Genomic DNA, 115,343 nt, shown 5'->3' on the forward strand with positions numbered 1-115,343 from the left:
TGAGGAGCAGGCAAAGTGAATTCGAAATATCTTCCTCTGCTCGTGACGATCGTCATTTTTCTGCTGGCCTATACCGGCTGCGTGATGGAGTTTCCGACCATGCTGTCGACGCGCGTCGTCGGCAATCTGCTGACGGATAACGCTTTTCTCGGAATTGCCGCCGTCGGCATGACGTTCGTCATCCTTTCCGGCGGCATCGATCTGTCGATCGGTTCGGTCATCGCCTTTACCGGCGTCTTCCTGGCTATCGTTCTGCGAGATACCTCTATCCATCCGTTGCTCGCCTTCGCGCTTGTTCTGGCGATCACGACGATCTTCGGCGCGGGCATGGGTGCCATCATCCACTATCTCAGCATGCCGCCCTTCATCGTCACTTTGGCGGGCATGTTTCTCGCGCGCGGCATCGCTTTCGTCCTCTCGATCGACAGTATCCCGATCGAGCATGATTTCTATTCGCAACTGAGCGATCTCTATCTATTGCTGCCAGGCGGCGGCCGTCTGACGCTGATCGGCGGTATCATGCTGATCGTCTTTGCAGGCGGCATTGTGCTGGCGCATCGCACCCGCTTTGGCGCCAACGTCTATGCGTTGGGCGGCGGGGTGCAGACGGCTCAGTTGATGGGTGTGCCGGTCGGCCGCACAACGATCCAGATCTATGCGCTGTCCGGCTTTCTCGCCGGTCTATCCGGAATCGTTTTTTCGCTCTATACGTCGGCAGGATATTCGCTGGCTACGGTTGGGGTCGAGCTGGATGCCATTGCCGCCGTGGTCATAGGTGGAACATTGCTCACGGGGGGAGCAGGGTTCGTTGGAGGAACTCTCATCGGAATTCTCATACAGGGCTTGATTCAGACTTATATCACCTTTGATGGAACGCTCTCCAGTTGGTGGACTAAGATATTAATCGGGCTGCTGCTCTTTGCGTTTATTCTGATGCAGAAGGGACTTCTGCTGCTTTCCCGCTTCAATCGACGTTACGCTTAGGGAAGGACAGAGTGTTTGCGCGGCCGATTGCTTGAAACCAGGAAAACCGAAGGAAAATCCCGAACGAGCCATGCTCAGGTCGTGGATGATCTTGGAAAAGCGATTGTGTCCGGCGCCTTTCCCATCGGCAGCATTCTCCCTGGCGACAGCGATCTTCTGCAGCGGTTCAAGGTGTCGCGCACCGTGCTGCGCGAGAGCATGAAGACGCTCGCGGCAAAAGGATTGGTCGTGCCGCGCGCCCGCGTCGGAACCCGTGTCACCGAAAAGATCCATTGGAACATGTTCGACAGCGCGGTGCTGACCTGGCACTTTGAAAGCGGCGTCAACGAGGAGTTCCTTCTCCACCTCTACGACATTCGTTTGGCCTTCGAGCCGTTTGCCGCCAGCCTCGTGGCGAAGCGGGCCAGCCCCGAAGAAATCGAGTCGTTGCGAAAGCTGGCGATGGCCATGGCCGCGCCGGAACATACGCCTGATAGTCTCGCCGTCGCCGATCTTCACTTTCACCTGGCGATCACGGAAGCCTCCCACAATCCCTTCATGCGTTCGCTCGGCGGCCTGATCGAAGCGGCCCTCGTCGGCATGTTCCGGATGAGCGCACCTCCGACCAGCAACGGCTTCGGCAATATTGCCGATACGCATATGGCGATCGTCGACGCTATCGCCGCCGGCGACGAACTGGCGGCGCACAAGGCGATGGAATTCGTTATTTTCGACGGCCGCCGGCATGTCCAGCAAGCCTTCGCGGCGCTCGCGGACGCTTGACGTCTACGTCTAATTTCGCCGTAGTTCACCGCTCAACTAGTTGCTATGAGGAGATGAGGCCTGCTCTCGGGCCTCGTCGGACCGTATTTCGGAGCTTGAAATGGAACGCACCTGCCTCGCCATCATCCTCGCCGCCGGCGACAGCACCCGCATGAAATCGTCGATCTCCAAGGTGCTGCACCCAATCGCCGGCCGTCCGATGATTGCACATGTGATGGACGCGATTGCCAAGACCGATATTTCTGCTGCCGCGCTCGTGGTCGGCCGCAACGCGGAGGAGGTCACTGCGGCGGCCGCCGTCGGCGGCGTCAAAGTGGAAGCCTATCTGCAGAAAGAGCGTCTCGGCACCGGCCATGCAGTGCTTGCGGCGCGCGAGGCGATCGCCAAAGGGTATGACGATATCCTGGTGGCCTACGGCGACGTGCCGCTGCTCACCGATGCGCCGCTTCGCGCGGCACGTCAGGGGCTAGCCGATGGCAATGACATCGTCGTCATCGGCTTTCATACGGAAAACCCCAACGCCTATGGCCGGCTGCTCGTCAAGGACGGCGAGCTGATCGCCATCCGTGAGGCAAAGGACGCGACCGACGCCGAGCTTGCGGTTACCTGGTGCAATAGCGGCCTGATGGCGATCAGCGGCCGCAAGGCGCTCGATCTGCTCGACCGTATCGGCAACGACAATGCCAAGCGCGAATATTATCTGACCGATCTCGTCGAGATCGCCCGCTCTCTCGGCGGCCGCGCGGTCGCCGTCGATGCGCCCGAAGTGGAGATGACCGGCTGCAACAACCGCGCCGAACTCGCCGTTATCGAGCGGCTCTGGCAGGAGCGGCGCCGTCATGAGCTGATGCTTTCAGGCGTCACGATGATTGCGCCAGAAACGGTGTTTCTTGCCTATGACACGGTAATTGGCCAGGACGCGCTGATCGAGCCGAACGTCGTCTTCGGCCCCGGCGCCGTCATCGATGGCGGCGCGGTCATCCATGCCTTTTCGCATATCGAAGGCGCCCATGTCAGCGCCGGCGCCACGGTCGGCCCCTTCGCGCGGCTGCGTCCGGGTGCGGACCTTGCCGGCGGCTCGAAGGTTGGTAATTTCTGCGAGGTGAAGAACGGCAAGATCAGCGAGGGCGCGAAGGTCAATCACCTGACCTATATCGGCGATGCCACGGTCGGCGCCGGCAGCAATATCGGCGCGGGCACGATCACCTGCAACTATGATGGCGTCAACAAGCACGAGACGCATATCGGCGCCAACAGCTTCATCGGCTCGAACTCGTCGCTGGTTGCGCCCGTGCGTATCGGCGACAACGCCTATGTCGCCTCAGGCAGCGTCATCACCGAGGATGTGCCTGCCGATGCGCTTGCCTTCGGTCGCGCCCGCCAGGAGGTAAAACCTGGCCGTGCCAAGGTCATTCGCGAGAGAGCCTTGGCCATCAAGGCAGCGAAGAAGGGCAGCCACTAAGCCTAAAGTCCAGCGCATGAGCCCTTAAATCGGAATCGATTTAAGGAAAGGAATATGCGCTACTCTAAAGTCCTACTGCGTTCTCAACGCGTCCTTTGGATCCGCGTTGCAGTAGGGTCGCGTAACGGTCGGAAACCGAAAGTGACCATCGCGGCAATTGAGAAAACTATAAGAATCATTAGGACTTGCGCCAAGATTTTGGGCCAGACGGAGAATTGCATGTGCGGCATTGTCGGGATTGTCGGAACGAAGCCTGTGGCGGCACGGTTGGTAGATGCCTTGCGGCGTCTCGAATATCGCGGCTACGATTCGGCTGGCGTTGCCACCATCCATAACGGCGTCATGGACCGCCGCCGCGCCGAAGGAAAACTCTTCAATCTCGAAAAGCGGCTGGATGTCGAACCGCTGCCCGGCGTCACCGGCATTGCTCACACCCGTTGGGCGACCCATGGCGTTCCCAACGAGACCAACGCCCATCCGCATTTTGTCGAAGGCGTCGCCGTTGTTCACAATGGCATTATCGAGAATTTCTCCGAGCTGCGTGAGGAATTGAAGGCCGAGGGCAGGGTCTTTGCCACACAGACCGATACGGAAGTTGTTGCGCATCTTCTGGCGAAATATCTCCGCCAGGGCCTCGATCCGCGCACAGCCATGCTGAAGATGCTGAACCGCGTCACCGGTGCCTATGCACTGGTCGTCATGTTCCAGAACGATCCCAATACGCTCATGGCGGCCCGCTCCGGCCCGCCGCTCGCCATCGGTTTCGGCAATGGCGAGACATTCCTCGGTTCCGACGCGATTGCGCTTGCGCCTTTCACCAACGAGATCACCTATCTCGTTGACGGCGACTGCGCGATCATCACCCGCGATGGCGCCACGGTCGTCGATTTCAGCGGCCAGGAGGTCAGCCGCGTTCGGCAGATATCGCAGGCGACTGCCTATGTCGTTGACAAGGGCAATCATCGCCACTTCATGGAAAAGGAAATTTACGAGCAGCCGGAGGTGATCTCCCATGCGCTCAGCCAATATGTCGATTTCGCCAGTCATCGGGTGCGCCCGAATGCGTCGGCGATCGATTTCAGCGCCGTGTCCAGCTTGGCGATTTCAGCCTGCGGCACAGCGTATCTCGCCGGCCTGATCGGCAAATATTGGTTCGAGCGTTATGCCCGCCTGCCGGTCGAGATCGATGTGGCTTCCGAATTCCGCTATCGCGAAATGCCGCTATTGCCCTCGCAGGCTGCGCTGTTCATCTCGCAATCCGGCGAAACGGCGGATACGCTTGCATCGCTGCGCTACTGCAAGGATCATGGCCTGAAGATCGGTGCCGTGGTCAATGTGAAGGAATCGACCATCGCGCGCGAATCCGATGCGGTGTTCCCGATCATGGCCGGCCCCGAAATCGGGGTTGCCTCTACCAAGGCCTTCACCTGCCAGCTTGCCGTGCTCGCATCTTTGGCGATCGGTGCCGGCAAGGCGCGTGGTACGGTCAGCGCTGAGGACGAACAGGCGATGGTGGGTCATCTCGTTGAGATGCCGCGCATCATGGCCCGGGTGCTGAACATCATCCAGCCGCAGATGGAAAGCCTTGCCCGCGAGATCTCAAAGTTCAACGACGTGCTTTATCTCGGCCGCGGCACCAGCTTCCCGCTCGCCATGGAAGGCGCGCTGAAGCTCAAGGAAATCTCCTACATCCACGCCGAAGGCTATGCTGCCGGCGAGCTGAAGCACGGTCCGATCGCGTTGATCGACGAGAACATGCCTGTTATCGTCATTGCGCCCTATGACCGCTTCTTCGACAAGACCGTCTCCAACATGCAGGAGGTGGCGGCCCGCGGCGGCCGCATCATCTTCATCACCGACGAGGCAGGGGCTGCGGCTTCCACCTTGCCGACAATGGCGACGATCACCCTGCCGGTTGTCGATGAAATCATCGCACCGATCATCTTCTCGCTGCCGATCCAACTGCTCGCCTATCACACGGCAGTCTTTATGGGCACGGACGTCGATCAGCCGCGCAATCTCGCCAAGTCGGTGACGGTAGAATAGGCCGTATTCCCCGCTCTTTTCCTAAAATAACGTCGTCGTGAATGGGGCGCCGATTCCCATTGATGACATGACTGCCGGGTTGTGCGACGCGCCGATTTCTGGCACGTTTTACGGAGGAGATGGTGGGGGAATTTGCCGGTTAGCGGTGGCGACGGAACGGAGTTTTCGAACGGCGAATGACGGAAAAACCCATCAAAGTGTCTGTGGCAACGCGGATCAGAAATAATTTCCTGGCGGGCCTGATTATCTGCGCGCCGATCGCCATTACGCTCTGGCTCACTTGGTCTGTGGTCCACTGGGCCGATAGCTGGGTCAGGCCCTATATTCCGGCCCGCTATGATCCCGAAAGCTATCTGAACTTCGCGGTTCCTGGCACCGGCTTGGTGATCGCGATGATCTTCATCACGATCGTCGGTTTCCTCGCCAAAAACCTCATTGGCCAAAGCATCGTCCGTTTCGGCGAATCGATCGTTCATCGTGTGCCGCTGGTGCGAACCATCTATAAGAGCGTGAAGCAGATTTTCGAAACCGTGCTGAAAGAGCAGGGCACGTCTTTCAAGAAGGTTGGCCTAATCGAATATCCGAGCCCCGGCCTCTGGTCGATGGTGTTCATCTCGACCGATGCCAAGGGTGAAATCGCCTCCAAGTTTAACGCTATGGGGCATGACATGGTGGCCGTTTTCCTGCCGCCGACGCCGGTGCCGACAGCCGGTTTTCTGGTTTTCGTTCCGCGTGAAAAGATCACCATTCTCGACATGAGCCCGGAAGACGGCGCCAAACTGCTGATCTCCGGCGGATTGGTCTCACCGGAATATCGGGAAAAGCTGATCGGCAAGGAACTGCCTCCGCCGGCGCCTGTTCCCGCAAAGACTTTGTCTTAGAGCCAGCCATTTCCTGATCTCCCCCTCTATCGCCCACGCGTTTGGGGCGAGTTGTCATGTCCTTATCATGTTGCCGTCTTAGACCGTCTGCCGGAAAGGCAATCGGGCGCATCTCATTGTCGAATGTCTGGGCTCAGTGCCGGACGTATCGTTCGACGCGGCTTCAGGCCGGGTCTGGAGGTGAATGCCGTTCCAGCCAAAAGGGCTTTTTCATCAGGAGGATATTGCCGTGAAAAATGTGCATTCAATGACTTTGCCGCTGCTCTCCGTAGCGCTCGCCACTTTCGTTTTTGCTGCGCCGGCCGCAGCCCTCGCCGATAATTCCGTTACCGTCGGCAATGTCACGCTGGTCAACAAGGGCCGCGTCGCCGTCGGGCGCATCCCGGCCAATCAGCGCGACAAGTTCGGCGAGACCTTCGGCTCCGGTTCGGGCATGTCCATCGACACCAAGAGCTGGGTGCGCAATGCCGATGGTTCCTACAAGGGTTCGCTGTGGCTGCTGCCGGATCGTGGCTATAATGCTGTCGGCACTACCGACTTTCGTCCGCGCCTCAACACCGTCGAGATCCAGTTGACGCCGGTTGCTCCGGGCGCAACACCGCCGGCCGGCAAGGAACAGTCTGGCGTCGTCGCCAAGCTTGCCGACACCATACTGCTGACCGACAACAAGGGCGCCGATACGACCGGTCTCGACCCTGCTAACGGCACTCGCCATCCGGAAGGCAGCATGCCGCTGCTGCCTCAAGCGCCGAACGGCAAGATCTCGCTCGACAACGAGGCCATCGCCCGTCTGTCCGACGGCACGATGTTCATCAGCGATGAATATGGCCCCTATATCTACCGCTTCTCCGCTACGGGCCTAATGATGTCTGCCACCCAGCCGCCGGCTGCACTGCTGCCGATGCGCAATGGCGCGGTGAACTTCGCTTCCAACAATCCGGGTCCGGGCGAAACGGCTCCCGATCCGAAGGATCCGACGAGCGGCCGCCAGAACAACCAGGGCCTCGAGGGCATGTCGATGACCCCGGACGGTAAGTTCCTGATTGCCGTGCTGCAGTCGGCAACCCGCCAGGATGGCGGCGATTCCAGCTCGACCCGACAGAACACCCGCGCGCTGATCTACGATGCCGCTGATCTGGCGCATCTGAAGCTCGTGCATGAATATGTCGTGCCGCTGCCGGTCTTTAAGGACGACAAGGGCAAGACGCTCGTCGCTGCCCAGAGCGAAATCGTGGCCCTGTCGCCGACAAACTTCCTGATGCTCGCTCGCGATAGCGGCAATGGTTACGGTGTGAAGGGCGATAAGTCGCTTTACCGCAGCATCAACATCGTCGATGTCTCGGCGGCCACGGATATTGCCGGCAGCAAATTCGATGCCGACACGGCGCTCGCTCCCAAGGGCGTTCTCGATCCGTCGGTAAAGCCGGCTGCGGTCAGCCAGTTCATCGATATCAACGATAGCGCCGATCTGGCTCGTTTCGGTCTCCACAATGGCGCGCCGAACGATCGCAACAACCTCTCCGAAAAGTGGGAGGCCATGTCGCTCGTCAGCGTCCAGGATCCGAAGCTGCCGGATGACTATTTCCTGTTTGTCGCCAATGACAACGACTTCCTCACCCAGGACGGTTTCCAGGTTGGCGCGGCCTATAAGGGCGATGGCGGAGGCGATGTCGACACCATGTTCCAGGTGTTCCAGGTGACGATCCCCGGCCTGTCGGCCAAGTAACGGCCTGCGATTTGGATGGACGCGATTGCCGCGTCCATCCGTCTATCCCGCTCTAAGGAACCGGATCGCCTCGTCGCGGCGGAAAAGATAGAGCAGGGTGCGCACCGCCATGCCGCGCTCGCCCGTCAGCTCCGGATCGCGCTCAATGAGATAGGCGGCGTCCTTGCGAGCGATTTCCAAGAGATCGGCATGGGCTTCGAGGCTGGCGATGCGGAAGCCCGGCGTGCCCGACTGGCGCGTGCCAAGCAACTCACCCTCGCCACGCAGCTTCAGGTCTTCCTCGGCAATGCGGAAACCGTCCTCGGTGTCGCGCATGATCGAGAGCCGCGCATGGCCGGTTTCGCCGAGCGGGCCTTTATAGAGCAGGATGCAGGTAGACGCCTCGTCGCCACGCCCGACGCGCCCGCGCAACTGGTGCAACTGCGCCAGGCCGAAACGCTCGGCATGCTCGATCACCATGATGGTCGCATCCGGCACATCGACGCCGACTTCGACGACAGTCGTGGCGACCAGCAGGCGGATCTCGCCATTCTTGAAGGCCATCATCACTGCATCTTTTTCCGGTCCGCTCATCCGGCCGTGAATGAGCCCGATCCCGGGTCCGAGCGCCTTAGTCAAACTTGCATGCCGCTCCTCGACTGACATTAAATCGGATTCTTCGGTTTCCTCCACAAGTGGGCATATCCAATAGGCTTTTTTGCCTTCTGACAAAGCGCTCTTTAGCCGTGAAACGATATCGCCGGTTCGTTCCGTCGGAATGGTGATCGTCTGGATCGGCTTGCGTCCGGCGGGCTTCTCCGTGAGCTTGGAGACATCCATGTCGCCGAAGGCAGCGAGCACAAGCGTCCGCGGAATCGGCGTTGCCGTCATCACCAGCATATGCGGCGAGATGCCCTTGGCCGTAAGCCGTAAGCGCTGGTGTACGCCGAAGCGGTGCTGTTCGTCGACGACGGCCAGCATGAGATTGGCGTAGGTCACGCTGTCCTGAAACAGCGCATGCGTGCCGATAACGATCTGCGCTTCGCCGGAGGCGATACGTTCCAGGATGGCGTCGCGCTCGCGGCCCTTGGTGCGCCCGGTCAGCACTTCGACGGAGAGATTGGCACCGGCCGCGAATTTCGAGATCGTCGCATGATGTTGCCGCGCCAAAATTTCGGTCGGCGCCATCAACACGGCCTGGCCACCGCTTTCGATGACGGCGGCAATCGCCATCAGCGCCACCAGCGTCTTGCCCGCACCGACATCACCCTGCAGAAGCCGCAGCATGCGCTCCGTTCCGGCCATGTCCTTGAGAATATCGGCGACGGCCTCCCTCTGACTGTTTGTCATCGAAAAGGGAAGGGATTCCAATATGTTCCGGCTGATTGCTCCTGTAGGACGCACGGGTTGCCCTGCAACCTTGCGCAGACGCTGACGCACCAGCGACAGCGACAATTGCCCGGCCAGGAATTCGTCATAGGCAAGCCTGCGGCGGGCAGGCGCCTGCGGGTCGATATCGGCGGCATCCCGCGGCGCGTGCAGCATGTGAAAGCTGTCTGAGATGGAGGGGAAGCCCTGCTTCTGCGTGAGCGCCGCATCGTCCCATTCCGGCAGTTGCGGCATGCGCGTCATCGCCGCTTCGATGGTCTTGCGCAGGAATTTCGGCGAGAGCCCGGCCGTCAGGGGATAGACCGGCTCGACAAGCGGCAGGTTCTCCGCCTCGCTTTCGCGCATGATATAGTCCGGATGCACCATCGACGGGCGGCCGTTGAACCAGTCGACCTTGCCGCTGACGGTCACCACCTCATCGATCGGCAGTTGCTTTTCCAGCCATTGCGCCTTGCCCCGGAAGAACACCAGACCGAGTTCGCCGGTTTCGTCATGCAGGAAGACGCGATAGGGCACATTGCTGCGTGGATTCGGCGGCGGCTGATGGCGGTCGACGCGGCCGGTGATGGTGACGATCGTGCCCTGGGGCGCGCGAGCAATGCCCGGCTGCTCGCGCCGGTCGATGATGGAATGCGGTGCATGGAAGAGCAGATCGATGACGCGGCAGTCGTCTATGCTCTCCCGATCGAGCAGCTTCACCAGCAGTTCGGCAAGCTTCGGCCCGACGCCGGGCAGCGAAGAGACAGAAGCAAAGAGTGGATCGAGCACGGCGGGACGCATGGCCGGCAAAATGCGACGAGGAGAGTGGCTTGGCAAGGCCTGACGGTCATGCTGGCCTTTTCGAGGCGCACACTCCCCGGAAAATTGCACGCCGCATGCTTTTTTCCGAAAAACCGGTTCCCACCTTTCAAGGCTGGTTTTATAGAGACGCATCAACATAAAGGTGTTTTTGATGACTGGGCTGACTCTCAGCAGTGCCGATCTCGATCCCCGCCGCCGGCGCATTCTGTTTCGCTGTTGGCATCGCGGTATCCGCGAGATGGATCTTGTGTTCGGTCAGTTCGCCGACAACGAATTGCCCGGGCTTGCCGAGGCCGATCTCGATGAACTTGAGCGCATCATGGCCGAGGAAGATAACGATCTTGTCAAATGGATACTCGGAACGCAGCCGGTACCGGAGCATCTACGGACGCCGCTGTTCATGCGCCTTGCCGCCTATAAGCCCGATTTCGAGCAGATCGCCGAAAAGCTTGGGATAACCAGATGATCCCTGGTTTCGACGCGAAGAAACTGATCGCGGCAAGCGAGCCGCTGACGATCGGCCACGTTCCCGCCGGCCTGGAGCCTTTCCTGCTGGCTGAACTGGCGAGAACCGGCCAACCGGTTGCCTATGTCATGTCCGACGGCCAGCACATGGCCGATGTCGAACAGATGCTCGGCTTCATCGCGCCCGAAATTCCGGTATTGACGCTGCCCGCCTGGGACTGCCTTCCCTATGACCGCGTCTCGCCGAGTTCCGATACGTCGGCCCGCCGTCTGGCGGCGCTCTCCGGCCTGATCGCCCACCATCACAAGCCGCATGCGGCGATCGTCCTGGTGACGGTCAATGCTATGCTGCAGAAGGTCGCGCCGCAGGATGTGATCGAAAGCCTGGCCTTCTCGGCCCGGCCGGGCAATCAGGTGCGCATGGACGACATCGCTAGCCGTCTGGAGCGCAATGGCTTCGATCGCGTTGCGACCGTGCGCGAAGTCGGCGAATATGCCGTGCGTGGTGGTATCCTCGATGTCTTCGTGCCGGGCACGGAAGAGCCGGTGCGCCTCGATTTCTTTGGCGACACGCTGGAAAGCATCCGTAGCTTCGATCCCGCCAGCCAGCGCACCACCGGCCAGATCCGCTCCCTCGATCTCAATCCGATGAGCGAGGTAACGCTGACGCCGGATACGATCAGCCGCTTCCGCAAGAACTACCTTTCCGCCTTCGGCGCCGCGACACGCGACGACGCGCTCTATGTCGCCGTCTCGGAAGGCCGCCGCTATGCCGGCATGGAACACTGGCTACCGCTGTTCTACGAGAAGCTGGAGACGGTTTTCGATTATCTCCGTGGCTTCCGGCTCGTCACCGACCATACAGTGCGCGAAGCCGCCGAGGAGCGCTCCAAACTCGTTTTCGACTATTACGATGCCCGTCTGAATTCCGGACAGGCGGCCAAGGGGCAGATGTCGCAGGGTACGCCCTACAAGCCCGTAACGCCCGGCCAGCTCTATCTTGACGGCGGCACCTTCGCCAAGGCGCTCGATGCCTTCGATGCCATGCGCATCTCGCCTTTCAATGAACACGAAGGCGAGGCCCGCCGCGTCGTCAGCGTCGACGCCCGGCAGGGGTCTCGCTGGGCGCGGTCCGCGACCGAGAGTGCCGACAGCGAGCGCGTCAACGTCTTCGATGCCGTCGTCAAGCATATTGCCGACAAGCGGGCTGCGGGCGGCAAGGTGCTGATTTCAGCCTGGACCGAAGGTTCGCTCGATCGCCTGTTGCAGGTGTTGGCCGAACACGGGCTGGCTCGCGTCAAGACAATCGAGGCTTTCAAGGACCTCAACACCCTGGCGAAAGGCGAGGCGGCTGCGGCCGTGCTGAGCCTGGAAGCAGGCTTCGAGGCTGGCGATCTCATCGTCATCGGCGAGCAGGACATTCTCGGCGACCGCATGGTGCGCCGCTCCAAGCGCCGCAAGCGCGCCGCCGATTTCATCTCCGAAGTGGCCGGTCTCGACGAGGGCTCGATCGTCGTTCACGCCGAGCACGGCATCGGCCGTTTCGTCGGTCTGCGCACCATCGAGGCCGCCGGCGCGCCGCATGCCTGTCTTGAGCTACAGTATGCGGACGAGGCCAAGCTGTTCCTGCCGGTCGAAAACATCGATCTCCTGTCGCGCTACGGCGGCGAGGGCACCGAGGCGCAGCTCGACAAGCTTGGCGGCGGCGCCTGGCAGATGCGCAAGGCCAAGCTCAAGAAGCGCCTGCTGGATATGGCGGGCGCCCTGATCCGCGTCGCGGCAGAACGGCTGACGCGGCATGCGCCGGTGCTGACCTCGCCGGAAGGGCTCTATGACGAGTTCGCCGCGCGCTTCCCCTACGACGAGACCGAAGACCAGATGAACGCCATCGATGCGGTGCGCGACGATCTCGGCGCCGGCCGCCCGATGGATCGCCTCGTCTGCGGCGACGTTGGTTTCGGCAAGACGGAAGTGGCCCTGCGCGCCGCCTTCGTGGCCGCCATGAACGGCGTGCAGGTCGCCGTCGTCGTGCCGACGACGCTGCTTGCCCGTCAGCATTTCAAGACCTTCTCCGAGCGTTTCCGCGGTTTGCCGATCCGTGTGCAGCAGGCTTCGCGCCTCGTTGGCGCCAAGGATCTGGCACTGACCAAGAAGGAAGTGGCCGACGGCAAGACCGATATTGTCGTCGGCACGCATGCGCTGCTCGGCGCCGGCATCCAATTCGCCAATCTAGGCCTGCTGGTCATCGACGAAGAACAGCACTTCGGCGTCAAGCATAAGGAGCGCCTGAAGGAGCTGAAGAGCGACGTGCATGTGCTGACGCTGTCGGCAACGCCGATTCCGCGCACGCTGCAGCTTGCCATGACGGGCGTGCGCGAACTGTCGCTGATCACTACGCCGCCGGTCGACCGTATGGCGGTGCGCACCTTCATCTCGCCCTTCGATTCGCTAGTCATCCGCGAAACGCTGATGCGCGAGCACTATCGCGGCGGCCAGAGCTTCTATGTCTGCCCGCGTCTGGCCGATCTCGCCGACATCCACGCCTTCCTGCAGTCCGATGTGCCGGAGCTGAAAGTGGCCGTCGCCCATGGCCAGATGCCTGCCGGTGAGCTCGAAGACATTATGAACGCGTTCTATGAAGGGCGCTATGACGTGCTGCTCTCGACGACCATCGTCGAATCCGGTCTCGACGTGCCAACGGCCAATACGCTGATCGTCCACCGCGCCGACATGTTCGGCCTAGCGCAGCTCTATCAGTTGCGTGGCCGCGTCGGCCGGTCGAAAGTGCGCGCCTTCGCCCTGTTCACCCTGCCGGTCAACAAGGTGCTGACGACGACGGCGGAGCGCCGCCTGAAGGTGCTGCAGTCGCTCGATACGCTCGGCGCCGGCTTCCAGCTTGCAAGCCACGACCTCGATATCCGCGGCGCCGGCAATCTGCTGGGCGAGGAACAGTCCGGTCATATCAAGGAAGTGGGCTTCGAGCTTTATCAGCAGATGCTCGAAGAGGCTGTCGCCGAGGTCAAGGGCATCGACGAGATCCAGGATACCGGTTGGTCGCCACAGATTTCCGTCGGCGCGCCCGTCATGATCCCCGACGATTACGTGCCGGACCTGCACCTGCGCATGGCGCTCTATCGCCGTCTCGGCGAGATCACCGAGATCAAGGAGATCGACAGTTTCGGTGCCGAAATGATCGACCGCTTCGGCCCGATGCCCATCGAAGTGCAGCATCTTCTGAAGATCGTCTATATCAAGTCACTCTGCCGCGTCGCCAATGTCGAAAAACTCGACGCCGGCCCGAAGGGTGTGGTCGTGCAATTCCGCAACAAGGAATTCCCGAACCCCGCCAACCTCGTCGGCTATATCGCCAAGCAGGGCACGATGGCGAAAATCCGCCCCGACCAGAGCGTATTCCTGACGCGAGATCTTCCGACGCCGGAAAAGCGGCTGCAGGGCGCGGCTGTGGTTATGACGCAGTTGGCGGAATTGGCGAAGTAGACGGGAGGCTCATCAGTCGCCTTTGCGGCTGATGAAGAGCCCCGTTTCCTTCTCGGTTTCAAGCACGCCGTTACCAGCCTCGAACGCCTCGGCAATTGCCTTGCGAAATTCGGCAAGCTGCGCCTCGTCGGCCTCATCGCCGGGAGGATAGGAGGTGAGGGCGCGGTACACGTCTTCCGGCTCCGTCACGCGAAGGCGAGCCGGATGCTCGGTCATCCTGACATTTCCGAATTGGCTCTGCATGAGCCGTTCAGCGGCATCGTAGCCGAAGGCCGCGCCGGCGGGGTCATAGGGCGGGCTGCCGAATACGGTGGTCAGCTCGTACATCTTGCGCATGTTGCCGGCTCCGTTGGTCGTCACTGCGAGGAAGCCGCCCGGCTTCAGCACGCGATGCATTTCCGCGATGGCTTTGAAAGGGTCCGGCAGGTGATAGAACATATGCATCGCGATGACGGCATCAAAGGAGCCATCCGCAAAGGGCAGGGCCGCAGCATCGGCCCGCTCACCAGTGACGCCGGCAAAGGGCAATGCCCTGCATCGCTCCATGGCTTCTTGAATCATGCCGGGAGAAAGATCGGCAAGCGTCAGGTCCAGATTTGCCGGTAGTGACGCGACCGTTGCCACCCAGAACCAAGCGGGGCCGCAGCCTATATCGAGAATGCGATCTCCGGATTTCAACGGAAGCTGCTGGGCGACCCACGGAAACCAGCCGATTTCTGCAACGGTATATTCGCTGTTCAGCCGGCCGCGCGCAGCCAGCTTTCTGCTATCCGCATATTGCTTGTCATTGACAGAGGTTATCGACGACATATCCGGTTGTCTCCCGATCTGGTGCCGAAAATCCCGCGTTTTTCCTTCTAGCGCAGCCTCGAAACATGTAAGTCTCAGCGGTCCGCCAATTGCGATCCGCAGCCTACAATAGACGCCTGTTGAACGCCAACTCTCTTTATGGTTGGCTTATTATAGCGTTCCGGCGAAGGCCGCTGCAGCCAGCAATACGCCTGTAAGAATGTTCGCCAGAAACAGTCGGTAATTCACCTCGGGGCGCGAAAGATCGAGGCGCCAGGTCTGCCAGCAGAGATGTGCGGCGATGACAAGCATCCCGATGACGTAGGGTAATGACATGCCGACCATCCATCCACCAACCGACCATGCTGCAACGGTCATGGCGTAGAACAAGCCGATACACGCCTTGCCGTGCTTACCAAACAGGATTGCGGTCGATTTCAAACCTAGTCGCCTATCGTCGCGAACATCGACATAGGCATAAACGGTATCGTATCCGATCTGCCAGGCGATAGCTCCGAGCCACATCAGAAGCGCACCGGCCGGGATCTTGCCGATGACCTCCGACCACGCCATCAGCATTCCCCAATTGAATGCCGCGCCAAGAACGGCCTGAGGCCAATATGTGAAGCGCTTGCAGAGTGGATAGACAAAGACAAGCGGCAAAACGCAGATTGCGACGAGGCGTGTATAGGGTGTCAGGAAGAACAGAAGCGAAGCCGCCAATGCGAGTTCCGCTACAAGAAACATGAGCGCCTGTGGCACGCCGATCTGCCCGCTCGCCAAAGGTCGAAAGCGGGTCCGTTCCACATGGCCGTCGAACTTCCGATCCGCAATGTCGTTGACCGTGGAGCCTGCGCTCCTCATCAGCAATGCGCCGAGCGAGAAGATGAACAGATGCCGAAGGTCCGGAAAGCCTTGCGAGGCTTGGATAAGCGCGGCCCAGCACGGGAAAAGAGTGAGCCATATGCCGACCGGGCGATCCAGCCGTGCGAGCCGCGTATAGGGTCTCAATGCCGAAGGCAAACGGCGATCCACCCAGTCGCCTAGCTTTATATCGCTTAAATCGGGGCGGGCATAAGCGCTCATCATCCAAATCCGGCGGCTAAATTGAGGACGCAAAATAGAGGCTTTTGCGCATGCTGCAACAGCCGGAAGCGGCCTGCGCCAATTTGGCCTGGACATCGCCGACGACATCCACCGCCCAACGCCAAAGCCCCAATCTTCCCTCAGTTCATCCCAGCCCGCGCCTCGGCCTTCATCTTGGCGATATCGCGCAGCGCCCCAACCAGCACATCCGGCGTCTGCGCGCCGCTCACGGCATATTGCTGATCGAAGATGAAGAAGGGGACGCCGGTGACGCCGATCTTCTGGGCGGCGTCGATTTCGCCGATGATAAGATCGCGGTCGGCGTTGGAGGAGAGCAGTGTTGCGATGACGGAGCGGTCGAGGCCAGCCTTTTCGGCAATATCCAGCAGTACCGTGTGATCGCCGACATTGCGGCCTTCCTCGAAATTGGCCTTGAACAGGGCGTTGACCACCTTCTCCTGCTTCTCGCGGTCCTCCGTCCCCGCCCATTGGATGAGGCGATGTGCGTCGAGCGTGTTTGGGCCGATCTTGATGGCTTCGAAATCGAAGTTGATGCCCACCTCCCGGCCGAGATCGGTCAACATCTTGTGCCCCTGCGCGACACGCTCCGCGCCGCCAAGCTTCTGCTCAAGCGCCTTCTTCTGGTCGACGCCTTCGGGCGGATAGTCGGGATTGAGGCGATACGGTCGCCAGTTGATATCGACGCCCACTTCGTCCTGCACTTCGGCGATTGCCAGCTCCAGCCGGGCCTTGCCGAGATAGCACCACGGACAAACGACGTCCGAGACGATATCGATCGTGATGCGTTCCATGGCTCAATCCTTCCGCTCTATGGGGCTTCAAGGTCCCATCTAGGCCGGTTGGCTGGCAGCTTCAACCGGCTACCGAAAAGGAACCGGGTAAACATCTGCCGGCAAAGGCGTTTTATTGCACCGACGCATCCCACCAGACGGGCAACTGATAGCCATAGAGCGGCAGGACATCGGGATGGGCGATGCGGCTGCGCCGCGCCACCCATTGCTGGTCGATATGGTAGAGCGGCACGAGGTAATAGCCCGAGATCAGGATGCGGTCGAACGAGCGCACGGCATCGCGGAAATCCTCGGCCGAGTGGGCTGTCAGGAAGTGCGACATCAGCGTATCGACATCCGGGTCGGCGACCCCTGCGAAATTGAAGCTGCCTTCGGTCTTGGCGGCGGTCGAGCTCCAGCGCCCGAGCTGTTCGGTGCCCGGCGATAGCGACGAGGGATAGGACTTGATGATCATGTCATAGTCGTAGCTGATCGTACGACGCTGATACTGCGAATCATCGACCGTGCGGATCGTGACCGCGATGCCAAGCAGCGCCAGCGACCGACGGTAGGCGATCGCGATGCGCTCCTGGTCGGCGTTCTGCGTCATGATCTCGAAGCTGAGCTGGCGCCCGGCGCTGTCGACCATCTTTTCGCCCCGGATCGTGTAGCCGCCTTCCTTGAGCAGATTTACGGCCTTGCGCAGGATAGCCCGGTCGCGGCCGGAACCGTCGCTGACGGGCAGCTTGTAGGTGCCATCAAGCACATCGCGATCGATGCGATCCTTGATCGGGCCGAGCATGGCGAGTTCATGCGCATCCGCGGGCACACCGAACGACGAGAGGTCGGAGTTTTGCCAGTAGCTTTCGCTGCGCGTATAGGCGCTCGAGGAAAGGTTCCGATTCACCCATTCGAAGTCGAAGGCGAGCGTCAGTCCCTGCCGAACCTTCTTGTTGGCAAAAATCGGCCGCCGCGTATTGAAGACGAAGCCGAACATGCCGCTTGGCAGCTTCGGCCTGAAGACGTCCTTGATGACAGCGCCTGAAGTCACGGCCGGGAAATCATAGGCCGCCTGCCAATGGCCCGGACTGCCGTCAGGATAGATGTCGATATCGCCTTTCTTGAAGGCTTCGAACAGCGTGGTCTCCTGCAGGAAATAATTGACGGCGATCTCGTCGTAATTGTCGACGCCAACCTTCGACGGAATATCCTTGCCCCAATAATCGGGATTGCGCTCAAAGACGATGCGTTGACCGGGATCAATGCTCTTGACCCTGTAAGGGCCGGAGCCGATCGGGATGCTGAGCGTCGTCCGGTCGAAACTGTCAGGGTCTGTCGCGTGCTTCGGCAGGATCGGCAGCGAGAAGGCGATGATCAGCGGCGTTTCGCGATTTGCCTTGCCGTTGAAGCGGATCAGGACGCTGTGGTCGCCGACTTTCTCGATCTTGGCAACCGTATCGAGCGTAGACGAAAACGGCACGCGACCCTTGTCGTGCAGCAGTTGGAAAGTGAAAATCACGTCCTCGGGCGTCACCGGCTGCCCGTCCGACCATTTGGCGTTCGGATTGAGGTTGAACTGAATATAGCTGCGGCTGTCGTCCCATTCGACCGTTTGGGCCAGCAGACCGTAGAGCGTGAAGGGTTCGTCGCGCGAGCGCTGCATCAGCGTTTCGTAGATGAGATTGCCGAAATCCGGATCCCACATGCCCCGCGCAGTCGTGCGCATGCTCTTAAGAATGAAAGGATTGAGATTGTCGAAGGTGCCGACGACGCCATAGTTGATATGGCCGCCCTTTTTTACATTCGGATTGACGTAGGGAAAATGCGTATAATCCGCCGGCAAGGCAGGATCTCCATGCATCGCGATGCCATAGAGCGGCTCGGCGGCCGCCGCACTGCAGAATGCTGAGAAGAACAGGAAAATAGCGATCCGGAGCGCTTGCATGGCATCCTTTCCGGTAAGGGGCATGATTCTGCGGAACCTTATCATGAGAGTGCCGAATCCAACACGCGCCCACCGGAATTCTTGGATCTTGACAGAAAAGACCAAAGAAAAGCTGGATATCCGCGCCCGTGCGATGTAACAGGAGTGCCGGGTTTCCCGGGTCATGCATTTGCCTTAATCTTTCGACAGGTGGACGGCGGTTTGACCCGATTGGCATGGGGCGGCAGGCTGTCGTCCCGCATCGGATTTCAGGAGGCGGTTTCGCTATGACGTTCAAGACTGACAACAAAATGCGGGCAGGACTCTCTGCTCTGGCTCTCATGATCGGTGCAGCGCTTCCGGCTGCTGCTTTCGCTCAGGATGCCTCGGATGCAGCTCCCGCTGACGGTGGCGCCAACGCCAACCAGCCGCGCCTCGGCTGGTACAAGACCTGCACCAAGCAGGACGACGCCGATATCTGTATCGTTCAGAACCTGATCATGGCCAACAACGGCCAGTTGGTGACCGCAGTCGGCCTCATCTCGGTCGACGGCAAGGTCAACCGCAAGATCCTGCAGATCTCCGTTCCGACCGCACGTCTGATCGCTCCGGGCATCACCATGCAGGTCGACGGCGGCAAGGGCCAGAAGATCGACTATGCCGTCTGCCTTCCGGACAAGTGCACGGCCGAAGTCCCGCTGACCGACGCCATGATCGCGGCCCTGAAGAAGGGCACCGACGTGACCTTCACCTCGATCAACTTCCGTCGCGCTCCGAACCCGATCAAGATCTCGCTCGACGGCTTCGGCGCTGCCTATGACGGCGCAGCGATCTCCGACTCGAAGCTGGCCGAAAGCCAGAAGAGCCTGCAGGACAGCATGCAGAAGAAGGCCGAAGAAGCCCGCAAGAAGCTGGAAGACGCTCAGAAGGCCGCAAAGCAGCAGTAAGCCGCAGCGCAGGGGATTGGCGAGTCGCTGATCCCGCCTGTGTCGCCTCGCTGCAATCCGGGAAGCGATTCCCGATCAAGATCAAAAACCGCTTGCAACTGATCGTTGCGAGCGGTTTTTTATTTGCCAAGCCAAGGAACATTCCAGCTTGGCGCACTGTGCCGCTACATGAAACATTTGAGGGATTCGCGATGCCGAGGCCGCAAGTGGTCGTAACTGACATTGTGACTGTCGAAATGACGGAAGTAATCGGCAGAGGCTTGAGCGCCTTCAACGATGATGCAGCCGGCTATGCCGATCGGCAGGCAATTGCGGTTGTGGCAAAGGAACCCTCGAGCGGAGCGGTTTTGGGTGGTGCGACCGGCAGGTCGTCCCTCGGTCTTCTTTTTCTTGAGCTGTTCTACCTGCCGCCTGACCATCGAGGCGTGGGACTCGGAACGGAGATTCTTCGGGCATTCGAGGAGGAGGGAAGGCGACGAGGCTGCACAGCGGCCGTGCTGTACACGATTAGCTTCCAGGCGCCGGCGTTCTATGAGCGCAATGGCTGGCAGCGCTTTGGCGAAATTGCCTGTCAGCCGCCCGGAACAAGCAGAATCTTCCTGTCGAAGCAGCTTTGAGCATGGCCGGTGGCGGCAGCGGGCATCCGCTCAAAACGAAAGGGAAGACGTTGGGAGCGTCTTCCCTTCGAAAACTTGCATGAAATTGACGCTTAGTGGGCGAAGCTCATCTTGGGCTTGAACTCGCCTGTAGGCGCTTTATCGAAGATCTGAGCAATCTGCGGGTTACGAAGCGGGACACCGCTCTCGTCGCTGATCAGGTTCTGCTCGGACACGTATGCGACATATTCCGTCTCGTCGTTTTCGGCGAGAAGGTGGTAGAAGGGCTGGTCCTTGCTGGGCCGCACTTCTGCCGGAATGGAATTCCACCATTCTTCAGTATTGGCGAATTCCGGGTCGACGTCGAAGATGACACCGCGGAAGGGAAACATCCGGTGCCGAACCACGTCGCCTATGTTGAATTTTGCGTAGCGTTCTTTCATGGCGCGACTTCCTTTCAAGCAATCATGTGGTGAATTCCACCGCCGATATCAAGGATTCTGCCCCGATTCCTTCATTCAGTTGTCACATTCGAACAACGCTGTTCGCCCTACATTGTTCGATTGCGCGATACACGAATTGTAATGTCCAGCAAGGCAGCCGTGACCGAAAATACGTCTGCCTCACGCTTGCCAGCAAGCAAAAGCCCCGGCTGACCGAGGCTTTCGCCTCGGTTCTTATGCCGAGTAATACATGTCGTATTCGACCGGATGCGGGGTCATTTCGAAGCGCATGACTTCCTGCATCTTCAGTTCGATGAAGGCATCGATCTGGTCGTCGTCAAAGACGCCGCCGGCGGTCAGGAACTTGCGGTCCTTGTCCAGGCTTTCGAGCGCTTCGCGCAGCGAGCCGCAGACCGTCGGGATCTTCTTCAGCTCCTTCGGCGGCAGGTCGTACAGGTCCTTGTCCATGGCCTTGCCCGGATGGATCTTGTTCTTGATGCCGTCGAGGCCGGCCATCAGCATGGCGGCAAAGGCGAGATAGGGGTTGGCGGTCGGGTCGGGGAAGCGGACTTCGACGCGCTTTGCCTTGGGGTTGGAGCCGAACGGGATGCGGCAGGAGGCGGAGCGGTTGCGGGCCGAATAGGCGAGCAGAACCGGAGCCTCATAGCCCGGCACGAGACGCTTGTAAGAGTTCGTCGACGGGTTGGTGAAGGCGTTGATCGCCTTGGCATGCTTGATGATGCCGCCGATGTAGTAGAGGCAGCTCTCGGAGAGGCCTGCATATTCATCGCCCGCGAAGGTCGGCTTGCCGCCCTTCCAGATCGACTGGTGAACGTGCATGCCCGAGCCGTTGTCGCCGAAGATCGGCTTCGGCATGAAGGTTGCCGTCTTGCCGTAGGCATTGGCGACCTGGTGAACCACGTACTTGTAGATCTGCATCTTGTCGGCGTTGCGCACCAGCGTGTCGAACTTGATGCCAAGTTCGTGCTGAGCGGCCGCGACCTCGTGGTGATGCTTTTCGACGACGACGCCCATCTCGGCGAGAACCGTCAGCATTTCCGAACGCATGTCCTGGGCACTGTCGACCGGCGGAACCGGGAAGTAGCCGCCCTTGACGCGCGGACGGTGGCCGAGGTTGCCGGTTTCATAATCGGTGTCGTCGTTGGACGGCAATTCGCTGGAGTCGAGCTTGAAGCCGGTGTTGTACGGATCGGCCTTGTACTTGACGTCGTCGAAGACGAAGAATTCGGCTTCCGGACCGAAGAAGGCCGTGTCGCCGATGCCGGATGCCTTGAGGTAGGCTTCGGCCTTCTTTGCGGTGCCGCGCGGATCGCGGTTGTAGGCTTCGCCAGAGACCGGATCGAGAATGTCGCAGAGGATGACCATGGTGGATTGCGCGAAGAACGGATCCATGTGAACCGTTTCGGTATCGGGCATCAGCACCATGTCGGATTCGTTGATGGCCTTCCAACCCCCAATCGAGGAGCCGTCGAACATCACGCCGTCGGCGAACATGTCCTCGTCGACGCAGACGACGTCCATCGTGACATGCTGCAGCTTGCCCTTGGGATCCGTGAACCGCAGGTCAACGAACTTGACGTCGTTATCCTTGATTTGTTTGAGAATTTCGCTTGCGGTCGTCATTAAAATTACTTCCCTTGACTTAGATGACGATTACGAGCCTGGCCGCAACAGCCGGGCGGTTAGATGGCGTCTATACCTGTTTCTCCGGTGCGGATTCGAATGACCTCTTCCACATTGGAGACGAAAATCTTTCCGTCGCCGATCCGGCCGGTCTGCGCAGCCTTGCGGATGGCGTCGATCACCGCTTCCGCATTCTCGTCCGCCAATACGACTTCGACCTTCACCTTAGGCAGGAAGTCGACGACGTATTCGGCGCCACGGTAAAGCTCCGTGTGGCCTTTCTGACGACCGAAGCCCTTCGCTTCCGTGACAGTGATGCCTTGCAGACCGACTTCTTGAAGGGCTTCCTTCACTTCGTCCAGCTTGAAAGGCTTAATGATCGCTTCGATCTTTTTCATGAGAAAATGTCTCTCCGCTTCTCCCGTTACAGCAGGACCATTCCCCGCTTGCCCAACCTGATGCACGTATCATGCCAGTTCACAGAGGCCTGCCGTAAAAAATCTCGGCGAATTGGCGCCGAGACCCCGGATTGATGAGGATTTTTCGGAAAAATGGAAGCGTTTTCGCACCGAAACGCGTGAGATGAAGCAAAATTTTGCAAAAAAGTGCTGTATTTCTCACAATTGTACTTCAAGCGCATTTTGAGTGCGTTTGCGTAATTATTATGCAAATGCATTCTGGTTGAGCAAATGGTGCCTCGAAATCATGGTTGTTTTTCAGGCAGGTTTCGCATTCAATGATGGCCATCATGATGTCACCGCTCGCCGATCTGCTTCTTTCACCCGAGGATATGGCCGCCGTCGATCGAGCGGCCGCCGCGTCTGGCATCGACTCCTACGGACTTATGGAAAGAGCAGGCCAGGCGGTGGCCGCGAGCACCCTGCGGCATTTCCCCGAGACATTGCGATTTATCGTGCTCTGCGGCCCCGGCAACAATGGCGGCGACGGTTACGTCGCGGCGCGTGCCCTGCGGCAAACCGGCGTGGAGGTCCAACTCTTTCACCTCGGCGATCCCAAAACGCTGAAAGGCGACGCTGCCCGGGCCTTTGGGGAGTGTCCGGTTGGTGGCGAGACACTCGGGCGCTATTCGCCGCGCCCGGGAGACGTCGTCATCGACGCCATTTTCGGCGCCGGCCTCTCCCGTCCCGTCCCCGATGAGGTAGCGGCGATCATCGCAGAGATTGCTGAGGCTCATATTCCCGTCATCGCGGTCGACTTGCCCTCCGGTCTCGATGGTCGCAGCGGCCAGGTGCTGGGTGCCGCTTTTCGCGCCGTGCGTACGGTCACGTTTATGACCCGTAAGCCCGGCCACCTGCTGATACCGGGGCGCGATCTTTGTGGCGTGCTGGAAGTTTTCGACATCGGCATTCCCGCGCGCATTGTCCGTGCCCATGCGAACGGCCTGATCGCGGAAAACACGCCGGCGCAATGGCAGGCCGACCTGCCGGCGGCTGCCACGGATATCCACAAATACAAGCGTGGCCATCTGGTGGTCTTTTCCGGCGGAGCGACCGCTACGGGCGCAGCGCGCATGTCGGCCATGGCGGGGCTTAAGGCGGGGGCAGGGCTCGTCACCATCGCCTCCCCGGAACAGGCGTTGATGGTCAACGCGGGACTGTTGACGGCAATCATGCTGCACGGGGTCGACGATGAAGCTGCGTTACGCGCTTGGCTCACCGACCAGCGCCTCTCGACGTTCGTCCTCGGCCCTGGCTTCGGCGCCGGCGAGAAAGCCAGGCAATTCGCATTGGCCGTGAGTGACCGCCATCTGGTCCTGGATGCCGATGGCATCACGTCGTTTCGCGATGAACCCCAACGCTTGTTCGATGCTTTCGCCAATGGCCCGACGCGGCTGGTGTTGACGCCGCATGAGGGGGAGTTCGCGCGCTTATTTCCCGATATCGCCGCCGATGAGGCGTTGAGCAAGGTCGAGAAGGCGAGGGCAGCGGCGGCGCGCGCTCATGCCGCCATCATCTATAAAGGCGCCGACAGCGTCATTGCCGCTCCCGACGGCCGGGCCTTGATCAACGCCAACGCGCCGTCATGGCTTGCCACAGCCGGCTCCGGCGACGTGCTCGCCGGCATCATCGGCGGACTTCTGGCGCAGGGGGCATCTGCGTTCGAAGCGGCGGCGGCCGGCGTTTGGCTGCATGGCCTCGCCGGGCAGCGCGCGGGAAAAGGCCTAACGGCCGAAGACCTCGTCGCCCATGTTGCTCCCTTTTGAGAATAACTACTTCGCCACTTCCTCCTGCAGCGCGATCGCGCCATGCGGAGCATTGACCTTGCCCTCATGGATCATGAAGGCAAAGACGTCGCGGGGCTCAGCCTTGACCTTGCGGGTCTCGTCGATCAACGGCAGGTCATCGGGTATCTTGCCCTCGGCCCACGTTTCTAACCGCTTCGCCCAGGCCTTCAATTCCTTGGGCGGATAGCAGGTCTTGATATCGTCGGAACCCTTCTGCAGGCGGGCATAGACGAAATCGGCGGTCACATCGGCGATCATCGGATATTCGAAATGCTCGGCGCAAACCGGCGCGACATTGTATTTGGCGAGCAGAGCGATGAATTCCGGCACCTTGAACGAGTCATGCCTGACCTCGACCACGTGTTTCAGCGCCAAGCCGTCCTGTTTATCCGGCAGCAACTTCAGGAATGCCTCGAAGTCATCCGGATCGAATTTCTTCGTCGGCGCGAATTGCCAAAGCAGCGGCCCAAGATGATCGCCCAGTTCGCTGATGCCGGAGTCGAGGAAGCGCTGCATCGACTCGCCCGCTTCGGAGAGCACGCGCCGGTTGGTGACGAAACGTGTCGCCTTGAGAGAGAAGATGAACCCATCCGGCACATCGGCAGCCCATTTCGCAAAAACTTCCGGCTTCTGCGTGCTGTAATAAGTGCCGTTGACCTCGATCACCTTCAGCTTGCGGCTGGCGAAATTGAGCTCATCCTTCTGCTTGAGCGTGTCGGGATAAAATGTCCCGCGCCAGGGCTCAAAGGTCCAGCCGCCAATGCCGGTTCGGATCGTGCCTGCAGTGGTCATTCTCTCCTCCATTGATCGGCTAGTGCATGTCGCGCAAAAGTGTGCAGCGGTTTTGCGATAACGACACGCACAAAACCAAAAACTCAAAGCGCAAGAAGCGAGTCTGAAAGATCGCGACGCGCTTTAAGCTAGCTCACTCCGCCGCTACCACCTTTTTCATCGGCCGCCGCTCCAGCAATTCCTTGAGGAACTGACCGGTATAGGAGCGCTTCTCCTTGACGACAGTCTCCGGCGTGCCTGCCGCGACGATCTCGCCGCCGCCGTCGCCGCCTTCGGGACCGAAGTCGAGGATCCAGTCGGCCGTCTTGATGACCTCGAGATTGTGCTCGATCACAACAACCGAATTGCCCTGGTTGACCAGTTCGTGCAGCATTTCCAAGAGTTTGGCGACGTCGTGGAAGTGCAGGCCGGTGGTCGGTTCGTCTAGGATATAGAGCGTGCGCCCGGTCGATCGCTTCGACAATTCCTTGGCTAGCTTGACGCGCTGCGCCTCGCCACCAGAAAGCGTATTGGCTTGCTGACCGACCTTGATATAGCCGAGGCCGACATCTTTCAGGGACTGCAGCTTGTCGCGCACGGCAGGAACGGCCGCGAAGAAATCGACGCCCTCTTCGACCGTCATGTCGAGCACATCGGCGATCGACTTGGTCTTGAAGGTGACGTCCAGGGTCTCCCTGTTGTAGCGCTTGCCGTGGCAGACGTCGCAGGTGACGTAGACGTCCGGCAGGAAGTGCATCTCGATCTTGATGACGCCGTCGCCCTGGCAAGCTTCGCAGCGGCCGCCCTTGACGTTGAAGGAGAAGCGGCCCGGCTGATAGCCGCGCGCCTTGGCTTCCGGCAGACCGGCGAACCAATCGCGGATCGGCGTGAAGGCGCCGGTATAGGTTGCCGGGTTCGATCGCGGCGTGCGGCCGATCGGCGACTGATCGATGTCGATCACCTTGTCGATATGTTCGAAGCCATCGATGCGGTCATGATCGGCCGGGATTTCGCGCGCGCCCATGACGCGGCGGGCTGCCGACTTGTACAGCGTCTCGACCAGGAACGTGGACTTGCCGCCGCCGGAAACGCCGGTGACTGCGGTGAAGACGCCGAGCGGGATCGAGGCCGTCACGTTCTTGAGGTTGTTGCCTCTCGCGCCGATAACCTTGATCTCCTTGCCCTTCTTGATCTTGCGACGCTCGTCTGGAACGGGCACGCCGAGTTCGCCGGAGAGATATTTGCCGGTCATCGATTTCGGGTTGGCCATGATGTCCTGCGGCGTGCCATGCGCCACCACTTCGCCGCCATGCACGCCGGCGGCCGGGCCGATATCGACGACGTCATCCGCCGTCAGAATGGCATCCTCGTCGTGTTCGACGACGATGACCGTATTGCCGATGTCGCGCAGATGTTTCAGCGTTTCCAGCAGGCGGGCATTGTCGCGTTGATGCAGGCCGATCGACGGTTCGTCAAGAACATAGAGCACGCCTGTCAAGCCCGAGCCGATCTGCGAGGCCAGGCGAATACGCTGGCTTTCGCCGCCGGACAGCGTGCCGGAATTGCGCGACAGGCTGAGATATTCAAGGCCGACATCGTTGAGGAAGCGCAGGCGATCACGGATCTCCTTGAGGATACGCACGGCGATCTCGTTCTGCTTGTCGGTGAACGTCTCCGGCAGCGCGTTGAACCAGTCGCGGGCAATCCGGATCGACATTTCAGCCACCTGGCTGATGTGCAGCTTATTGATTTTTACCGCCAGCGCTTCCGGCTTCAGGCGATAGCCGTTGCAGGCTGGGCAAGGGGCGGCCGACATGTAACGTTCGATCTCCTCGCGCGCCCAGGCGGAATCCGTTTCCTTCCAGCGCCGCTCGAGGTTCGGCACGATGCCTTCGAAATTCTTATGCGTCGTATAGGAACGGGCACCGTCGGCGTAGTGAAACTCGATCTTGTCCTCGGTGCCATTCAAAATGACATCTTTTGCCGTGTCGGACAGGTCGCTCCAGCGGCTGCCGAGCTTGAAGCCGTAATGCTTGCCGAGTGCTTCGAGCGTCTGATTGTAATAGGGCGAGGTCGATTTGGCCCATGGCGCGACGGCGCCGTCGCGCAGCGTGCGCTCAGGTTCCGGCACGATCAGCGCCGGATCAATCTTTTGCAGCGAACCCAGCCCGTCGCAGGAAGGGCAGGCGCCAAAGGGATTGTTGAACGAAAACAGCCGCGGCTCGATTTCCGGAATGGTGAAGCCGGAAACCGGGCAGGCGAACTTTTCCGAAAAGAGCACGCGCTCATGCGTCTCGTTCAACGATTTGTTGGCCGAGCCGCCGGCCGCGGTTTCTTCCGGCGGCAACGGCTTGTCGGCGAATTCCGCAATGGCAAGGCCCTCGGCAAGATGCAACGAGGTTTCGAAGCTGTCCGCCAGGCGCGCCGACACGTCGGGCCTGACGACGATACGGTCGACCACCACGTCGATATCGTGCTTGTATTTCTTGTCGAGCGCCGGCACATCGGCGATCTCATAGAACTGCCCGTCGACCTTGACGCGCTGGAAGCCCTTTTTCATGAGCTCCGCCAATTCCTTCTTGTATTCGCCCTTACGGCCGCGCACGAGCGGCGCCAGGATATAAAGCCTGGTGCCTTCACCGAAGGCAAGCACACGGTCGACCATCTGGCTGACCGTCTGGCTCTCGATCGGCAGGCCTGTGGCCGGCGAATAGGGCACGCCGACGCGGGCGAACAGAAGACGCATGTAATCGTATATTTCGGTAACGGTGCCGACCGTCGAGCGCGGATTGCGCGACGTGGTCTTCTGCTCGATCGAAATCGCCGGCGACAGGCCGTCGATCTGGTCGACATCCGGCTTTTGCATCATCTCCAGGAATTGCCGCGCATAGGCCGACAGGCTTTCGACATAACGGCGCTGCCCTTCGGCATAGATCGTGTCGAAGGCGAGCGAGGATTTGCCCGAGCCGGAAAGGCCGGTCATGACGATCAGCTTGTTGCGCGGAAGATCGAGATCGATCCCCTTGAGATTGTGCTCGCGCGCGCCACGTATGGAAATAGTCTTCAGTTCACTCATCGTCGTCTGCGGTCCCTTGGTGTCTGCCCTTATTTAGTGATGCCCGCCCGTGAGTCGAGGCTGAAATGAAGGGCAGCGCCGGGTTTTCGATTCGGTTGACAGGATCATAGAGGTGAATTAGAACAAAGAAAGAACAAATTTGCCGTCGGGTCAAGGCCGCGTATCATTTCGCATTTCATATAATGTCTGTGGATGAGTACGGCAGATGGTGCCGCGTAAATAGCGCCTGATGGCGGCAATGGTCTAAGGTACGTGGATAGAGTTTTAGAGCCGTCGATGGGCGGCAAGCAGGGTAGGTAATCATGGCCGGTAGTGTGAACAAGGTAATTCTGGTTGGAAATCTCGGGGCGGACCCGGAAATCCGCCGTACGCAGGACGGCCGTCCGATCGCCAACCTCAACATCGCGACGTCGGAAACCTGGCGCGACCGCAATTCCGGCGAGCGCCGGGAAAAGACGGAATGGCACCGCGTCGTGATCTTCAATGAAGGTCTCTGCAAGGTTGCTGAACAATATTTGAAGAAGGGCGCCAAGGTCTATATCGAGGGCGCACTTCAGACGCGTAAATGGCAGGATCAGAACGGCCAGGATCGTTATTCGACCGAAATCGTCTTGCAAGGCTTCAATTCGACGCTGACCATGCTGGATGGCCGGGGCGAAGGCGGAGGCGCTGTCGAAGGCGGTCGCGGCGGACGCGGCGGCGGTGACTTTGGCGGTAGTTACGGCGGCGACTATGGTGGTGACGACTATGGCCAGCCCTCGTCGCAATCGTCGGGCCGTGGCGCCAGCGGTGGCCGTGGCGGCGCCGCAAGCGGCGGCGGCAGCAACTTCTCGCGCGATCTGGACGACGATATTCCGTTTTGATCGCGTCGCTTTGATCGGCAAGTCGTATCGAAATGAATTGAACGGCCCGCATTTCCGGCGGGCCTTTCTATGGGTTTATGTGAGTTTGAGCGCCGCTTTCGCGCCGTCCACGACGAATTGGGCAGCGAGCGCGGCCAGAATGACACCGAGCAGGCGCGTCAGGATGGCGCGGCCTGTTGACCCCAGCATACGGTCAAGCCTCTCGGAAATCGCTAACGCCGCATAGACCAGTCCGAGATTGATCGCGATAACGAGGATCAATTGAGCTCGGTCGAGCATTGTCTGCAGCGAACCGGCCAGCAGGATGGTTGCCGAAATGGCGCCGGGTCCCGCGATCAGCGGCAGCGCCAAGGGAAACACCGCAATATTCTGGATATGATCCTTGGTGATTGCGACTTCCGTCGTCTTTTCCTTTCTGTCCTGCCGTCGCTCGAACACCATCTCGAAAGCGATCCAGAACAGCAGCAGGCCGCCCGCAATGCGGAAGGCGCCGATGGAAATGCCGAGAATACCAAGCACGCTGGCGCCGAACAGGGCGAAGGCCGCCATGATGAAGAATGCGATCAGCGAGCCGCGCAATGCCACCTGATGACGTTGAGCCCGGTTCATGCCAGCCGTAAGGCCGATGAACAGCGGAGCAAGACCTGGCGGATCGACTGTGACGAGCAGCGTTGTGAAGGCATTGATCAGCGTGTCCGCGCTCGCCATATGATCCCCGGCATTTGTTTCTATTTGTTGTTGGCCCATTGATATGCGAGGAATGACGTTTCGCAAAGCGCAATGCGGGCTCGCCAAAACGTTCTGCCACGGAAATGTTCGATTTAGCGGGTTAAGAGGGCAAAAGCCTGTTCAAAAGCACCCGTCAAAATTGGCGCTTGCAGGGCCTTTCGGCTATAAATTTCGCAGTGATTCTAAAAGAGATCGTGATCTGTTTTGACTGAGCAAACACCACCCGGCGGCGGGAAGCTCCCGCCAGGCATCGAGCCGATTTCCATCATGGAGGAAATGCAGCGGTCGTATCTCGATTACGCGATGAGCGTGATCGTCAGCCGCGCACTTCCCGATGTTCGCGATGGTCTCAAGCCCGTCCATCGGCGCATTCTGTACGGCATGTCGGAACTCGGGATCGACTGGAACAAGAAATACGTAAAATGCGCTCGCGTCACCGGTGACGTGATGGGTAAATACCATCCGCACGGCAACCTGGCGATTTATGACGCGCTCGCGCGCATGGCGCAGCCCTGGTCGCTTCGCCTGCCGCTGATCGACGGTCAGGGCAATTTCGGCTCCGTCGACGGCGATCCGCCGGCGGCCGAACGTTATACGGAATGCCGCCTGCAGAAGGTCGCGCATTCGCTGCTCGACGATCTCGACAAGGAAACGGTCGATTTCCGCGAGAACTATGACGGCACATTGAGCGAGCCCGTCGTCGTCCCGGCAAAGTTCCCGAACCTGCTGGTCAACGGCTCCGGCGGTATCGCCGTCGGCATGGCGACCAATATTCCGCCGCACAATCTTTCCGAAGTGATCGACGGCTGTATCGCGCTGATCGACAATCCGGCGATCGAGCTGCCGGAGATCATGCAGATCATCCCGGGTCCGGATTTTCCGACGGGCGCGAAGATTCTCGGCCGTGCCGGCATCCGCTCGGCCTACGAGACCGGACGCGGCTCCATCGTCATGCGCGGCGTCGCGACGATCGAGCCGATGCGTGGCGACCGCGAACAGATCATCATCACCGAGATTCCTTATCAGGTGAACAAGGCGTCGATGATCGAGAAGATGGCTGAACTCGTGCGCGAAAAGCGTATCGAAGGCATCTCCGACCTGCGCGACGAATCCGACCGCCAGGGCTATCGCGTGGTGATCGAGCTGAAGCGCGACGCCAACGCCGAGGTTATCCTCAACCAGCTTTATCGCTATACGCCGCTGCAGACCTCTTTCGGCGCCAACGTGGTGGCGCTGAATGGCGGTAAGCCGGAGCAACTGACCCTTCTCGACATGCTGAGGGCCTTCGTGTCCTTCCGCGAGGACGTGGTCAGCCGCCGCACCAAATATCTGTTGCGCAAGGCGCGCGAGCGCGCCCATGTCTTGGTGGGCCTCGCCATCGCGGTCGCCAATATCGATGAAGTGATCCGCGTTATCCGTCATGCGCCCGACCCGCAATCGGCGCGTGAAGAGCTGATGACCCGCCGCTGGCCGGCGGCAGATGTCGAATCCCTTATCCGGCTAATCGATGATCCGCGCCACCGTATCAACGAAGACGGCACCTATAATCTGTCGGAAGAGCAGGCGCGCGCCATTCTCGAGCTGCGTCTTGCCCGTTTGACGGCACTTGGCCGTGACGAAATCGGCGACGAACTCAATAAGATCGGTGCCGAGATCAAGGACTATCTCGATATCCTGTCGTCGCGCATTCGTATCCAAGCCATTGTAAAAGAAGAGCTTGCCGCCGTTCGCGACGAATTCGGCACGCCGCGCCGCACCGAAATCGTCGACGGCGGCCTGGAGATGGACGACGAGGACCTGATTGCCCGCGAGGACATGGTCGTTACCGTTTCACATCTCGGCTACATCAAGCGCGTGCCTCTGACCACCTATCGTGCCCAGCGGCGTGGCGGCAAGGGTCGCTCCGGAATGACCACGCGTGACGAGGATTTCGTTACCCGGCTATTTGTCCTCAACACGCATACGCCGGTTCTCTTCTTCTCGTCGCACGGTATCGTCTACAAGGAGAAGGTCTGGCGCCTGCCCATCGGCACGCCGCAGTCGCGCGGCAAGGCCCTGATCAACATGTTGCCGCTGGAGCCCGGCGAGCGCATCACCACGATCATGCCGCTTCCGGAAGACGAGAGCACCTGGGACAATCTCGACGTCATGTTCTCGACGACGCGCGGCACCGTGCGCCGCAACAAGCTGTCGGACTTCGTTCAGGTCAATCGCAACGGCAAGATCGCCATGAAGCTGGAGGAAGAGGGCGACGAAATCCTCTCCGTCGAGACCTGCACCGAGCATGACGACGTACTGCTGACCACGGCGCTCGGCCAGTGTATCCGTTTCTCGGTTTCGGACGTACGCGTCTTTGCCGGCCGCAACTCGATCGGCGTTCGCGGCATCAGCCTTGCATCCGGCGACCGCATCATCTCGATGACCATCGTCCGCCATGTGGACGCGGAACCTTGGGAACGCGCGGCTTATCTCAAGCGCTCCGTCAGCGAGCGTCGCTCGGCGACGGGCGAGGACGAGGAAATCGCGCTGGTTGGCGAAGAAGTCACCGAAGAGGGACAGCTCAACGACGAACGCTATGAAGAGCTGAAGGCGCTCGAGCAGTTCATCCTGACTGTCTCTGAAAAAGGCTTCGGCAAGCGCTCGTCTTCCTACGATTTCCGCATTTCCGGCCGCGGCGGCAAGGGTATTCGCGCTACCGACACGTCGAAAACCGGCGAGATCGGCGAGCTTGTGGCCGCCTTCCCGGTTGAGGAGGGTGATCAGCTCATGCTGGTGTCCGATGGAGGTCAATTGATCCGCGTTCCCGTCGGCGGCATCCGCATTGCCAGCCGCGCGACCAAGGGCGTCACCATCTTCTCGACCGCCAAGGATGAGAAGGTCGTTTCGGTCGAGCGTATCAGCGAGCCGGATGGCGAGGAGGATACTGGCGACAACGGTGTCGAGGACGACGCGCCGAATGGTGATACGGAAATCTCGAACGGCGATGCCGAGGGTACGACCGAAGAATAAGGTTCAGTGAACTCAGCACGTGGAATGACGACCGGGCGGCTTGGCTGCCCGGTTTTTTGTTGATCTCGTGGTTTTCGGCGTAGCGCTACGGCAAAAATAACCAGCCGCTTGGGAAGCGGCCGATTCGATTAACCCGAGCGATTGGAGGGCCGGACTCGGGATCCGAAAATATTGAAACACCCTTTGGTTCAGAGCGCCTTAAGGTGTTTGTTCAGCTTCCTGCTCTCCTCGCTTTCGCAGTAGTTCCTATTCCGATTGCCCGTTGCTCTGGGAAAAGGGCGGAAGAACTTCCAGGCTTCCTCGCTCCAATTGTGAGAAAGCCTCATCGTAGCCGAAGCGGGAGTGCCATCCGAGGACAGCGCCTGCAGATTTCGATGTGTAGACGCGATCGATGCTTTGCGGCAAAGACCAGCTTCGCTGCGCGAATTTGGCGGCAAGTCCCGGCGCGCGCAATTTGATGACAGAGGCCGCATCGACGGCAAGCGCCTTGCAATCTTCCGGTTTGAACAGCGTGCCGGCGGAGACGATATGCCGTTGAAAATGATCCCCGCCGTTCGTCAGCGCCGCGGCATGTGCATCAGCGACATCTCGGATATCGACGCCGCGGTGCAGCCGATAGGCAGCCATTACATTTGCTGGTTCAGGAAAGCTGCGAGACATGCGCAAAACGCGCACCTGTAGATCGGGGCCGGCCATATCCTCCAGTATCCGCTCGGCTTTCAGTTTCGTGCGATGATAGATGCTTCTTGGTTGTGGTACGGTGTCTTCGTCGATCCATGTACAGCGGCCGGGAAGAACCGCGTGGCCGTAAAGCGCAGTCGTGCTGGTAAACACCAGTCGCTTCACGCCAGTGGCCAAGGACGCCTCAACCAATAAACGAGTTCCTTCGACGTTGATGCGATAAAACTCGTCATCGGGGACCGTTCCGACATGTGGTGCGTGCAGAGCCGCGCAATGGACGATCGCATCCGCACCCCTCAGCACTTCGCGCAACAGCATCGCATCCGTAAAATCTCCGACGACATGCGTCGTCGAAAACGGCGAACGATCGATCCCGACAACCGCGTGATTTGTCGCTAAGGCGTTAAAGATCGCACGGCCAAGCCGCCCGGAACTGCCTGTAAGAGCAATGCGCATATCGATCCCTCTATGAGACTGGATAGCCATAGCACGATTGAAGCGATTGCCGCGCTACTTGTCGCAAGAGCAGCACCCCGTAGTGGCGCCGGGGATCGGGGAAAGGCTCGCGGGCGTAACGGCATAAAAAAACCGGACGCTGGGGGAGCGTCCGGTTCGAATTAACCCGAGCGATTGGAGGGCCGCACTCGGGATCAGGAAATATCGCAACACCCTTTGGTTCAGAGCGCCTTATGGTGTTTGTTCAGCTTCTTGCTCTCCTCGCTTTCGCGGTGGAGCGCTGAGATTGTGGACGCGACGGATACAACGAACATGCTGCTGATGAAGAGCGTAAGCACCGTTAATATCGTGAACATGATCGCTCCCTTCCTCTCGTGGAACTAGCGTTCAGATCCCTTAATACTGGCTGGTGGTAACGAAGGGACGAGCCGAAGCAAAGGGACCGTAGATCTTCGACTGGTCAGGCTTTTGATCGTAGAGAGCGATTGTCGCTGCAAGCATTCCCGAAATCATGGTCATCCAAACGACGTTAATAAGGGTGATCTTATCGGGCATACTCTGTTTCCTTCTTACCGCAATGAGCAAATCTAAGGTTCGGGCTTTTAACGCAGCGGCCGGTGAATGGTTCCGCCTTGATGTTGAGCGTCTGTTTACCAACGTCCATCTGAAGCGACCTTGAATGCCTTGTTCATCTGGCGTTCAGATTCGCGATGCGTTTTGCGCATGGCGTTGGCGATTTCTTGAGCAGAATTGGTGGTGTTAGCCGGGGAAGCCCATTCTATTTCGTAGTTGTTCGCGAAAAGATGAACGGCATATTCAAGAGCGAAAGAGCCGATAACGGCGACTGCAACAATAAGGACCAACATGGCCTGATCTTCCCTGAGCCGGAGGCGGATGAGCCGATGAAAGCGGCCCGTTTCGATGTTGGTGCGAATAAAGCACCGTTGATCTGAAACGGGCTTGAACGTCGCATTCATCTGCTGTTCAGAGGCAGCCAAGAGGTTGTAAATGACTTGCGATACCGGCCCATCCGTGACAAAAGGCTGCAAACAACGAGCCGGTCTGGTATGACGACAGCCTTTTATCCTGGATCCTTCGATCCGATGACCAATGGACATCTGGATGTCCTCGTGCAGGCGCTGAATGTCGCCTCCAAGGTTATTGTCGCGATCGGCATTCATCCTGGCAAGAAACCGCTTTTCTCCTTCGAGGAACGCGCGGAATTGATCACCCGGTCGCTTGCCGAAGCGCTGCCGCAGAAGGTTGGGGATATCTCCGTTGTCGCCTTCGATAATCTGGTGGTCGACGCGGCGCGCAAGCATGGCGCGAGCCTTTTGGTGCGCGGCCTGCGTGATGGCACCGATCTTGACTATGAAATGCAGATGGCCGGCATGAACCGCCAGATGGCGCCTGATATTCAGACCCTGTTTCTGCCGGCCGGCACGGCATCGCGGCCTATAACCGCCACATTGGTGCGGCAGATCGCATCCATGGGCGGCGATGTCAGCGCTTTCGTGCCCGCAGCGGTTCTTGAAGCCCTGACAGGCAAGCTAAAAGATACGGTCCAATAAAGACTGGCCGAAATCATTTTCCGAACGGAGCACCCATGAAACTCTTTCATCTCGCATTGGCAGGTTTTCTCAGCCTTGCCGCCTTCGCAGGCAGCGCCTTCTCGGCCGCGGCCGACGATTTTCTGACGATCCAGCTCAAGGATGGCCCGGTCGTCATTCAGTTGATGCCGGATGTTGCTCCGAAGCATGTCGCACAGATCGAAGCGCTGGCGAAGAAGGGTGCATATGACAATGTCGCCTTCCATCGTGTCATCGACGGCTTCATGGCACAGACCGGCGACGTGCAGTACGGCAACATGACCAAAGGTTACAATCCTCAGAAGGCCGGTACCGGCGGCTCCGATATGCCCAATCTTCCGGCCGAATTCTCCAAGGTTCCATTCAAGCGTGGCACGGTCGGCATGGCGCGTGCCCAGGATCCGAATTCCGCTAACTCGCAGTTCTTCATCATGTTCGCCGACGGCGACTTCCTGAATGGCCAGTACACGGTCGTCGGCAAGGTCGTCTCCGGCATGGAATTCGCCGACAAGATCAAGCGCGGCGAAGGCCAGAACGGCGAAGTGAGCAACCCCGACCGCATGGTCAAGGTCACGGTCGGCAAGAAGTAAAATTCGAGAAGAGAAGAGGAAACAAAAATGGCTGAGATCAAGGATCCCGAAAACACCCTCGTCCTGGAAACCACCAAGGGTCAGGTCGTCATTCAGTTGCTGCCGCAGGTAGCGCCCGAGCATGTCGCCCGCATCAAGGAACTTGCCCGCGAGAAGGCTTATGATGGCGTCGTTTTCCACCGCGTCATCGACGGCTTCATGGCCCAGACCGGCGACGTGCAATACGGCAAGCAGGGCAGCGAGAGCTTCAATCCCGGCCGTGCCGGCATGGGCGGCTCCTCGAAGCCCGACCTGAAGGCCGAATTTTCCGCAACGTCGCACATTCGCGGCACCTGCTCGATGGCTCGTTCGCAGAACCCGAACTCGGCCAACTCGCAGTTCTTCATCTGCTTTGCCGACGCTCCGTGGCTGAACAAGCAGTACTCGGTCTGGGGCCAGGTCATCTCCGGCATGGAAATTGTCGACCAGATCAAGCGCGGCGAGCCGGTGAAGGATCCGGACTCGATCGTATCCGCTCGGGTTGCCGCCGACGTCTGATCGTGATTATTCCTGAAGCCCGCCTCTCGCGCTTTGGCGTGGGGGCGGGTTTCGCTTTGCTGAGATTGCCAGAATGCGCGTTGACTTTTTCGATTTCGACCTGCCGGATGAGCGCATTGCGCTGAGGCCCGCCGAGCCCCGCGACAGCGCGCGGCTGCTCGTCGTCGATCCGAATAACGGCGAGGCGGCTCTGAGCGATTATCACATCCGCGATCTGCCGTCTTTCCTGCGAGCAGGCGATGCTGTCGTCTTCAACGACACGAAGGTCATCCCGGCCCAGTTGGAGGGCGTTCGTCATCGGGAAGGTGCGCCCGGCCAGCAGGTGTCGGCGACGCTGCATATGCGCGCCGCGCCCGACCGCTGGAAAGCTTTCGCCAAGCCGGGCAAGCGCATCAAGATCGGCGATCGCATCCAGTTCGGCCATGGCGAAAATGTTTGCATCCTTGGGGCTCTTGATGCCGTGGTCGAGGAGAAGGGTGAGGGCGGCGAGATCACGTTGCGCTTCGATCTCTCCGGTCCGGCGCTGGATGAGGCGATTGCCGCAGTAGGCCATATTCCGTTGCCGCCCTATATCGCCGCCAAACGGCCGGAAGACGAGCGCGACCGCACGGACTACCAGACAATCTACGCTCGTGAGGAGGGCGCCGTTGCTGCGCCGACCGCGGGCCTGCATTTTACCCCGTCGCTGTTTGCCGCGCTTGATATCATGGGCGTCGAGCGGCATTTCGTGACGCTGCATGTCGGCGCCGGTACGTTTCTGCCCGTCAAGGCCGACGACACTGAAGACCACAAGATGCATTTCGAGATCGGCTATGTCGACGCGACGACGGCGGCGAAGCTGAATGCGGTGAAGGCGAGGGGCGGGCGCATCGTCTGTGTCGGCACGACCTCGCTACGGCTGATCGAAAGTGCCGCCGGCGATGACGGAACGATCAAGCCCTGGCACGGCGCGACCGGCATCTTCATCACGCCCGGCTATCGCTTCAAGGCGGTCGATCTCTTGATGACGAATTTCCATCTGCCGCGCTCGACGCTGTTCATGCTGGTATCGGCCTTTGCCGGCCTTGATACCATGCGCGCGGCCTACACCCATGCTATTGAGACAGGCTATCGCTTCTATTCCTATGGCGATGGCAGCCTGCTCTACCGGAAAGACTAAGACGAGATGAGCGAGAGCTTTCAGTTCCAGTTGAAAAAGACCGATGGCGGTGCCCGTCTCGGCGAAGTTTCCATGCCGCGCGGCACGATCCGCACGCCGGCCTTCATGCCGGTCGGCACGGTCGGTACCGTCAAGGCGATGTATCTCGATCAGGTACGCGAGACCGGCGCCGACATCATTCTCGGCAATACCTATCACCTGATGCTCCGCCCGACCGCGGAGCGTGTCGCCCGCCTCGGCGGCCTGCACGAGCTGATCCGCTGGCAGCATCCGATCCTTACTGACTCCGGCGGCTTCCAGGTCATGTCGCTCTCCGGCCTGCGCAAGCTCGACGAGAAGGGTGTCACCTTCAAGTCGCATGTCGACGGCAGCACGCATCACATGTCGCCGGAGCGCTCGATCGAGATCCAGGGCCTGCTCGGCTCCGACATCCAGATGCAGCTCGATGAATGCGTGGCGTTGCCGGCGACGCCGAAGGAAATCGAGCGCGCCATGGAAATGTCGCTGCGCTGGGCCGAACGCTGCAAGGTGGCTTTCGGCAATCAGCCCGGCAAGGCGATGTTCGGTATCGTGCAGGGCGGCGATGTTCCGGAGCTTCGCGTCCGTTCCGCGCAGGCGCTGAGCGGCATGGACCTCAAGGGCTATGCCGTCGGAGGTCTTGCCGTCGGCGAGCCACAGGAAGTCATGCTACGCATGCTTGAGATCACTCTTCCCGAGCTGCCGACGGAGAAGCCGCGTTATCTCATGGGCGTCGGCACGCCGGACGATATCCTGAAGTCCGTCGCCCGCGGCATCGATATGTTCGATTGCGTGATGCCGACCCGCTCGGGACGTCATGGCCTCGCGTTTACGCGTAGGGGCAAGGTCAATATCCGCAATGCCCGTCACGCGGAGGACATGCGCCCGCTCGATGATCAATCGAGCTGCCCGGCCTCGCGCGATTATTCCCGCGCCTACCTGCACCATCTCGTCCGCGCCAACGAAGCGCTCGGCGGCATGCTGCTTTCCTGGCACAATCTTGCCTACTACCAGGAACTGATGCACGGCATTCGCCAGGCGATCGCCGAAGGCCGCTTTGCCGATTTCATGGCAGAGACTCAGGAGAATTGGGCAAGGGGCGATCTCGAGCCGGCGTGATGCACGAACGGTTAGAGTGGCGATGCGCTGCTCTTGAACACGTCCCGATTCCGCGCTAATTGAAGCCTGTCGAAAAAGGCAGGGTTGGTTTCGGTAGGCCCAATCCCTTCCATCCGGAAGCTCTGCTCCATGCCATAGGCATGAGGGCCCGCGACGCGGAACTTGGCCATTGTGGCCGAGTACCCCGCGTTGGTGTGGGCCGTTTCGAGCGACACGCCTCTGCGGGGAGACCCCTTGGAGCTGTCATGCGACTGAATCACCTAGATTTACATGTTCCCGACGTCGCCGCGACGCGGGATTTTTTTGTTTCCGTCTTTGATTTCACCGAAATCGAAACCCGTGGAGCGAACGGCCTCGCCATCCTGCGCGACGATGCCGGGCTCGAACTGGTCATCAGCCATCCGGTCGAGAGGTTCGGCGGAGCTGATTCAATATCGGTCGGCCGCAACACCTATCACATCGGCTTCATGCTGCCGTCGCGCGAGGCTGTGGACGCACAATTCGAGCGCGCCAAATTGGCCGGCTGCGAAATCTGGAAACCGCCGTCGGCTATGCGGGGCGGTTGGTTGTTTTATTGCTTCGCACCAGGACGAATTCTGGTCGAAGTCGGCTGGCGTCCGGAACCTAAATATCAATTAGAAAATATAATATCCGCAATGGCTTATGTCTCAGTCTTTGTCTCATGAATTAGGCGTTTTCAGGTGGTCTAACTGGGCTCTTCCGAAAGGCCGCCTGAGACGACGGCGCGATAAGAAAGCGTTTGCAAAAACAGCGAATCGTAATAAATGATCCTTCAGCCGGTGGTAAGATCCACTGACTATTTTGGTGCTTTGCGTTTGAAATTCCTTTGAACTTCGGCTACAAAGCGTTCCACTTTATCGATAAGGGCTCACTAATAATATAGGAGGCACCTGCCGTTGAGGGCGCAACGCGCATTGGGGACCTGTCTTTCCGGACTCATATTTGTCGGATTGGCAGCGACGGGCTGCACGACGGTGGCGAAAGCACCCTCGACCAGCCAAAACTCTTCCAAGTCCATTCGACCGACGAAGGTAACCTACAATTACACCGCAAAAGATCGCGACTGTTTGAAGCGAGCGATGTATTTCGAGTCCGAGCATTCGGACCATGATGGATACATGGCAGTGGGATCGGTCGTGATGAACAGATTGACCTCCGGTGCCTACGCCTCGTCGATCTGCGGCGTCGTCGCGCAAAAAAGGCAATTTGCGCCAGGCGTGATGACGAGGGTGGTCAGCGACCTGGCCGAACCTGATCTCAACCAGGCGGCATCGGAGGTTCTCAATGGAGAACGACATCCGGGTGTCAAGGATGCGATGTTCTTCCACACGGACGGTCTGAAATTCCCTTACAATAACATGCACTATGTCGCCGTGGCCGGCGGAAACGCTTTCTATGAGAAGCGTGGGCAGGATGGCGCCCTTGAAACGCCAGCGCCACTTCCGGCCTACGAAGTTGCGATGAACTATGTGCCTGTGCAAACGGTCACAACAACGCAATTTCCGGTTTTGTTGCCACCTGCAGACCAGATTCCGATCCCGGCGCCGGATCCAATGACGACTGCAAGCATCAGCGCAACGCCAACGTCTACTGTAGCTGTTCCCTTACCGCGGCCAGCATTGGATGCGGCGGTTCAGCCTGTCAGTTTCAGCAGGGCAGGTGGCTAAAAGAGGCGAGGGGAATTCTGATCAGATTCCCTCGCTTGTCGCGTTCGGCAGGATCTGCACGCCGTTGATCTTATAACTGCCATCGGGCTGACGGGCGATCTGATAGATCGCCGTCCAGTCCTTGCCGTCCGTGCCGGTGATCAGCACTTCCTGATAGACGACCGCGCCGTTGTCGATGGCGCGGCTCTTGCCGAAGGCGTAGTTGCCTGGGTGATAGACCGGCTGATAGCTCTTCTTCACCATGGCGAAGAAGCTGTCCTTGTCCGGAAAAAGCGCCTTGATGCCGGGGGCAGCGAAGGAATAGGCCGAATCCGCATCATTGTGCAGGAAAGCTTCGATCTGTTCCTGAATCAACGTCTGCGCCGATTGCACGGGGTCTTCCGCTCGTGCGCCCGGGGCGAGGGCGAGGGTAATGCAGAGGGCGGCTGCAAGAGATAAAGCGCGCATGGACGATCTCCGGCAATATCCAGGAGAGCATAGCGCGCTTTATGCCTTTGCAGAAGGGACGCGGAGTATCGCAGGGATCAGCTATGTAGTCGCCGAAGCCCGGAGAAGCCGAACCCGATCATTGCCAGCGGCGAAACAGAGCGCTGGCATTCACGCCGCCGAAACCGAAACCGTTGGAGATGGCATATTCCATTGCCATCGGCCGAGCTGTTGCGCCAACAATATCGATACCGTCGGCCGCCGCGTCTGCCTCCTGCAGATTGCGGGTCGGAGGCGCAATCTGGTCGCGCAACGCCATGATGGTGAAGACCGCTTCCAGGCCGCCGGCAGCGCCAAGAAGATGGCCCGTCGCTGCCTTCGTGCCGCTGACGGCGATGCCGCCGTCGCGGCCGAATACCGTTTTGACCGCTTCCATTTCGCCACGATCGCCGACCGGCGTTGAGGTGGCGTGGGCATTGAGGTGCTTGACCTCACTGGGAGAAATCCGCGCCTGCGACAGTGCCGCCAGCATCGCCCGGCGCGCCCCGTCGCCATCTTCCGGACCGGCGGTCATATGATAGGCATCGGCGGCGGTACCATAGCCGACGAGTTCGGCGAGCGGCGTAGCGCCGCGGGCGAGAGCGTGGTCCAGCGTCTCGATTACCAGCATGCCGGCGCCTTCGCCCATGACAAAACCGTCACGGCCGGCGTCGAAGGGACGGGATGCTTCTTCCGGTCGGTTGCTGAAGCCGGTGGAGAGCGCCCGTGCCGCGGCAAAGCCGCCGAGGCTGACCTTGTCGATGCAGGCCTCCGCGCCACCGCAGATCGCGACATCGGCTTCACCGGCACGGATGAGACGCGCCGCATCGCCGATCGCCTGGACGCTAGCAGCGCAGGCCGTCACCGGCGCGCCGAGCGGCCCCTTATAGCCATAGCGAATGCTGACCTGGCCGGCTGCCAAATTGACGAGGAATGAGGGGACGGTGAAGGGCGACAGCCGCCGCACGCCGCGCGTCTCGGCAGTGCGCACCGCGTCGGCAATTGCCGGAAAGCCGCCGATGCCGGAGGCGATGACCGTGGCGGTGCGTTCGAGTTCTGCGGGATCGGTCGGCTGCCAACCGGCTTGCCTGATTGCTTCTTCTGCGGCCGCCATGGCGAAGAGGATGAAGCGATCCATCTTCTTCTGGTCCTTCACCGGCACGTAGCGATCGGCATCGAACCCGGCTTCGCTATCCTCCTCAAGGCTCGGCACGACACCACCGACCTTGGCGGCCAGATCGCCGACCATCGTCTCCGGCAGAAGCCTGAGACCCGAGCGTCCTTCGACCAGCCGCTTCCAGGCGGCATTGACGCCGACGCCCAGCGGCGAAACCAGGCCCATGCCCGTTACGACGATTCGATCCATGATTGAGTACTCCTATCTTTATCAGGCGTCGAAGCCCAGGAACCATGCCTTCATCTGCGCGATCCGTTCATGCACGGCCTCGTCGGCCGCCGGTCCGGGAACCAGAATCGTATCTTCGGGATGAAAAGCGCGGCCGGTCACGCGGTCGATGAGAAGGGGATCGCGATCCTCACCCGTCGCCGGGTCGACCAGCCGCATGGCAACCTCCTCGGGCGGCAAATGCCGGTTTCCCCAGGTAAACAGCGCCATGAGAACGGGAAAGAAGTCGCGCCCCTTTTCCGTCAGCACGTATTCGTAGCGTGGCGGCCGCTCGTTGTAGAGGCGGCGTTCGAACAGGCCCTCGTCCGTCAGATGTTTCAGCCGCCGCGTCAGGATATTCGGCGCAACACCAAGGTTCTTCTGGAATTCATCAAAGCGCGTCAGACCCTGAAGCGCATCGCGCAGGATCAGAATGCTCCACCAGTCGCCGACGCTTTCGAGCGCACGGGCGGCAGGACATTTGAAGGCGCTGAAGCTTGTTCTCTGCATGGCCGAGGCGAATAGCATGGGTTACTATCATCATGCAAGTCACTAGGCTTGAATGGCGGGGTGTTTCGCTAAACAGCGTTACGGAAGCTCGGCCATGGGCTTGAGTTTTCCTTGGTATCTGAAGGAAATGAGAAAAATATAGATCAATAATAAGAGAAACGGTGTTGAGCGGACAATGGCGACCCAAACGTCGGTTGACGCATATAGGGCTAAGAATGCGTCTAGCGCCGCCAAAGCCAATGCCCAAGCAAAAAGCATCAAGTAGATTTCACGCCACACCTCGTCCGTAAATAATGAGCTTTTCTCGAACAATATTGTTCTGGCAAGGAATCTCCAGAAGGCAAGAATAAGGAAAATCAGCGCAAAATATGTGGCTCGCAAGACCGGCTCGAGCTTTATGCTGAATTCCGTGCGTTCGACGAAATATCGAAAGATCTGATCTGGAGCGCCGTTAAATATCACGCCTCCGATGAGTATGATCAGACAAACTCTCCACAGTATCGACAACGAGGCCTTTGCGTAGCGTCTGAAAAATGTGATCAACGCTTCAGTCTCCAGGTCTTCAGTTTTAAAAACGAACTGCTAGGTGCGCGATTCCACCGGCACCGAAGCACTCACTTCCTCCTCCGGAATATCGTCGAAGGACGCATAATTGAGGTTATAAAGCTTCGAATAGAGCTTGCCGTTGGCCATGAGCTGATGGTGATTGCCGCTCTCGATCAATTGGCCATTCTGCAGGACGATGATGCGATCGGCCTCGCGGATGGTGGCGAGGCGGTGAGCAATCACAAGGCCGGTGCGTCCCTCGAGCAGCTTCACCAGCGCCTTTTGGATCAGCATCTCGGTATAGCTGTCGATGTTCGCGGTTGCCTCGTCGAGCACGAGTATCTTCGCGTCGGCGACAAGGGCGCGGGCGAAGCTGACAAGCTGGCGCTGGCCGAGCGACAAGCCGCTGCCACGTTCACCGAGAACGGTATCGTAGCCATCGGCAAGCCGCATGATGAACTCATGCGCACCCACCGCCTTTGCGGCCTCGACGATCTCCGCGCGCGTGGCCTCGGCCTTGTTGTAGCGAATGTTCTCCAGCACGGTGCCGGTGAACAGGAATGGCTCCTGCAGCACCATGGCGATCTGTCGGCCGAGCGAATCCTGCGTGAGGGAGCGCACATCATGGCCGCCGACGAGCACCTGACCCTGCTGCACCTCGTAGAAACGATGGATCAAGGCCATGGAGCTCGATTTGCCGGAGCCGGTCGGGCCGATCAGAGCTACAGTCTCACCGGGATTGACCTTGAAGCTGACATTCTTCAGCACTGGATGTTTTGGATCATAGCCGAAGACGACGTCCCGGAATTCGACCGAGCCGTCCATATCCGCCGACAGCACTTTGGCGTCCGGCGCGTCCTTGATATCTACGGGCACGTCGAGCACATCCGTTAGCCGCTGGCCGGAGGCCATGGCGCGCTGCATGACGGAATATTGCATGGTGAGCGAGCGGATAGGGTCGAAGAAGCGCTGAATGTAGAACAGGAACGCGACCATGACGCCGACGTCGAGCCTGTGGTTCAGCACCATGGAACCGCCAACGATGATGACGATGGCCATGGCCATGCCCGTCAAGGTATCGACGATCGGCACCATGATCTGTGCGTATCTCGCAGCCGTCAGATGTGCCTTGAGGTTGGTATATGCCTTGTCGTCGAAGAGACCGAAATTGACGCTCTGCCTGTGCATGCCCTGAACGGCGCGCACGCCATGGATCGCCTCGGCCAAGGCGCCGTTGGTGACGGAGTTTGTCTCATGCGCGTTCATGAAGGCGACACGTGCCTTCGGAAGCCAGAACAGCCGGACGACGAAAAGGATCGGCATGACCGACAGCGTCAGCAGGCCAAGCCGGAAATCGAGCGAGAGAATGACGATGACGATGCCGAAGAGCAGGGCGATATCGCCGACGGAAAGCACCGATGTTTCAAGGAATTCCTGCATGGAGTTGACGTCGCCCTGCAGGCGCGACATCAACCGGCCGACTTCGGTCTTGTCCATGAAGGAGAGTGATACCCGCTGCAGATGTGCAAACATCGCCCTGCGGATATCGAAGAGCACTTCCTCCGCGACCTGGCCGACAAAGGTCTCCTGCACATAGCTGGCAGCATAATTGACCAGAATCGCTGCTGTGAAGATCGCCAGGGCCAGCCAGAGCGCCGAATAGTTGGTCGCGCCAGGTGCCATCGCGTGATCGATCGCATAGCGGATGACGAGCGGGATGACGATCTGCGACCCGGTGAAGAGAAGCACGGCTCCGACGGAAATGTAGATCTGGCGGCGGTAGGGGCTGACGAACGCCCAGATGCGGCGGATGATCTTGCCGTCGAAGACCTTGCCGAAAATCTCTTCCTCGACGCGATGGGAGCCGACCACAGCGCGGGGAGGGCGCCGCCCGTCTTCGCGCACGTCGTTGCGCTCGGTTTCAACAGTTTCCGACATTGTCAGGCCTCCCTTCTCGCCCCTGCGACCCTAGAGACATCGCTGTCTGGGCGGACCTGCAGATCGTACAGCGCCTTGTACCGCCCACCGGCAGCAAGGAGCTGCTCGTGGGTTCCACGCTCGACAATCTCACCGTCTTCGACAAACAGGATCTGGTCGGCATGCATCAGAGAGCTGAGGCGGTGGGCGACAACGAGGGTCACCCGATCTCGGGCAAACCGCTTCATGGCGCTGCGGATGCGTTGCTCGGTTGCAGCGTCAATGGCAGCGGTGGAATCATCGAACACCATTACCGCTGGCTTCAGCATCAACGTCCGAGCGATCGTCAAACGCTGGCGCTGGCCGCCGGAAAGCGACACGCCGCGTTCTCCGACGACGGTGGTATAGCCGGCCGGCAGGCCGAGAATATAGTTGTGCAGTTGGGCGGATTCGGCGGCGCGCTCGATGCGCTGTTCCTTCGCCCAGGGATCGCCGTAGGCGATATTGTTTTCGATGCTGGTCGTGAACAGGAAGGAATCCTGCTGCACGACGGCCACCGACTGGCGCAGCGACTGCAGCGTCGCCTTGCGGATATCCTGGCCGTCGATCGTGATCCGGCCGGATGTGACGTCATAGAAGCGCGGGATCAGATGCGCGATGGTCGATTTGCCGCTGCCGGGCGGCCCGACGATGCCGATCGTCTCGCCGCGCCGTGCTTCGAAGCTGACATCCCTGAGGACGGGGCGGTTTTCCGAGCCGGGATAGGTGAAGCCGACACTTTCGAAGCGCAGAACGCCGTCCGTAACGGCAAGCGGCTTGGCGTCCGGCGCATCCTTGATGGCGATGTCGAGGTCGAGCAGGGCGAACAGCCGCGAGCCGCAGGTCGATGCGCGGGCAAACGCGTTGACCATCAGGCCGAGCTGGCGCACCGGCATCTGCAGAATGGTCATGAAGGTCAGGAACGAGGCGAGGGTGCCGACACTGATCTCGCCCGCAATCACCTTGGTGCCGCCAACCCAGAGCACGAGGCCCATGGCGGCGAAAAAGGAGAAGTTCATGGCGCTGGTATTGACGACGCGGATACCGACGCGTTTGTGAGCAAGGGTGAGCGCATTGTGCGAAGCCCTGTCGAACTTCATCAGTTCGTGGGCCTGCGCCGCGAAGGCACGCACGACACGAATGCCGCCGAGGTTTTCCTCCATCACGCGGGTCAGCACCGATAGCCGTTCCTGCAGTTCGAGCCAAGTCGAACGCAATCTGAGCTGTGTCACGGAGGAGCGCCAAGCGACGAAAGGCACGAAGCTCAGCGCCAATAACCCGAGCAGGACATCGGTCGACAGAAGCATATAGGCGCCGACGCCGATCAGCATGGTGAGTAGCACCATGCGCACCAGCGCCGTCGAAAAATACATGCGCACGCCTTCGAGATCGAGCAGGCCGACCGTGATGAGATCGCCGGAATGCACATTGTCGTGGAAGCTGAAGGAGAGCTGCTGGATCTTTTCATAGCAGGCCAGCCGCAGCTCGTAGCCCATATGGTGTCCGACAGCTTCGCTAAAGTAGTTCTGCACCATCGTGAAAAGGCCGCGCAGGATGCTGACGACCAGCAGGAGCAGGGCGGTCGTCAACAATGCATTTTCCGCGAGCTGGCCGGCCGCGTCGCCGCAACGAATGTTGCGCCGATCGCCAAGCCGGTCTGCCAGGGATGGCACAGCGTCATATGCGTGATCCGCACGATGGTGGAGAGACCCCGACCCCAACCAGCCGCATTGACATGCGCCAACGAAGCCAATGGCTTCGCCGCGCTTCTTGAGGAATCGCTGCTCACGCTCTTATCCAGGCATTTTTGAACGAGGCGGGCCCGAAATCGGGTTCGGATCGCAAAGGGAATATTGGTAGGACGAATGTCGCCGATTCCGGACCGTCATTCAAGAGTCAAATGGTCACAAGTGCCACCTGGGCGTTAGATTGCGTGTTCGGCGATGGGCGGTATTCGACTGTGTCGCGCGGCGCAATTCGAGCTCGGACCTGAAAAGCTTCGGACAAAAATTTCAAGTGCCTGTCGGTTTCACCTGGAGAGAAACGTCCTTGGATCGACAAACCCAAACTCATGGAGGACATCATGCGCAGGATCATCGCAGCCACATTCATCAGCCTCGACGGGGTCATGCAGGCGCCGGGCGCTCCGGAGGAGGATCCGACCGGCGGATTTCGGTTCGGTGGCTGGACGTTTCCCTATTTCGACGAAGCGACGGGTTCAGCCCTGGGCCAGATATTCGGCAAGCCCTTCGACCTGCTGCTTGGCCGCAAGACCTACGATATCTTTGCTGCTTATTGGCCCTATGCCGGCGAAGATGACTCTATCGGCGTGTTGTTCAACAAGGTCACCAAATATGTTGCGACCCGCGGCGATATCAGGCTTGATTGGAACAACAGCCAATCGCTCGGAACTGACGTTACGGCAGCGCTGACGGAGCTTAAGAAAGGCGAGGGGCCGGATCTCTTGATCCAGGGGAGCGGCAACCTTATTCAGACCCTGCTTCGTCACGGATTGATCGACGAATATACGGTACTGACCTTCCCTGTGCTGCTTGGCAAGGGCAAAAAGCTGTTCGCCGAGGGAACGGTTCCGGCCGCGCTGAAACTCATCCGCTCGCAATCCTTCCCGAGCGGCGTCATCATGGCGACTTACGAGCCAGCCGGTGACGTCAAGACCGGTTCCTTTGCCCAGCAGGCCCCGTCCGAGGCCGAGATCCGGCGCCGTCAGAGCTTGGAATAGCCTGCAGATGATAGCACCATCCCGCCATACCCGCGTCCGTCGGGCATGGCGGACTTTGCCGTACTTCAGCCGGAAACATCGGAGATGAGGATGCAGCTCGCCACCGCATTTTCGCCAATCGTGGCGTTGCGATTGGCTCCCGACCTCGCAACCCGAACCATTCCGGAGAACATTTATGACAGACGCCGCGGCATCCTCGAAACTGCGCATCGCCGTGCTTTTTGGTGGGCGTTCCGCCGAGCACGACGTCTCGGTGCTGTCTGCGACGAATGTCATGCGTGCCCTGCAGCCGGCCAAATACGATGCCGTGCCCATCTTCGTCACCCGCGAGGGAAAGTGGCTCTTAAGCACTTTCGAGGACGGCAAACTGTCGACGCCGGAGAGCGGGACAGAAATCTGCCTTGTGCCCGGTGGGCGTGGACGAATGATCGCGATTTCGGCTGTCGATAGCCCCCGCGACCTGCCGAAGATCGATATCTTGTTTCCCGTCCTGCATGGGCCGCATGGCGAGGATGGCTCGTCCCAGGGGCTTGCCGAAGTCGCCCGGGTGCCGCTTGTCGGATGCGGTATCCTCGGTTCGGCGGTTGCGCTGGACAAAGACATCGCCAAGCGGCTGCTGAACCAAGCAGGTCTGGCTACGGCGCGAGGAGTCACCATTCACGAGACCGGCGCGCCTTCCTTCGCCGATCTCGAACGCACGCTCGGACTGCCCGTGTTCATCAAGCCGGCGCGTCAGGGATCGTCGGTCGGCGTCAGCAAGGTTATGACGGCCAGTGAATATGAAGCAGCGCTCGCGGAAGGCTTCAAGCATGACCGCAAGCTGCTTGCGGAGGAGTTCATCCGCGGACGGGAGATCGAATGCAGTGTGCTGGAGGATACGGCAGGCAATCTCTTCGTTTCGCGTCCCGGCGAAATCGTGCCGGCGGAGAGCCACGGTTTTTATAGCTACGACGCAAAATATATCGACGAGAACGGCGCGGCTTTGAAAGTGCCGGCTGAGCTGCCGGAGGAGATCGAGCGCCGGCTCCGCGAGACGGCAGGCAATGCCTTCCGGGCGGTTGGCTGCGATGGCATGGCGCGCGTCGATTTCTTCGTGACCGCGGACATGCAGTTTCTCGTCAACGAGATCAACACGATTCCCGGTTTCACCGATATCAGCATGTATTCCAAAGCCATGGCGGCGAGCGGCATCAGCTATGCGGAGACCATCGACCGGCTTGTTGCGCACGGGCTGGCACGCGCCGCGCGATAAGTCATGGTGCGGTGCCGCTGCGAAACTTCTGAATTTCTGCGACGGCGGCAAGCGAAGGAGGGAAGAACGTTGCAGTTCGAACTGGAACCCACCGGCCTACAAATGAAAGTCAGATAAGATAGATTATGGAACAAAAATCGATATCAGGCGAGTGAGCTGAACTCGCCTCAAGCCGCCTTTACGCGGATAATCTGGGCTCCGGTCTTCTCGGCCAAGGTTTTGGGATCGCAAGCAAAGATGCTGTCTGGCCGTCCTGCTGCGCACCAAACCTGGTCGTAGCCCAACAGGCTTTCGTCGATGAAAACCGGCAGCTTCACACGATGGCCGATCGGGCCGACGCCGCCGATGGCGAAGCCGGTTTCGTCGCGGACGCGGTCGATGTCGGCGCGCTTCAGGCGTAGCCCGTAAGTGGTCGCGATATATGCCGTATCGGCATTGTGGGCGCCGGAAATAAGGAGCAGCGTCAGGCCGTGGGTCTCCGCATTGACGAAGACTAGCGATTTGACGATCTGGCCAACAGCGCAGCCGGCCGCATTGGCCGCTTCTTCGGCTGTGCGGGTCGATTGCTCCATGCGCTTGATGACGATGTCGAGGCCGAGATCGCGGGCAGCCTGTTCGACGCGTTCGAGGCTTGAAAGCTTCTTACTGTCCTCGCTCATAGATCATCATCCTCCACATCGAGTTCGATCCGCATCTGGTCGTAAGCCGGCTCGACATTCTCAGGTGTTTCCGCAAGCACGGTCGCGTAGTCGAGTGGTGTGTGCATATGCGTCAGGATCGCGCGGCGTGGCTGCAGCCGTTCGATCCAGGCGAGCGATTGCTCCAGCGAGAGATGGCTTGGATGCGGCCGGTATTGCAGCGCATCGATGATCAGGACGTCGAGATCTTGAACTCTCTCGACAGATTCCGCTGGGAAGTCGCTGATATCGCTGCAATAAGCAAGGCTGCCGATGCGAAAGCCAAGCGAGTGGATGTCGCCGTGCTGCTGCCTGTGCGGCCAGAAGCTGATCGGACCGCCCGGCCCGTCGACCGTGAAACTCTTGTCCAGGCTTTCGATGATGATCGGCCGGACGATCGGCGGATAGTTACTGCCTGGCGGCGTCTCCAGACAATAGCCGAAGCCCTCGCGGATGCGGTCCATGGTCGGCTGATCGGCATAGATCGGAATGCGCTCATGCGAATTGTGGAAGAAACCACGCAGGTCGTCGATGCCGTGAATATGGTCGGCATGGGCGTGCGTATAGAGCACCGCATCGACAGAGCCGACGCCAGCGCGGATCATCTGCTCGCGAAAATCCGGGCCGGTATCGACGACGACGGTGGTGATGCCGCCATCCGGCGCGATCTGCTCGATCATGAAGGCAGCACGCGTGCGCCGGTTTTTCGGATTCTTCGGGTCGCAGGCGCCCCAATCGCCGGTAATGCGCGGCACCCCCGGCGACGACGAGCAGCCCAATATGGTGAAGCGCCGCCGGTGTGTCACGCCGTCAGACCCTCGTCATGCGGGAGAAGCAGCGGAACGCATTCTGGGTGGTGATCTCTGCGATCTCGTCCATGCTGACGCCGATCGTATCCGCCAGCACCTCGGCTGTGTTGACGACGTAGGATGGCTCATTGCGTTTGCCGCGCCAGCGCTTCGGCGCAAGGTATGGCGCATCCGTCTCGACCAGCAGCCGGTCATGCGGGATCGTTTTGGCGATCTCGCGCAGCTCTTCCGATTTCGGGAAGGTCAGAATACCGGAGAAGGAAATATAGCCGCCAAGCTCGACGCCGGTGCGGGCGAGGGCCGGGCCGGAGGAGAAGCAATGCAGGATGAAGGGGAAGGCCCCCTTCCCTGTTTCCTCGGTCAGGATCGCGGCCATGTCCTCATCGGCGCTGCGGCTGTGAATGACCAGCGGCAGCTTCGTTTCGCGTGCGGCCGCGATGTGGCGCAGGAAGCCGGTCTTCTGATCTTCCGGCTTGACGGTATCGTAGAAATAATCGAGACCCGCCTCGCCGATCGCGACGATCTTCTCGTGCTGGTTTGCCAGCCGCACAAGGTCTTCCGTCTGGATATCCAGTTCCTGGTCGGCGCTGTTCGGATGCGTGCCGACCGAGCAGAAAACCGAGGGATAGCGCTCTGTTATCGCAAGCAATCCATCGAGCTTTCTGACCTTGGTCGAGATGGTGACCATCTGCTTGACGCCAACCTCATGGGCGCGCGCGACGATCGCGTCGCGTTCCTCCGCGAAGTCGGCAAAATCCAGATGGCAATGCGTATCGATCAACATGGCAGTAGAAAAACCTTATTCGACTTCCGGCGCCACATAGCGCGGGAAGACGGGCTTGGGCGCTTCCAAGGGCGTTCCGGGGATAAGGCGGCCGGCCTCGCCGAGCGCCGCGAAATCGCGCTTGTCGGCGGGAATAGCGATCAGATCCAGCAGCTTGGCAGAAGACTCCGGCATGAAGGGCTGCAAGAGAATGCCGATCTGGCGGACGACATCGGCGGTAACGTAGAGCACGGTCGCCATGCGAGCCGGATCGGTCTTCTTCAGTGCCCAAGGCTCTTGGCCGGCGAAATAGCGGTCGCTTTCGGAGACGACGGCGATGATCGAAGCCAGCGCGCGGTGGATGAGCTGCTTGCCCATGTCCTCGCGCGTGGAGGCCAGCAGCGCATCGGCCTGCGCCAGCAGCGCCTTGTCCACGTCGGTCAGCTCTCCGCATTCTGGGATCTTGCCGTCGCAATTCTTGACGATCATCGAGAGCGACCGGCTGGCGAGATTGCCGATGCCGTTGGCAAGATCGGAGTTGATGCGGGTGCCGATCGCCTCTTCGCTGTAGCTGCCGTCCTGGCCGAAGGAGACTTCGCGCAGGAAGAAATAGCGCACCTGGTCGAGGCCGAAATGGTTCACCAGATTGACCGGATCGACGACGTTGCCGAGCGACTTCGACATCTTCTCGCCCTTGTTGAGCAGGAAGCCATGGGCATAGACGCGCTTCGGCAGCGGCAGCTTGGCCGACATCAGGAAAGCCGGCCAGTAGACGGCGTGAAAGCGGATGATGTCCTTGCCGATGATGTGCACATCGGCCGGCCAGTATTTCGCCCGCGGATTGTTCCGGTCCTCGATATAGCCGGTCGCCGTGATGTAGTTCGTCAGTGCATCGACCCAGACATACATGACATGGGCGGGATCGTTCGGCACCTTGATGCCCCAGTCGAACGTCGTGCGTGAAATCGACAGGTCCTTGAGGCCTGATTTGACGAAAGAGATCACCTCGTTGCGGCGCTCGGCCGGACCGATGAAATCGGGGTTCTCCTCGTAGTGCTTCAGCAGTCGGTCTTGGTATTCCGAGAGCTTGAAGAAGTAGCTCTCCTCCTGCACCCATTCTACCGGCGTGCCCTGAGGCCCGTAACGGACGCCATCGGCGCGAAGCTCGGTCTCATTTTCCTGGTAATAGGCCTCGTCGCGCACCGAATACCAGCCGGCATAGGAATCCTTGTAGATGTCGCCGGCATCGGCCATCAGGTTCCAGATGTTCTGCGAGGTCTCGTGATGGCGGGCCTGCGTCGTGCGGATGAAGTCGTCATTCGAGGCATTGAGCAGCTTGCCCATGGCCTGGAACTCGTCCGAATTGCGGTCGGCTAGCTGCTGTGCCGTCAGGCCTTCGGCGCGCGCCGTCTGCTGCATCTTCTGGCCGTGTTCGTCCGTGCCGGTCAGGAAAAAGACATCGAGCCCGTCCAGCCGCTGGAAGCGCGCCATGGCGTCGGTGGCAATCAGCTCATAGGCATGGCCGATATGCGGCTTGCCGTTGGGGTAAGCGATCGCAGTGGTGATGTAGAACGGGGTCTTGTCGGTCATATCAGGCAATGGTCCGGTTTACGGTTTCGTCATTGTTATTCTTGCACTCGCTCGCTTTAGCGCATGTTTGCTGGGAGTGAAACACCAAGTTTCGCGCTCGCAGCATTCCACGTTCCGTGGACGTCCTCGCTTGACTCGATCCAGCCCCGGCTTTACCCCTTCAGAAAACAAAAGCGCAGGACAGGGACCGCCGTGAATACTATTTCCATTTTTAATAGCCTGTCCAACGGCTTGAAGGGGCCGTGGCTTTGATTTTTCCGGCCGCGTTTCAACCCCTTTATTCCTTTTCCGGTTTCTTCGTCGGCATGCTGGTGGGTATCACCGGCGTCGGTGGCGGGTCGTTGATGACGCCATTGCTGGTTCTGTTGTTCGGTGTGCATCCGGCCACCGCCGTTGGCACGGACCTCCTTTATGCCGCGATCACCAAGACCGCGGGCACCGCGGTTCATGGCATGCACGGGCGGGTGAACTGGAAAGTGGTGGGCTTGCTCGCCTCCGGAAGTGTGCCCGCCGCGCTTGCGATGCTGTGGATCATGGCGGGCGTCAATCGCGAGAGTCCGGCGGTTGCCCATACGATCACGGTGTCCCTGGGCTGTCTCCTGTTTCTGACGTCGTTGATGCTGATCTTTCGCGGCCAGGTGCTGAGCGCCATCCGGAAATGGCGAGGCGAGCGCGGGACGCTTTCGCCGCGTAGCATCGCGCTGCTGACGCTCGTCCTTGGCTTTGTGCTCGGCACCCTCGTCACCATGACCTCCGTCGGCGCCGGCGCGCTCGGCGTCACCGTGCTGCTGGTGCTCTATCCGCATCTCGATGTGCGCGAGATCGTCGGCTCGGATATCGTCCATGCCGTACCGCTGACATTGATCGGCGGCATGGGTTACTGGTTCATCGGCGAGATTAACTGGACGATGCTGTTTGCACTGCTGCTCGGCTCGGTTCCCGGCATCGTTGCCGGCAGCCTGCTGGCGCCGCGTTTGCACGAACGGATAATCAGGACGGTGCTTGCCGTCACCTTGATGATCGTCGCCTGGAAATTACTCTTTCCCTAAATGGAAAGCTGCTGCTTGAGCTCGCCGAGAATCGTGATGATCGTCTGCTTGCGATCGAGATTGTAGGCCTGCGATACGGTGAGCCGCTCGGTGACGTCAGAATAGAGGCGAGCGAGTCTTTCGGCCACAGTGAGGCGTCCCTCCAGCGCCGCCGCCCTCGCCCGCGCCATGATGTCGTCGCCGATATGGGACACGAAGAATCCGAAGATCGTGTCGCTTTCCTTCGCCGACAAGGCATCGGCGAGGCGATGCATTGCCCGGCGCGCCGCAGGCCCATCCGTTGAGATGACCTGCTCGTAGGCCGCAACGATTTCGCCACCGCCATAGTTCAGCAGTTTCAGAGCCTCGCCGACGCTCCCCTTGGCCGCGGCAAGCAGGTCCGCACCCTGCCCCGGCGACAGGCTGATACCAAGATGCGCAAGCGCGTTCCCTAGAGCATCGTCGCTCAGCGGCGTCAGCCTCAGTGGCAGGCAGCGCGAGCGGATGGTCGGCAGCAGCTTGCCCGGCGCGTGCGACAGCACGAGGAACAGTGCCCGCTTCGGTGGCTCCTCGAGGATCTTCAATATGGCATTGGCAGCGCTTCGATTGAGATCATCGGCCGGATCGATGATGACGATACGCCAATTGCCCGTGCCGGAGGTCTGTGAGAAGAACTTGCCGGCGCGGCGCACCTCATCGACAGTGATCGCAGACTTTACCTTTCCGGTCTTGTCGTCGACGGGACGGGCAAGATGCAAGAGATTGTGCGAGGCACCGCCGGAAATCTGCCGACTGATGGCGGAAGCCGGATCGGGGTCGCCGATCATTTCCGGCGCCATGGCGGGGTCGGGATGAGACAGAACATGATTGGCAAAACGAAAGGCAAGCGTTGCCTTGCCGATGCCTTCTGGCCCCTCGATCAGGACGGCATGGTGACCTTTGCCCGAGCGATAGGATTGCGACAGGAAGGCTTCCGCCTCCTCGTGGCCGAAGAGACGGGTGTTATCCTGGGGCGGAATCGCACCATCGAGAACCCCTGGCCGATCTTCGCTCATTGCGCCACTTCCGGTCTGATGGACGGCATATCGTCTGCCGATGTCAGCCGTTCTTCGACTATGCTGGCAATTTCATTGGCAATGGCATCTTCGGAGCGCTGCGCATCGATGACGTGACAACGGCCCGGATCGCGCGCGGCAATATCGAGAAAGGCTTCCCGACGCTTCTCATGCGTCTGCATTTCTTCTTTTTCGAAGCGATCCGGTGCGGCACTGGCCGAAGCACGCTTGCGGGCCCGCTCCAGGCCGATTTTGGCGGGAATATCAAGGATCAGCGTACAGTCCGGCACCACGCCGTTGACCGCGACACGCTGCAGCGCCTCGATGAAATCAGGTTCGAGATTTCCTGTTATGCCCTGATAAACGCGCGAGGAATCCATGAAGCGGTCGCAAAGCACGATCGTGCCGCGCGCAAGCGCCGGGCGGATGACCTCTTCGACATGATCGTTGCGTGCCGCGGCGAACAGGATCGCCTCCATGCGCGTGCCGAACATTTCCGCCGCGCCCGAAAGCAGCACATGGCGTACGGCCTCCGCCCCCGGCGAGCCGCCCGGTTCGCGCGTCACCAGGACGTCATGACCGAGCCCGCGCAACCGTTCCGCCAGGCAGCGAATCTGGGTCGATTTACCGGCCCCTTCCCCGCCTTCAAAGCTCACGAACAATCCGGTTGCATCAGCCAATGATCATGTCCTGCACTTGTTTTCCGCATTTTTGCCGTAGCGTGACGTGTGCCCTGTTTAACTCAAGATGCGCGCTCGTGAAACCACGCAAAGCATCTGAGCCTGACATTCTATATAGGCTGTAAACAAGGGAATTCACGAGGCGGGAAACAATCAAGTCGACGTCGGGGTGTCCCAAAGCCAGGAGAACAGCAGCGATTCCGTCAGCTCCATGAAAGCATCGAAAGCGCGGCTGCTGAGCGTTCCCTGGGCGACGGCATCCTTTGTATAGAGGGGCAATTCGCGCAACAGCCGTGCGCCGGAAAAGACGCGGAGCGTTCCCGCTTCGTAGCCGACGGCGACCGGTGCCGTCAGCGGCCACCGATAGACGATGCGGGCCGACAGGCGGTCGGGATTGTTGAGCGGCACATAGACATCGACCGGTACCTTGGCGATGAGGCCGACCGTCGACTCCGCGCCGCCATAGACGCTGGCGTCGCCGATCACCTCGCCATCGGCAAAGATGCGCTGGCTCTTGAAGTTGCTGAGGCCCCATTCCAGCACGCGGCGGGTTTCCTCGGTGCGTTCCTTGTCCGTTTTCAAGCCGCCGAGCGCCAGGAACAGCCGTCGGCCGCCGCGCTGGATGGAGGCGACGATCGAATAGCCCTCGCCCTCGGCAAAGCCGGTGCCGAGGCCGTCGACGCCGATGTTCAGGGGGAGCAGCGGATTGCGGTTGCGCTGGTAGATCTTGTTCCAGGTAAAATCCGCCTGGCCGAAATATTTGTAGAGATCGGCGTGTTTCTCCTGCAGGTCCTGTGCCAGCGTCACCAGCTCGTGCACCGAAATCTTGCTGCCGTCATTGGGGTCGTCAGGGTCCGGAAGGCCGGTCGAATTGGTAAAGACCGCTCTCGGCATGCCGATCTCGCGCGCATGCGCCGTCATGCGCCGGGCGAATTCCTTTTCATTCACGGACATGCCTTCGGCAAGGATCATGCAGCCGTCATTGGCCTGCTGCACGGCGACGCCCTGGATCAGATCGCCGACGCGCACGCGCGATTTCAGGGCGGCGAACATGGTCGATGCACGCGACGGTGCACCGCCCTTGCGCCAGGCGTTTTCGGAAACGGGATATTCCGTATCAAGCGAAATCTCCCCTCGCCCGACTGCATCGAAGACGACATCCATGGTCATTAGCTTCGCAAGCGAGGCCGGGGAAATCGGTTGATTCTCATCCTTGGCAAGCAGGATCGTGCCGGTGGAGGCTTCGATCATGAAGGCCTGCGCGGCCTTGGTGTCGAAAGCCGGCGCCGGCGCCTGTTGGGCGACGGCCGGCAGGCACTCAATTCCGATAAGGAAGAAGGAAAACGCGAAAAACAGGCGTCTCAACATGCCGGCTCCCCAATCCGTTCGACCCCGAAATCATATTAGCCCAGGGGTGAAGATTCAGGCAATGACGCCGATTATTCGACTTGCGTTTGAGCTTGATGCTGACGGTGATAGGCGGAGAGGATCGACTCCTGCGTCAGCCCGTCATTGCGCACCATGACAGCGTCGAAAGCGAGATTGACGTAGACTGTCTTGACCGGTGCTTCCTGGTAGGCAGCGACCGTGGAGGCGAGCGACGGCGCATCAAGGCTCGCCATGCCCGGTGCGAAATCCGGACGCTCGTAGGGAATGGGGCCAATAGTAGGCAATACGACCAGCGTTGGCTCGGCAGGATCGACCGACGGCATGGCGCCGCCGTTCCAGGTCATCGGCGGCGGATTGTTGCGCTTGTTGCCATTATAGGACGCTGTCGGCGTGGAGCCGGCAAAGGCGGTTGCCGAATAAGGCGATTGCTGCGGGATCGGCGCAAGCGCCGGCGCAGCACTCGCGGTGTTGAAGCTGCGCTGCTGGCGGCTGGGCTGGCGGATATTGTCCGAATCCGGCAGTTGGTCGGCGGTAATGCGGCCATTCGAAGCGACCATTACGCCCGTTGCGATCTGGCCGCCGGGATTGATGCTCGGCAGGCGCGAGCCCTTCGGAATGTAGGAGGCCATCAGATAGGGATCGTCGTGGCCGTCCATGCGGGCGCGGCCGACATATTGCACGCGCACGTCGCCGGTGCCGCTATGCTGCAGATCGAGGAGCTGCGCCGTCTTGTTGGAAAGGTCGATGATGCGGCCGGGATGATAAGGGCCGCGATCGTTCACGCGCACGATGATGGAGGAACCGGTTTCGACATTGGTGACGCGCGCATAGCTCGGCAGCGGAAAGGTCGGATGGGCGGCGGTGAGCGCCTGCTGGTCATAGACTTCGCCGTTTGCGGTCAGGCGTCCGTGAAAGGCCGAGCCGTACCAGGAGGCGATGCCGACCTTGTTATAGGCATAATCTTCCTTGGGATAATACCATTGGCCCTTGACCTCGTAGGGATTGCCGACCATGAAACGACCGCCGCCCTTCGGGATCGGTCCATTGAAGGCAACGCGCGGGCTCGCCTTAACGCCGTATTCTTTTTCGGAGAAATATTCCTTGCCATGCTGACGCTTCGTCGCAACCTGCTGAGAGGTTCCGCAGGCGGTAACGGTGGCGCACATCAGAGAGAGAGCAAACCAACGCATACCCGTTGCGTATGTCACCGCACGATTATCGAATTTCATCTGTCCCACGCCGTTAATCAAATTACTATGGCAAGGCATGCACCGGCATATCCCTCAACCGGTATCCTGCTACGCCTCAATCACCTAACGGTACTTTAATCATGATTGCATGTTGTCGAATTTGCGATCGGATTTGAGCGAATGTGGGTATTTCCGAAAATTATGGTTAATGAATGGTTGAAATGCGGCAGCTTCTGCGGTCGCATTTGATGCCAGTTTCGTTGCCGATCGACCGATAAGTGCAACTATTAATGAGCCATGGCGCCGATGATGTGCTGCAGCTTGTCCGGGTTGCGCGTGCAATAAATGGCAACGATCTTTTCCTGCTCGATGTGTAGAGCGGTCGTCTGCGCGACGTTGCCGCCTTCTACCGTTACGAAACCTGGCAAGCCATCGATGACGGCATAGTGGATCAGTTGCGACGGTTGCGTGCGGAAAATTCGCGCCAACTGCTCATGGAGCAGCATGACGGCCGCGAGACCGATGTGTGGCCGCCGCGATGTCGGTACCTTGCCGCCGCCGTCGGCATAGACAACGACATCTTCGGAAAGCAAGGCTTGAAGAGCCGCCATGTCTCCCGTTCTCGACGCCGTAAAGAAGGCTGTGGCAAGCTTCAGCCCCTGCTCTCTGCCGACGGCAAAGCGTGGTCGGGTCTCGGCAACATGCGCCCTCGCCCGGCTTGCGAGCTTGCGGCAAGCGGGAGCTTCGCGGCCGATCGCCGAGGCAACGTCATCGAAATCCATGCCGAACACGTCATGCAGGAGAAAGGCGGCACGCTCCAGAGGCGACAGACGCTCCAGCGCCAGCATCAGGGGCAAGGTGATATCATCAGCCGCATCGCCGTCCTCCGGATCGAAGATGGGCTCGGGCAGCCAGGATCCCACATAGGACTCCCGGCGGCGACGCGCCGATTTCAGCTCGTTGAGGCAAAGTCTGGTGACGATGATGCGAAGAAACGCAGCCGGCTCACGCACCGATGAACGATCGGTCGCCAGCCAGCGCAGCGAAGCATCCTGCACGATATCTTCCGCATCCGCCACGGATCCGAGCATTCGATAGGCAAGCCGGACGAGGCGCGGACGCAGCTCGAAAAAGGTCGTTTCGGAGAGCGTTTCACTCATGGGCGGCAAGAGCGTATTGGAGGGGCACGGCTTGGCGTCCGCGAACGAACTGCAGCGTCGTCAGCGCCACACGCCGCCCGAGATAGCGCGCCGTGGCAAGATCGGATGCCGGCGGCGCGGTTTCCGGGCCTTCATCCGTATTCGCCTGGGCGCCGGCACCAAGCCAGAAGCCGAGGCGTTTCATATCCTCTTCGGAACCGGTCGAAGAGCAGTTCGCCGGCGGAAGATCGAGACCCACCCAATGCATTCCGTGCTGTGCGGCAAAGACCACCATCTGCATCAACGTCGAGAGCTTGTCACCGGATCGTGACCCCGAGGTGGTGAAGCCGGCCGCGATCTTGTCCTTCCACAGATAACCCTTGGCAAGAACGGCATGCGATGTTGCCTCTTGGAACGCTTTGAACGACGCGGAGACCGAGCCCATATAGGTCGGCGACCCGAAAATGATCGCCTGCGCAGCATTGAGATCATCCCAATGGCGGTCCACCTTGTCCACCGTCAGCAGCAAGGTCTCGACGCCCTCGACCTCATCAACCCCCGCCTTCACGGCTTCCGCCTGCCGGCCCGTGTGCCCATAGCCGCTATGATAGACGATTGCGATACGCTGCCGGGTCATTGTCATCTCCTTCGAACATGGTGTTGCGAAGGGGATGACAAGGGATGGGGTCTGATTGTGACATGCCCTGGCGCTTTTTTGACGGTAATTGGCTTGCCATCCTCTCAAAAGACGCAGGATCTGCAGCTTGCTTGCATCGGCCAATGCAGACATGGCGGCGTATTCCCAAGTCTGAGCTGTTGTTACTGTAACGTACTTCCATTTTACGTCTTTCTCGCATCTCATCTACTCGCATGGACGTGCACCGCGAGATTGGGACCATGCGAGAGGGAGGAAACCATGAACACGGCAGAACATCCCAACAGCCCAGACACAAAAGTCCCCGAAGGCATTAGCCGGCGTACCGTCTTACTCGGCGGCACCGCGCTCGTAGCAGCCACGGCGGCGCTCTCATCGGCGCAAGGCGTCCGGACTGCGTCGGCGCAGCCAGCCGGTGGTAAGCCGAACATCCTTGTCATCTTCGGCGACGACATCGGCTACTGGAACATAAGCGCCTACAATCGCGGCATGATGGGCTATCGCACGCCCAATATCGATCGCATCGCCAAGGAGGGCGCGATCTTCACCGACCTCTACGCCCAACAATCCTGCACAGCCGGACGCGCCGCCTTCATCACCGGCCAGAGTTGTTTCCGCACGGGCTTGCTCAAGGTCGGGTTGCCGGCGGCAAAGGAAGGGTTGTCGGACAAGGACCCGACACTCGCCGAATTGCTCAAGCCGCAGGGCTATGCCACCGGCCAGTTCGGCAAGAACCACCTCGGTGATCGCAACGAGTTTCTGCCTACCGTCCACGGCTTCGACGAGTTTTTCGGCAACCTTTATCACCTCAATGCCGAGGAGGAGCCGGAGAATATCGACTATCCGAAGAGCCCGGATTTCAAGGCGAAGTTCGGACCGCGTGGCGTGCTGAAATGCGTTGCCACCGAAACGGACGATCCGACTGAGGATCCGCGCTTCGGCCGGGTGGGAAAGCAGAGGATCGAGGACACCGGCCCGCTGAATAAGAAGCGCATGGAGACCGTCGACGAGGAATTCCTGACGGCTGCGATGGACTTCGTTGACCGGCAGCACAAGGCTGGCAAACCGTTCTTGTGCTGGTTCAACTCGACGCGCATGCACATCCACACGCACCTCAAACCTGAGACTAGCGGCAAGACAGGCCTTGGCCTTGAGGCAGATGGAATGACGGAGCTCGACGGAATGGTTGGCCAGCTTCTCAAGCAGCTCGACGACCTCGGCATCGCCGACAATACGATTGTGCTGTGGACCACCGACAACGGCGCAGAAGAATTCTCATGGCCGGACGGCGGCACCACACCGTTCCACGGTGAGAAGAATACAAGCTGGGAGGGCGGCTACCGCGTTCCAGGCGCGATGCGCTGGCCGGGCGTCATTAAGCCAGGCACCGAGATCAACGACATCGTGTCCCATGAAGATTGGGTGCCAACGCTCGTGGCCGCTGCCGGCGAGCCCGAGGTAAGTCAAAAGCTTTTGACCGGCTATGATGCGGCTGGCAAAACCTTCAAGGTCCATCTCGACGGCTACGATCAGCGCGAGCTCTTGGCCGGAACCGGCCCGAGCAAGCGCAAGGAGTACTTCTTCTGGACTGACGACGGAAATCTCGCCGCCATTCGCTATGACCGCTGGAAGGTTCTGTTCATGGAACAGCGGGCCGAAGGGTTCGACGTGTGGCAAGAGCCGTTTGACACCTTGCGGCTGCCGAAGATTTTCGATCTGCGCGCTGATCCCTTCGAACGCGCAGAACATGAAGCGAGCGAATACGACTTCTGGCGCCTCGACCGGACATATCTCCTCGTGCCGGCGCAGGCCTTCGTGGCCCAGCACTTGCAAACCTACGTGGACTTCCCGCCACGGCAGAAGCCGGGCAGTTTCTCGCTCGACCAAGTTTTGGAGAAGCTGCAACGGGCCGGTGAGGGCAAGAACTGAAAGCGGTTGAGGGCGGAGACAGCTCAGACTGGGCGATCTGGAGGAGATCCAACAGAGCGCTAACTGGCCGGCGCTGCTCGGGGTTATCGAAGATGGGAGATTGTATCTTTATCGGGCACGGGTGCGTGCTGCGCCATTTTAACTTGCCTTGGCAAGGGCTTGCTCGGCGACGGAAGGGAAAGCTGTGCAGGTGCAAGAAACATATAAGCGTCACAACGCTTATCGAAAAAATTCTATAATTTCCAAATATTTAGATGAGAGAGATGGCGGAAGAGGTGGGATTCGAACCCACGGTACGGTTTCCCGCACGCCGGTTTTCAAGACCGGTTCCTTAAACCACTCGGACACTCTTCCTGTCGCTGAAGCGCGTTGCATCAGTAAATGTGGTTGGCAGGCTTTACAGCTATTCGGGCCGGAGCGTCAACCGGCCTGATTGAACTCCGCACCGAACGAATTGGCGCAGCCAGGCAATGGGCCCTATGCCCTCGGCTCGCCGCCGGGCGCGTAGTGAGATTTGCGCTTGAATGGGAAGACGCTGCCGCAGCGGCAGCGGATCATGTATTTCGCCGGATCGTTCGATTTGCGCTCGTCGAAAAAGCCCGCCGGCATTTCGTCCACGAGAAAGCCGGGGTTTTCACGGCGCGGATTGTCATCCTCCGAAACCTCGGCGAAGCCGCTATTGCCACACTGAGAGCATTCGAGCTTTCTTGAATATCGATCCCGCGCAGCCATTTTCTTCCAGTCCGAGTCTCACAACCTCCCTTCCCTATCAGAGAACATTTCGTTTCTGAACCCGCGTAAAGAAATGATACAGATCGATGCGATGAAATCCCGTCCGGCTATGATTTCAGCGAAAGGGATTATCGAGACGAGAGCTTCGCAAGATTCGGCTTCGAATAACCAGTGGACACCGCCCTCGCCCATGACGCCTGACGACCAGCCCTTATCAATCGGCCCCAAGCCTTTGGCTGGCCCCGCCCTCACCGCCTTTTTCTCCCGCGATGCGGTCACCGTAGCGTCCGATCTCATCGGCGCGCGCCTCATGGTCGCCGGTGCCGGCGGGCGAATCGTCGAGACGGAGGCCTATCGGCCGGATGATGAGGCATCCCATAGCTTTCGCGGACCGACGGCGCGCACGGCGGCGATGTTTGGGCCGGCGGGCCGGGTCTATATCTACCGCTCCTACGGCATTCACTGGTGCCTGAATTTCGTCTGCCAAGGCGCCAGCGCCGTGCTCATCCGGGCATTGGAGCCGGAAAGCGGCATCGCGGACATGGTCCGGCGGCGCGGTGTTGCCGACTTTGTCGATCTCTGCAATGGCCCGGGAAAGCTGACGCAGGCCTTGGGCGTGGATATCAGCCTGAACGGCCTGGCGCTGGACGCCTCGCCTTTCGAGTTCATCTTGGCCGAGCCGGTGCCGGTGGTCGCAGGCAAGCGGATCGGGATTACGAAAAATGTCGATCCGCTATGGCGCTTCGGCGCCGCCGGCTCACGCTTCGTCAGCCGCCGGTTTCCTTAGAGCGCCATGCAATTTCGGACGAAAAACCGCTGCGCACTTTTCCTGAAATTGCTCTGAAAAAGACCGCCGGGGTGGAGCCCGGCGGTCATGCTGCCGCGTAGTGAAACTGGAAAGACTACGCAGCTACTCCATCGCGATGCTGTGGTCGACGGCCGGCGGCGCCTTGGGCTTGCGCAGCAGCACAAGCAGCGGCATGGCGAAGATCGACATCAGCATCAGCAGTTTGAAATCGTCCATATAGGCGATGATCGTCGCCTGCGTGGTAATCACGCCGTCGAGTGCTGCGCGGCCGACAGCGGTCACGGGGCTGATGGCTTGAGCGGCCGTGGCATCGAAATAGCGGTTGAACGGCGTCACATAGGCGGCGATAGTCGAGTGGTTGACCTGGGTATTTTCGGTGATCAGCGCCGAGACGACAGAGATGCCGACGCTCGAGCCGATGTTACGCGAGAGGTTGTAGAGGCCGGTACCCTCGCCGCGCATCTGCGCAGGCAGCGTCGCAAAGGCGATCGTCGTTAACGGCACGAACAGGAAGCCGAGCCCCGCCCCCTGGACGAAACCGACTGAAATCAGCGTCCATTGCGAAACATCTGGCGTCCAGCCGGTCATGTCGTACATCGCCCAGGCGGTCAGGGCGAGGCCAAAGAACAGCAGCCAGCGCGTATCCACCTTGCCGATCAGCCGCCCGACGACGAACATGCACAGCATCGTGCCGAGCCCGCGCGGACCCATGACGATGCCGGCAGTGACGACCGGGTAGCCCATCAGCGTCTGCAGATAGGGCGTCATCAGCGCAAGCGAGGCCAGATAGGTGACGCCGACGACGAAGATGAACAGCATGCTGACGGCAAAATTCTGGTCCAGGAACAATCGCGGATTCACGAAGGACCGTTCCGCCGTGAACGTGTGCACCAGGAAGAGATAGAAGGCGCAGACGCAAACCAGAGCCTCGATGATGATTTCGCCTGAATAGAACCAATCGAGCTGCTCGCCGCGATCGAGGAAAAGCTGCAGGGCGGCAATGGCGATCGACAGCATGCTGAAGCCGAAGAGATCGAGCTTGGCGAGCGCGTCGAGCTTGGTTTCCGTCACGTAGATGACGATGCCGGCAAAGGCGAGCGCGCCGATCGGCACATTGATATAGAACACCCAGCGCCAGCTCATATTGTCCGTCAGCCAGCCGCCGATGACCGGTCCCAGCACCGGACCGACCATGACCGAGACACCGAACAATGCCATGGCCTTGCCGCGCTCTTCGACATTGTAGATGTCGAGAAGAATGCCCTGCGACAGCGGTACGAGCGCCGCGCCGAACAGGCCCTGCAGCAGGCGGAAGCCGACGATCTGGTTCAATGATTGCGCCAGGCCGCAGAGAACGGAAGCGACGACGAAGCCGGCGATCGCCACCAGCAACACGCGCTTGCGGCCGAATTTTGCCGAGAGAAAACCCGACGGCGGCGTCATGATGGCGGCGGCGACGATATAAGATGTCAGAACCCAGTTGATTTGATCGGCGCTCGCTGAAACGTCACCCTGGATATGGGGCAGAGCGACGTTGGCGATGGTGGTGTCCAGCGCCTGCATGATGACCGCCAGGATGACGCAGGCGGTAATGGCACCGCGATTGGCGATTGGGCCGGAGGGTGAAGCAGCAGCAGCGTTACTCATGGTCCTGACCGTGGGATTGGCCCAACAGGTTTGCAACGAAGTCCGGCAGGCCACGGGCATGGCCGGTATCGACATCGGCGACGACACTCATGCCGACGCGCAGCGGCGGCTTGCCCTGCATGTCGTCGATGCTGATGATCATCGGAATCCGCTGTACGACCTTGACCCAGTTGCCGGTGGTGTTCTGCGCCGGCAGCAGCGAGAAGCTCGCGCCCGAGGCCGGCGAGATGCTGGCGACGGTGCCCTTCCAGGTCACGCCCGGATAGGCATCGACCGAGATCGAGACCTTCTGACCGGGCCGGACATGCGTGAGCTCGGTTTCCTTCGGGCTGGCATTGATCCACATATGGGTGGTGGAGACCAGCGAGAAGCCCTGCTGTGCGGCCGTCAGATAGGTGCCGACCTGGAGCGACGGAACATTGGCGGTAATACCGTCGAAGGGTGCACGCACGACCGTGTCGTCAAGCTCACGCTGCGCATTGTCGACGGCGGCCTTGGCCTGCAGGTAAACCGGATTCTGCTCCACCGGCTGGTCGGCATTGCCGCCGAGCTGCGCGAGCGTGGTTGCAGCCTGCGCCTGGGCGACGGAGACCTTTTGCTGTGCCGCATCGAGATTGTGCTTGGCCTGATCATAGGCGGCCTTGGAGGCGACCGAGCTATTGATCAGGTTCTGCTGGCGGTCGTATTCGGTCTGGAAATAGGGAATATCGGCCTGCGCCTGGGCGATTTCCGCCAGGGATTGCTTGTAGCTAGCCTGCAGGTTCAGGATCTGGTTGCGGGCATTGCCAAGCTGCGCCTCAGCGCCTTCCAGCGCAATACGGAAGGAGTCGGGCTTCAGGCGGAAGAGCACCTGCCCCTTCTTCACCACCTCGTTTTCATGCACGTCGACCGAAATCACCGTGCCGGAAACGTCGGTGGAAACACCGACCATATCGGCCTGAATATAAGCATTGTCGGTGGACATTATCTGCCCGCCGGTGACGTAGTAATAGCCGCCGATGACAAGGGCGACCGGCAGCAGCGCGAAGAGGATCGGCCGCGTCGGGCTGCGGCGCTTGCGCGGCTTTTCGGGAGGAGCAACCGGAGCGGCGGTGCCGGCAGCGGCGGGCGCCGGAGCGGGATTGGAAGACGGCGCCTCGGCGACTGCGGCTTGGTTCTGCTCGATTGCGGTCTGTTCGTTGGCGGAGTTCACGTTTGCGGGAACGCGAAGCGAAGAAGATGCGTCAGCCATGATTTGTCTCTTTGTCGCCCACCGTTGCGCGGCAGGCCTGGACCAGGTTCGATTTCATAAGGGTGAGCAACTGATAAAGGCGCTCATGATCTTCGGAAGAGACCCCATCCAGGGCCTCCTTGCGGGTTTGGTCGCCTATGCTGCGCATGGTGTCGAGCAACGGCCGCGCTTCCTCGCGCATGTAAAGCATCCAGCTTCGCCGATCGTTCGGGTGCTGGCGGCGTTCGACCAGGCCGCGTTCGGCCAGCTTGTCGAGGATGCGCACCAGCGTGATCGGCTCGATTTCCAACATCTCGGCAAGACCCGCCTGGTGGATCCCTTCATTGTTCGAGAGATAGGCGAGCGTTTGCCACTGCGAACGCGTCAGTCCCATATCTTTCGCACGCTGCTCGAACCGCTTCCGAAGAAGCCGGGCAACGTCATGCAGGAGAAAGCCGAGAGTTGGTGTCGAATTCATGGGATAAGAAGCCTGCTATTCATAAGCAACCTTATAATGCTGTCACGTATAGTAAGTGAGCATGCGATACAAGGGGCCAAGGCACGATCTTGTGCAGATCGTCAAAAATGTCGCAGGAGGTGTCGCAAAGATGTCGCAGGCTCGCGGGGTTAGGCGAGCGCTTAACGGGGAGGCACGCTTTCCGTTCTATGCCGGGCGATGATCAGACCGATCAGTGCCGCATAGATCAACGTATTGATCGCGGCAAAGATAAAGAGGCCTTGGGCAGCCTCCCGATCCGCAGCAAAGACCATCGCCAGCGCGGAAGCAAGGCTGATCGCGATATAGGGCGCCAAGACGCGAAGCGGCAGCGCACGTGCTTCTGCGATCCTCTCGGGCGCGACGCGGGAATCGCTCGGAGAACGCGTGAGACGATCGCGAATTGCGGCTGCGCAGCCCATCAGCGACCAGGGCCAGCGCAGGAGCAGAAATGCCATGCTCTCCCAGCTTATGATCCTGGCATCGGCGGGTCGGAATGCACCGGTGGCGCGCCAGATGAAAGCGATCGCGATCATCGCGCCAGCGATCGGCAGGAAATGCAGCAGGAAAGCGGGATAGGTGACATCGGCAAAGCTGTGGCCGGTCAGAAGCGCGACGATCGGCAGCATGAAGATGATAGCCAAGCCCAAGGAAAACAGCGGATACCAAAGCTCGGAGAATAACAACTGGAATTTCAACCATCCAGGCAGTTTCGGCATATAGGCCGGCGAATACCGCAACAGGGTGGTCATTCGGCTGCGCGACCGGTCAAATTCCTGCATCATGAGATCTGCGAAGGTCGCCGGACCGTCGCCATGGGCGATCGCATCCAGCGCATGGGTACCGCGCCAGCCGCTGGCATTCATCGCCAGTGTCGTCGAAAGATCTTCCGCCGGTTCCGGCCCGGGGCCACCGATTTCTTTCAAAGCCGCGGTGCGCACAGCATAGTGCGTGCCCGTGCAGAGCGGTGCCCAGCCATTGTTGTAGCCGGACTGCAGCACCCCCTGAATGCCAGCGTCGGCAGAGAGCCTGCCCCTCGCCGCCCAGCTCGATGCCGCATCGGCGTCTGAGATACTTGGTGCCGACACATAGCCAATGGAGGGATCGCGGAATGGCCGAATCATTTCGCGGAGATAGGTCCTGTCGGGCACATGGCCGGCATCGATTTGCACGACGAAATCATATCTTTCATAGCCGAAGTGATCGTAGAAAGATCTGAGATTGCCTTGCTTGCAATGCGGCGAAGGATCGCGAGCGTCAGCCCCGGCGCTCCCGCGCGTCGTGGAGGTGAAGACGCCGTGTTCCATGCACCATTTCATCATTTCCAGGCTGGGTTTTTCCTCCGCCAACCAGACATCGAAATCGCAGCCCGTTTGATCGAGCATTGCCCGCAACGTCGTTTGCACGAGGGAAAGAAGGTCGGATGATGCTCTGGTAACGACCATGGCGATGCGCCCTGCTGGCAACGGTCCGCCGGCTTGCGGCATCCGCCGCGCATCATGGACGATGACGATGAAATAGGCCGGCAAGCCGGTGATCCAGGCAAGAACGAGCGTCACCAGCAGATAGGATGGCCAGCCGATGATGTGATCGCTGCGCAGCCACCACAGCCAGAAGAAGGTCATGGTTGCCGTCCAGACGGTGATGCCGATCAGATTGGCAAAGCGCATCCTGCCTTCGAACACCCGCTCCGTCGCCGGACCAATATCGGCGGGTTCGATGGAAGGCTGAAGCATGGCGTGGATTACAGCGGCTTTGACGGCAGGGATCTTGCTCATCGTGTCACCTTCAGAACGAAAGAGAGGGTGGCGGTGTTGCGCCGCTGACAAGAGCCGTTTCAGCTTGATGTGTAAGGGTGGATGGCAACCCTTTTGAGGAGAAAGGACCGCCATCCATGGGAACAAATCTACGCACTACACCTCCCTCCCCGTATCAACTAACGGCTCCTATAGGCCGCATGCTGTACTTAAAAGATATTGATTGAGAAGAGTAACGTAAATTTATTTACAGTAACAATTCGTGCATATTTACAATTTTCACCAGTATAGAATCGGACGTTAACTTGGTGAATGAGACAATGATAAAACTACTTTACGCTACGTCAACGGAAATCTGATGAATGATTAGGCAAACTATACTAAATAGCTATTTCACAGGTGAGATATTGGCTGCGTCGTGCATGGAATATAGTCCGCTTTCAGGAGTGACCTAAGCGGCGGGATTAACGCAACGGCAGTGGAAATACGGGGCGGCCTGGGTCGGGCCTTCGTTTCGAGCGATAAGATATTTCGGCCCGGAACCGGTGAAGACAGAAAACGGCCGCCCACGATGTCGCGAACGGCCGTCCCCTCTCAATTCCTATCCGTGGATCAGTTTCTCCAGCGACGCGATGGATCCCGATCCAGCCCGTTGTCCGAATTGAAGAAGCGTGAGGCCGCTTCCGTTCGATTGCGGACATTCATTTTCTTGTAGATGTTGCGGACGTGAACCTTGACCGTATTTTCGGACAGGCTGAGCTGGTCCGCTATGATCTTGTTCTGTGTCCCCTTGCAGATGAGATCCAATATTTGGACCTCGCGCGTGGTCAGTGCCTGCAGACTGCCGTTGCGCATGGCGATAGCATCCTCATAGGGTCTATGGCTCGTGGCAAAACGCGTCTGTGCCTGATAGAGCGGCTGACTGAGATGCGGCGTGTCCCCAGAGAGCCGGCGTAGAAGCGCCGAGGGGAAGTGTTCGCCACCTTTCATCAGCAGGTCGATCGCTGCCATGAACACGTCGAGGCGCAGATTGAGCGGCAGAACGCCGTGTATATTCCGTCCTTCGACAAGTCTGGCCACGTATGGATCGTGCAGATCGATCGTTTCAACGACCAGCCCGATCGATATTCCGGGCGAATTCGCCCTTATTGCATGTAAAGTGTCCTGCATTTCCTCAGATTGAAGATGATACAGCAGGATCAGTTTAACGCCCTCCAGAACTTTGCCCTGAAGTGCCTTCGGGTCGGTAATGCTAATGATGTCATATGCTGCAAATCTGGTGCCTAAAGTCTGCACCAGGCATTCAGAAAAGAGATCGGCATCCGCCAGTACGACGATAGTCTCTCTCAAGTTTATGATGTTATGATTGTCCTCAGCATCCCCTGTTCTTACGCTTGCGATGTACATTTGTGCATCCCCCAAAGCTCGCAGCCATGTGTGTTAACCCGCTTTTTGCCGGAATGTTTTTTATGAGCACGGTGCCCTGATAGGACTGTTTATGCAGTCTTCTTAATTAATATAAAACTATATTAATCCATGCGATCGTACTTGGAAATTGCCCAAAGGGGTTAGTTTTGCCGCAAAAACTTTAAAAATTATCACAAATGTGGGAATTTGGCCAAATTGGGTGCCGTATTTGTGCTCAGTTTTGCACATTTCCGGGCATTTCTGTTTAATCAGCTAACCTAAGGTGGAGGTCACCTGGCGACTGACAATAGCCCAAATCGACCGAAATCGGTAGACCGACTCGGGTGAGCCGAAGACTGGCTTAAAGCATAGTAAGCGTCGATATACTTTTTATTACAATTTGAAATTTCATTGACGTGGTCCGTTTTTGCAACGACCGCAGACTTAGTTAGATTTTTGAAATATATTACTTGGATGCACCGCCACAATTTCTGATCCCTTAAGTCGGACGGATTAAGACTGCGTAAGCGAACGGTAACGCTCATTGATGCCAATCAGGCGGTCGATAGCTCACAAAATCTGGAAAAGACGAGTGACAACAGCGCTTTAAATCCTGCGCACTCATCGGATGAAATCCGATTTACGAAACCGAAACAGGGCGGTAGCCCGAATTGGTATCTATGAGCTTGTGTTGTTTTCGGTCAAAGTCCCACTGTTCCGCACCAACCGCGGAGCTTGGGGAAAATGGCATTCCGGTCCTTTGTCTCGCGTCCCGGACAACCTCCTCCTCCCCTAACTTCTTAGAGACAACAGAAAGCAGAAGGCGTTGGACGCTCTAACTGAGCGCCAGGGCGGATTTGCGTACTTTGTTTTGCGTAGCTGCAAATCCCAAGAGGCCAGGTCTGAACCAACAGGCCGGTTTTGACGGTAGTCCTGTAGTGCGTACACCTGCCGCAACGTTAACAGAGTTGGGGCCGCCACGAGTCAATCCCGTTTAGATGAGAGGGATTCCCCGAGACGGCCTCCTCATTTGGAGGAAATGTATGATGTCTCCTGATTTTGATATCGCCAACATCAGCGCCGATGACGACCTGAAAGTTGGCGCGTTGGCGGATGGTCTCGCGACCAGCGCCGTCAATTCGACGGAAGTGGATGACGGTTCGACCGGTCTTGTCGGCGTCGCCAACACCAATAACAGCAACAATACCAACACCACCGATACGGATGTCGACGTCAAAAACAACGGCGACAATCGCGACAACACCAACAACGGCGACAATCGTGATAACAGCTATAACTGGGATTACGACAATAAGGTAATCACCAAGACCGACACGGATACGGACATTAACATCAAGGATAATGGCGATAATCGCGACAACAGTTACGATTATGACTACAAGGCCATTACCAAGACGGATACCGACGTCCACACCGAAGCCAACAACAACGGTGACAATCGCGACAACTACAGCGACTCCAGCACTCATTCCGATTACGATTTTGGAACGATCAAGGATGTCCATGATGTCGGAAATCTCGGCGTAGCCGGTGGCGATCTGACCTTCAATCTCGGAGACGATTACTCCTTCAACCTCAATATCGATGGCGTGCTCAACAATGCGCTGGGCGGCGGTGGCAATGATACAGGCTTTAGCCTGGTTCAGGCCAACAATCTCGCCGACCAGGATCAGGCCTATGATCTGCGGATGCAGAACCAGGATGCCAGCATTAACCTGACAGCAGACGGTGGTCATTCCCATGCGGATGGCCTCGATCTCGACCCGACCCTGAATTGGAACGGGGTGCCGAGCGTGGGCCACGACATGACCGGTACGGCGTCGGCGGATTCTTCCGCTATCATCGCCAACTCCGGCTTCCATCAGGAAGTGGTACAGGGGGCGAACCTGCTCACCAACTCTGCGGATATTGCCGTTGTCGGCGGCGATCATCACGTGACAACTGGCGACACCTGATTTCGAAGCGAGAGCCACGCCTTTTGTGCGCCGTCCGGAGGACCGGCCGGCGCACATATGTGGCTTGAACCTGGATTTCGCTGAAATGACAGCCGTCGGTAGCGACGGCTTCGGTTCGGATAGACCAGGCGTTTCCGAAAATTGGGGGTTCGTCATGCACGCGGAAAAAATATCGGAGATCATAGCCCACTTTATCGGGCTCTTCGACACGCAGATCGAGGATCTGCGTCTGCGGCTGGGCTACACGGATGGGACATCGACGGAGGACAGTCCGTCGGAACAGACAGACCCGACCCTGGCAAAGGACGACTTTGCATCGGGGCTGACGATGGTCGACTACGCTCCCGACGTGAAATACATCTCCTCGCCTTACGACTTCCGTTATGGCTATGTACGCCTGCATGATGATCCCTACCATGTGCGCATAAACGGTCCCGATGGCGTTGTGCCGGTGGAGATCCCTGTCGTCCACCGCCCCTCCGACATCCAATTCCAGCCTGCTGCTCTGCCGTATAAACTCGACGTCCACGTAGGGCCGGGTTCGGAGACCGCTCATGTGGTGCAGGCCAATGTCTTGCGCGATGACGACGTGCTGGACATGACGAATTCTTCCCATCATCTCGTTCGCGATGTCTCCGATGTCTACGATTGGCTGGGCCAAGCGACGGTGAAAGCCGAGGAACTATCGCCCCTTGACTCCCTCCAGCGGACGGAGAGCACCGAGGGGATGATGAAGCTCAGCGACGATCTGCACGCATTTATCAAAACCATCGAGGCGAACGGCGGCACCGACATACAAGGCCCCGACGGCAGCCATTACTTTGCGATTGCCGGCAATCAGCTCGACGGCATCTTTGTCAACGGTGAGCAGGTCAGCAGCGTCCCGGATCTCGAAGATTCCATGCCCGATCGCGGCCTTGCCGCGCAAAAAGCGGTGATCGAAGGAACGGATGAAACCGTTCATCAGACGGGACTAGGGCCGAACTCCCTCAACATCGAGGCCGGCGGCAATGTCGTCGCAAACCTCGTCAACATCATCGACACAAATGTGATCGCGCATGTGATGGCAGTGATGGGCGACTATCATTCCATCGACGCGATCTCACAGAGCTATGTTTACAGCGACAACGATAAAGTCGATTGCACCTCAGGCGATAACGACCAGTCTTCGCAAAGCGCCTTGACGATCGGCAGGAATATCGCGGTTTTCGAGCACACCCAGTTTCAGGTGAGCTCGACATCAGACCATACCGACGACGGCAATCCGGTTTTCCCGAGCTTCTGGCGCGTCAGCGTCATCGAGGGCGACGTCTCGTTCCTGCACTGGACGGAGCAATATAATTTCCTCTCCGACAACGACACGATGCGGGTGACGACCACCGGCGCCGAGACGACGCTGCTGACCGGCGGCAATACATTGGTCGACCTTGCCTCCTTTTTCAGTCTTGGCATGCAGTACGATCTGATGATCGTCGGCGGCCACGCGTTCGACATCAATTCGATCAGCCAGATCTCGGTGCTCTACGACAATGACGTGGTGTCGACCCTTCAAGGCGGCGAACATGTTCAGACCGGCGGCAACCTGCTCTGGAACCTCGCCTCGATCAACAATGTCGGGCTGTCCGATCGTTTCACGACGATGCCCGATTTCATCAACGACACGGTCAAGAATATCCAGGACCACACCGACGAGATACCGGACGGGCTTGCCCACGACTCCAACTTCGCCGGTCACGAGGCGCTGAATGTTCTTTACATCACCGGCAACTTCTTCGACGTCAACGTCATCAAGCAGATCAATATCGTCGGCGATTCCGATATCGTGCATCAAGTCGCAAGCGATGTGGTGGCGAACAATCAGAACGCCACGGTATCGATCGACACCGGCAGCAATGCCCTGGTCAATATCGCCAATATTACCGATTACGACAGCGTCGGTCATACGACCTATCTCGCCGGCAATCTTTATTCCGATACCGTCCTCATCCAAGGCGGCCTGGTCGATCACGATCAGACCAATACGACCAATGCAAACCAGCAAAGCCAACCGCTGGCCAATGAAGCGATCGCTTTCCTCGGTGATCACGATCAACAGCCCGCGCAGAATGAAACCATCGATCTCGGCCACGACATGTCTTGGCACAACGGCCCTGTCGGCGACGTCATGCAGACCATCACTTAGCCAGAGACATAGGGGATGCTCCTGATGAACCAGATTTCAAAGCTGAGCATGGCGGAAAGCCGGACATTGCACCTCACGTCGCTGGCGTCGGGCGAGGAGGAGCGGACGGCCGAGCGCGACACCGCCTCCTATATGGCGGCGATAGAAGACGCTGTGGAAAGCCTGAAACGGTTGCGGCGCGAGCCTAAGGCCGCCGTGGTTCCCTCCCCCCTTCCTCCCCAGCCGCCGATACTGGACGTGACGACTGTGGCTGCCGTGGAGACTGAGACCGTTCCTGCACCCGCGGAGTTTTCCGTTGTGACGAAGGTTGATGAAGGGGTCGCCACGTCGACGACCGAGATCGAGATGCGGCTGATATCGCCCGCTCCAGAGGTCGCTCCGGAGCCTGTGATCGAACCGGCGCCCCGGCTGCCGGAAGCGGAAATGCCAAAGCCCGAAATGCCCAGGCCTGAGATGCCAAAGCCTGAGATGAAGGTGAATCAATCGCAGCCTTTGCCTCGGACGATCGACAACGACTCCGGCCCGTTGCGTGAGAACGAGCGCCGGTCGCTTGCCGGCGGTGGCGGTCACGGTGGCAATAACGAGAGCGGCAAAGGCGGAGGTGGCGGAGGCAATGACGGCGGCATCTTCCACAAACGCAGCGCCCAGCCGATCAATTTCGCCGCCAGCCTGCGCAAGGGTATTTCGGTCGTTCAGCGCAACATGCTGATCGTCATGATCTTCACCCTGGCCATCAACGTTCTGGTGCTGGCAATCCCGATCTATCTGTTCCAGATTTCCGACCGCGTTCTGACCAGCCGCTCGATCGATACGCTGGTCATGCTCACCATCGCTGTCGTCGGCGCCATCCTCCTGCAGGTCATCATGGATTCCGTGCGCCGTTTCATCCTGATGCGCACGGCCGTCGAATTGGAAGTGCAGCTCGGCGCGCCGATCCTGAGCGCGGCTGCCCGTGCGTCCTTGAACGGCAACGGCCGCGACTACCAGACGCTTGCCGATCTGCAGCTACTCCGGTCCTTTTTGACCTCGGGCACGCTGCTTGCCTTCCTCGACGCGCCATTGATGCCGCTCTTCGTCGTCGTTGTCTATCTCGTGCATCCGCATCTTGGCGTGATCGTCATGACGTGCTGCGCCGTCCTGTTCGTAATCGCCTATCTCAATCAAAAGATGACGGCGAAACAGTTTGCCGAAGCCAACGCCTTCGTTACTCGCGCCAATTTCCATTTGGATTCCATGGCGCGCAATTCGCAGATCATCAATGCCCTGGCGATGATCCCTGAAGCCGTGAAGATGTGGGGCCGTGAAACTGCTGGATCGTTGAAATCGCAGGTGGCCGCCCAGGACCGCAATATCGTCTTTTCCGGTCTCACCAAGGCTTGCCGCCTGATCACCCAGGTCACCCTTCTCGGCTGGGGCGCGCATCTCTCGCTCTCCGGCCAGTTGACCGGCGGCATGGTGATTGCGGCCTCGATCATCTCCGGCCGAGCATTGGCGCCAGTCGAAGGGGCGATCGAGGGCTGGAATCAGTTCAATCATTCCCGCGCCGCATACGGCCGCATCAAGCAGCTATTGCTGAATTCGCCGCTGAACTTCCCGCGGCTGCGCCTGCCCAATCCGGAAGGACGACTTGATGTCGAGCGCATTCTCTTCGTCCCGCCGCCGCAGAAGCGGGTCGTTTTGAACGGCATCTCCTTTTCCTTGAAGAAGGGGGAATCGCTTGCCGTCATCGGCAATTCCGGGTCCGGCAAGACGACGCTCGGCAAGATGCTGGTGGGCTCGATCCTGCCGACCTCCGGTAATGTGCGGCTCGATCTGATGGATCTGCGCAACTGGGATCAGCGGCAATTCGGCGAGAGCATCGGCTACCTGCCTCAGGACGTGCAGCTCTTTCCGGGTACGATCAAAGCCAATATCTGCCGCATGCGCGACGACGTCGAAGACCGGCTGATTTACGAGGCGGCCGTCCTTGCTGACGTGCATGAGCTGATCGCGACTTTTCCGCAGGGCTATGAGACGGTGGTTGCCGCCGATGGCGCGCCGCTTTCCGGCGGCCAGAAGCAGCGTATCGCGCTTGCCCGTGCCTTCTTCGGCAATCCGAAATTCGTCGTTCTCGACGAGCCGAATTCCAATCTCGACACCGCCGGCGAGGCGGCGCTGGCCCGGGCGCTCATCCACGCCAAAAAACAGGGCATCACCACGGTGACGATCACCCAGCGCCCTGCCCTGCTGCAATGCGTCGATAAGATCCTGGTTCTGAAGGACGGCTCGGTGGCGCTGTTCGGAGAGCGTACCGAGGTACTGAAAACGCTCAGCAACAAGCCCAGCAATGAAATCGGCAATCGGCCACCGGCAAGGATCGAAGGGTGAGCGCCATGTTCGGGAGAAACAAGAATAAGAAAAAAGAAGACAACGAACAGGGGCAACTCGAATGGTATAGCGAGGTGCCGCGGTCGATCAGGCTCTACAGCGTCTCGGGTCTGGCAATCCTGTTCGCTTCTTTCGGCGGCTTCGGCTATTGGGCCGCCACCGCGCCGATCGCTTCGGCCGTCATCGCTCAAGGCAGTTTCGTCGCGACCGGCAACAATAAGATCGTTCAGCATCTCGAGGGCGGCATTATCAAGGAGCTGATGGTGAGCGAAGGACAGGTCGTGCAGGAGGGGGATATCCTGCTGACCCTCGATCCGACGGCGGCTCTCGCCAATGATCGGGCGCTGAAACTGAGACGGCTGCGGTTGGAAACTGTGGTCGCCCGTTTGAAAGCCGAGGCCCAGGGCAATGAAGAGTTCAAGGTCCCCGATATCGTCACGGCGGAGGCCGACGATCCCGATGTGACCTCTCTGATCCAAAGCCAGGTTGTGGTTTTTCACAGCAAACAATCCAAGCTGCAGGAACAGCTCAACCTTATCGAAAAGAACATCCGTTCGCTCGAATATCGCACCCAGGGATATCAGGGCCAGCGGCAGGCCTTCGTGACGCAGCTCGGCCTTTTGACCGATGAACAGGCATCGAAAGAGAAGCTTGCGAATATCGGCGTTGTCAGGCGTTCCGACCTTCTGGCCGTGCAGCGCGCGGTCGCCGATGCCATGGGCGACCTTGCCCGCATCGATGCTGAGTTGAACGAGAACGAAGCCCAGGTCGCCAAGTACCGCCAGGAAGCGATCATTGCCATCAACACCAACAAGCAGGCAGCGCTCGACGCGTTGGAAACGGCCGAATCCGATTTGGACAGCGTGCGCGAGCAGGTGCGTGAGGCTGCGGGCGTGCTCGACCGCACCGTCATCCGCTCACCGGTCAGCGGCACGGTCATCCGTTCCTACTATCATACCGCCGGCGGTGTTATCACGACGGGCAAGCCGATCATGGAGATATTGCCGAACAACGTGCCTTTGATCATCGAGGCACAGGTGCTGCGCACCTCCATCGACCAGTTGCGCGAAGGCGAATCCGCCTCCATCCGCCTGTCGTCCCTCAACCGGCGCACGACACCGGTGCTGAACGGTAAGGTATTCTACGTCTCAGCCGACTCGATCGAGGACAATTCCGGTTCGACCCAGCGCGACGTCTATGTTGTTCGCGTCCAGATCCCGAGTGACGAGATCAAACGCATTCCGGGCTTCAAGCCCGTACCTGGCATGCCCGCGGATGTTTTGATCCAGACGTCCGAACGCACCTTTTTCGAATATCTCTCCAAGCCGGTGGTCGACAGCATGTCGCGCGCCTTCAGGGAGCGGTGATGAATTTGTATTTTGGCTGAGTTGAGCATAGGACCGTGCCATGCCTGCAATGTCCGATATTCTGCTACGCGTCGGCCGCTTGAACTATGTCTGGACCAATACGGAAAGCCTCCTCATCTATATCATTGCGCATCTGCTGAGGGTGGAGAAGGACGCGGCCATCATCGTCTTCCTGACGCTGAACACCACACGCGCGCGCATTGATCTGGTCGAACGTCTGGCCAAACTATCCTCGACGCCGGCGGAAGACAGCCATGCGGTGCTGGCGCTGATGAGCCGCTTGAAGCGGGAATCGAAGATGCGCAACAAATACAATCACTGTATCTATTCCTTTGACGAAAACGGCGAAATCTCCAGCACGCAGCTCATGCGTCTGGTGGAGGACGACCGGCACGTCAAATACGGCAAGGTGGAACAACTGGATCTGCGCGAAATCGAACGGCTGGAGAGCTCGATCAAGGAGATTGTCGAGATCAGCAAGGCGCTCTGGACATTCATCCGCGCCAGCCCGCGTTTTCACGACGAGCTTTGAAAAGAACCGCTATCCGTAAGCGAGCATTGACCTAGCGACGGCTGAGCAGGCCGATCAGATAACCGATGCCGGCGGCTGCCGCGACCATGAAGATCGGCTCCTGGCGAACCCTTTCGCGCAGTTGATCGGTTATTTCCTGAGCCTCCTCGGTGACGACGGACTTCGCGCCTTGCCCGACCGCGGCCATGCTGCGCGAAAGTTTCGTCAGATCCTCCCGAAGCGCGGCGATCTGCAGGTTAAGGTCTTCGACGGCTGTTTCAGCTTGTACCTGAGCTGAGGCAGTTTGGGCGGAAGCGGATTTCGTCTCGGCCATCGTCGGCTCCTCTGTTTACCTCAGCTTTCAACGTCAATCCCAGGCAAAGGTTCCGGGTCTGCAGCGCTAGGCCCGGTGATTTCCTTGCTGGCTCTTCAATTCCGGTTCGGATTGTTCTAAGGAACTCCGATTGCTTCGCCTGCGGGCGAAGACTGTATTGATGACGAGGTTTGCCTTCCGATGTTCGACGTGTTGAGAAAAATCGCCCAGACCTGGGTTGCCAAGGGCTTGATGCTTATTTTGGCGGCGGCCTTCGGCATATGGGGGGTTGAGCGTTCGCTCATCAGCGGCGGCGGAAGCAATACCGTCGTGACGGTCGGCGATCAGCAGATTGGTACCAATGAATTCCGCCTCGCCTATCGTCGCCAGATCCAGGCCATCAGCCAGCAACTGCGCATGCAGATCACGCCGGAGCAGGCGCGCGCCTTCGGCATCGGACAGCAAACGGTCGCCCAGCTCGTTGCCGGCGCTTCGCTTGACCAGCTTGCCGCCGATATGAACCTTGGCCTGTCGCAGGATCGCCTCGCCCAGCTTATCGGCGACGATCCCGCCTTCAAGGCGCTGAACGGCAGCTTCGACCGGCAGAAATTCGAGAGCTTGCTGCGCAACAGCAGCATCAATCCCGACGACTACATCAAGGAGCGCAGTAAGGTTGCGATCCGTAGTCAGATCGTAGAAGCGGTCTCCAACGGCTTTACTGCGCCGAAGGTTCTCGTCGATGCCGTCAAGCAATATCATGACGAAAACCGCAGCATCGATTATCTGCTGTTGACCAACGCCAATATCGACCCGATCAAGGCGCCCGCCGAAGACGTGCTGCAGAAATGGTTCGATGGCGTCAAGCCGAAGTACCGCGCGCCCGAATACCGCAAGTTCGCCTATGTGACGCTGCAGGCCGAAGATGTTGCCAATCCCGCGAGCGTGACCGACGATGCGGTTCGCGCCGAGTTCGAGAAGCGCAAGGATAGCTTCACGACGCCGGCAACGCGCACGATCGAGCAGCTCACTTTCGCCAACAAGGACCTCGCCAACGCTGCCGCCGACGCGCTGAAGACGGGCTCGACATTTGACCAGTTGGTCACCGATCAAGGCAAGAAGCCCGCCGACGTGCTGCTCGGCACCTTCACCAAGGATCAGGTTCCGGATCAGACAATCGCCCAGGCTGCCTTTGCCGTTATCAAGGAAGGCGGCACCACGCCTGTCATCGACGGTTCATTCGGCCCGGTGATCCTGCGCGTAACCAATGTCAAGGCGGAGACGGCGAAGAGCTTCGACGAGGTCAAGGAAGACATCCGCAAGCAGATTGCGCTCAACAATGCCGCCGATGAAATCACCAGCGCTCACGACAAGTTCGAAGACTTGCGCGGCTCGGGTGCGTCGCTGCAGGAAGCCGCACAGCAAATGAAACTGAAGCTGGTGACCGTTGATTCGGTCGATGCCACCGGCCTCGACTCAAGCGGCAACGAGATTAAGGACCTGCCTGCCAAGCAGCAATTGCTGGCCGAAGTCTTCAAGGCGGACCAGGGCGGCAATGCTGCACCTCTGACCATCGGCAACAATGGTTACGTCTGGTACGATGTGCTGAACATCACGGCTGATCACGATCGCCCGCTTTCCGAGGTGCATGACAAGGCCGTTGCCGACTGGACTGCCGAGCAGCAGAAGGTTGCGCTCGCCGCCAAGGCAACCGAGCTGAAGCAGGAAGCGCAGAAGGGCAAATCGCTTGCCGACATCGCTGCGCCGCTTGGCATCGCCGTCGAAAACAAGTCTGGTGTGACCCGCACGACGGATGATCCCGTTCTCGGTCGTGGTGGCGTTGCGGCCTCGTTCTCTGGTCCGGCCGACACGGTCGCCAACGCGGTCGGCGCAGACGACACGACGCAGATCCTCTTGAAGGTCACCGAGGTCAACGACAATCCGACGACGGATGCGCTGAACAATGCCGATCAGCAGGCAGCTCAGATTGCCAATGCCGCCGGCGACGACATTCTTGACCAGATGGTCAGCGACCTGCAATCCAAATACAGCGTCACGGTCAACCAGAGCCTCGCCGAACAGGCGATGTCTCGCTAGGCCCGGTCGGGAGGATCGATAGCCGATGGCTGAATTGAAACCTTTCCTCGCCAAGGTCGCCAACCGCGAGGTGCTGACACGGGATGAGGCCCGTCAGGCATTCGAGATCCTGATGTCGGGCGAAGCCACGCCCTCGCAGATCGGCGCTTTCCTGATGGCGCTGCGCGTGCGCGGCGAGACGGTCGATGAAATCGTCGGCGCCGTCACAACGATGCGCGCCAAGATGCTGCCGGTGGAAGCACCTGCGGATGCGATGGATATCGTGGGTACCGGCGGTGACGGTGTTGGCACCTATAATATCTCCACGCTCGCCGCCCTGATCGTGGCCGGTGCTGGTGTGCCGGTCGCCAAGCATGGCAATCGCGCCCAAAGCTCCAAGGCTGGCACGGCCGACACGCAGTCCGTGCTCGGCATCAAGCTCGATGTCGGCCCCGAGACGATCGCTCGCTGCATTCGCGAAGCCGGAATCGGCTTCATGTTCGCGCAACTGCATCATTCCTCAATGCGCCATGTCGGCCCTTCGCGCGTCGAGCTCGGAACGCGCACGATCTTCAATCTGCTAGGGCCGCTGTCCAACCCGGCCGGCGCACGCCGCCAACTGCTCGGCGTCTTCGCGCCGCAATGGGTCGTGCCCCTTGCCGAGGTGCTGAAGGATCTGAATGCGGAAAGCGTCTGGGTCGTGTACGGCAACGGTATCGACGAGATCACCACCACCGGCCCGACGAATGTCGCCGCGCTTGAAGACGGCAAGATCCGCACCTTCGAGCTGACGCCTGCCGATTTCGGCCTGCCGCATGCCTCGCTGGCAGACCTCAAGGGCGGCGACGGCGTCTTCAATGCGGCAGCGCTGCGCGACGTGCTCAGCGGTGCGAAGAACGCTTATCGCGATATTTCGCTCGCCAATGCCGCGGCATCCCTCGTGATTGCGGGCAAGGCGGAAACGCTTCATGATGGCATGAGGCTCGCGGCTCAGTCGCTCGACAGCGGCGCGACCGCCGCCGCGCTGGAAAAGCTGATCGCCGTCTCCAACGCCGAAGAATAGGATTAGGACGTCATGACCGATATCCTCCAGAAGATCGAAGCCTACAAGCGCGAGGAGATCGCCGCCGCGAAGGCCAAGGTCTCGCTTGCCGATCTCAAGGCGATGCAGGCCGGCCAGTCCGCGCCGCGCGGCTTCCATAAGGCATTGGTCGCCAAGAAGGATGTCAGCGCCTTCGGCCTGATCGCCGAGATCAAGAAGGCAAGCCCGTCCAAGGGGCTCATTCGCCCCGATTTCGATCCGCCCGCCCTTGCCAAGGCCTATGAGTTGGGCGGCGCTGCCTGCCTCTCTGTGCTGACGGACAGCCCAAGCTTCCAAGGCGCACCGGAATTCCTGACCGCCGCCCGTGCCGCCTGCTCTTTGCCGGCATTGCGCAAGGATTTCATGTTCGAAACCTATCAGGTGCATGAGGCTCGCGCCTGGGGTGCCGATTGCATTCTCTTGATCATGGCCTCGCTTTCCGACAGCGATGCCGAGCGCCTCCAGGACGAAGCCTTCGGCCTCGGCATGGATGTACTGGTCGAGGTGCACGACGCCGAAGAAATGGAGCGGGCATTGAAGCTGTCTTCGCCGCTCGTCGGCATCAACAATCGCAATCTGCGCACCTTCGAGGTCAGCCTGACGGTCAGCGAAACCCTGTCCACCATGGTTCCCGAAGGCCGGCTGCTGGTCGGCGAAAGCGGTATTTTCACCCATGCCGACTGCAAGCGTCTCGAAGCCGTGGGCATCACCACCTTCCTCGTCGGCGAAAGCCTGATGCGCAAGGACGACGTGGCGTCCGCGACGCGCCTGCTGCTTACCGGCGAAACCGGCGTTCTGGCGGCAGAGTGAAATGAGCACGGAGAAAGCCGGCCTGACCCATATCGGCGCCTCCGGCGAGGCGCATATGGTCGATGTCGGCGACAAGGCCGAAACGGTTCGCATCGCCACCGCTGAAGGCCATGTGAAAATGAAGCCGGAGACGCTGGCGCTGATCCGCGAAGGCAATGCCAAGAAAGGCGATGTCATAGGCACGGCCAGGCTTGCCGGCATCATGGCCGCCAAGCAGACCGCCAATCTCATCCCGCTCTGCCATCCGCTGATGCTGACCAAGGTCACGGTCGATATCACCGAAGATGCTGCCCTGCCCGGCCTGCGCGTGACTGCTACCGCAAAGCTCACCGGCCGCACGGGCGTCGAGATGGAGGCGCTGACGGCAGTTTCCGTTGCCTGCCTGACGATCTACGATATGGCCAAGGCCGTGGACCGGACGATGGAAATCGGCGGTATCAGGCTCTTGGAGAAGTCCGGCGGCAAATCCGGCGACTTCCGTCATCCAGGGGCCTGAAGATGAGTCTTTTACCCGTTGTCGACGCCCAAGAACGTCTGCTGAATAGCGCAACGCCGCTCCATCGCGTCGAAAGCGTTGAACTCGACATGGCGGAAGGCCGGGTTCTCGCCAAGGATCTGGCTGCACGCCTCACGCAGCCGCCCTTCGATGCCTCGGCGATGGATGGCTATGCGCTGCGTTTCGAGGATGCCGCCGAACCGGGAGCGGAATTGACCGTGATCGGTGCTTCCGCCGCCGGTCACGCTTTCGAGGGTGTGGTCGGCAAGGGCGAAGCGGTCCGTATCTTCACCGGTGCGCTAGTTCCGGCCGGAGCCGATACTGTGTTGTTGCAGGAGGACGCGCTACGGCTGGAAGACGGCCGCATCCGCACCACCTATCCCCTGCGTAAGGGGCAGCATATCCGCCCGCGCGGCCAGGACTTTGCCGAAGGTGAAGTCGTGCTCGCGAAAGACACGGTGATGGATTTTTCGCGACTGACGGTTGCCGCCGCCATGAACCATCCGGCACTCGATGTGTATCGGCGTCCATTGGTGGCGATCCTTGCGACAGGCGACGAGCTGGTGACGCCGGGCAGCGAGCCCGGTCCCTCACAGATCATCGCATCAAATACATTCGGCATTGCCGCTCTCGCCCGCAACGCCGGCGCTCATGTGCTCGATCTTGGCATTGTCCCGGACGACAAGGCGGAAATCACCGCCGCGATTGGCCGCGCGCAGGTGGCGAAGGCCGATGTCATCGTCACGCTCGGCGGGGCCTCGGTCGGTGATCATGATCTGGTGCAGGCCACCATGGTCGAGGTCGGCATGCAGCTTGATTTCTGGCGCATCGCCATGCGTCCCGGCAAGCCGCTGATGGTCGGCAGCCTCGGCGAAACCCACGTCCTTGGGCTGCCAGGCAATCCGGTTTCCAGCCTCGTCTGCGGCCTCTTGTTCCTGGAGCCGCTGATCCGCAAGCTCGCTTTATTGCCGCCCGTGAAGCGTGAAGCCATGGCGCGGACCACCGTAACGCTCGCCGCCAACGATCAGCGCCAGGACTATATCCGGGCAACGCTGACGAAATCCGCGGATGGCGGCTGGCTGGTCGAGCCTTTTTCCAAGCAGGATTCCTCGATGATGAAGGTCTTTTCCCGCTCGGATTGCCTCATTATCCGCCCGCCGCGCACGCCCGAGCTTGTGGCCGGCTCTCCCTGCCCGGTTCTGTTGCTGCGTCCGGAGCTGATGAGCTAAGCCGGATATGAAAATGCCGGGCAGTTTGACCCGCCCGGCGCGAATGTCTTCCAATCGAAAGGGAAAATTACTTCGCCGGCTTCTCGTGATGGCCGCCGAAGCCTGCGCGCATAGCAGACAGCACCTTGTTGGCGTAATCGTCATTACCGCGCGAGGCGAAACGGCCGTAGAGAGCGGCGCTTAGCACCGGCGTCGGTACGCCTTCGTCGATCGCAGCCGAAATGGTCCAGCGGCCCTCGCCCGAATCCGAAACGCGGCCGGCATATTGCGACAAGGCCGCGTCGCCATGTAGTGCGTCGGCGGTGAGGTCGAGCAGCCAGGAGGTGATCACGCTGCCGCGGCGCCAGACCTCGCTGATTTCGGCGATGTCGAGGTTGTACTGATAATATTGCGGATGCGACAACGGCGCGGTTTCGGCGTCGGCTTCGGTGGTCTGCAGGCCGACATTGGCATGACGCAGCACATTGAAACCTTCGGCGTAAGCGGCCATCAGGCCGTATTCGATGCCGTTATGAACCATCTTGACGAAGTGGCCGGCACCCGACGGACCGCAATGCAGGTAGCCCTGCTCGGCGGTGCTGACGCTTGAGGCCGCTTCGGAGCGCATTTTCGACGGAGCGACATCGCCGACGCCGGGTGCGAGCGTCGCGAAGATCGGCGACAGGTGTTGCACCGTCGCCTTTTCGCCGCCGATCATCAGGCAATAGCCGCGCTGCAGGCCGAAAACGCCGCCGCTGGTGCCGACGTCGACATAGTGAATGCCTTTCGGCTTCAGCTCTTCGGCGCGGCGGATGTCGTCGTGGTAATAGGAGTTGCCGCCGTCGATGACGATATCGCCGTCTTCAAGCAGCGGAACGATCTTGGCCAGCTCCTTGTCGACGATCGCAGCCGGCAGCATCAGCCAGACGGCGCGAGGACGGGAGAGCTTCGATACGAAATCTTCGAGCGACGTGCTGCCGGTGGCGCCGAGCTTCTCAAGCTCCGTGATGCTTTCCGGACGCGCGTCGAAAACGACGGCGCTGTGGCCGCCCTTCATCAGGCGCTGCACCATGTTGCTGCCCATACGGCCAAGGCCAATCATTCCGATTTGCATGTGTCGGTCTCCTGGGAAGTTTAATCGGTTTGAAAACTCCATAAAGACATTTCGCAATCTTTGCCAATGAACAAATGACGGGCGAGCCATGCAGGCGTGCAGGATTGGGCGGAAAACGCCGCGTTCACGCATCTGTGATATTGCCCGTCGCTGTCCCTTGCTTTCGCGGTGCAATAAGCCAGAATATCTGCACCATTTTGATAGCCCGATTTCGCTTCGCTGGCTTGAACAGAAACGTCTAATTCAACAAAACTATCACAATTCGTTGTCGTAAGCTGCGTAGGCGAAATTCGATGCGAAATGGGGTAAGTTTCGTGATCGATCCGGTTTTCTTCAGAGCTCGTCTACGAAGGCGTTTAACGTTACGTCCGTCAACGGAGGCACCATGGCCATTCCCTTAAAACTGCCGCTCGTTCCGGCTGCATTCTTTGGCATGGTGCTCGGCCTTTCCGGTCTTGCCAACGCTTGGCGTGTGGCGGCGCGGGTCTGGCAATTGCCGGCGGCAATTGGTGAGACGATCACCTTCGTCTCGATAGCCGTCTGGGCAGTGCTGATCGTGCTTTACGTGCTGAAATGGGCGGTGGCCCGTGAAGAGGCGTCGAGGGAAGTGGTCCATCCCGTGCAATGCTGCTTCATCGGCCTCGTCGGGGTCGCCACCATGCTGGTCGCCGGTGGCTTGCTGCCCTATTCCCGCGTTGGCGCCGAATCTCTGTTTATCCTCGGCGCCTTATATACGCTTGCCTTCTCGGTCTGGCGCACCGGCGGTCTCTGGCAGGGCGGGCGCGACGTCACCACCACGACCGCCGTGCTTTATCTGCCAAGCGTGGCCGGAAGTTTCGTGACTGCGAGCGTCGCAGCCGCCCTCGGCTTTCCCGATTGGGGTCAGCTCTTCTTCGGCGCCGGATTTTTCGCCTGGCTGGCGATCGAATCCGCGCTGCTGCACCGTCTTCTGACAGCGCCGGCATTATCATCGCCGCTACGCCCGACGCTCGGCGTTCAACTTGCACCGCCGGCCGTCGGCGCGATTGCCTATATCAGCGTCACACAGGGAGCGCCTGACCTTATCGTGCATGCCATGATCGGCTATGGCATCCTGCAGGCCTTGATCATGCTGCGCCTCCTACCGTGGATCACGAAGGAGGCCTTTAGCCCCGCCTATTGGGCCTTCACCTTCGGTGCGACGGCGCTGGCGACTGCACCCTTGCGCCTGATCGAGCGCGGCGACATTGGCCCCGTCGCACAACTTGCGCCGATCCTGTTCATCGCCGCCAATATCGCCGTGGGATTGATTGCGTTCGCGACGATCTGGCTGATTGCCAACCGCAAACTGACCATCGGCTGGGTCGAGCTGTCGCGTCAGGACACCGGCGCTCTCGGACAGCGTTGACCGGCCGAGGCCTGCCGGAGAGTTTCAGGAGTGAATATGCTGGATCACGTTACAATTGGAGTTAGCGATGTGGAACGGTCGAAGGCCTTCTACGATGCGGCTTTGCTCCCGCTCGGGATCGAACGTCTATATGGCGAGGGTGCGATTTTTGCCGGATACGGGATCAGGCCGAGAGCCTTCTTCTGGATAGGACATCGCGACACGCCGCAAACTGGCGTTCATGTCGCCTTTGCCGCTGAAAGCAGAGCAATTGTTGATCAGTTTTATGAGGCGGCGCTGGCAGCCGGCGGGCTGGACAATGGACCGCCAGGCATCCGATCCCACTACCACCCAGACTACTACGGTGCGTTTGTTCTCGATCCAGACGGACACAACATCGAGGCTGTCTGCCGCTCGGCGGTGGGCTAAATCTGTCCGCAGATTGATTTCGGGGATCTGGCAGAGGCACCTGCCGGTCACTCCACCGGCGGACCGACGTAACGGGCGCGTGGCCGGATGAGATGACCGCTCGCGGATTGCTCCATGGCGTGCGCCAACCATCCGACAGTGCGGGCAAGCGCGAAGATGATCAGCGGCGCGTCCTGCGGCAGACAGCAGGCGGATGTCATCGCCGTCAGGGCAAAATCGACATTGACGGGTTCGCCGATCAATTCTTCCGCCGCCTTGCGCACCTTCGCGAACAAAGGCGGCAGCGTAAAGCAGGCAAGCAGCGCCCGGGCGCGCGCATCGCCGTCGGGATAGAGCGGGTGGCCGACCGCCGCCAGCGACCTCCCCTCGGCAAGATAGCTACGGACCGCCTCCTCAGCGCCGATTGAAGCAGCAAGGTCCATCAGCGAGCGCACGCTTTGCCACGCGCCGCCATGCAGCGGCCCGGTCAGTGTTGACAGGCCGGAAAGTGCCGCGGCCGATAGTGTCGCACCAGCAGAGGCGGTGATCCGCGCTGTGAAGGTCGAGGCATTGAGTTCGTGGTCGGCTAAGAGCACGAGAGAACGGCGAATGAGTTCGCCCGCATCAGGCTGGTTCCATGCTTCAGCAAGGCGCAGATGCAGTGGCACATGGGATAGGCCCGGTGCCAGCGCATCGGCAACCGTACCGAATACGCTTTCCGCTTCATTTCGCAGCGCCGGGAGCGAGCGCCCGAGCGACGGCAGGTCGGTTGAGGCGCGCTCGGCCAACGCCGAAAAGACCGCCGCTAGGGCGGATGACTCGTAATTGCCACCTTGCCCCTCCAGCCGCAAGGGCCGTTTCATGTCCCACAGGAGACAGGCCACTTCCTCCAAGGTCGCGTATTCGGCGAGCTTCGCCGCATCCTGCCCGCGATAGAACAGCCGGCCATGCGAAATTGTCGACAAGGCCGAAGGCAGCACAGGATCACCCCACTGGATGGCATCGGCTGCAACGGCCTCGGTCTTTCGCCGTCCCGCGTGGCGCGCCGCCAGCCGCTTGACGTCATCGGCGAAATAAAGGCTTCGCCGCGTGTCGGTTGGATCGGGTTTCGCACGGATGCGGCCACGGCTGACATTCGCGTAAAGCGTCTGTGATTTGGTGCCCAGGAGGTTCAGCGCCTGCTCTGCCGTCAGCCAGCTCATGGTTCCTCATATTGATCAATTGCATCAAGATTGACGTCAATGAAAATAGGACTGATCTAAGTGCGTAGTCAAAGGAGAAAAATGATGAAAAGTGGTCTCGAAGATATCATTGCTGCCGAAACCAAGTTGTCCGATGTGGACGGTGCTGCCGGCCGCCTGATCATCCGCGGTGTGTCGCTGGACGACTTGGTCGCGACCAGCCGCTTCGAGGATGTCGCCGCGCTACTGCTAGAGGGCTTGTTCGAGGAACATGTCGATGCCGCAAGCATCAGGGCGCAATTGGGCGCCGCGCGCGTGGAACTGTTCGCACATGTGAAAGCGGCTGATGCGGTCTTGCTGGCTCTGCCGCCGGTGGAAGCCATGCGGGCGCTGCTGGCTCGCATCGGAGACGGCGATGATTTTGCCGCGGTCATCCGCCTGATGGCGGCGCCAGCGGTCTTCCTGCCTGCCGTGCTGCGCCTTCAAAACGGCAATCGGCCGGTCAGGCCGGATGCCTCCCTATCTCAATCCGCCGACATCCTGCGCATGCTGACGGGCAAGCGCCCGACGCCACAGCAGACCGCCGGCCTCGATGCCTATCTGGTCACGATCTCCGATCATGGATTGAATGCTTCCACCTTCGCCTCTCGCGTCATCGCCTCGACCCATGCCGGCCTGACCTCCTCGGTATTGGCTGCGATCAGCGCTCTCAAGGGACCGCTGCATGGCGGTGCTCCCGGCCCGGTGCTCGATATGCTGGATGCGGTCGGTGAGCCCGCTAATGCCCGCGCATGGCTGTCGCAGGCGCTTGACCACGGAGAACGGCTGATGGGCTTCGGTCACCGCATATACCGCGTCCGCGATCCCCGCGCCGATGCACTGAAGACGGCGCTGCGGCCGATCTTTGCGAGCGGTCAGGCCGATGCTGGCCGCATCGCGCTCGCCGAGGCGATCGAAGCCGCGGCTCTGGCTCTGTTGAAGGAGCGCAAGCCCGACCGTCCGCTGGAAACCAATGTCGAATATTATACCGCCCTGCTGCTCGATGCTCTCGGTTTCCCGCGTAACGCTTTCACCGGCGTCTTTGCGATCGGCAGGACGGTGGGTTGGATCGCCCATGCGCGCGAGCAGATGCTCGATGGCCGCCTGATCCGTCCGCAATCGCGTTATGTCGGGCCTTTGCCGAAGGCTGCATAGTATTTGGCGGCTGGCGAGCCGAATGATCCTCAAGCGGCCGCCATCTGTCGCGGCCGCATCAACCCTTCGCGGATATGGCGGGCAAGTTCGGTTGCCGGCGGTGTCGCTCCGCTTTTAGACAAATGGAGGTTGATGGAAAAGACCGGCAGGTCCGGCAGACCATCGCCTGCGCCGAGAATATCGAGGTCGGCGGGAACGGTAGAGGCAAGCCAGGCGGTGATCGCAAGATCGGTGCGCACAGTGGCCGTCGTCGCTTCGATATTGCCGTTCTCGAACACGGTGCGCCAGCGTCGCCCGTCGTCTCGGAGCGCCGCGAATACCGACGGTCGGAAGGCGCAGGTATCGGCCACCATCGAAATCGGTAGCGGATTCTTCCGATGGGCGCCGCCCGCTTTTGCACCCACCCAAACCAGCCGGTCGATCGCCAGGCATTCGCCCTTGGACGTGCCGAGCGGCTCTTCGATGACGCCGAGATCAATCACGCCATTGTCGAGCGCCTGCATCAACTCGGGCGATGAGCCACAGACCAGAGAAATCTCTACCTGCGGATGACGTTCCGCATAGGACCTTAGAACCGGCGCCAGAACCGTTCCGACGAGATCATGGGGCACGCCGAGCCGCACGCTGCCTTCTACGGTGGTTTCCGCCATGTCGGCCCAGATATCATCATTGAGGATCAGGAGCCGGCGGGCATTGCCGAGCATCCGCTCTCCCGCATCCGTCAATCGCAGTCCGCGATTTTCCCGCTCGAAGAGAGCACAGCCCAGCATCTCCTCCAGTCGCTTGATCTGCTGGCTGACAGCGCCTTGCGTCATGTGCAGCATTTTGGCGGCAACTGTCATGCTGCTGTGATCGGCAACGGCGGCGAAAGTCCTGATAAGGGCGATATCGAAGTTTCTGACCATGTCCGCATCATAAACGCTAATGCATCTGGCCTTCAATATTCGTTTTTCTGATGGCTGCCATGCACCTATGTCTCTACTGGAAATGGAGACCAGCCCGCGTGACCATTGAAGCCTTGTTATTCTGATTCTCTTTGCGCTCGTCTCGACTGTCACGCCAGGCACCGCCGCGACGCTTCCCAAAGTTCTTGGCGCGCGCTCAATTTTTCCTCGCCTGCCTGCCTGTGATTTTCATCATTCCCATGGGACACAGATAAAACCAAAAATGGCGAATATACCGCCAAATATATGGGATTTTGCGTAGTTCGGGCTAGCGAAAATGGTGAAACTATAGCCCTTACCACAAAGGGACTAACCACAAAGACCGCTCGCTTCTTGGTGTGGAATGGTGCTATCTGCGCGCCCTAAATGTTTTCCAACTGCCACGGTGCAATATGGAACGCTACGCACGACATTGTGACAATATCGGCGTAAACTGCAGCCTTAGACCACGGGATGAATTCGGGGGGCACTTGGAGCGCCGACTGACTGCCATTCTTGCTGTGGACATCGTGGGCTACAGCCGCTTGATGGGGATGGACGAGGCCGGCACGCTGGCAGCGGTCAGGCAGCATCGTGCCGAAGTTCTGGACCCCAGGATCACCGAACACAAGGGGCGCATCGTCAAGCACACCGGCGATGGCATGCTGGTCGAATTTTCGAGCGTAGTGAATGCAGTCGCCTGCGCCGCCGAAATTCAGCGCGATATGCTGACGCGAAACGAAAACGCACAGCAGGAGCGCCGCATCGAGCTGCGTATCGGCATCAATCTCGGCGACGTCATTGTCGAGGATGGCGACATCTTTGGCGAAGGCGTCAATCTGGCGGCCCGCCTGGAAGCCATTGCCGAGCCGGGTGGCATCGCCGTCTCCGCTTCGGTGCGCGATCATGTCGGCTCTCGCCTCGGCGTTTCCTTCGAAGATCGTGGCGAGCATTCCCTGAAGAACATCGCCCATAGCGTTCGCGTCTACACCGTTTCTCTCAGTGCGCCGACGACCTCATCGGTCATCGCTCTGCCGAGGCGGGATGGCCGCAAGCGGCTGGTGGCCGTGCTGCCCTTCGTTAACATGAGCGATGACCAGGAACAGGAATATTTCTCCGACGGGATTACCGAGGATCTGATCACCGATCTCTCGCAGATTTCGGACCTCAATGTCGTCGCCCGCAACACCGTCTTCACCTACAAGGGCAAGTCGGTGAAGGTGAAGCAGATAGCGCAGGAACTCGGCGCCGATTTCGTGCTGCAGGGCAGCGTCCGCAAGGCCGCCCAGCGCGTACGCATTACCGGCCAGCTCATCGACGCCCGCAACGGCGCGCATCTCTGGGCCGGCCGTTTCGATCGCGACCTGACCGATATTTTCACCATTCAGGACGAGATTACTCATGCGATCGTCGACCAACTGAAGATCAAGCTCCAGCCGGAGGAGAAGAAGGCGATCGAGAGCGAGCCGACGGCCAATATCGAAGCCTATACCTACTATCTTCGGGGGCGGCAGTTCTCGCATGCTTGGACGCGGTCCTACCTGCTACTGGCGCGGCGTATGTTCCTGAAGGCCGTCGAGCTGGATCCGGATTACGCCCGCGCCTATGCCGGCATAGCCGATTGCGACTCGGCGCTGAGGGATTGGAGCCCACGCGAGTTTCCGCTGGAAAACATCATGGCGATGAGCGCCAAGGCGCTGGAACTCGATCCCAATCTGGCCGAGGCCTATGCTTCGCATGGCCTGGCTTTGCATCAAAGCGGCCAGAACGAGGAAGCGACGGCCGCCTTCGCTCGGGCCATGGCGCTGCAGCCGAACCTTTACGAAGCGAATTTCCACTACGGCCGCTTCCTGTTCATGCAGGGCCGGTTCGAGGAGGCCGTGCATTATTTTGAGCGCGCGGCAACGATCCGCACCGATGACTATCTGTCGCCCGTGCATCTCATCAGTGCCTTCCGCTCGCTCGGAAAGACGGAGGACCTGGAGCATTGGGCAAGGATTGGCGTCGAGCGTGCGGAACGAGCGCTCGATCTCAATCCGGAAAACTCAGGCCCCGCCCACCGCGGCGCTATCGCCCTCGCCCATCTTGGCGAGGCCGGGCGAGCCCGGGAATGGGCTGCGCGTGCGCTCACGATCGATCCGGACGACGTGTGCACCCAATATAATGTTGCCTGCGCCTATGCCGTACTTGGGGATCGCGAAGCAGCGCTGGACCTGCTCGAAAGATTGCTGCCGATGAGCTCTGCCTATCAGGTGCTCTGGTTCAGCAATGATTCTGATCTGGATTCGCTGCGTGACTCGCCGCGGTTCCACAAAATGTTCGAGAGGTTCAATGTGGGGCATGCCCCGGCGGAGGAGCACAGGGTCTCCAGCGAAGACGAAGCTCTTTGCTAGAGCGCTGCATTCTTTCGGGATCAGGCCCGGCTGCGCCATAGCCAAACGGCAAGAGAACCGGCACGACCGCGCAGGCTCGCTTCGATCGGACCATCGAGCTGGCCTTCCGTATAGGGTTCGCTGTCGCGTCCGGCAGATTGCAGCAGGTCGTTGCTGAACGCGATCTCGGCATTGCTGCGGGCAGCCACCTCCATCAGGCGGCTGGCGACATTGACAGTGTCGCCGGTCGCCGTGATCTGCTGGCGGCCGTGACCGCCGAGCCTGGAGGCGACGACGGTGCCGAAATGCGCTCCGATCTTGAAACCGATGCGGGAGGCGATGGACTCCGGCAGGGTTCCAAACCAGCCTCTCATTCGATCGGCCAGGCGAATGCAGCAGCACGCCGCATTGGCGGGATCATCCCTCTTCGGCTGCGGCAGGCCGAACAGGATCATGGCGCCATCGCCCATGAAGCTGGTGATGGCACCGCCGCAGGCAGACACTTCCTCGTCGACGAGATCATAGAAGCCGTTCAACAGTTCGCGCACCGCCGTTGGGCCGATTGCTTCGCTGAGGCCTGTGAACCCGTTGAGATCGATGAAAACAATGGCCGCTTCCTGACGCACCGGTTCCGTCAGAAAGCTGGGATCGCGGGCAAGATGTTCGGCAAGGCCCGGCGCCTGAATGCGCTGCAGGAGTTCGCTCTGCTGCTCGAAATGCCTGGCCTGCTTGCGACCCAGCCAGAGCTGCACGGCACCGAACAACAGTGCCGGCGGTATCGCAGCCGCGATCGGCACGGCGGCACTTAGCCAGATGCCATGCTTGAAGGCGCTGACGTTGATCGACAGCCAGGCAAGGATGACGCAGAGCGCTATGATCAGGCCGATGGTGTTGCGCCGCCAGGCAAGCAACCCGACGAGAACGACCGGCAGGCCAATGGCAAAGCCGAGGTCAATGAGGCGCACGTCGCGGTCGCGGACCAATCCGTCCCCGGCGATCAGATGCGTGATTGAAGTGGAAATGACCTCGACGCCCGGCAGGACCGGATCGAAGGGTGTCGGAAAGACATCGCCGCCGCCGGTAACGGTCGCGCCGATGACGACGATGTGGTCCCTGATCGCCTCCTCCGGCAATTGCCCTGTTAGCGCTGCACTGGCGCCGATGGTGCGGATCGTGCCACGCGGACCGTAGAAAGAGAGCGGCAAGAGATAGCCGGTATCGGTATGCACCAAACGATCGCCGAGCTTGATGTGGTCGGAAATGACGGTCGTAGGCTCGCTGGTGGCGGCGGAAACGACGCGCAGCGAGAAGGATGGTTCGATCCGCCCGCCGCTGCGAAACAGCATGGGCACGAAACGCGGCGTTCCCGTCTTGTCGGTCTGGACGTTGACGACACCATAGCTCGCTGCCTGCGCAAACCGCGGCAGCGGCTCCAGGAATTGCAGGGCGCTGGGTACACGCGCAAGCGGCTCCTTGCTGTCGTCGGCAACACGCTGGCGACTTTCGGGAAAGATGCCGGCGACGGCCAGCACGGCGTTGGTCTTTCTCAGCGATTGTGCCAGCGCTGCATCGTCGGCCTCCGCGCCGGGATCCACCAAGAGCATGTCGAGCCCGATTGCTTTCGGCTTCAGCGCGGTGATGGCATCGACGACTTTCGCGAGGGTGGCACGGGGCAGCGGATAGTGGCCCGCTTGACGGGACGCCTCGTCATCGATGGCGACGATGGTAACGGTATCGGGCGGTTGCCGGGTACCGCCGAGCACGTTCCTGAGATTGGTCAGCGTCGCCTCGGCACCGTCGATAAAGGGAATATCGCCGCGCAGATGAGCGATGCCAAGGCCCGCACCCCAGACGGCAGTCAAGACGAGCGCAATCAGCGTCTGCAGCGGTGGTCTGCGCATGGGAATCAGGATCTCACTGGCCGAGGCGGCCCATCAGCGCGCTTATGCGTGGTTGCTTCCAATTCGTAACACGCAGGGGACCGCGGCTGCGATCGACATCAACCCCCTGCCCTTGTCCAAGCGTAACACCTTGTCCGGTCGAAACCTTGTTAACGGCGACGCGGCCGCGCAAAACCAGTACGGATGTCTTGCCGCGCCCCGCGTCGACCGCCCATCGTGTGCCGCGCACCGCAGCGATCGCCTGCGGTGTTACCACTTCGAACCCACCCTTGATGCGGCTGTTGTCGACGTCGACCAGCGCCGCGTTGCTGTTGAGCACGACAGCGTCCACCTGGCCGTCGCGATTGCGGTCGGCAAGCCGGTAGCTTGCTCCGCGCTCGATAGTAATGCTGAGGCCCGGCTCACAATTGAGCGTCTGGCGCTCGGCACTGACCGCCGCTCGCAGCGAACAGCCGGTCGTTTGTGCAGAGGCCGAGCCGGTCGCGGCCACGCACAGAACAGCTATTCCGGCAGCGCCGAGAAAACGGTTTGTCTGGATCATGGTTGTGCCCCCTCACGAAATACAATTGTGGTCGCGGACGCCAAATTCCAGCCGCGGCAATATAAATCTGTGAGAAGTGATGATGCGTCAGGAGTGGTTAATCTGCAAGTTGTCGTAGCCCTTGGCTTTGTAGAGGATAGTCGAAACCAGCCAGCTCAGCAGGAAGATGCCTACGACCGCGAAGCCGAAGTTGGCGAGATTGTCGTTGAGATCGCCGATGAAGCTCCAGACGCCGCCCTCAAGACCGAGCTTGTCGGAGATCAGCCCCAGGGCCTCGATACCGCCAATGAAGATCGCAACGACAACCGAGGCCGCGGTGATGGTCAGATTGTACCAGAGCTTGCGCACCGGCTTGACGAAAGCCCAGCCATAGGCGCCGGTCATCAATATGCTGTCGCTGGTGTCCATCAGCGACATGCCGGCGGTGAAAAGCGCCGGGAAGACGAGAATGGTCCAGAAGGACATGCCCTGTGCCGCCTGCGCCGCGGAAATGCCAAGCAGGCCGATCTCGGTCGCCGTATCGAAACCGAGACCGAAGAGAAAGCCGATCGGGTACATATGCCAGGAACGGGTGACGACCTTGAACATCGGGCGGAAGATACGTCCCAGGAAACCACCGCCGGCAAGCAGCGTATCAAGATCCTCCTCCGCGATCCTCCCGCCCCTTTGCGCTCGTCTGAAGGCGGACCACACGCCCTTGAGGACGAAGAGATTTGCAATGCCGATCAGCAGCAGGAACGCGGCCGAGACCGCCGTGCCGATGACGCCGCCAATATCGTGGAAGGAATCGAGTTGGCTCTGCATGGCGGCCGCCGTTGCGGCGATGACAACAGATGCAAGCACGACGATGGTCGAGTGGCCCAGCGAGAAAAAGAAACCGACCGCATAGGGCTGTTTCCGCTCCTGCATCAGCTTGCGCACGACGTTATCGATCGCGGCGATATGATCGGCATCGAAGGCGTGGCGAAGCCCGAACATATATGCAAGAAACGCAATACCCAGAAGCGATGGCCTGTCGGCGAAAGCGGCCCAGGCCCAGATCCATGCGGCAATATTGAATGCGATCAGCAGCACGAAAGTGAAAGCTATCTTGGCTCTCGATCTTTCCGCGCGATCGTCAAATGGATTGAGAATCATACTTTTTTCCTGCTATGCTTACGTGCACAGTGCCACGGAGCGGGAAACGGCGCGACAGTCAAATGGCGTATATGCCAAGTTTTTCCGCACTGTCACAAAAATGAGCAAACCCGGCGAAGGCCGGGCTTATCTTGTCGATTTGTCAGCCCACTTCGAACGGATTGCCCTCATCTGCCCAGCCTGTGATGCCGCCGATCATCACCTTTACGCGCTTGCCGAGCGTGCCGAGACGTAACGCCGCCTTGTCGGTGCCGTTGCAATGCGGTCCGGCGCAATAGACGACAAACAGCGTTTCGTCGGGCCACTCACTCATCTTCCGTGCGGTCATTTTGCCATGCGGGAGGTTGATCGCGCCGGGAATATGCTGCTCCTGAAACAGGGCCGGCCCGCGCACGTCGATCAGGACAAAGTCCGCATTGCCCGATGTCATCGCCTGATAGACGTCGGAGCAATCGGTTTCGAAAGCAAGCTTCCGGGCATAGTGCTCTGCGACGACACTCGGCGCTGCGGCAGGGATTTCACTGACTAGGGACATGTAACGCTCCTTCTTCCGTTCGGTGCATTCATGCCTGAGCGGTCCCAGAGTTGAAATTGGCCGAAATGCCATATAGCGTCAACATCATGCCAAATGCAGACACCACCAATCTTTTCGGCCCGCATGTCGTCACCCTCGTCTATGACGGGCTTTGCACGTTCGAATTCGGCGTCGCTTATGAAATCTTCGGCCTGCCACGCCCGGAAATGGGCAACGACTGGTACCGGTTTTCCGCCTGTGCAATCGAGGATGGCCCGCTTCGTGCCGCCGGCGGGCTGACGGTGCAGGTCGACCACGGGCTTGAGATCATTGCCGACGCCGATCTGATCGTCGTGCCTGGTTGGCGCGGCATAGGGACGCTCGTTCCTGCCCCACTGCTCGCCGAGCTGCAGGCAGCCAGCCGCCGCGGCGTGCGGATCATGTCACTATGCTCGGGCGTCGCAGTCCTTGCCGCCGCCGGATTGCTCGCGGGCCGAAAGGCGACGACGCATTGGCGCTACGTAGATTCGATCGCCGCGCGCTACCCGGACATATCAGTGGATGCCGATGTTCTTTATGTCGATGAAGATAGCGTGCTGACCGCCGCCGGCAGTGCGGCCGCTATCGATCTCTGCCTACATGTCGTGCGCCGGGATTACGGATCTGACATAGCCAATAGCGTCGCCCGTCGTCTCGTGGTGCCGCCGCATCGCGAAGGCGGTCAGGCGCAATATATCGAGACCCCGGTTCTGAAACAGCGCGAGGGCGCGCGCTTGGGTCCCTTGCTCGAATGGATGCGCGAGCGTCTGCAGGAAGATCAGCCCATTGCCGTGCTTGCAGCGCGGGCGGGAATGAGTGTGCGGACCTTCCAGCGTCGTTTCGAGGCGACTACCGGCATGGCGCCGGGCGAATGGCTATTGAGCGAGAGGCTGCGGCGCGCTCGGGATCTGCTCGAAAAGCAGGCTGCCATTTCGCTTGACGATGTGGCAGTGGCGAGTGGATTTGGATCGCTTGCCACCATGCGCCATCATTTTCGGGAGAGGCTTGCGGTCAGTCCGAGCGACTACCGCAAGCGATTTGCCGCCCTTAAACCAGTCGGCTCTGTTCCGTCGCCGCTTCGATGAAGCTCGAGAACAGCGGGTGCGGTTCCAGCGGTCGGGACTTCAGTTCCGGGTGATACTGGACGCCGATGAACCACGGATGATCCGCATATTCGATCGTTTCCGGCAGGACGCCATCCGGTGACATGCCCGAGAAGGTCAGGCCGCAATCTTCCAGCTTGTCCTTGTAGTCGATGTTGACTTCGTAGCGATGGCGATGACGCTCGGAAATGTCGGTCGAGCCGTAAATTTCGGAAATCTTGGTGCCCTTCTTCAGCGCCGCCTTGTAGGCGCCAAGCCGCATCGTGCCGCCGAGATCGCCGGATGCCGTGCGCTTCTGCAGTTCGTTGCCCTTCAGCCATTCCGTCATCAGGCCGACGACAGGTTCGTTGGTCGGACCGAATTCGGTGGAGGATGCGTGTTCGACACCGGCGAGATTGCGGGCCGCTTCGATGACAGCCATCTGCATGCCGAAGCAGATGCCGAAATACGGCACCTTCCGCTCGCGCGCGAAGCGGGCCGCGTGAATCTTGCCCTCGGAGCCCCGCTCGCCAAAGCCGCCGGGTACGAGAATACCGTGGACCTTTTCGAGATACGGCGCCGGATCTTCCTTTTCGAAGACCTCCGACTCGATCCATTCAAGCTTGACCTTGACGCGATTGGCGATACCGCCGTGGTGCAGCGCTTCGATCAGCGACTTATAGGCATCCTTGAGGCCGGTATATTTGCCGACGATGGCGATCGTTACCTCGCCTTCCGGCGTGCGGATGCGGTTGCAGACCTCTTCCCATTGTTCTAGCCGCGGCTTCGGCGCCGGCTCGATGCCGAAAGCGGCGAGCACCTCATTGTCGAGGCCTTCCTTATGGTAGGCCATTGGCACATCGTAGATGTTAGCGACGTCGAGCGCCTGGATGACGGCGGACGGACGAACGTTGCAGAACAGCGAAAGCTTGCGGCGCTCTGCCTCGGGGATCTCGCGATCCGCACGCACAAGCAGGATGTCCGGATGAATGCCGAGAGCCTGCAGCTCCTTGACGGAGTGCTGCGTCGGCTTGGTCTTCAGCTCGCCGGCAGCCGGGATGTAGGGCATCAGCGTCAGGTGGACATAGATCGCCGTGCCGCGCGGCAGGTCGTTACCGAGCTGGCGGATGGCTTCCATGAAGGGCATCGCTTCGATGTCGCCGACCGTGCCGCCGATCTCGCAGATGACGAAATCATAATCGTCATTGCCCTCGATAACGAAATCCTTGATCTCGTTGGTGACGTGCGGAATGACCTGAACGGTGGCGCCCAGATAGTCGCCGCGGCGTTCCTTGTCGATGATGTTCTTGTAGATGCGACCCGTCGTGATGTTGTCGGTCTTGGTGGCCGAACGACCGGTGAAGCGTTCGTAGTGGCCGAGATCGAGGTCGGTTTCCGCGCCGTCGTCGGTGACGAAGACTTCGCCGTGCTGGGTCGGGCTCATCGTGCCCGGGTCCACGTTCAGATAGGGGTCGAGTTTGCGCAGGCGGACCCGATAACCGCGGGCCTGCAACAACGCTCCGAGAGCCGCGGCCGCAATTCCTTTTCCGAGGGAAGAAACCACGCCGCCAGTGATGAATACATATCGCGCCATGGGAGTCACCGGATACCTTTTAACAAATGATTCCGCCAGCCCTAAAATTCGTTTCCGGAATTTTGGACACAGAACGCGGAATGTTGACAAAACAAAACCGGCAGATCCAAGGACCTGCCGGAGGATGATCGTAGCTGACCGGGCTTACTGGCCGGTCGGAACGCCGTTGCCACCCTGGGCCGGCGTTGTTGTCGTCGCAGGAGCCGTCTGCTGACCGGTGGCCGGAGCAGGCTGCGTCGTGGTAGTTGTGGGCTGGGTCGCCGTAGCGGCCGGTGCCTGTTGGGTTGCCGTCGGAGCAGGCTGGGTCGACGTCTGAGACTGCGGAGCAACCGCGCCGCTGTTCGGAACGCCGTTATTGTTGGCTGGCTGGGACTGGCCGCCTGCCGGTGGTGCGCCCTTCTGGCCGCCGAGCGAATCGAGAATGCCGTTGCCCTGGCCCGCCGTGCTCGGAATACGGTTGAGAATGTCGGTCGGACGTCCCTCGAAGCGAGACAGCACGTTCATGCCGAGCGCCAAAACGAAGAACAACGCCGCCAGGATCGCCGTGGTCCGTGTCAACGCGTTGGCCGTGCCGCGTGCCGACATGAAGCCCGATCCGCCGCCAATGCCCAGGCCACCGCCCTCCGAGCGCTGAATCAGCACCACGCCGATGAGAGCGATGACAACCATGAGATAGATGACAAGCAGTACGGTTTGCATAGGTCCAGTCCTGCCCGCGGGCGCGGGCATCAAAAAGAAAAGCTCGCGGCTCTTTACATGAGGCTCTCGCCTATTCCAAGTCCTTTTAAGACCGGAATATAGGCAAGTGAAACCTTCAGGCGAACTGCCGTTCGAATGCGCCATAAATGGCGAGGAAGTCGACGGCTTTCAAGCTTTGGCCACCGACAAGCAAACCGTTGACATTGGCGACGGCAAGCAGGTCGGCCGCATTCGCGCCGTTGACCGAGCCGCCGTAGAGAAGACGAAACTTTTCGCCATCGGCGCCGAAGCGCGCCACCAATTCCTTGCGAATGAAGGCATGCGCTTCCTCGACATCCGCCGAGGTCGGAACCTTGCCCGTGCCGATCGCCCAGATGGGCTCATAGGCGATGACGGTCGTCTCCGAGACGGCGCCATCGGGCGTGGAACCGGCGAGCTGACGCTTGAGCACATCCAGCGTCTGGCCATTGTCGCGCTCGTCCGCCGTCTCGCCGATGCAGATGATAGTGACGAGCTCGGCCGCAAGCGCCGCTTCCGCCTTGGCACGCACCAGCGCGTCGCTTTCAGCGTGATTCCTGCGGCGCTCGGAATGGCCGACGATCACATGTGTGCCGAAGCAATCCGCGATCATCGCGGCGGAGACGTCGCCGGTATGCGCGCCGCTGACCAATTGATGGCAATCCTGCGCTCCGATTGCCAGCGGACTGTCGTCGCAGAGCGCGGTCGCAACATAGAGAAGGGTTGCCGGCGGGCAGAGCAGCGTATCGATCTTCTCGGATAGCGGCGCTTTCACGCCCTCCGCGATAGCCTTGACCTGGTCCAGGCTGGCCCGCGTGCCGTTCATCTTCCAATTTCCCGCCAGAAGCGGTCGTATTTTTTGCGTCATTCGGCGTTTCCCTCCCGTCAACTCTCTCTGTCGCACTAACAAAACTAAGGCAGAAAGAAAAGTTGTCGAAAGCGGCCGGAACAAGTTCAAACCGTTTAAAAAATCGCTTTTCCGAAATTAAATCGAAATTTTTTCGAAGAAAATTATGACGGCTGTGGATCAAGGAGCCAATTCAGCACCTTCCGCCAATCGGTCATGCGTACCGGTGTGCCATGGTTGCCGGTGGCAAACAGGGTGAATCGCGTCGGGTAATGCGTCTTGTAGAGTTTTTCGAACAGAGCTTCCTGGTCGGCAGCGGCGTAGACCGGGTCCTTGCTGCCATGGGTGAACCAGACCGGCAACTTCGCCTTGTAGAAAGCGCTTTTGACGAAATCCGGATCGGTGACTCCGCTCAAAATCGCCATCCCTTTCAGACGCTTGACGCTTTCAGCGTCGCGCGTGATACCCCAGCAAATGAAGCTGCCCATGGAAGCGCATGTGAGGATGACAGGCCTGCCGCCGGATTGCTCGTAGGAATATCGGATCAGGGCCGCGATGTCGGCGACGCCGTCGCTGTCGAAGCTCTTTACGCTCGGCGCGTAGTATGTACCGCCGCTGATATAGGCGAGGTTCTTCAGCCGGTTGAAATTGCCGCCGAACGTGTAGTCGTTCGACCCCAGCCTGCGGTCGCCGCCGCGGCCGTGGATGAAGATCACTGTGAAGGCCTGCTTGGATGCCGGGCCGATGCGGGTCACGTCGAGCTTGCGGTCGCCGAGCGGCAAAGTTTCGTCCTCTTGCGCTTTCCATCGCACGCCGGTGGCGACATAGGCCGGCTTGACGCGCCGTTCCGGCACCTCGTCGCGGCCGTTGATGTCCCGCATTTCCTGGTAGTCGATCGTCTGGAAAGCACCATTGTCATGGCTTTCGAGGACCGTCTGATTGGAAAACAGGTCATCCTTGAAAGGCTTCAAGGCCTCTGCGGCGGCACCCGACGCGGCTGCTAGCGGCAAAAACGCCGCAATTGCTGCTAAAATCGACAAATGAGCTGTGGACATTCGCATGCGGACACTTCCCTCGATAGGCCCACGGGCTTGCCATTCGCCGCCCGGCAACGCAAATCTTTTTTCCGAATTTGCCCCGTTACCGGGGTGCCATCGCGCTCGCGCGTCGTTTCTGGCAGAATCACGGTGATTCGCGAAACTGACGGCAAATGCGGTGATTTTGGGGTATGACCCCTTCAAGGACAAATCTGAACAGTTCCATGGATAACAGCAACGATCTCTTCTCCGGACTGCCCCTTTCGCCGAAACCGGAAGCGGCGGACAAGCCGGTCGTCAAGGCTGAAAAGCCTGTGGCCGCCCCTGCCCCGCGCCCTGCGCCGGCAACCTCGACTGCCGAGGAATATGGGGCGAATTCGATCCGCGTTCTCGAAGGGCTGGAGCCGGTGCGCATGCGCCCTGGCATGTATATCGGCGGCACGGACGAGAAGGCGTTGCATCATCTCTTCGCCGAAGTCATCGACAATTGCATGGACGAGGCCGTCGCCGGCCATGCCGATTTCATCGACGTGTATCTCGACCAGCAGGGCTATCTGACCGTCACCGACAATGGCCGCGGCATTCCGGTCGAAAACCATCCGCAGGTGCCGGGCAAGTCGACGCTCGAAGTCATCATGACCAAGCTGCATGCCGGCGGTAAATTCGACGGCAAAGCCTATGAGACCTCGGGCGGTCTGCACGGCGTCGGCGTGTCTGTCGTCAATGCGCTGTCCGATGATCTCGAAGTCGAGGTGGCGCGCAATCGCAAGCTCTATCGCCAGCGCTTTTCGCGTGGCCTGCCCCAGGGCGGGCTGGAAGAACTCGGCGATGTCCATAACCGTCGCGGCACCCGCGTGCGCTTCCATCCCGATCCGCAGATCTTCGGCGAGCATGCCAAGTTCGATCCTGCCCGCGTCTTCCGTATGGCGCGGTCCAAAGCCTATCTTTTCGGCGGCGTAGAGATCCGCTGGAGCTGCGATCCGGAATTGGTGCATGGAGGCTCCGATGTCCCGGAAAAGGCCGTCTTCCACTTCCCCGGCGGTCTGAAGGATTACCTCAAGGCGACGATGGGCAACGAGTTCACCGTCACGCGCGAGATTTTCGCCGGCAAGTCGGAGAAGGCAAGCGGCCATGGTTCGCTGGAGTGGGCGATCACTTGGTACGGCGGCGACCCGCAGATCCATTCCTATTGCAATACCATTCCGACCCCCGAAGGCGGCACGCATGAAGCGGGCCTGCGCATCGCGCTCACCAAGGGGCTGAAGAACTATGCCGAGATGACGCAGAACAAGCGCGCGGCGGGTATCACCACCGACGACGTGATGATCTCCGGCGTCGGCATGCTTTCCATTTTCATTCGCGAACCGGAATTCGTCGGCCAGACCAAGGACAGGCTCGCGACCGTCGAGGCGCAGCGCATCGTCGAAAATGCATTGCGCGATCCCTTCGATCATTATCTCACCGACAATCCGGCCGAAGCCGAAAAGCTGCTGGAATGGGTGATCGAGCGTTCAGAGGAGCGCCTGCGCCGCCGCAAGGAGAAGGAAGTCAACCGCAAGACGGCGGTGCGCAAGCTGCGCCTGCCGGGCAAGCTCGCCGATTGTTCGCAGAATACCGCCGAAGGCGCCGAACTCTTCCTCGTCGAAGGTGATTCGGCTGGCGGCTCCGCCAAGCAGGCGCGCAACCGCACGAACCAGGCGATCCTGCCACTACGCGGCAAGATCCTCAACGTCGCCAGCGCCGGCCGCGAAAAGCTGTCCGCTAACCAGCAGATCGCCGATCTCGTCCAGGCGCTCGGCTGCGGCACGCGCTCGAAATATCGCGAAGAGGACCTTCGCTATCAGCGCATCGTCGTTATGACCGATGCCGACGTCGACGGCGCCCATATCGCCTCGCTGCTAATTACATTCTTCTATCAGGAAATGCCCGAGCTGATCCGTGGAGGCCACCTTTTCCTGGCCGTGCCACCGCTCTACAAGATCACACAGGGGTCGAAATCCATCTACGCCCGCGACGACGCCCATCGGCTGGAGCTGATGGAGACCGAGTTCAAGGGCAAAGGCAAGGTCGAAATCAGCCGCTTCAAAGGCCTCGGCGAGATGCTCCCCGCCCAGCTTAAGGAAACGACCATGGACCCGGCGAGACGTACGCTCCTGCGCGTCGAAATCGACGAGGTGGATTTCGAGGGCACGCGCGAAGCCGTCGATAATCTCATGGGCACCAAGGCGGATGCCCGTTTCCGCTTTATCCAGGAGCGTGCGGCATTTGCGGAGAATCTGGATATTTAGCGGAATACGGCGCTCTTCTATTCGATACTTCTCCGATTTGCAGTTATTAGTGTATGTTTGGAAGGCATTTTGGAAAGCTGAGGCGCATGCACCAGATTGACCTTGCTACCGAACAAGCAGTTAAACGCTTCGTGGGTTTGATAGCTGACCGTTACGATACGGCCGGCGCTATCGTCTATGGCAGCCGAGCGCGCGGGACGCATCGTCCAGACAGTGATGCCGATGTTGCAGTTCTTCTCAGCGGCGAGCATCAACGCTTTCTGTCCACGAAGCTTGCGATGGCTGACGTGGCTTTTGACGTGCTGCTAGAGACTGGAATCAACATTTCGCCACTTCCTATCTGGCTCGATGAATGGGAACATCCGGACCACTACTCGAATCCGGCCTTGCTTCATCGTATTGCTAAGGAAGGTATTAGGCTGTGAGCGGCAATTTGATGGCAGGAGCTTTGATAGCCAAAGCAGATCAGGCGTGTAAATCAGCTCGCGTCCTTCTTGATTTGGGAGATGCTGACGGTGCTTGCAATCGCGCTTACTATGCAATGTTCGATGCCGCACGCGCCGCGCTCCTTGCATCCGGCGCCGTGAAAGGGGACATCGGCAAGACGCATCGCGGCCTCATCAATGCCTTTAGTGAACATCTCGTGAAGGACGGCCCCATATCCAAGGAGATGGGGCGGTCCTTGAAACGGGCTGAGGAAATTCGTGTGGTCGCAGATTATACAGGTGATCTCATTGAACTGAGCGATGCCCGTGAAATCGTAGGTCAGGCAGAGACGTTTGTATTGGCCATGCGTAATGCATTTCTGCCTGACGAGGAGTAGTTTCGCAGTTCTCCCTGCGGCAAAAGCGACTTCGCGATATTTTTATCGAATTGACCGATATCCGTAACGAAAGCGTCACGGGCGGATGCATAGATGCGGCATCTTTGCGAACCCGCCAACTCATGATCCGGATGTGACGATATCGCCATGTTGAAGCCCTTTTTGATGACTGCCGCCGCGGCCCTTCTTTTCGGTTCCACCGCTGCCCGCGCCACCGACATCGGTACGATCGATGTCCCCTGCCCCTTCGGTGACTGCAAGGCGGGTATCAGCCTCTCCTATCTCGGCGAATACGACATTCCGACGGGCTTCATGGAGAACGGCGTTGAAGTCGGCGGTCTCTCCGGCATCGATTTCGACCCTTCGACCGGCCATTATGTCTCCATCAGCGACGACCGCTCCGAAAAGGCACCAGCGCGCTTCTACGATCTCGATATCGATGTCAGCGCCGCCGGTCTCAAGGGCTTGACGGTGCTCGATCACGTGACGCTGAAAGATAAGAACGGCCAGCCATTCGCTACCCGCACGGTGGATTCGGAGTCGATCCGCATCGGCAAGGACGGCATCTATTGGAGCAGCGAAGGCGACGGCAAGGCGCTGCTGCCGCCTTTCGTGCGGGTTGCCAATCGCGACGGCAGCTTCGTCCGCGAACTGCCGCTGCCCGCAGGCTTTGCACCGACCGCCGACAAGAGCACCGGCATCCGCGACAATCTGGCTTTCGAGGACCTGACCTTTCTCTCCGGCGGAGATCTTCTCGTCGGCATGGAATCGGCGCTTTACCAGGACGGGCCGATAGCGACGCTGACCAACGGCGCGCTTGCCCGCCTGATCCGCTATGACACGGCCACCGGCGAACAGAAGGCGCAATATGTCTATCCGGTCTCGCCGATCCCGCAGGCGGCTGGCAAACCTGGCGGCTGGAATGATTTCGGCATGTCGGATTTCGTGGCGCTGGACGACCGGCACGTGCTGTCGATCGAACGCGGCTATGCGCAGGATGTCGGCAATTCGGCCGTCATCAATATGTTCGATCTCGAAGGCGCAACCGATGTTTCGAACATCCCGTCCTTGGCTAAGACCGATCAGCGTATCGTGCCCGTGCGCAAGGCCCAGGTCATGGATCTGCGCGCGCTCGGCCTTGCGCCTGACAACATCGAGGGCATCACCTTCGGCAAGGCGAAAGACGGCACGGATGTGTTGATTTTCGTTGCCGACAACAATTTCAATCCGACGCAGAAGACACAGTTCTTTGCCTTCAAGGTCATCCGCCGGCCGCAATAATAGGCGGTCTACTCTCGCGTCGGTAGTCGTCCGGCTGTCACGGCAACGGAATATATAGGCTTTCAAGTAGAGGCCCTTGAAACAGCCTAGATCATACCCCATAACCGGTTGATCTAATAAAAAGAGTGAAGCAAGTCCGGTGGGTGTATTCGAACGTCATAAGCCAAGGGAGCCGCGTTGGCTGGGGCCGAGCGCGCCCGCGCGCATGGCCCTTATTCCGTCGATTTCGGCGGCGCGTTGGCTGCTGATCCTGATTGCCGCTGCCGGCATCTATTTCTTCTACGGTTTTCTCGTTCCCGTGCTGGCCGCGGCGGTGATCGGTTTCGCCACCTGGCCGCTTTATAGTGACCTCGTGCGCCGCACCAACGGTAACACGACGCTTGCGGCAACCATCGCCATCGCCTTCATCGTGACCTTTCTGGTGCTGCCGATCGTGCTCTCGGCCATCTATATGGTCGGCGAGGTGCGCGAATGGTTTACCTGGGCAGTACATGTCAACCGCGATGGTGCGCCACCGCCGCAATGGATCCTGGCGCTGCCGATAATCGGCTCCTGGCTTGGCGATCAGTGGACGCAATATGTCGGCAGCCCCGGTTCCATCGGCGAATTGGCGCAGCTCGTCAGCGGCGCCCATATCGGCAATATCTATCGGGCAGTGCTTGCCGCCGGCGGCGGCGCCTTCCATGTCGTGTTGACTTTGCTGTTCATGCTGATCGCCCTGTTTTTCATCTATCGCGACGGAGCCAGCTTCGTCCGTCAGGTCGATCTTTTGGGCGAACGTATCCTGCCGAACCGTTGGGAGCGCATTTCTCGCGTTGTGCCGGCAACGATCAGCTCCACGGTCATGGGCATGACGTTGATCGCCATCGGCGAAGGCGTCGTGTTGGGCGTTGCCTATTGGATCGCGGGCGCGCCATCGGCAGTCACACTCGGCGTTCTGACGGGGGTCATGGCGCTCGTGCCTGGCGGCGCGCCGCTCTCCATGTCGCTCGTCTCCATCTATCTGCTCGCCAGCGGCTCACCTTGGGCGGGCGCTGGGCTATTCGTGTGGGGGACGGTCGAACTCTTCATCGTCGACAAGACGCTGCGGCCGAAGCTGGTCGGCGGACCGATCAAGCTGCCTTTCCTGCCGACCTTTTTCGGCCTTGTCGGCGGGGTCAAGACCATGGGCTTCCTCGGCCTGTTCATCGGGCCGGTGCTCATGGCCATCATCGTCGCCATCTGGCGCGAATGGATCCGCGAGGCGGAATTGACCGAGGAACAGCACGCTCAGGAGCCGGAACTGCAATTGCGTATCCGGGACGGTTCGGACGGCTGATTAGGGCGCCGCGCGTTCATTCGAGCGCGCAAAGGTCGCTCCAATCTCTTGAATCTGGGCGTCTTATCCCTGCGGGAAAGTCTTCTCCATGAACAGGCTGAGCGGATCAAGCCCGTAGCCGCCGAACGGTCCGATCTCCGTATAGCCGAACTTGCTGTAGAGGCTGATTGCCTCCGGCTGATATATGCCGGTTTCGAGCCGTAGCGCCGTCAGCGTCCTTTCCGTCGCTTTTTCTTCCAGTGCTTCCATCAGCATCTGTGCGACCTTGCGTCCCCTGGCAAGCGGATCGACAAACATACGCTTGATCTCCGCGGTGCCGTCCCCAGCCTCGACCAGCGCGCAGCAGCCGACCGCATTGCCATCGAGCCGCGCGACCCAGAAGGTCACTTCAGGCCTCTCCAGCGACTCCAGATCGAGCAAGTGGTTGCTCTCCGGCGGATAGAGCGACTGCGCATAGGCACTGGACATGTCGAGAAGACGGATAACGCCGTCTTGGCGCGGTGATTCAACGGCAATTGTTAGCGGCAAGATAGATTCCTAAAGCTGCAATAGCCGATGACTATCACGCTGCGGCAAGAGCTGCCAGAGCCGCGAATGTCCGCGCCGTCTGCCGGCGCTCCGCATTGGCAAGCTTCTCCACCATGTCCAGCAATTGCAATGCCGCGATGGGCGATTGTTCTGCAAGTCGGAACTTACGCATCAACCGCGCCGAAACATTTTCCAACATGGTGCCGCCATTGGTGCGCGATGCCTCACGCCAGATCAATGTCGCCTCGACAAAGACCAGGCTGATATCGCGCGACAGGCCGGCGGATTCATAAAGCGCGCGGACGGCATAAACGCGGCCGGTGGAAAGGATGGAGCGCACCCGCCGCTCGTCGCAGGCCGAAAGATTGGTGATCGCACCGGCGAAGAAGTCCACCTTGCCGGAGCAAAGCGCATGCATCAGGAAAGCCGGTGTTAACCAGCCGGACTGCCTGAGGTGCTCGACCAGATCGGGAATGTCCTCATGCTGCACTGTGCCGGCGATGGAAACCGTCGCCGCCTCACTGGCCTCCCGCGTAATGTGCTGAAGTCTGCCCGCGCCGATCGTGGCCTGAATGAGACTTGAGCCCGCCAGCGCCTCGCTGACATGCCGCATCAGAAGGTGACGGACGTCAGATGGCAGCGCGTCTCGATCCAGAAGCAGACCGCGTATGTCGGCGTGATCGCCAAGGCGCTCGGCGATCCGCTTCAACGAAGCGCGCGACAAGGAGGCGCCGTCGTTTTCCAATAGGCAAAGGATTTCGGTCTCACCGCCGATTTCGGCGAGCGCCGCGGAAACCGACCGCGATACCCGTCCGCGCGAGGCGATCAGGACGCGCGTCACATTGCTGCCGCGCAGCGCGAGATCGACAAGATCTGCATCGGTGAACACGGGGGAAAACAGAATGACCTGTCCCGCGATCTCGGGCTGATCTTCCGCCAGCGACAGGATGACGTTGCGCGGCGCATCCGGGGAACGGGCTACGGCCTCGGCCAGAGAGAGGCGCACGCGCGGTGACGGATCGTCGAGCATATAGGTCATCGCCATCTCGGCGGCGGCCCGCTCTTCTTGCGGCATCACCGACTGCAGATAGGCCCGCCCGAGTGCATTGGCAGCCCTCGCCCTACCCTCTGCCTTGGCGGTCTCGGCCCAGCGAAGAAATGCTTCTATGATCACGTAACGCCTCGATATCGGCGGGACGATTCTCGGCCCGCAAACTCACATCGGATACGTTAACGATGAAAGGTTTACGGGCCGTTTACCTTATTTATTAACCACTAATGCGAGGCCCGGCAGAGCACTGATGTCACGGCGCTTTTGGCCGCGGCAGTTCGAAGACATCGCTGCCCTCGCTATAGTCCATGTAGCCCATGCGTGCGACGGGCCGCGCCAGCGCCATGTCCAGCCGGCCGTCTCGAATGATCGCCTCATCGATATGGATGCCGACGACCTGGCCGAGGACCATGATATTTTCCGATGGCTCGCCGCTCAGTCCCTTGGGCTGCATGACCTCGGTCACCCTGCATTCGAGCACGGCAAAGGCTTCGGCGACATAGGGAGCGTCGACCAGCCTGCCGGGTTCGGCAGTCAGCCCGGCCAGGGAGAACTCGTTGATGCCGTAAGGCACGGCGATCGAGGAATGGTTCATCTTTTCGATGAGATTGCGGCTGACGAGGTTGGCGGTGAAAACGCCGGTTTCCTCGACATTGCGAACGCTGTCCTTCCGGCCCGCCGACGAGAACATCACCAGCTTTGGCCGGTCGCTGACTGCGTTGAAAAAGGAGTAAGGCGATAGATTGAGCGAACCGTCCCTGCCCTTGCTGCCGATCCAGCCGATGGGCCGCGGCGCAACGATGGCCTTGAAGGGATCATGGGCCAAGCCATGGCGATTGGTGTCCGTCGTGTAGAACATCACGCGTCTTCGCCGCCGACCCAGGTCACGGTCTCGGTCAATTCCGGGCGCGGGCGCTCGGTAGATGGGAAGGTGGAAGAACCGATATGGATAAAGCCGGCTACCTTTTCGCCCGGCTGGACGCCAAGCAGCGGATAGGCACGTTCGTCATAGGCGAACCATTCGGTCAGCCAGTTCGAAACCCAGCCATGGGCATTCGCCGCGATCAGCAGGTTAAGGCAAAGCGCGCCGGCCGACATCAACTGTTCCCATTCCGGGATCTTGAAATGCGGCCCCGCCTTGCTGACGACTGCAATAACGACCGGCGCGCGGGTGAACCGCGTACGCTCGACCTGGATCATCTCTTCGGACAAGTCCGGCTTAGCTTCGAGCGCGAGCTTCAATAGCTCTTCGCCGATCCGCGCGCGCTCTTCGCCGCGATAGACGATGAAGCGCCACGGGGCGAGTTTGCCGTGATCCGGCACGCGCGAGGCGAGCCGCAGAATATCTTCGATTTCGGCTTTATCCGGGCCGGGTTCCATCATCTGAAAAGCGGGAATGGATCGGCGCACCGCCAGATAATCGACCAGCTTGATATCGGTTTTCATGGAATGATTGCTTTCATTTTCATGCGCGGGAGGAAGTGGGTCTTGAATTTGCCACTGCATTGGTCTTGAAGTGGCGTGTGTTTTACCGGAAGTCAATCGGTTAGGAACTCATGTCAGGCATTTCATCCGCTCGCCGATTGGGTACGGCTTTCGCGATACTCGCGAGCCTGTGCACTGTTGCGTCGGCGCAGGATGCCTTCAAGGAGTTCAAGCAGCTCGACGGTAGCGTGAAGATGCCGAAGCTCAACGCCTTCATCGCGCCGGGCGGGGAAAATTCATCCGCTCAAACGCTGCGCGACGTCTCGCTCGAGGCGAAGCTCGGGCCCGACAGCGGCCCGCAATTGCAGGGCCTTTCCTGGTATGTCTTCAGCCCCTTTGCCGGTGCCGACGGCAAGCTGCCGCTGGTTGCGAGCTCGAAAGGCGGCTCGGCGTCCTTTCATCTCATGCCCGGCGATTATTTCGTCAACGTCTCCTTCGGCCGCGCCGGCGTCACCAAGAAGTTGACCGTGCCTGAAAGCGGCGTGCTGCAGAAGCAGATCATGGTCCTCGACGCCGGTGGCATGGTGCTGAACGCCGTCTCCGGCTCGGACGTGCGCATCCCGCCGGATGAGCTGAGTTTTTCGATCTATTCCAACGATGCGAAGGAAGACGGCGAGCGCGGTCTCGTCATGTCCGGTGTCAAGCCGAACACGCTGGTGGGCCTCAGCGCCGGCACCTATCACGTCGTCTCCGAATATGGTGCCGTCAACGCCGTCATCCGTGCCGACATCCAGGTGGAAACCGGCAAGGTGACCGAAGCGACGATTCAGCACAAGGCGGCGAAAATCACCTTCAAGCTGGTGTCGGACGCCGGCGGTGAGGCGATCGCTGATACGGCCTGGTCGATCCTGACTTCTTCCGGCGATATCGTCGGCGAAAGCCTCAGCGCCTTCCCCACCATGGTACTTGCGGAGGGCCAATATACGGCCATTGCCCGCAACAAGGACAAGATCTATCAGCGCGACTTTGCCGTCGCGGCCGGCAAGAATACCGATATTGAAGTGCTGATGAAGGAACAGCAGCCGCAGGACGCCAACGATCAGCAGCAGCCCGCGCAGCAGATTCCCATCCCGTCGGCACAGGTGCAGCAAAACCAAGCCCCGCAAACGAAGCCGGCCGCCTCTGGCCAGCAGCACCCGTTGCCGACCTACGAGCAATTGGCACCGTCGGCTGGCGGCGACGATGGCGAAAGCATGGACTGAGGCGAGACGGGCTTCGAATTTGCGTGCGCCGGTCTTTATACGGCCTTCTTCCGTAGCGCCCGCCTTGGAGGCGCCATGGAAAATACCGCACTGTAGAGCTTCGACAACAAATCCTTGCGGTCGTTGCCTTCGCTGAGTGCCTCCCAGCTCATCAGCCTGCCGACATGAGCAGTGATGGTGCTGCCGGAAAGACGGCGGAACTCGCGGATCAGCAGCGAGATGCGCAGGGTCATCGAGACGCGGCTGGCGAGATGAAAAAGCCGGCCGTTTTGACCTTCGAAATAGATGGGAATGACGCTGGCGCGCGCCGCCTGAATGAGCTTTGCCGGAAAGATTTTCCACGGCAAGTCCTCGGCGCGGCCAAAGCCCTTCTTGGCGGTTGCGACGCCGCCGGCGGGAAAGACGATGATTGTCGTTCCTTCCTTGAGCAGGCGAACGGCCTCGTGGCGCGTCTTCATGTTGATCGCCATCGCCTCCTTGGTTTCCTCGAAGGAAACCGGCAGCGAATAGTCGTTCATCTCAGGCACTTTCAACAGCTCATTGTTGATCAGCACCTTGAACGGGCGACCGAGCTGTTCGGCGAGCGCCAGGACGGCGATCCCGTCGCCGATACCGAAGGGATGATTGGCGACGATGACAATCGGCGCATCGGGAATGTCCTGCGGCGGCCATTCGCCCTTGGCAATCAAGCGCACGTCGATGAGATCGAGCATCTTGCCGAAGACACGTTCGCTTTTGCCGACGATATCGCTGCGCCAGATGTCGTAAAGCCGGGCATAGCGATCGCGCCCCGAAAGGCCCTCGATGGAGCGGATGAACCAGCGCTTGATGCGCGTATCCCGTTCATTGGCGTAGGATAATTCTTTGAAATCCAAATCCGCGACGGGCTGCCCCGCTCCTTGAATTCAATTGCGCCGAATGTCAGGAAAGGCGCGCAACAGTTTGATTCATCATATATATTAAAGTTTCATGTCAGTTGTCTGACGGCTCCTTGAAGGTGCCGTCAGACAACATCTGATATCAAGCGGCCTTGGCCCGCTTGGCTTCACGTTTGCGCAAGACATCCGGCGGCGTCGCTTCGAGCGCCAGCGAGGCAATGGCTTCGTCGAGCGACATTGCCGTCTGTGCCTGGCTGCCGAGGCGGCGGATGTTGACCGAGCGCTCCTCGGCTTCCTTCTTACCGCAGACGATGATCACTGGAACCTTCGTCACCGAATGCTCGCGGATCTTGTAGTTGATTTTCTCGTTGCGGAAATCGGTCTCGACATCGAGCCCGGCGTCGCGCAGCGCTTCAGCAACCTCGTTGCCATATTCGTCGGCTTCCGAAGTGATGGTCGCGACCACCACCTGCAGCGGCGAGACCCAAAGCGGCATATGGCCGGCGAAGTTCTCGATCAGAATACCGAGGAAGCGCTCCATTGAGCCGCAGATGGCGCGATGGATCATCACCGGCTGCGTCTTTTCGGAATGCTGGTCGATATAGAAGGCGCCAAAGCGTTCCGGCAGGTTGAAGTCGACCTGCGTCGTGCCGCACTGCCATTCACGGCCGATTGCGTCCTTCAGCGTATATTCGAACTTCGGCCCGTAGAAAGCGCCCTCGCCCGGCAGAATGCCGGTCTTGATGCGTCCTTCGGACTGCGCCTCGATGGTCTTCAGCACGTCCATCATCACGCTTTCGGCGCGGTCCCAGAGGTCGTCGGAACCGACACGCTTATCCGGGCGTGTCGAGAGCTTGACGACGATCTCCTTGAAGCCGAAGTCCTCATAGACCGACAGGATGAGATCGTTGATCTTCAGGCATTCGGCAGCCATCTGCTCGTCGGTGCAGAAGATATGCGCATCGTCCTGCGTGAAGCCGCGCACGCGCATCAGGCCATGCAGAGCACCCGATGGCTCGTAGCGATGCACCGCACCGAATTCTGCAAGTCGGATCGGCAGTTCGCGATAGGACTTCAGGCCATGCTTGAAGATCTGGATGTGGCCCGGGCAGTTCATCGGCTTCAGCGCGAAGACGCGGTCGTCGTCGGTCTCGTCGCCGGCGACGGTAACCTTGAACATGTTGTCGCGATACCAGCCCCAGTGACCCGAGGTTTCCCAAAGCGACTTGTCGAGCACCTGTGGCGCGTTGACTTCCTGATAGTCGCCCTGCAACCGCCGGCGCATATAGGACACCAGCGTCTGGAACATCCGCCAGCCCTTGCCGTGCCAGAAGACGACGCCGGGGCCCTCTTCCTGGAAATGGAACAGGTCCATTTCGCGGCCGAGACGACGATGATCGCGCTTCTCGGCTTCCGCAAGAATGTGCAGGTAGTTATCGAGATCCGCCTGTTCGGCGAAGGCCGTGCCGTAGATGCGGGTCAGCATCGGATTGTTGCTGTCGCCGCGCCAATAGGCGCCCGCCACCTTCATCAGCTTGAAGGCCGAGCCGATCTGCCCGGTGGAAGCCATATGAGGACCAC

The 115,343-nt window shown here is 59.8% G+C and carries 101 protein-coding genes, 1 tRNA gene and 1 pseudogene (2 of these 103 cut by a window edge); 47 read left to right on the top strand and 56 right to left on the bottom strand.

Translation table 11 applies throughout. The features are described 5' to 3' along the window. From ACXHXG_RS28180 to ACXHXG_RS28210, 7 genes are all read left to right on the top strand, one after another. A protein-coding gene (locus tag ACXHXG_RS28180; RefSeq protein WP_457901448.1) for an ABC transporter permease crosses the window boundary here: on the top strand, window positions 1–19 show its final stretch. Its footprint begins 1,010 nt before the window's first position; the window shows 19 of its 1,029 coding nt (coding positions 1,011–1,029); the start codon falls outside the window, past its left edge; it ends in the stop codon at window positions 17–19. Then, complete coding sequence (gene yjfF / locus ACXHXG_RS28185) at window positions 16–984, top strand: galactofuranose ABC transporter, permease protein YjfF (protein ID WP_457901449.1); 969 nt, start codon at window positions 16–18, stop codon at window positions 982–984. The genes ACXHXG_RS28180 and yjfF overlap by 4 nt, the downstream gene beginning before the upstream one ends. Window positions 985–999: 15 nt before the next feature. Next, window positions 1,000–1,746 (top strand): FadR/GntR family transcriptional regulator, encoded by a 747-nt coding sequence (locus ACXHXG_RS28190; protein ID WP_104823040.1) that lies wholly within the window; start codon window positions 1,000–1,002, stop codon window positions 1,744–1,746. Between the two features lie 100 nt (window positions 1,747–1,846). Then, the gene (gene glmU / locus ACXHXG_RS28195) at window positions 1,847–3,208 is read left to right on the top strand and encodes a bifunctional UDP-N-acetylglucosamine diphosphorylase/glucosamine-1-phosphate N-acetyltransferase GlmU (protein ID WP_457901450.1); all 1,362 of its coding nucleotides are present in this window, start codon (window positions 1,847–1,849) and stop codon (window positions 3,206–3,208) included. A 219-nt stretch (window positions 3,209–3,427) separates the two neighbouring features. Beyond that, entirely contained in the window at window positions 3,428–5,254 is a 1,827-nt protein-coding gene (gene glmS / locus ACXHXG_RS28200) for a glutamine--fructose-6-phosphate transaminase (isomerizing) (RefSeq protein ID WP_457901451.1), read from the top strand. A gap of 176 nt (window positions 5,255–5,430) precedes the next feature. Further along, window positions 5,431–6,135: a DUF502 domain-containing protein gene (locus ACXHXG_RS28205; RefSeq protein ID WP_104823043.1), complete on the top strand. Its 705-nt coding sequence runs from the start codon at window positions 5,431–5,433 to the stop codon at window positions 6,133–6,135. A 229-nt stretch (window positions 6,136–6,364) separates the two neighbouring features. Then, window positions 6,365–7,861, top strand: coding sequence for an esterase-like activity of phytase family protein (locus ACXHXG_RS28210; protein ID WP_457901452.1), 1,497 nt, complete (start codon window positions 6,365–6,367; stop codon window positions 7,859–7,861). Between the two features lie 42 nt (window positions 7,862–7,903). Here ACXHXG_RS28210 and recG read toward each other — a convergent pair whose 3' ends face one another. Continuing rightward, on the bottom strand, window positions 7,904–10,009 hold the full coding sequence (recG, locus tag ACXHXG_RS28215; protein ID WP_457901453.1) for an ATP-dependent DNA helicase RecG: 2,106 nt from the start codon (window positions 10,007–10,009) through the stop codon (window positions 7,904–7,906). A gap of 172 nt (window positions 10,010–10,181) precedes the next feature. On the opposite strand from recG, the gene ACXHXG_RS28220 reads away from it, so the two are divergent. Both ACXHXG_RS28220 and mfd read left to right on the top strand, forming a co-directional pair. Continuing rightward, the gene (locus ACXHXG_RS28220) at window positions 10,182–10,496 is read left to right on the top strand and encodes an FAD assembly factor SdhE (protein WP_104823045.1); all 315 of its coding nucleotides are present in this window, start codon (window positions 10,182–10,184) and stop codon (window positions 10,494–10,496) included. Then, window positions 10,493–13,993, top strand: coding sequence for a transcription-repair coupling factor (gene mfd, locus ACXHXG_RS28225; protein ID WP_457901454.1), 3,501 nt, complete (start codon window positions 10,493–10,495; stop codon window positions 13,991–13,993). Before ACXHXG_RS28220 ends, mfd begins: the two co-directional genes overlap by 4 nt. 12 nt (window positions 13,994–14,005) lie before the next feature. Here the strand turns inward: mfd and ACXHXG_RS28230 are convergent, their stop codons facing one another. The 4 genes from ACXHXG_RS28230 to ACXHXG_RS28245 all read right to left on the bottom strand — a co-directional run bounded on the left by ACXHXG_RS28230 (window position 14,006) and on the right by ACXHXG_RS28245 (window position 18,604). Further along, window positions 14,006–14,803, bottom strand: coding sequence for a class I SAM-dependent methyltransferase (locus ACXHXG_RS28230; RefSeq protein WP_457901455.1), 798 nt, complete (start codon window positions 14,801–14,803; stop codon window positions 14,006–14,008). Between the two features lie 150 nt (window positions 14,804–14,953). After that, window positions 14,954–15,868, bottom strand: a complete 915-nt coding sequence (gene ubiA / locus ACXHXG_RS28235; protein WP_457901456.1) for a 4-hydroxybenzoate octaprenyltransferase — start codon at window positions 15,866–15,868, stop codon at window positions 14,954–14,956. A 140-nt stretch (window positions 15,869–16,008) separates the two neighbouring features. After that, window positions 16,009–16,680 carry a DsbA family oxidoreductase gene (locus ACXHXG_RS28240; protein WP_457901457.1) on the bottom strand — a complete coding sequence of 224 codons (672 nt, stop codon included), beginning with the start codon at window positions 16,678–16,680 and terminating at the stop codon, window positions 16,009–16,011. A 112-nt stretch (window positions 16,681–16,792) separates the two neighbouring features. Beyond that, window positions 16,793–18,604, bottom strand: coding sequence for an extracellular solute-binding protein (locus ACXHXG_RS28245; RefSeq protein WP_457901458.1), 1,812 nt, complete (start codon window positions 18,602–18,604; stop codon window positions 16,793–16,795). Window positions 18,605–18,870: 266 nt separating this feature from the next. Here ACXHXG_RS28245 and ACXHXG_RS28250 point away from each other — a divergent pair, with 266 nt between their 5' ends. Together ACXHXG_RS28250 and ACXHXG_RS28255 are read left to right on the top strand one after the other, a co-directional pair. Then, entirely contained in the window at window positions 18,871–19,530 is a 660-nt protein-coding gene (locus ACXHXG_RS28250) for an invasion associated locus B family protein (protein ID WP_104823051.1), read from the top strand. Window positions 19,531–19,622: 92 nt separating this feature from the next. Next, window positions 19,623–20,147 (top strand): GNAT family N-acetyltransferase, encoded by a 525-nt coding sequence (locus ACXHXG_RS28255; RefSeq protein ID WP_457901459.1) that lies wholly within the window; start codon window positions 19,623–19,625, stop codon window positions 20,145–20,147. A gap of 92 nt (window positions 20,148–20,239) precedes the next feature. Here ACXHXG_RS28255 and hspQ read toward each other — a convergent pair whose 3' ends face one another. The 3 genes from hspQ to ACXHXG_RS28270 form a co-directional block, all read right to left on the bottom strand. Next, window positions 20,240–20,569: a heat shock protein HspQ gene (gene hspQ, locus ACXHXG_RS28260; protein WP_104823052.1), complete on the bottom strand. Its 330-nt coding sequence runs from the start codon at window positions 20,567–20,569 to the stop codon at window positions 20,240–20,242. A gap of 234 nt (window positions 20,570–20,803) precedes the next feature. Next, window positions 20,804–22,213 (bottom strand): type I glutamate--ammonia ligase, encoded by a 1,410-nt coding sequence (glnA, locus tag ACXHXG_RS28265; RefSeq protein ID WP_104823053.1) that lies wholly within the window; start codon window positions 22,211–22,213, stop codon window positions 20,804–20,806. Window positions 22,214–22,272: 59 nt separating this feature from the next. Then, window positions 22,273–22,611, bottom strand: a complete 339-nt coding sequence (locus ACXHXG_RS28270) for a P-II family nitrogen regulator (protein WP_003539626.1) — start codon at window positions 22,609–22,611, stop codon at window positions 22,273–22,275. A 350-nt stretch (window positions 22,612–22,961) separates the two neighbouring features. Here ACXHXG_RS28270 and ACXHXG_RS28275 point away from each other — a divergent pair, with 350 nt between their 5' ends. Continuing rightward, a complete protein-coding gene (locus ACXHXG_RS28275) occupies window positions 22,962–24,437 on the top strand; it encodes an NAD(P)H-hydrate dehydratase (protein ID WP_457901460.1) in 1,476 nt (491 codons plus the stop codon). A gap of 6 nt (window positions 24,438–24,443) precedes the next feature. Here the strand turns inward: ACXHXG_RS28275 and ACXHXG_RS28280 are convergent, their stop codons facing one another. Both ACXHXG_RS28280 and uvrA read right to left on the bottom strand, forming a co-directional pair. Next, the gene (locus ACXHXG_RS28280; RefSeq protein WP_457901461.1) at window positions 24,444–25,250 is read right to left on the bottom strand and encodes a DUF72 domain-containing protein; all 807 of its coding nucleotides are present in this window, start codon (window positions 25,248–25,250) and stop codon (window positions 24,444–24,446) included. A gap of 133 nt (window positions 25,251–25,383) precedes the next feature. Further along, complete coding sequence (gene uvrA / locus ACXHXG_RS28285) at window positions 25,384–28,305, bottom strand: excinuclease ABC subunit UvrA (protein ID WP_457901462.1); 2,922 nt, start codon at window positions 28,303–28,305, stop codon at window positions 25,384–25,386. Between the two features lie 302 nt (window positions 28,306–28,607). On the opposite strand from uvrA, the gene ACXHXG_RS28290 reads away from it, so the two are divergent. Then, on the top strand, window positions 28,608–29,168 hold the full coding sequence (locus ACXHXG_RS28290; protein WP_457901463.1) for a single-stranded DNA-binding protein: 561 nt from the start codon (window positions 28,608–28,610) through the stop codon (window positions 29,166–29,168). Between the two features lie 75 nt (window positions 29,169–29,243). Here the strand turns inward: ACXHXG_RS28290 and ACXHXG_RS28295 are convergent, their stop codons facing one another. Beyond that, entirely contained in the window at window positions 29,244–29,876 is a 633-nt protein-coding gene (locus ACXHXG_RS28295) for a MarC family protein (protein WP_104823057.1), read from the bottom strand. 225 nt (window positions 29,877–30,101) lie between these two features. On the opposite strand from ACXHXG_RS28295, the gene gyrA reads away from it, so the two are divergent. Beyond that, entirely contained in the window at window positions 30,102–32,906 is a 2,805-nt protein-coding gene (gene gyrA, locus ACXHXG_RS28300; protein WP_457901464.1) for a DNA gyrase subunit A, read from the top strand. Between the two features lie 246 nt (window positions 32,907–33,152). On the opposite strand, the gene ACXHXG_RS28305 is transcribed toward gyrA, so the two are convergent. The 4 genes from ACXHXG_RS28305 to ACXHXG_RS28320 form a co-directional block, all read right to left on the bottom strand. Next, entirely contained in the window at window positions 33,153–34,043 is an 891-nt protein-coding gene (locus ACXHXG_RS28305) for an NAD-dependent epimerase/dehydratase family protein (protein ID WP_457901465.1), read from the bottom strand. A 221-nt stretch (window positions 34,044–34,264) separates the two neighbouring features. Continuing rightward, complete coding sequence (locus tag ACXHXG_RS28310) at window positions 34,265–34,399, bottom strand: hypothetical protein (protein WP_280951160.1); 135 nt, start codon at window positions 34,397–34,399, stop codon at window positions 34,265–34,267. A 40-nt stretch (window positions 34,400–34,439) separates the two neighbouring features. Then, a complete protein-coding gene (locus tag ACXHXG_RS28315; protein WP_162950149.1) occupies window positions 34,440–34,598 on the bottom strand; it encodes a hypothetical protein in 159 nt (52 codons plus the stop codon). Between the two features lie 95 nt (window positions 34,599–34,693). Beyond that, window positions 34,694–35,161, bottom strand: coding sequence for a hypothetical protein (locus ACXHXG_RS28320; protein WP_283051470.1), 468 nt, complete (start codon window positions 35,159–35,161; stop codon window positions 34,694–34,696). Between ACXHXG_RS28320 and coaD the strand changes: the two genes are divergently transcribed. The 7 genes from coaD (at window position 35,111) to ACXHXG_RS28355 (ending at window position 40,743) form a co-directional block, all read left to right on the top strand. Continuing rightward, the gene (coaD, locus tag ACXHXG_RS28325; protein ID WP_199773545.1) at window positions 35,111–35,614 is read left to right on the top strand and encodes a pantetheine-phosphate adenylyltransferase; all 504 of its coding nucleotides are present in this window, start codon (window positions 35,111–35,113) and stop codon (window positions 35,612–35,614) included. The two genes, ACXHXG_RS28320 and coaD, sit on opposite strands and share 51 nt — an antisense overlap. 35 nt (window positions 35,615–35,649) lie before the next feature. Then, window positions 35,650–36,222: a peptidylprolyl isomerase gene (locus tag ACXHXG_RS28330; protein ID WP_104823060.1), complete on the top strand. Its 573-nt coding sequence runs from the start codon at window positions 35,650–35,652 to the stop codon at window positions 36,220–36,222. Between the two features lie 27 nt (window positions 36,223–36,249). After that, a complete protein-coding gene (locus tag ACXHXG_RS28335) occupies window positions 36,250–36,759 on the top strand; it encodes a peptidylprolyl isomerase (RefSeq protein ID WP_104823061.1) in 510 nt (169 codons plus the stop codon). A gap of 73 nt (window positions 36,760–36,832) precedes the next feature. After that, window positions 36,833–37,918, top strand: coding sequence for a tRNA preQ1(34) S-adenosylmethionine ribosyltransferase-isomerase QueA (queA, locus tag ACXHXG_RS28340; protein WP_457901466.1), 1,086 nt, complete (start codon window positions 36,833–36,835; stop codon window positions 37,916–37,918). Window positions 37,919–37,924: 6 nt separating this feature from the next. Further along, complete coding sequence (tgt, locus tag ACXHXG_RS28345) at window positions 37,925–39,055, top strand: tRNA guanosine(34) transglycosylase Tgt (protein ID WP_104823063.1); 1,131 nt, start codon at window positions 37,925–37,927, stop codon at window positions 39,053–39,055. Window positions 39,056–39,300: 245 nt separating this feature from the next. Next, window positions 39,301–39,741, top strand: a complete 441-nt coding sequence (locus ACXHXG_RS28350; RefSeq protein ID WP_104823064.1) for a VOC family protein — start codon at window positions 39,301–39,303, stop codon at window positions 39,739–39,741. A gap of 231 nt (window positions 39,742–39,972) precedes the next feature. Further along, window positions 39,973–40,743: a cell wall hydrolase gene (locus ACXHXG_RS28355; RefSeq protein WP_104823065.1), complete on the top strand. Its 771-nt coding sequence runs from the start codon at window positions 39,973–39,975 to the stop codon at window positions 40,741–40,743. A 21-nt stretch (window positions 40,744–40,764) separates the two neighbouring features. Here ACXHXG_RS28355 and ACXHXG_RS28360 read toward each other — a convergent pair whose 3' ends face one another. The 6 genes and pseudogenes from ACXHXG_RS28360 to ACXHXG_RS28385 form a co-directional block, all read right to left on the bottom strand. Then, window positions 40,765–41,190, bottom strand: coding sequence for a DUF4864 domain-containing protein (locus tag ACXHXG_RS28360; RefSeq protein ID WP_283050393.1), 426 nt, complete (start codon window positions 41,188–41,190; stop codon window positions 40,765–40,767). A 118-nt stretch (window positions 41,191–41,308) separates the two neighbouring features. After that, on the bottom strand, window positions 41,309–42,574 hold the full coding sequence (fabF, locus tag ACXHXG_RS28365; protein ID WP_283050395.1) for a beta-ketoacyl-ACP synthase II: 1,266 nt from the start codon (window positions 42,572–42,574) through the stop codon (window positions 41,309–41,311). Window positions 42,575–42,595: 21 nt separating this feature from the next. Continuing rightward, the gene (locus ACXHXG_RS28370) at window positions 42,596–43,102 is read right to left on the bottom strand and encodes a winged helix-turn-helix transcriptional regulator (RefSeq protein ID WP_104825093.1); all 507 of its coding nucleotides are present in this window, start codon (window positions 43,100–43,102) and stop codon (window positions 42,596–42,598) included. A 78-nt stretch (window positions 43,103–43,180) separates the two neighbouring features. Further along, the gene (locus ACXHXG_RS28375; RefSeq protein WP_457901467.1) at window positions 43,181–43,645 is read right to left on the bottom strand and encodes a hypothetical protein; all 465 of its coding nucleotides are present in this window, start codon (window positions 43,643–43,645) and stop codon (window positions 43,181–43,183) included. 39 nt (window positions 43,646–43,684) lie between these two features. Next, a complete protein-coding gene (locus ACXHXG_RS28380; RefSeq protein WP_457901468.1) occupies window positions 43,685–45,586 on the bottom strand; it encodes an ABC transporter ATP-binding protein in 1,902 nt (633 codons plus the stop codon). 2 nt (window positions 45,587–45,588) lie between these two features. Continuing rightward, window positions 45,589–47,348, bottom strand: a pseudogene (locus tag ACXHXG_RS28385) (ABC transporter ATP-binding protein). A 339-nt stretch (window positions 47,349–47,687) separates the two neighbouring features. Between ACXHXG_RS28385 and ACXHXG_RS28390 the strand changes: the two are divergent. Next, on the top strand, window positions 47,688–48,344 hold the full coding sequence (locus tag ACXHXG_RS28390) for a dihydrofolate reductase family protein (protein ID WP_104823070.1): 657 nt from the start codon (window positions 47,688–47,690) through the stop codon (window positions 48,342–48,344). A gap of 175 nt (window positions 48,345–48,519) precedes the next feature. Next, window positions 48,520–49,596 (top strand): D-alanine--D-alanine ligase family protein, encoded by a 1,077-nt coding sequence (locus ACXHXG_RS28395; protein ID WP_457901469.1) that lies wholly within the window; start codon window positions 48,520–48,522, stop codon window positions 49,594–49,596. A gap of 167 nt (window positions 49,597–49,763) precedes the next feature. Here ACXHXG_RS28395 and ACXHXG_RS28400 read toward each other — a convergent pair whose 3' ends face one another. Genes ACXHXG_RS28400 through metG form a run of 4 tightly spaced genes read right to left on the bottom strand, consistent with a single transcriptional unit; the run spans window position 49,764 to window position 53,435 of the window. Beyond that, a complete protein-coding gene (locus ACXHXG_RS28400; protein WP_457901470.1) occupies window positions 49,764–50,255 on the bottom strand; it encodes a YbaK/EbsC family protein in 492 nt (163 codons plus the stop codon). Next, a complete protein-coding gene (locus ACXHXG_RS28405; RefSeq protein WP_457901471.1) occupies window positions 50,252–51,079 on the bottom strand; it encodes an MBL fold metallo-hydrolase in 828 nt (275 codons plus the stop codon). The genes ACXHXG_RS28400 and ACXHXG_RS28405 overlap by 4 nt, the downstream gene beginning before the upstream one ends. Window positions 51,080–51,083: 4 nt before the next feature. Then, a complete protein-coding gene (locus ACXHXG_RS28410) occupies window positions 51,084–51,866 on the bottom strand; it encodes a TatD family hydrolase (protein WP_104823077.1) in 783 nt (260 codons plus the stop codon). Between the two features lie 15 nt (window positions 51,867–51,881). Next, on the bottom strand, window positions 51,882–53,435 hold the full coding sequence (metG, locus tag ACXHXG_RS28415; protein WP_104823078.1) for a methionine--tRNA ligase: 1,554 nt from the start codon (window positions 53,433–53,435) through the stop codon (window positions 51,882–51,884). A 248-nt stretch (window positions 53,436–53,683) separates the two neighbouring features. On the opposite strand from metG, the gene ACXHXG_RS28420 reads away from it, so the two are divergent. Beyond that, the gene (locus ACXHXG_RS28420; RefSeq protein WP_104825094.1) at window positions 53,684–54,484 is read left to right on the top strand and encodes a sulfite exporter TauE/SafE family protein; all 801 of its coding nucleotides are present in this window, start codon (window positions 53,684–53,686) and stop codon (window positions 54,482–54,484) included. Here ACXHXG_RS28420 and ACXHXG_RS28425 read toward each other — a convergent pair. From ACXHXG_RS28425 to ACXHXG_RS28450, 6 genes are all read right to left on the bottom strand, one after another. Then, entirely contained in the window at window positions 54,481–55,518 is a 1,038-nt protein-coding gene (locus ACXHXG_RS28425) for a DNA polymerase III subunit delta' (RefSeq protein WP_104823079.1), read from the bottom strand. The genes ACXHXG_RS28420 and ACXHXG_RS28425 overlap by 4 nt on opposite strands. Continuing rightward, window positions 55,515–56,198: a dTMP kinase gene (gene tmk, locus ACXHXG_RS28430; protein WP_457901472.1), complete on the bottom strand. Its 684-nt coding sequence runs from the start codon at window positions 56,196–56,198 to the stop codon at window positions 55,515–55,517. The genes ACXHXG_RS28425 and tmk overlap by 4 nt, the downstream gene beginning before the upstream one ends. A 153-nt stretch (window positions 56,199–56,351) precedes the next feature. After that, the gene (locus ACXHXG_RS28435; RefSeq protein ID WP_457901473.1) at window positions 56,352–57,566 is read right to left on the bottom strand and encodes a D-alanyl-D-alanine carboxypeptidase family protein; all 1,215 of its coding nucleotides are present in this window, start codon (window positions 57,564–57,566) and stop codon (window positions 56,352–56,354) included. A gap of 71 nt (window positions 57,567–57,637) precedes the next feature. Further along, window positions 57,638–58,816, bottom strand: coding sequence for a septal ring lytic transglycosylase RlpA family protein (locus tag ACXHXG_RS28440; protein ID WP_283050414.1), 1,179 nt, complete (start codon window positions 58,814–58,816; stop codon window positions 57,638–57,640). Window positions 58,817–59,064: 248 nt separating this feature from the next. After that, a complete protein-coding gene (locus tag ACXHXG_RS28445) occupies window positions 59,065–59,937 on the bottom strand; it encodes a sigma-70 family RNA polymerase sigma factor (protein ID WP_457901474.1) in 873 nt (290 codons plus the stop codon). Further along, the gene (locus tag ACXHXG_RS28450; protein WP_457901475.1) at window positions 59,930–60,553 is read right to left on the bottom strand and encodes a flavodoxin family protein; all 624 of its coding nucleotides are present in this window, start codon (window positions 60,551–60,553) and stop codon (window positions 59,930–59,932) included. The genes ACXHXG_RS28445 and ACXHXG_RS28450 overlap by 8 nt, the downstream gene beginning before the upstream one ends. A 279-nt stretch (window positions 60,554–60,832) precedes the next feature. Between ACXHXG_RS28450 and ACXHXG_RS28455 the strand changes: the two genes are divergently transcribed. Next, window positions 60,833–62,500 (top strand): arylsulfatase, encoded by a 1,668-nt coding sequence (locus ACXHXG_RS28455; RefSeq protein ID WP_104823085.1) that lies wholly within the window; start codon window positions 60,833–60,835, stop codon window positions 62,498–62,500. Between the two features lie 264 nt (window positions 62,501–62,764). Here ACXHXG_RS28455 and ACXHXG_RS28460 read toward each other — a convergent pair. Both ACXHXG_RS28460 and ACXHXG_RS28465 read right to left on the bottom strand, forming a co-directional pair. Then, a tRNA-Ser gene (locus ACXHXG_RS28460) sits at window positions 62,765–62,854 on the bottom strand. Between the two features lie 123 nt (window positions 62,855–62,977). Next, window positions 62,978–63,232, bottom strand: coding sequence for a hypothetical protein (locus ACXHXG_RS28465; protein WP_104823109.1), 255 nt, complete (start codon window positions 63,230–63,232; stop codon window positions 62,978–62,980). A gap of 190 nt (window positions 63,233–63,422) precedes the next feature. On the opposite strand from ACXHXG_RS28465, the gene ACXHXG_RS28470 reads away from it, so the two are divergent. After that, the gene (locus ACXHXG_RS28470; RefSeq protein WP_283050420.1) at window positions 63,423–64,019 is read left to right on the top strand and encodes a DNA-3-methyladenine glycosylase; all 597 of its coding nucleotides are present in this window, start codon (window positions 63,423–63,425) and stop codon (window positions 64,017–64,019) included. Between the two features lie 123 nt (window positions 64,020–64,142). On the opposite strand, the gene ACXHXG_RS28475 is transcribed toward ACXHXG_RS28470, so the two are convergent. From ACXHXG_RS28475 to ACXHXG_RS28495, 5 genes are all read right to left on the bottom strand, one after another. After that, complete coding sequence (locus tag ACXHXG_RS28475) at window positions 64,143–65,687, bottom strand: DHA2 family efflux MFS transporter permease subunit (RefSeq protein WP_457901476.1); 1,545 nt, start codon at window positions 65,685–65,687, stop codon at window positions 64,143–64,145. Continuing rightward, window positions 65,680–66,918 carry an HlyD family secretion protein gene (locus ACXHXG_RS28480; RefSeq protein WP_283050424.1) on the bottom strand — a complete coding sequence of 413 codons (1,239 nt, stop codon included), beginning with the start codon at window positions 66,916–66,918 and terminating at the stop codon, window positions 65,680–65,682. Before ACXHXG_RS28480 ends, ACXHXG_RS28475 begins: the two co-directional genes overlap by 8 nt. Further along, complete coding sequence (locus ACXHXG_RS28485) at window positions 66,911–67,375, bottom strand: MarR family winged helix-turn-helix transcriptional regulator (protein WP_104823112.1); 465 nt, start codon at window positions 67,373–67,375, stop codon at window positions 66,911–66,913. The genes ACXHXG_RS28480 and ACXHXG_RS28485 overlap by 8 nt, the downstream gene beginning before the upstream one ends. 161 nt (window positions 67,376–67,536) lie before the next feature. Beyond that, window positions 67,537–69,171, bottom strand: a complete 1,635-nt coding sequence (locus ACXHXG_RS28490) for a glycosyltransferase (RefSeq protein WP_457901477.1) — start codon at window positions 69,169–69,171, stop codon at window positions 67,537–67,539. 591 nt (window positions 69,172–69,762) lie between these two features. Further along, entirely contained in the window at window positions 69,763–70,557 is a 795-nt protein-coding gene (locus ACXHXG_RS28495; protein ID WP_104823113.1) for a helix-turn-helix transcriptional regulator, read from the bottom strand. Window positions 70,558–71,603: 1,046 nt separating this feature from the next. On the opposite strand from ACXHXG_RS28495, the gene ACXHXG_RS28500 reads away from it, so the two are divergent. The 5 genes from ACXHXG_RS28500 to ACXHXG_RS28520 all read left to right on the top strand — a co-directional run bounded on the left by ACXHXG_RS28500 (window position 71,604) and on the right by ACXHXG_RS28520 (window position 78,981). Continuing rightward, window positions 71,604–72,533, top strand: a complete 930-nt coding sequence (locus tag ACXHXG_RS28500) for a fibrinogen-binding protein (protein WP_283051241.1) — start codon at window positions 71,604–71,606, stop codon at window positions 72,531–72,533. Window positions 72,534–72,687: 154 nt separating this feature from the next. Then, window positions 72,688–74,715, top strand: a complete 2,028-nt coding sequence (locus ACXHXG_RS28505) for a hypothetical protein (RefSeq protein WP_457901478.1) — start codon at window positions 72,688–72,690, stop codon at window positions 74,713–74,715. Window positions 74,716–74,739: 24 nt separating this feature from the next. Continuing rightward, the gene (locus ACXHXG_RS28510) at window positions 74,740–77,082 is read left to right on the top strand and encodes a type I secretion system permease/ATPase (RefSeq protein ID WP_457901479.1); all 2,343 of its coding nucleotides are present in this window, start codon (window positions 74,740–74,742) and stop codon (window positions 77,080–77,082) included. Window positions 77,083–77,087: 5 nt separating this feature from the next. Beyond that, window positions 77,088–78,449 (top strand): HlyD family type I secretion periplasmic adaptor subunit, encoded by a 1,362-nt coding sequence (locus ACXHXG_RS28515; protein ID WP_283050428.1) that lies wholly within the window; start codon window positions 77,088–77,090, stop codon window positions 78,447–78,449. Window positions 78,450–78,489: 40 nt separating this feature from the next. After that, a complete protein-coding gene (locus ACXHXG_RS28520; RefSeq protein WP_104823116.1) occupies window positions 78,490–78,981 on the top strand; it encodes a hypothetical protein in 492 nt (163 codons plus the stop codon). Window positions 78,982–79,012: 31 nt separating this feature from the next. Here ACXHXG_RS28520 and ACXHXG_RS28525 read toward each other — a convergent pair whose 3' ends face one another. Continuing rightward, window positions 79,013–79,294, bottom strand: coding sequence for a hypothetical protein (locus tag ACXHXG_RS28525; RefSeq protein WP_104823117.1), 282 nt, complete (start codon window positions 79,292–79,294; stop codon window positions 79,013–79,015). A gap of 180 nt (window positions 79,295–79,474) precedes the next feature. On the opposite strand from ACXHXG_RS28525, the gene ACXHXG_RS28530 reads away from it, so the two are divergent. Genes ACXHXG_RS28530 through ACXHXG_RS28550 form a run of 5 tightly spaced genes read left to right on the top strand, consistent with a single transcriptional unit; the run spans window position 79,475 to window position 84,962 of the window. Next, the gene (locus ACXHXG_RS28530) at window positions 79,475–81,367 is read left to right on the top strand and encodes a peptidylprolyl isomerase (RefSeq protein ID WP_104823118.1); all 1,893 of its coding nucleotides are present in this window, start codon (window positions 79,475–79,477) and stop codon (window positions 81,365–81,367) included. Between the two features lie 25 nt (window positions 81,368–81,392). Further along, window positions 81,393–82,409 (top strand): anthranilate phosphoribosyltransferase, encoded by a 1,017-nt coding sequence (trpD, locus tag ACXHXG_RS28535; RefSeq protein WP_104823119.1) that lies wholly within the window; start codon window positions 81,393–81,395, stop codon window positions 82,407–82,409. Between the two features lie 12 nt (window positions 82,410–82,421). Continuing rightward, window positions 82,422–83,237, top strand: coding sequence for an indole-3-glycerol phosphate synthase TrpC (gene trpC / locus ACXHXG_RS28540; RefSeq protein WP_104823120.1), 816 nt, complete (start codon window positions 82,422–82,424; stop codon window positions 83,235–83,237). 1 nt (window position 83,238) lies between these two features. Continuing rightward, window positions 83,239–83,733, top strand: a complete 495-nt coding sequence (gene moaC / locus ACXHXG_RS28545; RefSeq protein WP_104823121.1) for a cyclic pyranopterin monophosphate synthase MoaC — start codon at window positions 83,239–83,241, stop codon at window positions 83,731–83,733. A 2-nt stretch (window positions 83,734–83,735) separates the two neighbouring features. Beyond that, window positions 83,736–84,962 carry a molybdopterin molybdotransferase MoeA gene (locus ACXHXG_RS28550; RefSeq protein ID WP_104823122.1) on the top strand — a complete coding sequence of 409 codons (1,227 nt, stop codon included), beginning with the start codon at window positions 83,736–83,738 and terminating at the stop codon, window positions 84,960–84,962. Window positions 84,963–85,029: 67 nt separating this feature from the next. Here ACXHXG_RS28550 and gnd read toward each other — a convergent pair whose 3' ends face one another. Next, window positions 85,030–86,055, bottom strand: a complete 1,026-nt coding sequence (gene gnd, locus ACXHXG_RS28555) for a phosphogluconate dehydrogenase (NAD(+)-dependent, decarboxylating) (RefSeq protein ID WP_104823123.1) — start codon at window positions 86,053–86,055, stop codon at window positions 85,030–85,032. Between the two features lie 385 nt (window positions 86,056–86,440). Here gnd and tehA point away from each other — a divergent pair, with 385 nt between their 5' ends. Together tehA and ACXHXG_RS28565 are read left to right on the top strand one after the other, a co-directional pair. Then, window positions 86,441–87,442 carry a dicarboxylate transporter/tellurite-resistance protein TehA gene (tehA, locus tag ACXHXG_RS28560; RefSeq protein WP_104823124.1) on the top strand — a complete coding sequence of 334 codons (1,002 nt, stop codon included), beginning with the start codon at window positions 86,441–86,443 and terminating at the stop codon, window positions 87,440–87,442. Between the two features lie 36 nt (window positions 87,443–87,478). Then, window positions 87,479–87,850, top strand: coding sequence for a VOC family protein (locus ACXHXG_RS28565; protein WP_104823125.1), 372 nt, complete (start codon window positions 87,479–87,481; stop codon window positions 87,848–87,850). 47 nt (window positions 87,851–87,897) lie between these two features. On the opposite strand, the gene ACXHXG_RS28570 is transcribed toward ACXHXG_RS28565, so the two are convergent. Continuing rightward, entirely contained in the window at window positions 87,898–89,031 is a 1,134-nt protein-coding gene (locus ACXHXG_RS28570) for a citrate synthase (RefSeq protein ID WP_104823126.1), read from the bottom strand. An 84-nt stretch (window positions 89,032–89,115) separates the two neighbouring features. On the opposite strand from ACXHXG_RS28570, the gene ACXHXG_RS28575 reads away from it, so the two are divergent. Continuing rightward, window positions 89,116–90,204 carry a citrate synthase/methylcitrate synthase gene (locus tag ACXHXG_RS28575; RefSeq protein ID WP_104823127.1) on the top strand — a complete coding sequence of 363 codons (1,089 nt, stop codon included), beginning with the start codon at window positions 89,116–89,118 and terminating at the stop codon, window positions 90,202–90,204. Window positions 90,205–90,233: 29 nt separating this feature from the next. On the opposite strand, the gene ACXHXG_RS28580 is transcribed toward ACXHXG_RS28575, so the two are convergent. After that, the gene (locus tag ACXHXG_RS28580; RefSeq protein ID WP_283050443.1) at window positions 90,234–91,109 is read right to left on the bottom strand and encodes a LysR family transcriptional regulator; all 876 of its coding nucleotides are present in this window, start codon (window positions 91,107–91,109) and stop codon (window positions 90,234–90,236) included. A 509-nt stretch (window positions 91,110–91,618) separates the two neighbouring features. Between ACXHXG_RS28580 and ACXHXG_RS28585 the strand changes: the two genes are divergently transcribed. Continuing rightward, on the top strand, window positions 91,619–93,520 hold the full coding sequence (locus ACXHXG_RS28585) for a TPR end-of-group domain-containing protein (protein ID WP_199773550.1): 1,902 nt from the start codon (window positions 91,619–91,621) through the stop codon (window positions 93,518–93,520). A 20-nt stretch (window positions 93,521–93,540) separates the two neighbouring features. On the opposite strand, the gene ACXHXG_RS28590 is transcribed toward ACXHXG_RS28585, so the two are convergent. From ACXHXG_RS28590 to ACXHXG_RS28605, 4 genes are all read right to left on the bottom strand, one after another. Then, window positions 93,541–95,400, bottom strand: a complete 1,860-nt coding sequence (locus ACXHXG_RS28590) for a CHASE2 domain-containing protein (protein ID WP_457901480.1) — start codon at window positions 95,398–95,400, stop codon at window positions 93,541–93,543. Between the two features lie 13 nt (window positions 95,401–95,413). Then, window positions 95,414–95,941: a FecR domain-containing protein gene (locus ACXHXG_RS28595; RefSeq protein ID WP_457901481.1), complete on the bottom strand. Its 528-nt coding sequence runs from the start codon at window positions 95,939–95,941 to the stop codon at window positions 95,414–95,416. An 87-nt stretch (window positions 95,942–96,028) separates the two neighbouring features. Then, window positions 96,029–97,078 carry a HoxN/HupN/NixA family nickel/cobalt transporter gene (locus tag ACXHXG_RS28600; RefSeq protein ID WP_457901482.1) on the bottom strand — a complete coding sequence of 350 codons (1,050 nt, stop codon included), beginning with the start codon at window positions 97,076–97,078 and terminating at the stop codon, window positions 96,029–96,031. A gap of 142 nt (window positions 97,079–97,220) precedes the next feature. Beyond that, window positions 97,221–97,613: a rhodanese-like domain-containing protein gene (locus ACXHXG_RS28605; RefSeq protein ID WP_104823132.1), complete on the bottom strand. Its 393-nt coding sequence runs from the start codon at window positions 97,611–97,613 to the stop codon at window positions 97,221–97,223. A gap of 65 nt (window positions 97,614–97,678) precedes the next feature. Here ACXHXG_RS28605 and ftrA point away from each other — a divergent pair, with 65 nt between their 5' ends. Then, window positions 97,679–98,716, top strand: a complete 1,038-nt coding sequence (ftrA, locus tag ACXHXG_RS28610; protein ID WP_104823133.1) for a transcriptional regulator FtrA — start codon at window positions 97,679–97,681, stop codon at window positions 98,714–98,716. Here ftrA and pyrG read toward each other — a convergent pair. The 4 genes from pyrG to ACXHXG_RS28630 all read right to left on the bottom strand — a co-directional run bounded on the left by pyrG (window position 98,679) and on the right by ACXHXG_RS28630 (window position 102,932). After that, a complete protein-coding gene (gene pyrG / locus ACXHXG_RS28615) occupies window positions 98,679–100,307 on the bottom strand; it encodes a CTP synthase (RefSeq protein ID WP_260303864.1) in 1,629 nt (542 codons plus the stop codon). The genes ftrA and pyrG overlap by 38 nt on opposite strands. Before the next feature lie 144 nt (window positions 100,308–100,451). Further along, a complete protein-coding gene (gene secG, locus ACXHXG_RS28620; protein WP_457901483.1) occupies window positions 100,452–101,006 on the bottom strand; it encodes a preprotein translocase subunit SecG in 555 nt (184 codons plus the stop codon). 115 nt (window positions 101,007–101,121) lie between these two features. Then, window positions 101,122–101,892 carry a triose-phosphate isomerase gene (gene tpiA / locus ACXHXG_RS28625; RefSeq protein ID WP_457901484.1) on the bottom strand — a complete coding sequence of 257 codons (771 nt, stop codon included), beginning with the start codon at window positions 101,890–101,892 and terminating at the stop codon, window positions 101,122–101,124. Window positions 101,893–102,035: 143 nt separating this feature from the next. Then, complete coding sequence (locus tag ACXHXG_RS28630) at window positions 102,036–102,932, bottom strand: alpha/beta hydrolase (RefSeq protein ID WP_457901485.1); 897 nt, start codon at window positions 102,930–102,932, stop codon at window positions 102,036–102,038. Between the two features lie 200 nt (window positions 102,933–103,132). On the opposite strand from ACXHXG_RS28630, the gene parE reads away from it, so the two are divergent. From parE to ACXHXG_RS28655, 5 genes are all read left to right on the top strand, one after another. After that, the gene (gene parE / locus ACXHXG_RS28635; RefSeq protein WP_104823139.1) at window positions 103,133–105,196 is read left to right on the top strand and encodes a DNA topoisomerase IV subunit B; all 2,064 of its coding nucleotides are present in this window, start codon (window positions 103,133–103,135) and stop codon (window positions 105,194–105,196) included. A gap of 86 nt (window positions 105,197–105,282) precedes the next feature. Beyond that, window positions 105,283–105,621, top strand: coding sequence for a nucleotidyltransferase domain-containing protein (locus ACXHXG_RS28640; RefSeq protein WP_283050458.1), 339 nt, complete (start codon window positions 105,283–105,285; stop codon window positions 105,619–105,621). Continuing rightward, the gene (locus ACXHXG_RS28645) at window positions 105,618–106,019 is read left to right on the top strand and encodes a HEPN domain-containing protein (protein ID WP_283050460.1); all 402 of its coding nucleotides are present in this window, start codon (window positions 105,618–105,620) and stop codon (window positions 106,017–106,019) included. Before ACXHXG_RS28640 ends, ACXHXG_RS28645 begins: the two co-directional genes overlap by 4 nt. A 147-nt stretch (window positions 106,020–106,166) precedes the next feature. Continuing rightward, window positions 106,167–107,300 carry an esterase-like activity of phytase family protein gene (locus ACXHXG_RS28650; RefSeq protein ID WP_260303869.1) on the top strand — a complete coding sequence of 378 codons (1,134 nt, stop codon included), beginning with the start codon at window positions 106,167–106,169 and terminating at the stop codon, window positions 107,298–107,300. A 139-nt stretch (window positions 107,301–107,439) separates the two neighbouring features. Further along, window positions 107,440–108,618: an AI-2E family transporter gene (locus tag ACXHXG_RS28655; RefSeq protein WP_104823141.1), complete on the top strand. Its 1,179-nt coding sequence runs from the start codon at window positions 107,440–107,442 to the stop codon at window positions 108,616–108,618. Between the two features lie 63 nt (window positions 108,619–108,681). Here ACXHXG_RS28655 and ACXHXG_RS28660 read toward each other — a convergent pair whose 3' ends face one another. The 4 genes from ACXHXG_RS28660 to ACXHXG_RS28675 all read right to left on the bottom strand — a co-directional run bounded on the left by ACXHXG_RS28660 (window position 108,682) and on the right by ACXHXG_RS28675 (window position 111,643). Then, window positions 108,682–109,146, bottom strand: coding sequence for a GNAT family N-acetyltransferase (locus tag ACXHXG_RS28660; protein WP_199773551.1), 465 nt, complete (start codon window positions 109,144–109,146; stop codon window positions 108,682–108,684). 34 nt (window positions 109,147–109,180) lie between these two features. Continuing rightward, complete coding sequence (locus ACXHXG_RS28665; RefSeq protein WP_457901486.1) at window positions 109,181–110,320, bottom strand: DUF2336 domain-containing protein; 1,140 nt, start codon at window positions 110,318–110,320, stop codon at window positions 109,181–109,183. A 130-nt stretch (window positions 110,321–110,450) separates the two neighbouring features. Further along, complete coding sequence (locus ACXHXG_RS28670; protein WP_457901487.1) at window positions 110,451–111,056, bottom strand: flavin reductase family protein; 606 nt, start codon at window positions 111,054–111,056, stop codon at window positions 110,451–110,453. Beyond that, entirely contained in the window at window positions 111,056–111,643 is a 588-nt protein-coding gene (locus tag ACXHXG_RS28675; RefSeq protein WP_104823144.1) for a nitroreductase family protein, read from the bottom strand. Before ACXHXG_RS28675 ends, ACXHXG_RS28670 begins: the two co-directional genes overlap by 1 nt. Before the next feature lie 110 nt (window positions 111,644–111,753). Between ACXHXG_RS28675 and ACXHXG_RS28680 the strand changes: the two genes are divergently transcribed. Beyond that, window positions 111,754–112,884, top strand: coding sequence for a hypothetical protein (locus ACXHXG_RS28680; RefSeq protein WP_457901488.1), 1,131 nt, complete (start codon window positions 111,754–111,756; stop codon window positions 112,882–112,884). A 35-nt stretch (window positions 112,885–112,919) separates the two neighbouring features. On the opposite strand, the gene ACXHXG_RS28685 is transcribed toward ACXHXG_RS28680, so the two are convergent. Further along, on the bottom strand, window positions 112,920–113,759 hold the full coding sequence (locus ACXHXG_RS28685) for a lysophospholipid acyltransferase family protein (protein WP_104823146.1): 840 nt from the start codon (window positions 113,757–113,759) through the stop codon (window positions 112,920–112,922). Window positions 113,760–113,904: 145 nt separating this feature from the next. Further along, on the bottom strand, window positions 113,905–115,343 hold the 3' portion of the coding sequence (thrS, locus tag ACXHXG_RS28690; protein WP_457901489.1) for a threonine--tRNA ligase. It continues 550 nt past the right edge of the window; 1,439 of the gene's 1,989 nt are visible here — the last part of the coding sequence; its start codon lies off the right edge, out of view; its stop codon occupies window positions 113,905–113,907.

The sequence above is a fragment of the Rhizobium sp. LEGMi-198b genome, assembly GCF_054114205.1.

Bases quoted from the DNA above. Each gene is read 5' to 3' on its own strand.
- ACXHXG_RS28350 (WP_104823064.1), top strand. From the start codon at position 39,301: ATGCGACTGAATCACCTAGATTTACATGTTCCCGACGTCGCCGCGACG.
- parE (WP_104823139.1), top strand. From the start codon at position 103,133: ATGGATAACAGCAACGATCTCTTCTCCGGACTGCCCCTTTCGCCGAAA.
- gnd (WP_104823123.1), bottom strand. From the start codon at position 86,055: ATGCAAATCGGAATGATTGGCCTTGGCCGTATGGGCAGCAACATGGTG.
- ACXHXG_RS28445 (WP_457901474.1), bottom strand. From the start codon at position 59,937: ATGAGTGAAACGCTCTCCGAAACGACCTTTTTCGAGCTGCGTCCGCGC.
- ACXHXG_RS28400 (WP_457901470.1), bottom strand. From the start codon at position 50,255: ATGAGCGAGGACAGTAAGAAGCTTTCAAGCCTCGAACGCGTCGAACAG.
- ACXHXG_RS28495 (WP_104823113.1), bottom strand. From the start codon at position 70,557: ATGTACATCGCAAGCGTAAGAACAGGGGATGCTGAGGACAATCATAAC.
- ACXHXG_RS28395 (WP_457901469.1), top strand. From the start codon at position 48,520: ATGACAGACGCCGCGGCATCCTCGAAACTGCGCATCGCCGTGCTTTTT.
- ACXHXG_RS28465 (WP_104823109.1), bottom strand. From the start codon at position 63,232: ATGGCTGCGCGGGATCGATATTCAAGAAAGCTCGAATGCTCTCAGTGT.
- ACXHXG_RS28295 (WP_104823057.1), bottom strand. From the start codon at position 29,876: ATGGCGAGCGCGGACACGCTGATCAATGCCTTCACAACGCTGCTCGTC.
- moaC (WP_104823121.1), top strand. From the start codon at position 83,239: ATGAGCACGGAGAAAGCCGGCCTGACCCATATCGGCGCCTCCGGCGAG.
- ACXHXG_RS28570 (WP_104823126.1), bottom strand. From the start codon at position 89,031: ATGAGCTGGCTGACGGCAGAGCAGGCGCTGAACCTCCTGGGCACCAAA.
- ACXHXG_RS28605 (WP_104823132.1), bottom strand. From the start codon at position 97,613: ATGTCCCTAGTCAGTGAAATCCCTGCCGCAGCGCCGAGTGTCGTCGCA.
- trpC (WP_104823120.1), top strand. From the start codon at position 82,422: ATGACCGATATCCTCCAGAAGATCGAAGCCTACAAGCGCGAGGAGATC.
- ACXHXG_RS28520 (WP_104823116.1), top strand. From the start codon at position 78,490: ATGCCTGCAATGTCCGATATTCTGCTACGCGTCGGCCGCTTGAACTAT.
- tehA (WP_104823124.1), top strand. From the start codon at position 86,441: ATGGCCATTCCCTTAAAACTGCCGCTCGTTCCGGCTGCATTCTTTGGC.
- ACXHXG_RS28490 (WP_457901477.1), bottom strand. From the start codon at position 69,171: ATGAGCAAGATCCCTGCCGTCAAAGCCGCTGTAATCCACGCCATGCTT.
- ACXHXG_RS28515 (WP_283050428.1), top strand. From the start codon at position 77,088: ATGTTCGGGAGAAACAAGAATAAGAAAAAAGAAGACAACGAACAGGGG.
- ACXHXG_RS28245 (WP_457901458.1), bottom strand. From the start codon at position 18,604: ATGCAAGCGCTCCGGATCGCTATTTTCCTGTTCTTCTCAGCATTCTGC.
- fabF (WP_283050395.1), bottom strand. From the start codon at position 42,574: ATGGATCGAATCGTCGTAACGGGCATGGGCCTGGTTTCGCCGCTGGGC.
- ACXHXG_RS28485 (WP_104823112.1), bottom strand. From the start codon at position 67,375: ATGAATTCGACACCAACTCTCGGCTTTCTCCTGCATGACGTTGCCCGG.
- ACXHXG_RS28425 (WP_104823079.1), bottom strand. From the start codon at position 55,518: ATGAGCGAAGATCGGCCAGGGGTTCTCGATGGTGCGATTCCGCCCCAG.
- ACXHXG_RS28595 (WP_457901481.1), bottom strand. From the start codon at position 95,941: ATGATCCAGACAAACCGTTTTCTCGGCGCTGCCGGAATAGCTGTTCTG.
- ACXHXG_RS28455 (WP_104823085.1), top strand. From the start codon at position 60,833: ATGAACACGGCAGAACATCCCAACAGCCCAGACACAAAAGTCCCCGAA.
- uvrA (WP_457901462.1), bottom strand. From the start codon at position 28,305: ATGAGTGAACTGAAGACTATTTCCATACGTGGCGCGCGCGAGCACAAT.
- coaD (WP_199773545.1), top strand. From the start codon at position 35,111: ATGACGACAGCCTTTTATCCTGGATCCTTCGATCCGATGACCAATGGA.
- secG (WP_457901483.1), bottom strand. From the start codon at position 101,006: ATGCAAACCGTACTGCTTGTCATCTATCTCATGGTTGTCATCGCTCTC.
- ACXHXG_RS28270 (WP_003539626.1), bottom strand. From the start codon at position 22,611: ATGAAAAAGATCGAAGCGATCATTAAGCCTTTCAAGCTGGACGAAGTG.
- ACXHXG_RS28550 (WP_104823122.1), top strand. From the start codon at position 83,736: ATGAGTCTTTTACCCGTTGTCGACGCCCAAGAACGTCTGCTGAATAGC.
- ubiA (WP_457901456.1), bottom strand. From the start codon at position 15,868: ATGAGCGCTTATGCCCGCCCCGATTTAAGCGATATAAAGCTAGGCGAC.
- ACXHXG_RS28630 (WP_457901485.1), bottom strand. From the start codon at position 102,932: ATGCGAATGTCCACAGCTCATTTGTCGATTTTAGCAGCAATTGCGGCG.
- ACXHXG_RS28450 (WP_457901475.1), bottom strand. From the start codon at position 60,553: ATGACCCGGCAGCGTATCGCAATCGTCTATCATAGCGGCTATGGGCAC.
- queA (WP_457901466.1), top strand. From the start codon at position 36,833: ATGCGCGTTGACTTTTTCGATTTCGACCTGCCGGATGAGCGCATTGCG.
- ACXHXG_RS28410 (WP_104823077.1), bottom strand. From the start codon at position 51,866: ATGTTGATCGATACGCATTGCCATCTGGATTTTGCCGACTTCGCGGAG.
- ACXHXG_RS28500 (WP_283051241.1), top strand. From the start codon at position 71,604: ATGTCTCCTGATTTTGATATCGCCAACATCAGCGCCGATGACGACCTG.
- ACXHXG_RS28240 (WP_457901457.1), bottom strand. From the start codon at position 16,680: ATGGAACGCATCACGATCGATATCGTCTCGGACGTCGTTTGTCCGTGG.
- ACXHXG_RS28525 (WP_104823117.1), bottom strand. From the start codon at position 79,294: ATGGCCGAGACGAAATCCGCTTCCGCCCAAACTGCCTCAGCTCAGGTA.
- ftrA (WP_104823133.1), top strand. From the start codon at position 97,679: ATGCCATATAGCGTCAACATCATGCCAAATGCAGACACCACCAATCTT.
- ACXHXG_RS28435 (WP_457901473.1), bottom strand. From the start codon at position 57,566: ATGTTGAGACGCCTGTTTTTCGCGTTTTCCTTCTTCCTTATCGGAATT.
- metG (WP_104823078.1), bottom strand. From the start codon at position 53,435: ATGACCGACAAGACCCCGTTCTACATCACCACTGCGATCGCTTACCCC.
- ACXHXG_RS28480 (WP_283050424.1), bottom strand. From the start codon at position 66,918: ATGGCTGACGCATCTTCTTCGCTTCGCGTTCCCGCAAACGTGAACTCC.
- ACXHXG_RS28675 (WP_104823144.1), bottom strand. From the start codon at position 111,643: ATGAAAACCGATATCAAGCTGGTCGATTATCTGGCGGTGCGCCGATCC.
- ACXHXG_RS28315 (WP_162950149.1), bottom strand. From the start codon at position 34,598: ATGCCCGATAAGATCACCCTTATTAACGTCGTTTGGATGACCATGATT.
- ACXHXG_RS28640 (WP_283050458.1), top strand. From the start codon at position 105,283: ATGCACCAGATTGACCTTGCTACCGAACAAGCAGTTAAACGCTTCGTG.
- ACXHXG_RS28280 (WP_457901461.1), bottom strand. From the start codon at position 25,250: ATGACCACTGCAGGCACGATCCGAACCGGCATTGGCGGCTGGACCTTT.
- ACXHXG_RS28220 (WP_104823045.1), top strand. From the start codon at position 10,182: ATGACTGGGCTGACTCTCAGCAGTGCCGATCTCGATCCCCGCCGCCGG.
- hspQ (WP_104823052.1), bottom strand. From the start codon at position 20,569: ATGAAAGAACGCTACGCAAAATTCAACATAGGCGACGTGGTTCGGCAC.
- ACXHXG_RS28475 (WP_457901476.1), bottom strand. From the start codon at position 65,687: ATGAGTAACGCTGCTGCTGCTTCACCCTCCGGCCCAATCGCCAATCGC.
- ACXHXG_RS28510 (WP_457901479.1), top strand. From the start codon at position 74,740: ATGAACCAGATTTCAAAGCTGAGCATGGCGGAAAGCCGGACATTGCAC.
- ACXHXG_RS28440 (WP_283050414.1), bottom strand. From the start codon at position 58,816: ATGAAATTCGATAATCGTGCGGTGACATACGCAACGGGTATGCGTTGG.
- ACXHXG_RS28670 (WP_457901487.1), bottom strand. From the start codon at position 111,056: ATGTTCTACACGACGGACACCAATCGCCATGGCTTGGCCCATGATCCC.
- tgt (WP_104823063.1), top strand. From the start codon at position 37,925: ATGAGCGAGAGCTTTCAGTTCCAGTTGAAAAAGACCGATGGCGGTGCC.
- trpD (WP_104823119.1), top strand. From the start codon at position 81,393: ATGGCTGAATTGAAACCTTTCCTCGCCAAGGTCGCCAACCGCGAGGTG.
- ACXHXG_RS28275 (WP_457901460.1), top strand. From the start codon at position 22,962: ATGATGTCACCGCTCGCCGATCTGCTTCTTTCACCCGAGGATATGGCC.
- ACXHXG_RS28680 (WP_457901488.1), top strand. From the start codon at position 111,754: ATGTCAGGCATTTCATCCGCTCGCCGATTGGGTACGGCTTTCGCGATA.
- ACXHXG_RS28360 (WP_283050393.1), bottom strand. From the start codon at position 41,190: ATGCGCGCTTTATCTCTTGCAGCCGCCCTCTGCATTACCCTCGCCCTC.
- glmU (WP_457901450.1), top strand. From the start codon at position 1,847: ATGGAACGCACCTGCCTCGCCATCATCCTCGCCGCCGGCGACAGCACC.
- ACXHXG_RS28650 (WP_260303869.1), top strand. From the start codon at position 106,167: ATGTTGAAGCCCTTTTTGATGACTGCCGCCGCGGCCCTTCTTTTCGGT.
- ACXHXG_RS28320 (WP_283051470.1), bottom strand. From the start codon at position 35,161: ATGTCCATTGGTCATCGGATCGAAGGATCCAGGATAAAAGGCTGTCGT.
- ACXHXG_RS28565 (WP_104823125.1), top strand. From the start codon at position 87,479: ATGCTGGATCACGTTACAATTGGAGTTAGCGATGTGGAACGGTCGAAG.
- ACXHXG_RS28205 (WP_104823043.1), top strand. From the start codon at position 5,431: ATGACGGAAAAACCCATCAAAGTGTCTGTGGCAACGCGGATCAGAAAT.
- ACXHXG_RS28250 (WP_104823051.1), top strand. From the start codon at position 18,871: ATGACGTTCAAGACTGACAACAAAATGCGGGCAGGACTCTCTGCTCTG.
- glnA (WP_104823053.1), bottom strand. From the start codon at position 22,213: ATGACGACCGCAAGCGAAATTCTCAAACAAATCAAGGATAACGACGTC.
- pyrG (WP_260303864.1), bottom strand. From the start codon at position 100,307: ATGGCGCGATATGTATTCATCACTGGCGGCGTGGTTTCTTCCCTCGGA.
- ACXHXG_RS28230 (WP_457901455.1), bottom strand. From the start codon at position 14,803: ATGTCGTCGATAACCTCTGTCAATGACAAGCAATATGCGGATAGCAGA.
- ACXHXG_RS28600 (WP_457901482.1), bottom strand. From the start codon at position 97,078: ATGATTCTCAATCCATTTGACGATCGCGCGGAAAGATCGAGAGCCAAG.
- ACXHXG_RS28575 (WP_104823127.1), top strand. From the start codon at position 89,116: ATGAAAAGTGGTCTCGAAGATATCATTGCTGCCGAAACCAAGTTGTCC.
- ACXHXG_RS28370 (WP_104825093.1), bottom strand. From the start codon at position 43,102: ATGCAGAGAACAAGCTTCAGCGCCTTCAAATGTCCTGCCGCCCGTGCG.
- ACXHXG_RS28290 (WP_457901463.1), top strand. From the start codon at position 28,608: ATGGCCGGTAGTGTGAACAAGGTAATTCTGGTTGGAAATCTCGGGGCG.
- tpiA (WP_457901484.1), bottom strand. From the start codon at position 101,892: ATGACGCAAAAAATACGACCGCTTCTGGCGGGAAATTGGAAGATGAAC.
- ACXHXG_RS28310 (WP_280951160.1), bottom strand. From the start codon at position 34,399: ATGTTCACGATATTAACGGTGCTTACGCTCTTCATCAGCAGCATGTTC.
- ACXHXG_RS28380 (WP_457901468.1), bottom strand. From the start codon at position 45,586: ATGTCGGAAACTGTTGAAACCGAGCGCAACGACGTGCGCGAAGACGGG.
- ACXHXG_RS28470 (WP_283050420.1), top strand. From the start codon at position 63,423: ATGACGCCTGACGACCAGCCCTTATCAATCGGCCCCAAGCCTTTGGCT.
- ACXHXG_RS28505 (WP_457901478.1), top strand. From the start codon at position 72,688: ATGCACGCGGAAAAAATATCGGAGATCATAGCCCACTTTATCGGGCTC.
- ACXHXG_RS28530 (WP_104823118.1), top strand. From the start codon at position 79,475: ATGTTCGACGTGTTGAGAAAAATCGCCCAGACCTGGGTTGCCAAGGGC.
- ACXHXG_RS28390 (WP_104823070.1), top strand. From the start codon at position 47,688: ATGCGCAGGATCATCGCAGCCACATTCATCAGCCTCGACGGGGTCATG.
- ACXHXG_RS28335 (WP_104823061.1), top strand. From the start codon at position 36,250: ATGGCTGAGATCAAGGATCCCGAAAACACCCTCGTCCTGGAAACCACC.
- ACXHXG_RS28590 (WP_457901480.1), bottom strand. From the start codon at position 95,400: ATGCGCAGACCACCGCTGCAGACGCTGATTGCGCTCGTCTTGACTGCC.
- ACXHXG_RS28330 (WP_104823060.1), top strand. From the start codon at position 35,650: ATGAAACTCTTTCATCTCGCATTGGCAGGTTTTCTCAGCCTTGCCGCC.
- recG (WP_457901453.1), bottom strand. From the start codon at position 10,009: ATGCGTCCCGCCGTGCTCGATCCACTCTTTGCTTCTGTCTCTTCGCTG.
- ACXHXG_RS28580 (WP_283050443.1), bottom strand. From the start codon at position 91,109: ATGGTCAGAAACTTCGATATCGCCCTTATCAGGACTTTCGCCGCCGTT.
- mfd (WP_457901454.1), top strand. From the start codon at position 10,493: ATGATCCCTGGTTTCGACGCGAAGAAACTGATCGCGGCAAGCGAGCCG.
- glmS (WP_457901451.1), top strand. From the start codon at position 3,428: ATGTGCGGCATTGTCGGGATTGTCGGAACGAAGCCTGTGGCGGCACGG.
- ACXHXG_RS28305 (WP_457901465.1), bottom strand. From the start codon at position 34,043: ATGCGCATTGCTCTTACAGGCAGTTCCGGGCGGCTTGGCCGTGCGATC.